Raw genomic sequence first — 90,739 nt, forward strand, 5'->3', positions numbered from 1 at the left:
TCGACCCGTAGGCCCGGGCCAGATAGTTCGCGCGGCTCGTCGTCCAGGCCTTGAGGCTCGCCACGCCCGTGGCGAACGTCGTGGGGCCGTAACCGAAGGACCCCGCCCAGATGGCGAAGTTTCGCGCCGCCGACGCGGCGAGCACCGTCTTCAGGGTGCCGATCTGTGTCAGCATCGCGGCGACCTTCGGCCGGATGGACGAGCTGTAGAGGGCGTTGGCGCGGGCGACGAACTGCGGGTTGCGCATCAGCTCCTCGAACCAGTTGTGCGTGTTGCTGCGCAGGAAGGTCGTCGTCTTGACGTAGTCGGAGGTCGGGTCCCCACCCCACGACCGGGCGGTGAAGTTGCCCAGGGACAGGTCGAAGTCCAGACGGGTCCGGCATGGAGCTTGTCGCCGGGACCGTTCCGGTAGAAGTAGACGCTGGACCGGTTGAAGTCCCAGTTCTCGGCAACCTCGTGCACGAAGTAGTACCTGACGAAGGAGTCGACGTCGATCTTCGATCTGATCACGGGCCAGTCGGGCGAGGGGGCGTACAGCGCCGCCTCCAGGCCGTTGACGAACGCCTTGGTGCTGGCCCACCCGGCTGCCTGGTCAGCAGTGAGGGTGGCATTGATCCCACCCGGCGCGTCCTTGAGCGTGAAGATCCGCTTGCTCGTGGTCGCGGTGAACCGGAAGGGCTCCGCGGTGCCGTAGAGCTGGTCGAGCTCGATGAGGTTCGCCTGCGGGTTCGTGAGGTTGACACGCGTCGGACCGACTTCCGTCTTCTCGGTCAGCAGGTAGTTGCCGAGGACGTGCACGCCGTCGCGGTCGGCGATCTCCACGTCGACGAACCGCGACTCCGGCGAGTACGCGAGCCCCACGGCTCTCGCCAAGTCGTAGCTCAGCTTGTTGCGCATGAGCGATGCGTCTGTGTGGTCGGCGAGCAGGACCCAGGTCTTGGCCGACTGCATCCCGAGCGGTCCGACCGCCTGCTTGAACTTGATCTGGTACGGCTTCTTGTTCAGGGTCCACGTGGCGTTGCCGCGCCCCTTGATGGTCGCAGCCGCGTCGGCGATCGTGTACGACGCGTTGGACGCGTCAACCAGGTTGACCGTGGCACCGACCGAGTTGTCCTTGGAGGCGTTGAGGTAGCTGAGACGGTTCTTGGCCGCGTCGGTGTCGGTGAGGTCGATGGAGACGATCGGCAGGTTGCTGATGGGTACCGGCGCCACGGTGGCCGTCGCCGGTTGCGACCCGACCTCGGCGGCGCCGGTCACCGTGGCCAGCGCCGCCGAGGCGGGTAGCAGGAGGGTGACGGATGTGAGCGCTGCGCAGAGCGCCCGGCCTCGAGTGTTCATCTTCCTCTCCATTCATTCGAATGTGCTGAATGCGTGGAAAGCCCGAATATGCTTGGCCCGCAAGGGAATACGGGACCGCTTCCCTTCTGCCACGGTAGGACGAGGCCGCCGGGACCATTGCGAGACGGCTACACGTGTGGCACAGGGAACACCGAGGCGTACCCGTCGAACCCGGAGGAGCCGCTCGGCGTCACGCCGTCGCGGCGACGGTCACCAGGTGTCGAGCCACGCGCCATGGGGATGGGCCACGCCGATGACGCGCGACTCCCGCTGGGTCCCGTCCGTCCACGTCCTGAGCCCCAGGACCGTCGGGCCCGCCGCCGCCCGCGGGTCATCCGGCAGGCCCGGCACGCAGCCCGGCGGCTCGGCCGTGAACCACGTGAGGCGAGGCACAGTGCCGGCGATCCGCCTCAGCTCGTCCACGAGGGCTTCCCGCCGGACTCGCTCGACATAGGTCAGCGACCACGAGCTGTAGACCACGACGTGCTCGGGGGCGGCGGTCGCCTGACCGAGTGCGGCGGCGACCGCCCGTGAGGCGTCGTCGACGATGTCGCCGGTGAGGACGAGCGGAGGGTCGCGCCTCAGCAGTTCGCGCGCGAACCGGAACCGCTCGATGCGACCCGGCACGTCGGGCCACAGGCAGGCCTCCAGCCAGCGGACCGCCTCGTCGTCATCGAGACCTACAGGTGCGAGGTCGAGCCCGACGCGTCCGCGCACCGGCGGCAGCCCGGCACCTCGCGCGACCAGCGCCGCTGCGCCGCCCGAACGGTCGACCCCCGAGCACCGCACCGGGGAGTCGGCGTCCCCGAAGCGGACGGACCCGTCCGGCGAGGACACCTGGACGGAGTAGCGGTCGATGCCGAGCAGCAGTCCGGCACTCGCCCCGAGCTCGACGATCGCGACCGGGACGTCCGGGCCGGCGGGGTCGTACGTGGTGGCCGTGGCGAGACCGGCGGCCAGGTAGACGCACCGGTTGACCTCGTTCGTCTGCGTCGTGCGTGTCGCCATGGTCTGCCGCAGCTCGTCGACGTGGTCGAGCACGGTCGCGCGCACGTCGGGCCACGGGTCGCCTTCGGGTACAGCCTCACGGCCCACGACGCTGGCGAACCAACGGGCCGCGGGGACGTCGGGCCGGCGAAGGACGAGGTCGTGCAGCGCCGCGAACCACAGCACCGGACGCGCTTGACCGGGCCGGGCCGACACGAGCAGCTCGGCGGTCTCCGGGTCCTCGGCGACGCGCCGGCTCACCGAGCCGTAGAGCGGCAGCGAGGCGTACTCGGCAGCGAACTCGCCGAACCGGCGTTGCACGTGCGCGAGGCGCTCGGCGGCACTACCGGTGTCCCCTTCGCGCGAGGTGTGCCGGTCAGAAGCCGGTGGCACCGTCGACCCGCTCGCGCACGAGGTCCCCATGGCCGTTGTGGCGGGCGTACTCGCCGATGAGGTGCGCGTAGACGAACCGCACCGAGAACGGCTCGCCGCCGGACCGCACGACGTGGTCGAGGTCGTGGGCGGCCGCCACGGCGTCGGCCTCGCGCCACTCGTCGAGGAGGGCCGCGTAGTCCTCTGCCGCTCGCTCGGGGTCCAGCTCGTCGAAGTCGCGGTCGACCCCCTCACCGAAGCCGTGCAAGGGCACGACGTCCTGGCCGCCGACGCGCTGGCGCCACCAGATGCGCTCGACCTTGCGCAGGTGACGCAGCAGTCCGAGGAGGCTGATCCCGGAGGGCTCGACGGAGCGCGTCGCCAGCTGCTCGCCGGTCAGGCCAGAGCAGAGCGCGAGGAGCGTGGCCCGGTGGTGGGCGAGCAGCCCGGAGAGGAGCTCGCGCTCGCCGGCGACGAGCGAGCCGCCCGGTTGCTCGACGGGCGGCGCCGTCCACAGGGCCCCACGCTCCGCGTTGCCCGTCGGCCCTGGGATGGTCGTCACGGGGTGCCTCCGAAGTGATTGCCGCGCAAGGGGTTTCGCTCGAGCAGGACGGCGACCTCGTGGTGCGAGGTCTGGGGGAACATGTCGAACAGGCGCGCCTCCACGGGGCGCAGCGACGGCATCGCGGCGAGGTCGCGGGACAGGCTGTCGACGTTGCAGCTCGAATAGACCACGTGCGAGGCCGGCGACGACTCGAGCCACGCGGCAAGCCGCGGACCGATGCCGCGTCGGGGTGGGTTGACGACGACGAGCCCACGGCCGGAAGCGGATTCGGTCACGCCCGGCAGCACCGTCACGGCGGTGGCATCACCCACGACGAAGTGGAGGTCGGCACTGGTGGCGCCCGACTCCGTGAGCGCGGCAGAGCTGCGCCGGGCCGACTCGATGGCTTCCGGGGCCACCTCGACGCCCCGGACCACGCGGTCGCGCCGGCCCGGCGCGACGGCTGCCTGCAGCGCGAACCCACCGACGCCGCAGTAGAGGTCGAGGACGACGGCCGGGTCGACCCGCGCCACCCAGTCGCGCGCCTGCCGGTAGAGCGCCGTGGCGACGCCGGTGTTGGTCTGGAAGAAGCTGTTGGGTCGCAGGAACAGCTCGACGTCGTCGAGACGCATGGGCAGGACGTCGGCGTCGGTGAGGATGATCTCGACCTCGCCCTCGGTGACCGCCTTGTGCTCCGGCTGCAGGTTGACCGACACGACGCGCACCGCGGGCAGCGCGTCGAGGATGACGGGCAGTCGGGAGCGCAGCAGCGCCAGGTGCTTCTGGGACCGGAGGACGAAGCGGAGCATCGCGTCCCCGTCGGGGGAGTGGGTCAGCAGGACGTGCTTGACCTCGCCGCGCCGGGACGGCACGTCGTACGGCTCGAGTGCGAGCGCGTCGAGGAGGTCGGCGACCCGGGGCACCAGCTCGGCGAGCCCGGGCTCGTAGAGGCCGCAGTGGCGCAGGTCGGTGCCGAGCCCGCCGCGGTCGAGGATGCCGACCGTCACCGCACCGGGGGAGCCCCCGACGACGAGCTTGGCCTTGTTGCGGAAGTGTGACTCGGGACCGGCGTGCGCCGGCAGCCACGTGACGCCGTCGGCGACCGGTGCGAGGACGTCGACGACGTGTCGCTGCTTGTCGGCCAGCTGCCGGTCGTAGGGGACGCCCATGAGGGTGCACGAGCGGCACCGGTCGGCATCGAAGTAGTCGCACTGCATCGGGGCCAAGGCTACGGTCGCCGGGCGTCGTCTACCGCTCGGGGTAGAGGGCCTCTCCGTCGTGAAATGACATAATGTCGATTATCGGCGTTATGCGAGGGAGCGTGCGCCACGCGGATCGGGCCGAGGACGCTCAGGCGTGCCCACCGGAACCCGCGACGCGCAACCACGTGCGCAACGCACCCTCCAGGGCCTCGCGCTGCTGCGGCGTCAGCCCTGCGAGCAACCGGTCGTCGGCGGCCAGCACGTCGACCAGGATCTCGTCGACGCGCTGACGTCCGCGTGCCGTCAGCCGCACGTGCACCGTGCGCCGGTCCGGCTCCTCACGGACGCGCTCGACGAAGCCCACCTTCTCCAGGGCCGCCACCCGCTGCGTCGTCGCACCGGGCGTCACCCGGCAACGCCTCGAGAGCTCACCGGCCGTCAGGCGGAACGGCGCGCCGGCTCGGCGCAGCGTCCCGAGGACGTCGAGGTGGCTCTGGTCGAGCCCGTGGGCGGCCAGCGCCGCCGACCGCGCGTCGGTCACGAGTCCGGCGAGACGCACGAGCGGCGTCACGATGCCGACGGAGGACACGTCGAGGTCCGGACGCTCGCGGCGCCAGGCGTCGACGACGCCCTGGACCTCATCCCCCGAACCCCTCTCCACCTGCAATACTTTAGCGCTAAATCGCTGACCGTGGCGGACCTGTCGGTGGCAGCATCGTCGTCACACGCGTCAGGGGCGATCGCGTCGGCGGGTCGGCGCACGAGGGGTGAGCCATGGACCTGTCCACGTTCTACGCGGTCGTCTCGGCCACGTGCTTCACGCTCGTCGGCCTCTGGTGGTCGGCGGTCGACCGGCGCCGCGAGCTGCTCCGCTCCCCCACGAGCCGCCGCCTCGTCGGCGGGGTCTACCTCACCTTCCTGCTGCCCGGCGTCATGGGCCTCTTCGCGCAGGTGGACCCCGGGCGCTCGGGCGTCTGGCGCACGACCTTCGGGGCGGCCGCCCTCGTCGGCGCGTGGTCGACGATCCGGCTCGTCCGCGAGGACCGGGGCCCCGGCGCCCGCGGCCCGTTCCGGCGGCACCGCTGGCTCGTCGCCGTGCTCTTCCTCGTCGTGCTCGCCTTCGGCGTGTCGCCCGAGCTCGCCGAGGGCCTCGGGCTCAGCGGCCTGCAGGGTGCGGCGATCGCCATCTCCTGTCTCGTCGTGCTCGCACACGGCCTCGCCTGGGAGCTGCTGACGACCGACGACGAGCACGTCGTCGGGAACGGGGCCCGCGGCCCCTCCCCCGACGCCGCACCCGCCGACGGATGAGCCGCCTGCCGGCCGCGATGGAACACCATGTGGCAGCGGCGTGTTGGCGCCGTGGACCGCCCGAGCACCCCGCCCGTGTGGGACGCTCCTGACATGTCCGAAGTCGCCGTCAACGCCGCCCGACCGGAGACCAAGGAGCAGCGCTCCTGGTACTGGTACGACTGGGCCAACTCGGCCTACGTCACGACGACGGCGACCGTCCTCATGGGCCCCTACCTCACGGCCATCGCCAAGGAGGCCGCCTGCCCGGGCATCGCCAGCGGCCAGGACTGCCTGACCGACCTGTCGGTCCTCGGCGTCCCGATCTCGCCCGGGTCGGTCTACCCGTACACCGTCACCATCTCGACGATCATCTCGGCGATCTTCCTCATCTTCGTCGGGGCCATCGCCGACCGCAGCGAGCACCCGACGCGCCTCTTCGCGGGGTTCGCGTGGGCCGGTGCCGTCGCGGGCTCGCTCATGTTCTTCGTCGCCGGCACGAACTGGCAGCTCGGCGTCGTGCTCGTCATCGTCGCGACGCTGTGCCTCGGGGCGTCGCTCGTCATCTACGACTCGCTGCTCATCCGGATCGCCAACGAGAACGAGCGCGACCGCGTGTCCTCCAAGGGGTGGGCGCTCGGCTACCTCGGCGGCGGCATCCTGCTCGCGCTGAACTTCGGGCTGATGAGCTTCTACGACCAGCTCGGGCTGACCGAGGGCATGGCCGTGCGGATCAACATCCTCAGCGCCGGCCTCTGGTGGGCCGGGTTCACCATCATCCCCTACCTCGGGCTGCGGCACCTCACCGGAACCGTCACCACCCCGGTCGAACGCTCGGCGGGCGTCGTCGGGGGCAGCCTCGCCCAGCTGCGCAAGACCTTCCGCGAGCTGCGCCACTACCCCCAGACGCTGCTGTTCCTCGTCGCCTACCTCTTCTTCAACGACGGCATCCAGACCGTCATCGGCAACTCGAGCCTGTACGGCCAGGAGGAGCTCGGCTTCTCCCAGAGCACGGTGCTCGGGCTCTTCCTCTTCGTGCAGTTCGTCGCCTACGGCGGCGCGCGCCTCTTCGGTGCCGTGGCCGCCCGCATCGGTGCCTGGCGCACCGTGCTGTCCGGCATCGCGATGTGGACCGTCGTCGTCATCATCGCCTTCTTCGTCCCGGCCGAGCAGCTGGCGCTCTTCTTCGCGCTCGGCCTGCTCATCGGCATCGTCCTCGGCGGCACCCAGGCCCTGTCGCGCTCGCTCTACAGCCAGCTCATCCCGCAGGGCCGGGAGGCGGAGTTCTTCAGCCTCTACCAGGCCATGGAGCGAGGCACGAGCTGGTTCGGCACGCTGATCTTCGGGCTCGTCTACCAGTTCAGCCACAGCTACCGCTGGGCCATCGTGGCCCTCGTCGTGTTCTTCGTCCTCGGTGGCGCCCTGCTCTCCCGCGTCCGGATGCGCGAGGGCATCGAGCAGGCCGGCAACCCGGTCCCGGCCGTGATCTGAGACGCGTTTACAATTCGCGGCCGCACGGGGAACAAACCAAACCGTTCCGCTCGTTCATGCGTCTGTGAGGGTAAGACACCCGCAGGGTGTCGTACAGAGGCAGGATGTCTGGAGGGGTCCACATGGCCGATCGAGCACTTCGCGGTTCCAACCTCGGTGCACGGAGCATGGAGTCGGACGACAACGTCGTCCCCAGTGAGCGACAGCTCACCGTGTACGTGTGCCCCGAGGGCCACCGGACCGAGCTCCCGTTCTCGATCGAGGCCGACGTGCCTCCCACGTGGGAGTGCCGCTGCGGCCTCGACGCCAAGCTGCAGGGCGGCGGCCCCGAGCCCGAGGCCAAGCCCGTCAAGCACCAGCGCACGCACTGGGACATGCTCCTGGAGCGTCGCTCGATCCCCGAGCTCGAGGAGCTCCTGGAGGAGCGTCTGACGCTGCTGCGCGAGTCCCGCGGCGAGAAGCCGCGTCGTCGCAAGACCGCCTGACGCCCTCCACCGCACGAACCACCGAGGAGCCCGCCCCGTTCGTGGGGGCGGGCTCCTCGTCGTGTCGCGGGTCGCACGTCACCGGTGGTCCGTCACCGGCGATCGGGTCACTGGTCGTCGTCGATGATCTCGCCCTCGACGACGTCCTCGCTCGAGGAGGACCGCGTCGGGCCGGACGGCGGGGTCGCGGTGTCCCACCCGGGCTGGGCCGTGACCGTCGGGCCGCCGAAGCGCTCGGCCGAGGCGATGAGGTGCCGCGAGATGACCGCCTCGAGGAGCCGTCGGGCCACCGGGCGCGTGACGGGCAGCACGAGGAGCAGACCCACGACGTCGGTGACGAACCCCGGCACGAGCAGGAGCGTGCCGCCCGCGAGGACGACCGCACCGTCGGCGAGCTCTCGGGCCGGCATCCGGCCGCTGCGCACCGCCTGGTCGAGCGCCCGCCACGCCTTGCCGCCCTCGCGCCGGATGATCCAGGCGCCGAGCACCGACGTGGCGAGGATGAGCAGGAACGTCCACCAGCCACCGAGCACCTCGCCCACCGCGACGATGACGGCGATCTCGACGATCGGCAGGACGAGCGCCGCGACGATCCCGAGCCGCGACAGGCGCAGGCCGCGCCGTCCTCCGGGACCGCCGGGGCCACCCGCCCGTCCGCCGGGACGCGGAGGCGTCGTCACGACCCCTCCCCCACCGGCGCCGACGCGCGGCGTCGGCCGGAGGCGAGGCCGCGCACCTGGGCGATCCGGTGCTGCACGCCCCAGCGGGTGACGCTCGTCAGCGCCTCGCGGACGATGTCGTGCCCCATCTTCGAGACGCCGACCTCGCGCTCGACGAAGGTGATCGGCACCTCGACGACGCGCAGCCCGGCCCGGACCGCACGCAGCGTCAGGTCGATCTGGAAGCAGTAGCCCTGGGACTGGACGCCGTCGAGGCCCATGGTGCGCAGTGCGCTCGTGCGGTAGGCGCGGTAGCCGGCGGTGGCGTCGTTGACGTGCATACCGAGCATGAGCTTGGTGTAGACGTTGGCGCCGACCGACAGGATCTTGCGGTGCACCGGCCAGTTGCGCACCTCGCCGCCGCGCACCCAGCGGGCCCCGATGACGAGGTCGGCGTCGGCGAGCGCGGCGAGCAGCGACGGAAGCTGCTCGGGAAGGTGGGAGCCGTCGGCGTCCATCTCGACGGCGGCGTCGTAGCCCTCGTCCATGAGGAGCCGGAACCCGGCGAGGTAGGCCTTGCCCAGGCCTTCCTTGCCGCTGCGGTGCATGACGCGCACCTGCGGGTCCGACGCGGCGATCGTGTCGGCGACGGCTCCGGTGCCGTCGGGCGAGTTGTCGTCGAGGACGACGACGTCGACCTCCGGCGCGCTCGCCCGCACGCGAGCGACGATCCCCGGCAGGTTCTCGCGCTCGTTGTAGGTCGGGATGAGCACGGCCACCCGGTTGACCGGCTCACGCTGCGTCGTCGTCATGCTCGTCCTTCAGTCCTTCTCGTGTCTGCCGTCGTCGGACGCTCGCTCCTGCCGACCCTGCGACCAGCGCGAGCAGCGCCGCGGCCGCGAGCCACTCGGGTGCCTCACCGACGCGCGTCGCCAGGGTCGGCGCGTCCCGCAATGGTAGGGCCCCGCGCACGACCGCCTGTGTGAACAACGAGGTGACCTGGTGGGCGGTTCCGTCGGGCGTGATGAGGGCGCTCTGGCCCACCGTCGAGACGTGGACGACGGACCGTCCGAGCTCCATGGCGCGGATCCGGCTGATCGCCAGCTGCTGCGGCGACTCGGCGGTGAAGCCGAAGGTGGCGTTGTTCGTCTGGACGACGAGGACGTTGGCGCCGGAGGTCACGACGTCGCGCATGATGTCGTCGTAGGCCACCTCGAAGCAGATGGCGATGCCGGCGCGGATCTGCTGGCCGTTCGCGGCCTGCACCGTGAAGACGCCCGGGCCGGTGCCTTGGGCGAAGTCGCGCCGGACGAGGTCGACCTCCTTGCTGAAGGTGCGCCAGAACGCGCGGTCCGGGATGTACTCGGCGAAGGGCACCGGGTGGCGCTTGACGTACCGGTCGGTGAGGCCGGCGCCCGGTTCGAAGAGCAGCGACACGTTCGAGAGCATCCCGGCCGGCTCCTCGAGCAGGCCGCCGACGATGAGCGGACGCTTGAGGTCGTCGACCGTCTCCAGGATGAGCGACGTGGCGTCGAGGTTGCGCAGGGGGTCGATGTCGGAGGCGTTCTCGGGCCAGACGACGAGGTCGGGGGCCGGCGCCCGTCCCGCAGCGACGTCCACCTGCGCCTTGAGCGTCGCCGCGACGTGGTTGTCGAGGACCGCACGCCGCTCGGCGTTGAAGTCGAGGCCGGGGTGCGGCACGTTGCCCTGCACCCCGAGGAACTGCGCGGTCGGGCCGTCGGTCGGCAACGGCACCGCGAGCCCCGCCAGACCCAGCACGGCCGCGCCGACGACGGGGGCGAGGACGCCGCGCCCGCCCGGCGCGTCGGTCGACGCGTCGGTCGCACTGCCCGTGGCGCGTCGGCGCGCGAGCAGCTGCTGCGCGGCGAGGGCGAGCAGGGCGCCGGTCAGGGCGACGACGAAGCCGACGAACGGCGCGCCGCCGAGGGCGACGAGCCGGCCGAACGTGCCGTCGGCCTGGCCGAAGGCGATCTTGACCCACGGGAACCCGCCGTACGGGGCGCGGCCCCGGAACCCCTCGGTGATGACCCACACGAGGGCGAAGGCGAGCGGCCGCACCCGCCCGGCCCGGCTGAGCCACCCGTAGAGGGCGCCGGCGAGACCCAGGAAGAGTGCCTCGAGGGTGGCGAGGGCGATCCACGGCACCGCGCCGACGTAGATGCCCGACCACGACAGCGTCGGCACGAAGAAGACGAGGCCGGAGAGCGTCCCGAGCAGGAAGCCGCGCCGGGCCGGGCGCGGGCGCCGGCGCTCCGCGTCGGGCAGCCGGCCCGGCCCCCCTGGGGTCCACGACAACGTCATGAGGCCGAGCGCGAGCGGCGCCACCCACCAGAGGTCGAAGGTGGGGAACGCGAAGCAGAGGAGGCCCCCGCCGGCCAGCGCGAGACCGAGGGGCACGAGGTGACGCCGCACGGGCATCACCGTATGTCGTCACCGCCCACGCGAGCGCACCGACTCCCCCCGGGGCGCCCCCCAGGCGTCACGCGTCAGGGGACGACGACGGTGCCGCGGGCGGTGGTCGCGACGACCGGCGGGTCGAGCACGTCGGCCGCGGACGCCCCCCGCTCCGGCGCCCCACGACCCACGACGCGCACCTCGAACTCCATCTCGCGGCTGCGCCGGCCGACGCGGACGATCTCGGCGGAGATCTCGATGACGTCGCCGGCCCGCACCGGCGCCCGGAACTGCACGTCGCTGTAGGACGCGAACAGCCCCTCGTCCCCGTCGGTGCGGATGCACATCTCCGTCGCGACGTCGCCGAACGCGGCGAGCGAGTACGCGCCGTCGACGAGGTTGCCGGCGTAGTGCGCATGGCTGTAGGGCACGTAGCGGCGGTGCGTCACGCGCTGCCCCACGCCCGCCGTCGTGCTCGTCGCCACCGTCGTCCCGCTCGGCGCGGTCTGGTCCGACCCGGTCATCTCTTCCCCTTCCGGAGGGCGATCTCGTGGACGAGGTAGCTGGCGACCTCGCCGGGCGTCGTGCCGCGGCCGAAGATGCGGTCGACGCCGAGCGCGTCGGCCGAGCCCTCCTCGAACCGGGGGCCGCCGGCGATGAGGATCGGCACCTGGCCCGCCGGGTAGGCCTCGCGGAAGGCCGCCGACATCTGCGTCGTGTTGTGCACGTGGGCGTCCTTCTGGGTGACGACCTGGCTGACGAGCACGGCATCGGCCTTCTCCGCCCGCGCGCGGGCGACGAGGTCGGGCACGAGCACCTGGGCGCCGAGGTTCACCACCGTGATCTCGCGGTAGTACTCCAGGCCCTTCTCACCGGCGAAGCCCTTGATGTTGAGAATCGCGTCGATGCCGACGGTGTGGGCGTCGGTACCGATGCACGCGCCGACGACGACGAGCCGGCGACGCAGCAGCTTCTTGATCGCCGTGTTGGCGTCCTTGGCCGACAGCAGCGGGTACTCGCGCTCGACGACGTGCACGTCGTCGAGGTTGACGAGGTGGGTCACGCTGCCGTAGACGACGAAGAAGGTGAAGTCCGGGCCCATCGCCTTGGCGTGGACGAGCAGCGCGGGCTCGAGGCCCATCTTGCGCGCCAGCTGGAGCGCCGCTCCCTCGGCCCTCTTGTCGTGCGGCATCGGCAGGGTGAAGGACACCTGGACCATGCCGTCGCCGGTCGTGTCGCCGTAGGGGCGGACGACGGCTCCCTGCGCTGCCGTGCTCATCGGGTCGCCTCCTTCGCCGGTGGCGTCCACGCGTCGAGGGCCGTGGTCGCCGGGTTGTCGTAGCCGTCGGCCCGGCGCACGACGCCGTCGAGGCCCTTGCCGCCGGTCGGTGGGCGCTTCATGAGCCCGAAGGTGCCGTCGGCGATGGCCGCGAGGAGCGGGGCGTCGCCCGAGGCGTCGGTGTCGGCGACGATGCGCTCGAGCAGGTCGACAGCCTCGGAGAGCACCTGGCGGGCCCGGGTCTGGATGAAGCCGTCGCGCGGCGGGTGGAAGTCCTCGGTGAGGCCGCCCGCGGCGTTCATGACGTAGCGGACGTTCTGCAGCGCGAGGTCGCGGTCCGACAGGAACGGGGTGACGACGGCCTCGGTCATCATCCCGACGAGGAGGATCCCCTGGCCGGTCATGGCGCCCACGAGGTTGAAGAACCCGTCGAGCAGGTAGCCGCGGAAGACGTCGCCGGTCATGTGCTTCGTCGGCGGCATCCACTTCAGCGGCGCGTCCGGGAAGAGCCGGCGTGCGAGCAGGGCGTGGGCCAGCTCCATCCGGAAGCTGTCGGGGATCTCGGGGTTGATCTCGAAGGCGTGCCCGAGTCCGAGCTGCCAGTCCTGCAGGCCGGCCTCCTTGGCGAACCGCTCGTTGAGCAGCTGGCTGACCGTGACGGTGTGCGCGGCCTCGACGGCGTCGGCGGTCGTGAGGTAGTTGTCCTCGCCGGTGTTGATGATGATGCCGGCGCGGGCGTGGACCTGGCGCGAGAAGCGTTGGTCGACGAACGTGCGGATCGGGTTGATGTCGCGGAAGAGGATGCCGTACATCGAGTCGTTGAGCATCATGTCGAGACGCTCCATGCCCGCGAGCGCCGCGATCTCCGGCATGCAGAGGCCCGACGCGTAGTTCGTCAGGCGCACGTACCGACCGAGCTCCTTGCTCACGTCGTCGAGGGCTGCGCGCATGAGTCGGAAGTTCTGCTGCGTCGCGTACGTGCCGGCGAAGCCCTCGCGGGTCGCGCCCTCCGGCACGTAGTCGAGCAGCGACTGGCCGGTCGATCGGATGACGGCGATGACGTCGGCGCCCTCGCGTGCCGCAGCCTGGGCCTGCGGGATGTCCTCGTGGATGTCGCCCGTGGCGACGATGAGGTACACCCACGGCTTGCGCGGCGGGTCACCGAGCCGTCGCACGAGGCGCTCGCGGGTGGCGCGGGCCCGGTCGACGGTGCGCAGGCCGGCCCCGACGCCCTTGGTCGCGGCACGCCTGGCGGCAGTGGCCTCGCGGCCGTCGGGCAGCCGGAAGGAGACGTTTCCGCTCGCGGCCTTCTGGGCGAGCGTCAGCAGGTCGGGCGCCTCGCCGCGCAGCAGCGCGTCGTAGACCGGCGTCGTGACGCCGTGCTCGAGGCCCACGCCGTCGCGGACGGCGTCGACGAGGTGGTTCACCCAGGGCACGCGCTCGTGGTCGGCGCCGGCCAGGCCAGCGAGGCGGAGGGTGGCGCGCTCGACCGAGACCGTGGTGTGGCTGCGCGCGATGCGCACGACGGGTGCGGCGGCCTTGCGCGCCAGTGACCGGGCGCGGCGGACGACGGCGGGGTCGAGCTCGATGAGGGGTGCGGGGCGGCTCACGCGTCAGATCCTGCCGTCTCGTGGGCCAGACGCGACTCGAAGAGCGCTCGGACGGCGGGCACCTCGCGCACGAGGGAGAGCGCGAGGTCGGCGTGACCTGGCACGTAGCCGTTGCCGACGAGCATCCGCACGTCGGCGGCCAGACCCTCGGCGCCGAGGGCGGCTGCGGCGAAGTTCGTGGCCATGCTGAAGAAGATGACCGTGCCGCCCTGCGCGGTGGCGAGGACGGCGGGCTGCTCGCAGCCCGGCACGTCGACGCACACGACCGTGACGTCGGCCGGGCCACCGGCGGCCTCGACGGCTGCGAGGAGCCCCAGTGGGCTGCGGGCGTCGGCGAGGACCACGGCGTCGGCGAGTCCCGTGGGCTCGAGCAGGTCGAGCTCGCGCTGCAGGGGCACGACGCCGATGGTGCGGGCCGCCCCTGCGACGCGAGCCGCAGCGAGCGAGAGCGAGCCGGACTTGCCGGCGGCCCCGAGCACGGCCACGGTCGGCGGCACGCCGCGGGCGACGTACTCCCCCACGACCCGTGAGACGAGCGCCGGCGCGCCGCACACGTCCATGACCATGAGGGACAGGCGCGGGTCGAGGTCGCCCGGCAGGACGGCGGCGATGCTGCGCCCGAAGAGGATCGCGTGCCCGGCGGCCGGCACCTGCTCGGACCGCCCGTCCCAGCGCGCCAGTCCGTCGGTGATCGAGAGCGGCGTCAGGGACAGCGACACGAGCGTGGCGACGTGGTCTCCGACGGCGAGCCCCAGCGGGCTGGCCGGCCCGACCTCCGCGACGGTGCCGATGAGCATGCCGCCGGAGCCGGTGACGGGGTTCTGCATCTTGCCCCGCTCGGCCACGATCGCCAGCACCTCCGCGCGCACGGCGTCGCCGTCGAGGACGCCGTCGCGCGTGTGCTTCTCGGCGAGCTGGCGGTAGGAGGCGGCGTCGAGGTTGAGGGTGTCCACGGCGATGCGCACCTCGTCGGGCCACAGCTCGGGGCGGGCGTCGAGCCGCCGGGCCGCCTGCGGGAGGGTCACCCCGTCCCCCGCCGGTTCCAGGACGCGGTGCAGCCCGACGGGCGAGCCCTCACGCGCATCGACGGGCGTGGACGGTGGGGTGGTCACGGCGCAGATCCTCCGGTTGCAGTGGACGCGTACGACAAATCCTTTCGCATCATAGGAGGTCGAGGGCTGATGCTTCGGCTATCGTCGGGTCATGACACAGGTGTCACAGCCCTACGCCTACCACCGACGCGAGCTCGTGGAGCCGGACTGGACGCGGCTGCCGGGCTGGACCGACGTGACGCCGTCCGACTGGGACAGCGCCCAGTGGCAGCGTGCCCACTGCGTCAAGAGCGTCGCGCAGCTGCGGGCCGTCATGGGCGACCTGCTCGAGGACCGCTTCTACGCCGACCTCGAGCGCGACCAGGCGGAGCGGGCCACGATGTCGATGCTCGTGCCGCCGCAGATGCTCAACACCATGGTCCCGGCCACCGACGACCCGATGCCATCGGCCGGTGCGGCCTTCACCGAGGCCTTCTACGCCGACCCGGTGCGCCGCTACATGATCCCGGTCTTCTCCGACCGGCGCAGCGACTGGCCCTCGCACCCGCACGCCACCCGCGACTCGCTGCACGAGCACGACATGTGGGTCGCCGAGGGGCTGACCCACCGCTACCCCACCAAGGTCCTCGCCGAGCTGCTGCCCACGTGCCCCCAGTACTGCGGCCACTGCACCCGGATGGACCTCGTCGGCAACTCGACGCCTCAGGTCGCGAAGCTGAAGTTCGACCTCAAGCCGGTCGACCGGCAGAGCGCGATGCTCGACTACCTGCGCCGCACGCCGTCCGTCCGCGACGTCGTCGTGTCCGGGGGCGACGTCGCCAACATGCCGTGGAAGAACCTCGAGGCCTTCCTCGACCAGCTGCTGCAGATCGAGAACGTCCGCGACATCCGCCTCGCGACCAAGGCGCTCATGGGGCTGCCGCAGCACTGGTTCGCCGACGACGTCGTCGAGGGCGTCGGGCGGGTGGCCCGCACGGCCCGCGAGCGCGGCGTCTCCCTGGCGATCCACACCCACGTCAACAGCGCCCAGTCGGTCACGCCGGCGGTGGCGCGCGCATCCAGGGCCATGCTCGAGGCGGGCGTGCGCGACGTGCGCAACCAGGGCGTGCTCATGCGTGGTGTCAACGACACCCCCGAGCGGCTCCTCGACCTGTGCTTCGCGCTGGCCGACGGCGCGATGATCACGCCGTACTACTTCTACATGTGCGACATGATCCCGTTCGCCGAGCACTGGCGCGTCTCGCTCGCGGAGGCCCAGCGGCTCCAGCACGAGATCATGGGCTACCTGCCCGGCTTCTCGACGCCGCGCATCGTGTGCGACGTCCCGTTCGTCGGCAAGCGCTGGGTGCACCAGGTCGAGCAGTACGACCGCGAGCGCGGGATCTCCTACTGGCGCAAGAACTACCGCACCTCCATCGAGGGCGCCGACACCGAGGCGCTGTCGCGCGAGTACGTCTACTACGACCCGATCGACACGCTCCCCGAGGGCGGCCGGCAGTGGTGGCGGGACGCCGTCGACCACGAGCAGGTGCTCGCGGCCGCTACCGAGCAGGCCGCCTCGAGCCGGGCCGCCGCGCAGTCCCAGCTGGTCTGACGATCCGGGGGTTCAGCCCGCGAGGTGGCCCCACCGCCGCGAGAGATCGTGCCACGGCGCCGTGTCGACGACCCGGCCGCCGTCGAGGACGACGACCCGGTCGGCCTGCGCCAGCGCGGCTCCCTTGCTCGTCGCACCGATGACCGTGGCACCCCCGGAACGCAGGGCCGCCCAGAGCTCGATCTCGGTGGCCGCGTCGAGCGCCGACGACACGTCGTCGGCCAGCAGCAGGTCGGCCTCGCAGGCGAGCGCCCGGGCCAGAGCCAGGCGTTGCACCTGCCCGCCGGACAGACGGACGCCACGGTGGCCGACGAGGGCGTCGGGGCCACCGGCCTCGGTGACGTCGCGCTCCATCCGAGCGGACGCCAGCGCCGGCTCCACCTGACGGTCGGCGTGGTCGAGCGCCACGTTGTCGGTGAACGTGCCCGACAGCACGCGCGGCACCTGGGCGATGTGCGCGACCCGTCCCGGACGCAGCTCGACCTCCGGCTCGGCCAGCACCCGGCCGTTCCAGCTGACCGACCCGGTGTAGGACGTCAGCCCGGCGAGAGAGGACAGCAGGCTCGACTTGCCCGAGCCGACCTGGCCGAGCAGCAGCACGAGCTCACCGGCCTCGACGGTGAGGTCGACGTCCTGCACGCCGATGGTGCCGTCGTCGTGGACCGCGGTGAGGCCCTGCAGCCGTAGCGTGCGCAGCGGTTCGCGTGCCCCGGTCCGCGGTGGCTCGGCGGTGCCGTGCTCGAGGTCCATGCCCGGGGGCACGTCCATGAGGTCGCCACCGCCGGCGAGCTCGCTCGTGGCCTTCATCCACGCCCGGACGCCCGGCGCCTCGGTGACGACCGAACCGGCGACGCGACCGAACCAGTCGAAGCCGCTGACGGCGTTGGCCACGAGCAGCGTGATCGCCAGGGACCACGTGCCATGGAGCAGACCCGCCCAGGCGGCGACGACACCGCACTGGACCATGACGATCGGCACGCCGTCGAGCAGGGCCTGGACGCGGTGCTCGCGGACCGCGGCGTCGACCCGGCCACCGTCGACGCGCCGCAGGTGCTGGTGGACCTGCGACGTCGCCGCCGCGAGCTTGACCGTGCGGATCGACTCGAGCGCGCTCACCAGCGAGCGACCGAAGTCGGCCCGCGCGGCCGAGGCGGCCGCCGCCGACCGCCCGGCCACCGGCCGGCCGAGGGTCGAGGCCAGCGCCGAGGAGACCATGACGACGAGCAGGACCGCCCCCGCGAGCCAGGTACCGGCGATGACGGCCGTCACCGAGGCGACGACGAGCCCGTTGACGAAGTCGACCCAGCGGTCGGTGTACCGCGCCAGCCGGTCGGCGTCCATGGTGCGGGCCACGACCTCGCCGGGCGGGGTGCGCACGAGCCGCCGCTGCGCGGTCTGGCCGGCGAGCACCGCGGCCCGCACCCGCAGGCGCACCTCGACCCACCAGTGTGGATAGGAGCGGAAGGCCTGCGACAGCACGAGCGGTCCGACGACGAGCGAGACGACGAGGGCGGCCGTGATCCAGCCCGGGTTCTGCCCGGCCTGCAGCCGCGTGACGACGAGCCCCCACGTCCAGCCGGTGACCGCCCCGAAGGCGCCCGTCAGGGAGGCCACGAGGAAGAGCGAGGCCCCGAACAGGCCCCAGCGCGGGTGGACGCTGACGGCGTGGAGCACCTGCCGCGCGAGGCTCGGCGTCGGCGTCAGCACGGGCGGCGGGGGTGGCGTCGTGCTGCGTCGCACGGACCCGATCGCGGCGTCCTCGTGGTGGTGCTCCTCGACGACCACCTCGTGCGCCGCCGCCTCGAGCAGCTGCCGGAACGGACCGTCGGCGCCGGCCAGACGGGCTCGCGGCCCCTGCTGGACGACGCGGCCGGCCTCGAGCACCGCCACCTGCTCGGCACGTTCGGTGGTGGAGAGCCGGTGCGCCACGAGGATGCCGGTGCGGCCCGAGATGAGCCGGTCGGCCGCCCGCACCACGCGGGCCTCGGTGGCGGGGTCCATGCGGGCCGTGGCCTCGTCGAGCACGACGACGCTGACGTCACGCACGAGCAGCCGCGCGAAGGCGACGAGCTGCTCCTCGCCGGCCGACAGGGTGGTGCCGCCCGGGCCGAGCATCGTGTCGAGCCCGTCGGGCAGGCCCGCCACCCAGTCGGTGAGGCCGAGCTCGGCGACGGCGGCCTGCACCCGCTCACGGGGCACGTCACCGAAGAGGGTCATGTTCTGCGCCAGCGTGCCGGCGAGCACCTCGGTGCGCTGGGTGACGACACCCACCGCCGCCCGCAGCTGCTGCAGGTCGAGGTCGCACACGTCGGTGCCACCGAGCAGCACCGTGCCGCGTGGCGGTTCGACGGCCCGCGACAGCAGGGAGGCGAGCGTGGACTTGCCGGAGCCGGTGCGTCCGACGAGGGCGCACGTGTGGCCCGCGGGGACGACGAGGTCGATGTCGCGGAGCGCGAACGTGCCGGTGCCGTAGCCGAACTCGAGACCGCGGAACTCGACGTCGAGGGGTCCGTCCGCGAGCGGCCGCCCACCGGAGGGCTCGGCCGGCGCTGCGAGCATCGCCCGCAGGCGCAGGACGGCGCCGAAGCCCTCCTGCAGGTCGGGCAGGTGCCGCGCGAGCATGTCGACGCCACCGACGAACATCGTCGTGACGAGGAAGAGGGTGACCAGTCGCGAGGTCGACAGGTCACCGGCCACCACCAGGGCGGTGCCGACGACCGCGACCGCGGCCAGGGCGCCGTGGAGCAGCCCACCGCTGCGCCGGGTGATGCGGGCCTCGACCTGCAGGACCCGGTCGAGCGCCGCGTGGACCCGAGCGGCCAGCTCGGCGTTGCGGCGCAGCACATGGGGCTGGCCGAGAGCGGTGCGCAGGTCGTCGCGGGCGGCGACCCCCTCCTCGGTGGACGCGGCGTGGTCGGTCCAGGCGGCCTCCTCGACCACCTTGCGCTCGGCGACCTGCGGGAGGAGCCGCCGGACGACCCAGAAGGCCGCGAACCCCGTCAGCGGGAAGAGGAACGCAGCAGGCCACCAGGCGATGCTCGCCACCACCCACAGCGGTCCCGACGCGAGCAGGGTGCGCACGGCCTGCCACACACCCCAGCGCATCAGCTGGCCGACCTCCCAGGTGTCGTCGTCGATGCGGTCGAGCACCTCGCCGACCGCCTGCTCGGACAGCTCGGACAGCGGCTGGGCCATCGCCGCGTCGAGCAGGTCGGCGCGCAGGCGGCCCTCGGCCCGGTCGCACACCGTCGCCCAGATCGCCTTGGCGATCGTGTCCACGAGCGCGCCGCCGACGACACAGAGGGCCAGCAGCACGACGAGCTGGGAGGTGGGGCCCGCGGCGAGGCGGCCGGCGACCATGGAGCCGAGCGAAGCCGCGACGGCACCCAGCAGGGACATCGCGAAGCAGACGACGGTCAGCGGCCGACGGACCCGGTGCCAGTCGACGGGTACGCGACCGGCCGGCAGCGTCGACGCGCCGAGGGCCCCCCGCTGCGTCGTGCCCTGCGCCTCGCCCTGCTCAACCCTGGTGACCGTCACAGTGTCCGAACGCTACCGACCCCCACGGACACGGCGCCTCTGGATTTCCCGTCGACCGTAGACTGCCGCGGTGACCTCCCGCTCCCCCGCCACCCGCATCCGCATGCCCCGCGCCGAGCGCGAGGCGCAGATGCTCGAGGTGGCCGAGGGCGTCTTCTCCGAGCGCGGTGTCCAGGCCGCGACGATGGACGAGATCGCCGAGCGCGTCGGCGTCACCAAGCCCCTCATCTACGACTACTTCGGCTCCAAGGAGGGCCTGCTCGCCGCGACGATCGAGCGGGCCCGGGGCCAGCTGATGTCGGCCCTCATCGACGCCTGGGAGGGCGCCGACGACGCGCCGGTCCGCGAGCGGGTGGCCGGTGTCGTCCACGCCTTCTTCGCCTTCATCGACGCCCACGACGCCGCGTTCGCGCTGCTGCGCACCGAGGGCGCCCTCATCGGCGAGGCCTCCGACTCGGTCGAGCGGATCCGCCAGCAGACCGCCAAGGCCTTCGCCGAGGGACTGCTCGCGCTGCCGCAGTTCGCGGCGCAGGCCCCGACCCGGGTCACGGCGATGGCCGAGGTGCTCATCGGCGGCTGCGAGCGGCTCGCCGTCTGGCGCAGCACCCACCTCGGCGGCATGGACGCCGACGAGGCCACCGAGATCGTCGTGACGACGATCTGGGACGGCCTCGCGAGCGTCGGCGCCGGTGCTCGTGGCGCGACCACCCCGTGAGCCGGCGGCAGCAGGGCGCGGCCGGTCCGACGACGCAGGCCACCCTCGCGCTCGACCGTGCGAAGGTCGCCTGGACCGGCCACCCGTACGACCACGACCCGTCCGCCGCGAGCTACGGGCTCGAGGCGGCGGAGGCTCTCGACGTCGAGCCGGCGCGCGTGCTCAAGACCCTCCTCGTCGACACGGGGCGCGGCCTGGCCGTCGGCATCGTGCCCGTCGACGGCCAGCTCGACCTCAAGGCGGTCGCGACAGCGCTCGGGGTCAAGTCGGTGACGATGGCCGACCCCGCTGCCGCCGAGCGCAGCACCGGCTACGTCGTCGGCGGCATCTCCCCGGTGGGCCAGAAGCGGGCCCTGCCCACGGTCCTCGACGCCTCGGCCCTCGAGCACCACACCGTCCTCGTCTCCGGCGGCCGGCGCGGCTTCGACGTCGAGCTGGCCCCCACCGACCTCGCGAGCGTCACGCGCGCCGTCACGGCCCCGATCGCTCGCCGGTGAGGGCCCTTGCCGGGACGACGCGGCTCGGTCGCCTGCGTCTCATCGTCATCCTCGCTGCCCTGACCATGGTCGGGCCGTTCTCCATCGACACGGTCTTCCCCGCCTTCGACGTCATGACCCGCGAGCTCGGCGTCGACGCCGTCGCGATGCAGCAGACGCTGAGCGTCTACCTCGCGACGTTCGCCGTGGCGAGCCTCTTCCACGGCTCACTGTCCGACGCGGTCGGGCGCAAGCCGGTGATCCTCGTCGGCTGCGCTCTCTACGCGGTGACCAGCGCCCTGTGCGCCCTCGCGCCCAACATGCCCCTGCTCCTCGGAGCCCGCGCCGTGCAGGGCCTCGTGGCCGGTGCCGGGATGATCGTCGGGCGCACCGTCGTGCGCGACCTGTTCGACGGGTCGGCGGCCCAGCGGTTCATGTCGCACATCTCGGTGATCTTCGCCGTCGCACCGGCGCTCGCCCCGATCGTCGGTGGCTGGATCCTCGGCTGGGGCCAGTGGCGCACGATCTTCTGGGTGCTGACGGTCTACGGGGTCGTCCTCGTCGTGGCGACGAGCTTCGCGCTGCCGGAGACGCACCCGGCCTCCCAGCGGATCCCGTTCCGGCCGCGCCCGCTCGTGGCGTCGATCGCCTCGGTGGCCGGGGACGCGTCGGTGCTGCGGCTCGGCGCGGCCGTGGCCCTCAACTTCGCCGCCCTGTTCCTCTACGTGTCGTCGGCGCCGGCCATCGTGGTCGACCACCTCGGCCTCGGCCCGCGCGACTTCGGCGTGCTCTTCGTGCCTCTCGTCGTCGCGATGATGCTCGGCTCCCTGCTCACCGGGCGGCTCGCAGGCCGGGTCCGCCAGGGCGCCTTCGTGCTCGCCGGCTTCGTCGTGTCGCTCGCAGGCAGCGCCTTCGCGGTGGTCTACCAGGCCCTGGCCGGCACGCCCACGACGCTGTGGACCGTGCTGCCGGTCGGGGCGATCTCGCTCGGCGTCTCGCTCGTGTTCCCCATCCTGACGATCGCCATGCTCGACCTGCGCCCGCGTGAGCGCGGCACGGTCTCCTCCTTCCAGTCCTTCCTCAGCACGTGCGCCAACGCCCTGGTGGCGGGCGCGCTGTCACCGCTCGTCAGCGGGTCGCTGATGACCCTCGCGCTCGTCGCGGGGGCGTTGACGGCGGTCGCGATGGGCCTCTGGGCGTGGCACCGCCAGACGCATCTCGCGGCCTCGCGTGCCCCCGTTCCGGCGGACGCGCCGGCCGAGGAGCCCGTGGCCCGGCTCTGACGCGCCCGCCGGACGTTCTGCCGACCACGTGCGGGTGGCCGTAGGCTCGGGCGCGTGCTCCAGCGCCGCGACGTCGACGAGGCCCTCACCCGCATCCGCGACCACGTGCGGACCACCCCGGTCATCGACGTCGGGCACGACCTGGACGACGTCGTGAGTCCCGGGGCCCGCGGCGCGCGGATCCTCCTCAAGCTCGAGCTGCTGCAGCACACCGGGTCGTTCAAGGCCCGCGGCGCCTTCAACCGGATCCTCGCGGCCCGTGAGCGCGGGCTGCTCGACCCGGACGTCGGCGTCGTCGTCGCGTCCGGCGGCAACGCCGGCATGGCCAACGCCTACGCCGCCGCACACCTCGGCGTGCCCGCGACGGTCTTCGTGCCGGAGACCGCCCCTGCCGTCAAGGTGGCTCGCCTCGAGGCCTACGGGGCGCGGGTCGTCCGCTCGGGCACCGAGTACGCCCACGCCTACGAGGCCGCCCAGGCGGAGGTGGTCCGGTCCGGGGCCCTGCACTGCCACGCCTACGACCAGCCCGAGATCGTCGCCGGCGCAGGCACGCTCGCCCCCGAGCTGCTCACCCAGGTGGGTGACGTCGACACGGTGGTCGTGGCCGTCGGCGGGGGTGGCCTCATCGGTGGCGTCAACGCGGGGCTCGACGGACGGGCGCGCGTCGTCGGCGCCGAGCCCGCGGGCGCCCCGACGATGCACGGCGCGCTCGAGGCCGGGAGGCCCGTCGACGTGCCGGTCTCCGGGGTCGCGGCCGACTCGCTGGGTGCGCGGCGGCTCGGTGACATCGCCTTCGAGGTCACGTCACGGCTCCCGGTGCGGAGCGTCGTCGTTGCGGAGGACGAGGTGGTAGCGGCCCGGGCCCTGGTCTGGGACCGCTGGCGCGTCGTCGTCGAGCACGGGGCCGCCACGGCGCTGGCCGCGCTGACGTCCGGGGCCGTCACCCCCGTGTCGGGCGAGACCCTCGTCGTGGTGCTCTGCGGGGCCAACACCGACCTGTCGACGCTCTGACGCCTCGCGCACCGTGGGCACGGGCACCCGTGCCACGCAAGGGTGCCGGGCGCTACTCGGACCCGCGGGGCAGCGCGGAGGCGCTTCGCCCCTCCCACGGCGTCGAGAGGACGACCGTCGTGTGGGTCGAGACGTTCGCGACCGACCGGATGCGCGCGAGGAGGTCCTCGAGGTTGCTCGGCGTGCCGACGCGGACCTTGAGGATGTAGCTCTCGACGCCGGCCACCGAGTGGCAGTCCTCGATCTCGGCGATGTGCGCGAGGCGCTCGGGCACGTCGTCGGGTGCGCTCGGGTCGAAGGGCGTGACGGAGATGAGCGCGGTGAGCGACAGGCCGATGGCCTCGGCCGACACGGTGGCGGTGTAGCCGGTGATGACCCCGCGCTCCTCGAGGCGCCGGACGCGCTGGTGCACCGCGGACGTCGACAGGCCCGTCGCCTTGCCGAGGTCGGTGTAGCTCATGCGGCCGTCGGCGAGCAGCAGGCCGACGAGGCGACGGTCGAGTTCCTCCATGGCCGAAGGGTAGACCAGCGTCCGGGTGCCCGACGCGGTGTTCCTCATGGCGGTACGCGCGCGCGTCGCGACCCCCTGTCGGCGCCCCGCTAGTCTCGGCCCATGGCGTCTCCCCGGCTCGTCCTCCTCGACTCCGCCTCGCTCTACTTCCGGGCCTTCTTCGGCGTGCCCGAGGTGGTCGGCCCGAGCGGCGTGCCGACGAACGCCGTGCGCGGACTCCTCGACATGATCGCCTCGCTCGTCGACCGAGCCCGGCCGACGCACCTGGCCGCCTGCTGGGACAACGACTGGCGTCCCGCCTTCCGCGTCGAGGCGATCCCGTCGTACAAGGCGCACCGCGTCGCGAGCCGCGGGGAGAACGCGCTCAACGGCGAGGAGGCACCGGAGGCGCTGTCGGTGCAGGTGCCGATCATCATCGACGCCCTGAAGGCCCTGGGCCTGGCCCGGGTCGGTGTCGACGGGCACGAGGCGGACGACGTGATCGGTACGCTCGCCACGACGTGGACCGGACGCATGCCGATCGACATCGTCACCGGCGACCGCGACCTCTTCCAGCTCGTCGACGACGCGCACGACGTGCGGGTGGTCTACACCGCGCGCGGTGGCGTCCGCTCCCCCGACTTCGTCGACGAGGCCTTCATCGCCGAGAAGTACGGCGTCCAGAGCGGCCGCGCGTACGCCGACATGGCGGCCCTGCGCGGCGACACGAGCGACGGCCTGCCCGGCGTGGCGGGCGTCGGCGAGAAGACGGCCGCCAAGCTCATCACGACGTACGGGACGCTCGAGGCGCTCCGCGCTGCGATCGACGGGGGCGACCCCGCCATCAAGGGCGCCCAGCGCGCCCGGCTCGAGGCGGCCTCGGACTACCTCGACGCCGCGCCCCGCGTCGTGGAGGTCGTGCGCGACGCACCGGTCGGCGAGGTCGACCTCGCGCTGCCGACGGCCGTCGCCGACCCGGCGCTCATGTCGCGACTCGCTGTCGAGCACGGCCTCACCTCGTCGTTCGACCGTGTCGTCAACGCATTGGGCATCGACTGAGCCTGCATTTCCGGACCGGGCCTGTTTCGGCCCATACTGGATGGTGCCTGCTCACCGACAGCCCCGACGTCATCTCGCCAACAGCCCCTTCCAGCGTGACCCCCTGCCGGAGGTGGAGAGCTACGCCGTCGGCGACCGCGTCTCCCACGTCCGGCACGGCCTCGGCGTCGTCATCGCGACGACGGCGCACACGGTGACCGTCAAGTTCGCGTCCGCGAACGTGCGCGTCGAGAGCCCGTACGCGCGGCTCACCCGCCTCTGACGGCCCCCCGCAGACCTCCGAGACCCCCGCAGACGACGAGGAGGTCGGCCCCGGACGGGACCGACCTCCTCACGGCGGCCTCAGCCGCCGCGGACGTCAGAGTGCGTCTGCGTTGCTCAGAGAGCGCGGACGCGCATCGCCTGCGGGCCCTTGGGGCCCTGCTCGACGTCGAACTCGACGGGCTGGTTCTCCTCGAGGCTGCGGTAGCCGTTGCCCTGGATCTCCGAGTAGTGGACGAAGACGTCCGGACCCTCGGTGGGGGCGATGAAGCCGAAGCCCTTCTCGGAGTTGAACCACTTGACCGTTCCCTGCGCCATGTCTGGCTCCTTCAGGTTGTTGGACGGACCACCCGGTCGGGAGGTCCAGCGTCGCCACAAACGCGCGACTCCAGAACCTTCAGGAGACGAACGCTCGCTCACGTACCTTGCGAGCGTGCTGAAAACACGAGCACCACAAAACGTCGACGGACGCGGGAATCCTAGCCGACGGGACGCCGGTGCTGCGACTCGTCAGTCGATGCGGTCGGCGGCCACGACACCGCGGAGCACGCCGTCGGACGCGCGTCGCGCGGTCTCCTGCAGGGCCGGGTCACCGGCGTCGGTCAGCTGCCCGAGCAGGTCGACGACCTGCTTGCACCGCCGCACGAAGTCACCCGCGGCGAGGTCGGTGCCGCGCAGGACGTCCTCGAGGCGCTGGCCGCTCGCCCACCGGTGCACCGACCACGCGATACCGGCGTCGGGCATTCCCGTGCGCGGCAGCGCCAGGGCGCCCTCGGCGTCCTCGAGGTCGGACCACAGCCCGACCATGCGGTCGTAGGCCTCGCGCACCTCGTCGTTGGGCCAGCGCGGCGCGAGCCCGCCGTCCTCGCGGCGCGGCTCGTGCACGAGCGTCGACACGACGGCCGCGAGCGACGGCGCGTCGAGCCGGCGCCAGAGGCCCTCGCGCAGCGACTCGGCGGCCAGGAGGTCCTTCTCGGTGTAGAGCTGGCGCAGCCGGTCGCCCTCGTCGGTGACGCGCGTGCCACCGTCGGTGAGGTAGCCCATCTCGCCGAGGAGGTCGCAGATGCGGTCGAAGGTCTTGGCCACCGAGTTGGTGCGCCCGTCGATCTTGCGCTGCAGGCCCTGGGTCTCGCGCTGGAGGCGGAAGTACCGCTCCGCCCAGCGGGCGTGGTCCTCCCGGTCCGGGCAGCGGTGGCACGGGTGGCTGCGCAGGTCGCGCCGCAGCTGCTCGATGCGGGCGTCCGTCGGGTCCTGCGGGGGTTCGGCGGACCGTCGCCGAGGCGGGTCATGCGGCACCGTCGTCCGCAGCGTGGCCGCGAGGTCACGGCGGGCCTTGGGGTTCCGGGCGTTGAACTGCTTGGGCACGCGCATCGTGCCGAGCGGCTCGACCGGCGTCGGCACGTCGTGCAGCGTCAGGCGGCGCAGGTGGTGGTCCTCGGTGACGACCGTGGGCGAGGCCGGGTCGCCCTTCCCACCGCGGTTGGGCATGACGACGACGGCGAGGCCGCTGTGGCGACCCGCCGGGACTCGCACGATGTCGCCGATCTTGAGGTTCTCCAGCGAGATGGCGGCGGCGGCACGCATCGAGGCCGACCGGCGTTTGGCCCCCTCCTTCTCGAGGGTCCGGATCTCCTCGCGCATCGCCGCGTACTCGGTGAAGTCGCCGAGATGGCAGGTCATCGACTCCGCATAGCCGGCGAGGGCCTCCTCGTTGCGGCGCACGGTCCGCACGAACCCGACGACGGCCCGGTCGGCCTGGAACTGCGCGAAGGAGGTCTCGAGGATCTCGCGGGCGGTGTCGCGGCCGAACTGGCGCACGAGGTTGACCGCCATGTTGTACGTCGGCCGGAAGCTCGAGCGCAGCGGGTAGGTGCGTGTCGACGCGAGGCCGGCGACGGCGCCGGGGTCGAGCCCTCGTCCCCACAGCACGACGGCGTGGCCCTCGATGTCGATGCCCCGGCGCCCGGCCCGGCCCGTCAGCTGGGTGTACTCGGCCGGGGAGATGTCGACGTGGCTCTCGCCGTTGAACTTGACCAGCCGTTCGAGCACGACGGTCCGCGCCGGCATGTTGATGCCGAGGGCGAGGGTCTCGGTGGCGAAGACGGCCCGGATGCGCCCCTGCGTGAACAGCTCCTCGACGACCTCGCGGAACGTCGGCAGCATGCCGGCGTGGTGGGCGGCGAAACCGCGCGAGATGCCGTCGACGAAGTCCCAGTAGCCGAGCACCGAGAGGTCCTCGTCGGCCAGCCCGGCAACCCGCTCCTCGACGACCCGGCGGTTGCGCTCGCCGTCGGCCTCCGGGATGAGTCTCATCCCGCTGGCGAGCAGCTGCCCGACCGCGGCCTCGCACCCGGCCCGGCTGAAGATGAAGGTGATCGCCGGCAGCAGGCCCTCGCGGTCCAGGCGCGTCACGACCTCGGCGCGGGTGGCACCTCCGCCGGGACGGCCGCCCCGGGCGAAGCCGTTGCCGCCCTCGCCACCGCCGGGACCGCGGCCACCCCCTCCGCCACCGCGTCGGCCACGTCCGGCCCAGTCGTCTCGCCCGCCGCGGCCTCCGTTGTTGCCGCCACGCCCCGGGCGGCCCTTGTTGCGGCCGCCGCGGTTGCTGACCCAGTGGCTGTCCCAGGCGCCGCGCTGCTCCGTGCCGCGGATCGCGTGGACGAGGTCGGGGTTGACGCCCACCTCGACCGTCGGCCCCGACGCGGCCGCCTCCTCCTCGACGAAGAGGTCGAAGAGCGTCTGGCCGACCATCATGTGCTGCCACAGGGGCACCGGACGGTGCTCGGAGACGATGACGGCGGTGTCGCCGCGGACCTCGCCGAGCCACGCCCCGAACTCCTCGGCGTTGCTCACCGTCGCCGACAGCGACACGACGCTGACGTCCGGCGGCAGGTGGATGATGACCTCCTCCCACACGGCTCCGCGGAAGCGGTCTGCGAGGTAGTGCACCTCGTCCATGACGACCCAGCCGAGGCCGCGCAGCGTCGCCGAGCCGGCGTACATCATGTTGCGCAGCACCTCGGTCGTCATGACGACGACGGGCGCCTCGCCGTTGACCGACGAGTCACCGGTGAGCAGGCCGACCTTGTCGGCGCCGTACCGACGCACGAGGTCGGCGTACTTCTGGTTCGACAGCGCCTTGATCGGCGTCGTGTAGAACGCCTTGCGGCCGGTGGCGAGGGCCAGGTGCACGGCGAACTCACCGACGACGGTCTTGCCCGCCCCCGTGGGCGCCGCCACGAGCACGCCACGGCCCTCCTCGACGGCACGGCAGGCCTCGGTCTGGAAGTCGTCGAGGGGAAAGTCGAGCCCTGCGGTGAACTCGGCCAGCTGCGGCCAGGTGGGGATCATGCCGCCTCCCCCACCGAGCCGGCAGGGTCGGCGGGCACGACGACCGCGAGGGCCCCCGGCACCACCTCGGCCTCCACGGGCAGGTCGGCGAACGCCTCTCCATCGGCTTGTGAGTGGATACCGCTCGCCTCCAAGCGAACTCGCCGGGCGCGATGGATCTCGACGGCCGGGTGGGTGGTGTGCGTTCCCGAGTAGACCTTCGGGAAGACGCGCAGGAAGGACGGGATGGACAGGGCGTGCACGATCATGACGTCGAGCAGCCCGTCGGAGACGTCGGCGTCCGGACACACCTTCATGCCGCCGCCGAACGACGTCGTGTTGGCCACGGCAACCAGCATCGCTCGGGTCTCGAGCCGCTGCCCGTCGAGCTCGACGACGTACGGGATGGGCCGGAACACCGGCAGCTCGCGCAGCACGGCCAGGTTGTAGCGCATCTGGCCGCGCGGCCACCGCATCCGGCGCGCTCGCTCGTTGACGACGGCGTCGAAACCGGCGCCGAGCACGCCGCCGAACCACTTCTCCCCCGCGACGCCGTGGCTGACCCGGCCGAGGTCGACGCGACGGGTGCACCCCGTGGTCAGCAGGTCGACGGCCGCCGCCGGGTCACGCACGGGCAGCCCGAGGTTGCGGGCGAAGTCGTTGCCGGTGCCCGCCGCGACGACCGCGAGGCGCGTCGACGACGTGGCGCACAGGTTGACGCCGAGATGGACCATCCCGTCGCCCCCGACGACGACGAGCGTGTCGACGCCCTCGTCCACGGCCACGAGCCCCCGGGCCCTCGCCTGCGCGTAGTCGGTACCGGACACGTCGGTCACCTCGTGGCCGGCAGCCACGAGCAGCCGGCGCGTCTGTTCCCCGAGGGCGGCGCCCGCGCCCTTGCCGGACGTGGGGTTGACGACGAGGGCGACGCGGTCGGGCACAGCCGAACGCTACAGGGCGGACGCCTCGTCGTCCGAGACCTCCAGCCAGTCGGGCCGGTCGCCCTCCTTGCGGCGGTCGAAGAGGAACGACAGGCCGACCGACGCGAAGTAGAGCGCGATCATCGGGGTGGCGAGGAACAGCATCGTGTACGCGTCGGGAGTCGGGGTCATGACGGCCGCGAAGACGAAGATGATCATGACCGCCGGACGCCAGCCCTTGAGCATGGTGCGGGCCGGCAGCACCCCGACGAGGTTGAGCGCCACGAGGAAGACCGGCAGCAGGAACGCGCACCCGAAGGCGACGATGAACTTCAGGACGAAGTTGAGGTAGGCCGTGGCGTCCTGGAGGTTCGCCGTACCGGCCGGGGTGAAGCTGAGCAGCACGGTCACGGCCTTGGGCACCATGACGAACGCGAAGAGGCAGCCCGCGAGGAAGAGCGGGACGGCCGCGACGACGAACAGCCGCGCGACCATCTTCTCCTTCTTCGTCAGGCCCGGGACGATGAAGCCCCAGATCTGGAAGAGCCAGATCGGCGACGCGAGGATGACACCGGTGAACAGCGACACCGTGATCTGGGTCGCGAAGGGGTCGGTCATCCCCGAGAAGTTGATGTTGATGAGGCCCTGACGCTCGGCCGCGAGGTCCTTGAGCGGCTTGATCAGGGCGTCGATGAGCCGGTCGTAGTAGATCCACCCGACCACGCCACCGACGAGGATCGCGACAGCGCTGATGACGATGCGGTTGCGCAGCTCGCGCAGGTGGTCACCGAGGGACATGCGTCCTTCGGGATTGCGCTTGTGCAGCAGCGATGGCATTCAGTGCCGCCGTGACGGGTCGGGCTCGGGCAGAGTGGTGGTTCGGGCCACCGCTCAGAGGGTCGTGTCGCGGCGGGCGTCGGACGTCGCGTCCGGCGTGCTCGCGGTGGTGCCGTTGCTCGCCGAGCCGGTGCCGCTGACCGGGCCGGATGCGGCGCGGAGCCGGTCGGCCTCGGCGCGGGCCTCCGCCGCGCGACGCTCCGCGTCGGCGAGGCGGGCCTCCGCGGCCAGGCGCTCGGAGTCGGCGTCGACGGCCTCGCCGGCGACCGTGGAGCGAGCGGCGTCGCCCGTCTGGTTGGCCTTGCCGTCCTTCTTCAGCTCGTCGACCTCGGACTTGAAGACACGTGCCGAACGGCCGAGGCTGCGCGCCATGTCGGGCAGCTTCTTCCAGCCGAACAGGGCGATGAGCACGATCGCGATGACGATCAGTTCAGGGCCACCAGGAAGCTGCATGGTCAATCTCCTCGTTGAAGCGCGGCCCGGTCGTTCGGGCCGTCAGGTGCAGCATCGGCGCTGCAGGTGACCAGCATACGTGCGCGTGATGAACACCGGCCTCCCGACGCCGCGTTGACCACGATGTGGGTGGCGACGGACCGCCGGTGTCCAGCCGCCGGTCGGTGCTGGTCAGTGGTGGTCGGTCGGTGAACGGTCACGCGGTGGTGTCGTAGGCCGCAAGGGCCGCACGCGCCTCGTCGGCGACGGCGTCCGCGAGCTCGGGCGGCGACACGACCCGGGCCTCGCCGCCGAGACGCAGCACGAGCCGCCGCACGAGCGCCGGGTCGGCCACCTTGAGCGTGACCCGCAGCGAGCCGTCGGCCAGGCGCTCGACCCCCTCGTTCGGGTAGTAGTCGGCGATCCAGGCGGCCCACCGGCTCGCCTCGAGCACGACGGTGAGGTCGTCGGCGCTCGGCACGAAGACGTCGTCGAGGTCGCGCGGGCGGGCCTGCTCGGGTGGCGTGCCGTCGGCCTCGAGCACGTCGACCGCCTCGATGCGGTCGAGCCGGAACAGGCGCACTGCCTCGGCGCGGTGGCACCAGCCCTCCACGTACCACTGGCCGTCGAGGTTGACGATGCGCATGATGTCGACGTCGCGCTCGGTGCGCTCGTCGCGGGTCGCGACGTAGTAGTGCAGGTGCACGCGACGGCCGCGGGCGAAGGCGTCCTTGAGCGGCGCCATCGCCTCGTGCTGGCTGCCGTTGTCGAGGTCGAGGGCGATGCGCCCGGCAGGGTCGCCGGCCGTCGTCGCGACGGCACGACGCAGCTTGCCGAGGGTGCGCTCGGCGACGTCGGACCCGACGAGGGTGGACCCGAGCGCCTGGAGGCCGGCGGTGAGCGTGATGGCCTCGTCACGCGTCAGGCGCATCGGCTCGGCGATGTCGTCGGCGTTGTCGAGGTAGATGTGGCCGCTCTCCCAGTCGGCGTCGATGAGCTCGGCGTGGCCGTATCCCGGCGTGCCGCAGACGAAGAGCAGCTGGAGGTCGTCGACGACCTGCTCGGGTGTCACGCCGAACTCGGCCGCGGCGTCGGCGATCGGCACCCCGCGGTGCTGCAGCAGCCACGGCACCATGTCGAGAAGGCGGCCGAGGCGCTGCGTGGCGGTCTCCTGCGGGCGGCGCGGCGCCGTGCGTCGGGTGTCGGTCATGCCTGCTCCCCCGTGCGGTCGTGGACCCGTTCGTGAGCCCGTGCGGCACCCGTGAGGGCCGCCCGGACGGCGTCGACGAGCTCGGCCGGTGACACCGCGACGGCGTCGACGCCGAGGGCCACGACGTCGCGGTCGGTGACGCCGCGCCGGTAGGGCACCTCGACCTCGTCCCAGCGCCCACCCAGCTCGGTGCTGCGTGCGGCGTGCCGGCGGAGCGTGTGGCCCCGGCCCGTGCGCAGGCGCACGACGGCCGTGCCCTCCGGCTCGACGGGCTGGGCCTCGAGCGCCACCTCGGGCACGTGGTCGGCGGGCACGGTGTAGGAGCCGGCGCGGCCCTTGCGGCGCACCTGGCCCTCGAAACGGCTCAGCCGGAAGGCCCGCTCGTCCTGGCGGTCGACGTCGAAGCCCGTGACGTACCAGCGTCCGTGCCAGTTCTTCAGCGCCCAGGGCTGGACGTGCCGGGTGGTCACCGAGCCGTCGTTCTTGCGGTAGTCGAAGGTGATCGGCTGCAGGGCCGTGACGGCGGCGTGGACCGCCTCGAAGGCCGGCTCCTTGGTGCGGATGCGGGGCTCGGCACCGGCCGCCACCGACTCGTCGATCTCGACGCCGGACAGGCGCAGCTTGCGCAGACCGGCCGAGGCGGCGCCGGAGACGCTCGCCGTCGACCACGTGCGGGCGGCCAGGGCCAGCGCGGCGACCTCGTCGGGCTCGAAGGCGATCGCCGGCAGGGTCGTCTCGCTCGAGTCGATGCGGTAGCCGACCTCGTCGTCGAAGAGCACGTCGATGACGGTCGTGGAGATGGGGATGCCCATCTCGCGCAGCTCGTCCTTGTCGCGCTCGAACATGCGGTCGAACGCCTCGTCGGAGCTCGCCTGGGCGTAGGCGGGCAGGGACTCGCGGATCCGCTGCTTGGACACCGGCCGGCGCGCGGACTTCAGCGCCAGGATGAGGTTGAGCAGCCGTTCGGTCTTCTCGGCCGAGGCGGACGCGGGCATCGACGGCCTTTCCTGCTGTCGTGGACCGGCTGGGCGCCGGGCAGTCCGACGCTACCCGAACATGCGATCGATAGGGTTCACCCATGATCCAGTGGCGCCGGGGTGTCGTGGCGCAGGTCCGGGCGCGCTGGGCCGGCGCGGTCGAGTACGCGGTCGATGTCGACTCCGGGGAGTCGCTGCGCGCCCTCGGCTACGTCGACGCCGTGGGGGTGCTCGACCCGGGCACCGGCGTCCTGCTCAACACGACGGCCCTCGAACGGGGCCTCGGCACCGGCGGGCTCGCGCTCGTCGTGGCGGCCCCCGACGCCCTGCCGACGCCGGTCGCCGACGTGCACGCGGTGCCGGGCCACCTCGTCAAGGCCCGCTACACCCCGACCCAGACCATGGTGCTCGGCGTCGACGAGCAGGACAGCGAGCACCACGCGCTGCTGCGCGACGCCGACGACCTCACCGGGATGCCCGTCGTCGTCGCCGACCTGCACTCGAGCCTGCCGGCGGTGCTCGCCGGCCTCCGTGAGACCGACCCGACGCTGCGGGTCGCCTACGTCATGACCGACGGCGGCGCCCTGCCGCTCGACTTCTCCCGCACGGTCGCCGGGCTGCGGGAGGCCGGCTGGCTCGAGGCGTCGGTCACCGTCGGGCAGGCCTACGGCGGCGACCTCGAGGCCGTCAACGTCCACACCGGACTGCTCGCCGCGCGGCTCGTCGCGGGGGCCGACGTCGCGATCGTGGCCCAGGGGCCGGGCAACCTCGGCACCGGCACCCGGTGGGGCTTCTCGGGCACCTCGGCGGGCGAGGCGGTCAACGCCGTCGGCAGCCTGGGCGGGCGTCCCGTCTGCGCGCTGCGGATCTCGGCGGCCGACCCGCGCGAGCGTCACCGCGGGGTGTCCCACCACAGCCGCACCGCCTACGGACGCGTCGCCCTCGTGCCCGCCGACGTGGCTGTTCCCCTGCTCGAGGGTGCGTTCGGCGAGCGGGTGCGCGCCGAGGCACGCGACCTGTGCGACGCGTCGGGTGGGCGACTCACCGCGCGCGAGGTGGGCGTCGACGGCCTCGAGGAGGCGTTGCGGGACACGCCCGTGACGCTGCGCACGATGGGCCGCGGATACGACGACGACCGCGCCGGTTTCCTCGGCGCGGCCGTCGCGGGGCGCTTTGCTGCTGGGCTGGTTCGGCGCGCGTCACGCCTGGACTGACGAGCAACGCGGACCAGGGTGCTGGTTCGGCGCGCGTCACGCCTGGACTGACGAGCGACGCGAGCGCAGCGAGCGAGCCGAGGAGGGAAGGCGTGACGTCAGGCGCGCCGAACCCGGCGAGCGGAGAGAGCCCTATCTGACGTCGTCGAGGTCGACGACGAAGATGAGGGTCTCGCCGGGACCGATGGCGCCGCCGGCGCCACGCTCCCCGTAGGCCAGGTGCGAGGGGATCGTCAGCTTGCGACGCCCACCGACCTTCATGCCCTGGATGCCCTTGTCCCAGCCGGGGATGACCATGCCGACGCCGAGGCGGAAGTCGAGCGGCGCGCCGCGGTTCCACGAGGAGTCGAACTCCTCGCCCGTCGAGTGCGCGACGCCGACGTAGTGGGCGCTGACGGTGTCACCCGCCTTCGCCTCGCGGCCGTCGCCATCGATGAGGTCCTCGACGACGAGGTCGGCCGGCGGCTCCCCCTCGGGGAAGTCGATCTCGGGCTTGGTGCGGTCGGGGTCGAGTGCCATGCTGCGTTCCTCTTCCTCAGGTCGGGGGTCGGCGACCAGTCTGTCAGTCCGCGCGCCGGCCGTGCAGCCCGCCGGGCGCGGACCGCACGGACCGTGTGCCGGCGATCAGTACGCGTCGAGGATGTCGACGACGAACACGAGGGTGTCCGTACCCGAGATCTTCGGCGGGCTCCCGGCCTTGCCGTAGCCGTCGGCCGGCGGGATGGCGAGCAGCACGCGGCTGCCGACCTTCTTGCCGACGAGCGCCTTGTCCCAGCCCGGGATGACGGCGCCGACGCCGATCGGGAAGTTCGCGGCCTGGCCGTGCTGCCACGAGGAGTCGAAGACGCTGCCGTCCTTCCAGAGCACGCCGTGGTACTGCGCGGCGATGGTCTGGCCCTTCGTGACGACCGGTCCGGTGCCCTCGACGAGGGTCGCCTGCTGGAGCGTCGTCGGCGCGGCCGACTTCGGCACCGTGACCTTGGGCTCCTTGGCGGTGCCGTTGGGGAAGGTGACCGTCGGCAGGCCGGCGGGGCTCGCGGCCTGGGCGCCGTCGATCTTGGTCGGGCTGACGTGCACGTCGGAGACGTCGGCGACGACGACGATGGTGTCGGTGCCCGAGACGCCGAGCTGCTGGTTGCCGGCGGATCCGAACCCCTTGGCCGGCGGGATGGTGAACGCGATCCGACTGCCCTTGGTGGCCCCGATGAGGCCCTCGAGGAACCCGGGGACCACGTCGGTGCGACCGAGCCGGTACCCGTCGGCGGGACGACCGTCCGCGTAGCCGTTGTCGAGCAGCTTGCCGCTCGTGCCGTTGTAGATCTGTGCGCGCAGCACGACGGTGTCGGCCTTCGTCGCGGCCGAGCCGGTGCCCGGCGTCAGCACCTTGTGCTCGACGTCCGTGCTCTTGATCGGCGTCGCGCCCAGGGCGACCTTGGGGGCGGTCTTGAGGTCGACGGGGCCGGTCGCGCTGACGCCCTTGAGGGCGACCGATGCGGCGGCGGTGCTCGACGCGGTGCTCTGCCCGGAGCCGTCGGACTGCGAGCCGCAGGCGGTCAGGGTGGTGGCGCCCAGGGCGAGGGCGAGGACGGCGGCGGTACGGGCCGCGGGTCGGTGGGAACGCACAGGGGTGTCTTCCGTTCGGGTCTGGCGGTCAGTGACGGTGCCGGTCGGAGGGGCGGCAAACCCGGTCACTGTAACGCCGACGCCTAGGCGGCACCCACAGCGTCCTGACAGGTCGACGTGCGATCAGGCCTGTGGTCCAGCGGGATCAGAGCGGCCGCTGCACCACCGGGGAGCGCTCGATGGTCTCCATGAGCCTCTCGACGCGCTCGTCGACGGAGCGGAACGGGTCCTTGCACAGCACGGTCCGCTGGGCCTGGTCGTTGAGCTTGAGGTGCACCCAGTCGACGGTGAAGTCGCGGCCGTGGGCCTGCGCGGCGCGGATGAAGTCGCCACGCAGCTTGGCCCGGGTGGTCTGCGGCGGGAGCACCTTGGCCTGGAACACCTCGACGTCGGAGGAGACGCGGGCGGCCCGGCCGTGCTTCTGCAGGAGGTAGTGCAGGCCGCGCCGGCGGTTGATGTCGTGGTAGGCGAGGTCGAGCTGCTGGATGCGCGCGTCACCGAGGCTCAGGCCGTGCTTGGCGCGGTAGCGCTCGATGAGCCGGTACTTGATCACCCAGTCGATCTCGGTCTCGATGGCGCCGAGGTCACCGGCGCCGATCGCGTCGAGAGCCCGGCCCCACAGGTCGATGACCTGCTTGGTGTCCGCGCTGTCCATGCCCTCGCGGTCGACGAACTCGATCGCCTTGTCGAGGTACTCGCGCTGCATGTCGAGCGCGGACAGCTCGCGGCCGTTGGACAGGCGCACCGTGGCGCGGCCCGTGGGGTCGTGGCTCATGGTGCGGATGGCCCGGATCGGGTTCTCCATCGACAGGTCGCGCATGACGACCCCGGCCTCGATCATCCGCAGGACGAGGTCGGCGCTGCCGACCTTGAGCAGGTTGGTCGTCTCGGACATGTTGGCATCGCCCACGATGACGTGCAGGCGGCGGTAGCGCTCGGCGTCGGCGTGCGGCTCGTCGCGGGTGTTGATGATGGGACGGCTGCGGGTCGTGGCCGAGGACACGCCCTCCCAGATGTGGTCGGCGCGCTGGCTCACGGCGAACGAGGCCCCGTGCGCGGTGGCGACGACCTTCCCGGCGCCGCACGTGATCTGCCGGCTGATGAGGAACGGGATGAACATGTCGGACACGCGCTGGAAGTCGCCGGTGCGCCCGAAGAGGTAGTTCTCGTGGCAGCCGTAGGAGTTGCCGGCCGAGTCGGTGTTGTTCTTGAAGACGAAGATCTCGCCCTCGACGCCGTCGTCGCGGAGGCGTCCCTGCGCGTCCTCGACGAGACCCTCGAGGATGCGCTCCCCCGCCTTGTCCTGGATGACGAGCTCGCGGACCGAGTCGCACTCGGCCGTGGCGTACTCGGGGTGCGAGCCGACGTCGAGGTAGAGGCGGGCGCCGTTGCCGAGGAAGACGTTGCTCGAGCGGCCCCAGGCGACGACGCGGCGGAACAGGTAGCGCGCCACCTCGTCGGGTGTGAGCCGTCGTTGGCCCTGCGTCGTGCAGGTGACGCCGTACTCGTTCTCGATCCCGAAGATCCGCCGCTCCATGCACCAACTCTAGGCACCGTCTTCCGCCCCGGGCGTAGGACCTGCCGCGTTCGGTGCGCCGATGGCGTGCCCGTGGTGTGCTGGCGCCATGACCTCACCCGCGTCCTCGGTCCTCGTCCTCGGCGGCACCTCGTGGCTCGGGGGCCGCGTCGCCGCCCTCGCTCGGGACGCCGGGCACCACGTGACGTGCCTCGCCCGTGGCGCGTCCGGCACGGTCCCGGACGGCGTCACGCTGGTGCGGGGCGACCGGTCGCGCCCCGACGCCTACGCCGACCTGCCCGACCGGCCGTGGGACCTCGTCGTCGACGTCGCCCGCCAGCCCGGGCACGTGCGCGGCGCCGTCGCGGCCCTGTCGGACCGGGCGGACGCGTGGGCATTCGTCAGCTCGTGCTCGGTGTACGCCTCGCACGCCGACCACGCCGCCGACGAGTCGGCCGCGCTCCTGCCGGCGCTCGAGGCCGACGAGGCGACGGTCGAGCAGTACGGCGAGGGAAAGGTCGCGTGCGAGCAGGCCGTGCTCGAGGCCCGGGACGGCGCCGCCCTCGTCGCGCGCTCGGGCCTCATCGTCGGGTCGGGCGACCCGAGCGAACGATTCGGCTACTGGCCCTCGCGCTTCGCCCTGGCCGCCCGCGACGGCGGCCCGGTCCTCGTGCCCGAGCAGACCGCCCGGCCGGTCCAGTGGGTCCACGTCGACGACCTCGCGGCGTGGCTGTTGTCCGCCGGGCTCGCCGGCACCACCGGCGTCCTCAACGCCTCCGGGGCCACGACGCCCCTCGGCTCGGTGCTCGACGCGGCCGCAGACGCGTCGGGGTTCGAGGGTGAGCGGGTGCCCGCCAGCGACGAGGCGCTCGCAGCCGCGTCGGTCGAGGAGTACATGGGGCCCCGCTCGCTGCCCCTGTGGCTGCACGACGTCGACTGGCTCGGCTTCCAGGACCGCGACACCTCGGCGGCCCGCTCGCTCGGCCTCGCCCAGCGCCCGCTCGCCGACACCGTGCGCGACGCGCTCGCGTGGGAGGAGCACCTCGGGCTCGACCGACCGCGCACCCGGGCGGGGCTCGACCGTGCCGACGAGCTCGCCGTCATCGCCGAGCTCCGTTCTCGCTGAGACGGATCCGGGCCAGCCGGTCATCCGGTCGGAGCGAGGTCGGCGTAGTCCGAGCGCGCCACCGGCGTCGACACGAGCGCGCCGTGGGCGTCCGGCACGGGCACGACGCGCGTGCCGCTGACGAGCTGCACGTCGCTGGCCAGCGTGTTGGCGCTCACCGTGAAGACGATCTGGGCGACCGCGAGCTGCTGGTCCCGCAGGGCCAGCCGGTCGAAACCCGTCGGGACGCTGACGCGTGCTGTCCCCTGCATCGTCAGGTCGGCCGTGAGTGAGCGCGTCGACACCGGCACGGCCGTGCGCAGCCCGTTGGCGAGCTCGACCTGGTTGAGCGGTTGGGTCAGCGCGTCCAGCACCGGCCCCATCCCGATCCCCTCCGGCACCGTCCGGGTGACCCGCTGGAGCCGGTCCCCGTGCACGAGGTAGACCTGCATCGTCAGGGGCACGGCGTCGGTGCGTGTGGTGCTGCTGGCCCGGTCGGGCCCCGGGGGGTCGGGCAGCTGCAGCGGGACCGGCTCGGCCTCCGGTGTCAGCGTGCACGCCGCAGGCAGGAGGACGGCCGCCAGGCCGAGCATGGCCGCGGCGAGGCGCCGGCCCGGTCCGGATCGGCCGGACCGACCGGACCGACCGGACCGACCGGACCTGCCGACGTGCTCAGCGAAGCGGGAGGTCGACGACAAGTCGGGCACCTCCCTCCGGCGACTCCTCGGCGTGCACGGCGCCGCCGTGGGCGGCCACGTGGCGCTGGACGATGGCCAGGCCCAGGCCCACGCCCTGGCCCGGGTCCCCCCCGGCCCGGGCGAACCGGTCGAACACCCTGGTGCGCTGGGCCGAGTGGATGCCCGGGCCCGCGTCGTCGACAGTGATGTGCGCCGCGTCACCGACGCGTTCCACCCGCACCTGCCGGCAGCCGCCGCCATGCGTCTCGGCGTTGCCGACGAGGTTGGCGACGACCCGCTCGAGGCGCCGCTTGTCGACGGCGCCCATGAGGTCGGCGCCGTCGGCGACGCTTGTCACGGCGCGTCCGGCGGCGGCGTCAGCGGCGCGACGCGTCAGCTCACCGACGTCGGCACGCTCGAGGACGAGCCCCTCCCCCGCGTCGTGGCGCGAGATCTCGAGCAGGTCGACGACGAGGGTGCGGAACCGGTCGAGGTCGTCGGCGAGCAGGTCGACCGGCTCACGAACCGACTCCGGGAGCAGGGCCCGTCGGTTGCTGATGACCTCCATCGAGTTGAGCATCGTCGTCAGCGGCGTGCGCAGCTCGTGGCTGACGTCGACGGCGAAGCGGGAGTCGGCCCGCACCCGGTGCTCGAGCTCGTTGACGGTGCGGTTGAACGACGCGGCGAGCGGGTCGAGGTCGGGGTCGCCCCGTGGGACGAGGCGTGCGTCGAGACGCCCGCCGGCCACCTCGCCCGCGACCCGCGTCAGCTCGGTCAGGGGCCGCAGCGCGACGCCGCTCGCCCACCGCCCGAGGGCAGCCCCGACGAAGGTCGTCGCCACGGCCACGGACGCGAGGACCCACCCCATCGTCGTCAGCGTCTGGTCGAGCTCGACGAGCGAGAACACCTCGAACACCGCCTCGCCCTGACGGCCCAAGGGCATCCCGACGACGAGGTAGAGGCCACCGTCGACGCCGACCCGCTGCGTGGCGCCCTGGCCGTGCGAGACCGTCGCAAGCAGCGAGTCGGGGATCGCCCCCGGGGCCAGCTCCGACTTCGTGCCGTACCACTGGCCGCCGACGAACGCCACGGACGCCGCTGCGTCGTTCGAGGGCAGCCCGCTGACGACCGACCCCGGTGAGGCGCCCGGCCGGGCCAGGCCGACACCCAGGGACGCACGGTCGAGCGCCGTCTCGGTTACGGCCACCTGCTCGCGCTGGGCGAGCAGGTAGCGCGACACGACGACCCAGGACACGACCGAGAGCAGCGCCGAGATGGCGAGCGCCAGCAGGCCGAAGGAGACCTCGAGGCGGGCCCGGAGGGAGAGCGCACGCCATGGCCTCGCCCGACGCCGTGGGCGCGAGACGCTCTGCGCCGCAGGCACGTCCGCCGCCTCAGCCCGCGAGCCGGTAGCCGAGGCCGCGAGCCGTGACGACGTGCCTCGGGTTGGCCGGGTCGCGCTCGACCTTCGTGCGCAGGCGCCGGATGTGTACGTCGACGATGCGGCTGTCGCCGAAGTAGTCGTAGCCCCAGACCCGGTCGAGCAGCTGCTCCCGGCTGCAGATGCGGCCCTCGGCCGTGGCCAGCTCGACGAGGAGACGGAACTCGGTGCGGGTCAGGCCGACCGGGGCACCGGCGAGCGTCACGACACCCTCCTCGACGCCGATGACGAGGTCACCGGACACGATCTGGCGCGGCGCGCGCCCTCCGAGCATCGGCTCGGTGCGTCGCAGCAGGGCGCGGATGCGGGCCGCGAGTTCCTTGGCGACGAGCGGCTTGGTGACGTAGTCGTCGGCGCCTGACTCGAGGCCGGCGACGACGTCGTGGCTGTCGGTGCGCGCCGTGACCATGATGACCGGCACCTCACTGCCCCGGCGCACCTCGCGGCACACCGAGAAGCCGTCGCGGTCGGGCAGCATGAGGTCGAGCAGGACGACGTCAGGCTCGCCCTCGGCAAGCCGCTCGAGGCACTGCGCGCCATCGGCCGCCTCCAGCACCGTGAAGCCCTCGTCCTCGAGGGCCAGCCGCAGGACGCGTCTGACTCGGGCGTCGTCCTCGACGAGAAGCACCCGTCGCCCCATGGCGTCAATATACGTCGGCGCCGATCGAGGGACCGGAAGACGAGTGGGTCCGTGACGGCTGCGTGACCACCGGAGCCCCTTGTGTGACGGTCACTTTGCGATCTCGTGACATCGCCACGGACGCGGTCGGCGCAGGACCTCCACCTGCCTAGCGTGGCGACGACGGCCACCCGACCACCGGTGGCCGCACCGGCCGGCGGTCGGTGACCCCGACACCAAGGGAGATCGAGATGCCACACAGGACGTGGACGGTGGGAGCCCTGGCGGCCGTGACCGCCGGCGCTCTCACGCTCGCCGCCTGCACCTCCAGCGGCGGAACCGGCGGCACGACCACCGGGGGCGGCGGCTCGTCGGCGACGCCGGTCAAGGGCGGGACGCTCAACATGCTCGGCAGCGGCGACGTCGACTACATGGACCCGAACGTCAGCTACTACTCCCTCGGCTACCTCGCGCTGCGGCTGTGGAGCCGGCAGCTGTTCACCTACCCGGCCCTCGAGGGGCAGACGACCAAGCCGGTCCCCGACCTGGCCGAGTCGATGCCGACGCAAGGCAGCGGGATCAGCAACGACGGCAAGGTCTACACGATCAAGATCCGCTCCGGCGCCAAGTGGAACACCTCCCCGCCCCGCCAGGTGACGGCGGCCGACATGGTGCGCGGGGTCAAGCGCACGTGCAACCCGGTGCAGCCGTTCGGCGGCCTGCCCGACTACGAGAACCTCATCGCCGGCTTCAAGGCGTTCTGCGACGGGTTCGCCAACGCCGGCAAGACGCCGGCGGCCCTGGCGGCCTACATGGACAAGACGCCGTTGCCCGGTGTCGTCGCAAAGGATGACCAGACCGTCGTCTTCACGCTGAACAGCCCGGCCAGCTACTTCGTCGACATGCTGACGCTGTCGGCGTTCTCGCCGGCGCCCAAGGAGTTCGAGTCCTACCTGCCGGGCAGCGCCGAGCTGGGCCAGCACACGCTGTCGGACGGGCCGTACCAGATCGACTCGTACACGCCGACGAAGAGCATCAACTTCAGTCGGAACCCTGCGTGGGACGGCGCCACCGACCCGGTCCGCAAGGCCTACGTCGACAAGGTCGTCATCAACGAGACGGTGACCCAGGACTCGACCCAGCAGCAGCTGCAGACGGGGACGCCCAGCGCCGACATGGAGTTCGACAACTTCCCGCCGCCCTCTCAGCTGCCCGCGCTCATCGCCAAGAAGGACCCGAACCTGACGATCGGCCCGTCGGCGTCGTCGAACCCCTACATCGTCTTCAACACGTCCTCGCCCAACAACAACAAGGCCCTGCAGAACGTCAAGGTCCGCCAGGCCATCGAGTACGCGCTCAACCGGACCAACCTCATCCAGGTGCTCGGCGGGCCGAACCTCAACGAGGCTCTGAGCCACGTGCTCCCCTCGGTCATCGTCGGCGGTGAGCAGAACTTCGACCTCTACCCGTACGACGCGGCCAAGGCCAAGCAGATGCTGTCCGACGCCGGGTTCCCCAACGGTCTGACGATCAAGATGCTCTACCGCAACTCCTCGCAGGGCAGCAGCAAGGTGTTCCAGACGGCGCAGCAGGACCTGTCCAAGGCCGGCATCACCGTTCAGGGCGTGCCCTCGCCGAACGCCGACTTCTACACCAAGTACCTGCAGGTGCCCTCGGTCGCCAAGCGCGGCGTCTGGGACCTCGCGGTCGCCGGGTGGGGCGCCGACTGGTACGGCAACGCGGCCCTGTCCTTCTTCAACCCGCTGTTCTCCGGGGAGCCCTCCTTCCCGCCCGTCGGCAGCAACTTCGGGCTCTACGACAACCCCGGCACGAACGCCCTCATCCAGCAGGCCGCCGAGGCCCCGACGCAGGAGGGCGCGGCCACCCTGTGGGCCAAGGCCGACCGCAAGGTGATGGAGGACGCGCCGTTCTTCCCCATCACCAACCCGAAGCAGGCCAACTACCACGCGAGCCAGGTCATGAACCCGGTCTACGTGCCGTCGATGCAGAACTACGACCCGACGAACGTGTGGCTGACCGCCGACAAGCAGGGTGGGTGACGGTCCCCGGCCCCGAGCGTCACACTTCCCAACCGCCGTCCCCGTGGGCCCCTCCAGGGCCCACGGGGAACCCTCCGGAAAGGCGATCCGATGGCCCTGCTCGAGGTGCGCGACCTGTCTGTCTCCTTCGACACGCCCGACGGGGTGGTGCAGGCCGTGCGCGGCCTGTCCTTCCACGTGGAGCGCGGCACGACGCTGGCCATCGTCGGCGAGTCGGGCTCGGGCAAGAGCGTCGCGACGCAGACGATCACCGGGCTGACGCGTGGGGCGCGGGTGTCCGGGTCGGCGACGTTCGACGGTGTCGAGCTGCTCGGGGCACCGGCGAAGACGCTCCAGCGAATCCGCGGCGCCCGTATCGGGATGATCTTCCAGGACCCGCTCTCGAGCCTGCACCCGTACTACACGGTGGGCTGGCAGATCGTCGAGATGATCAAGGCGCACCGGCCCGACACGGCGACCGCCACGGCCCGGGCCCGGGCGGCCGAGCTGCTCGCCCTGGTCGGGATCCCGAACGCGGCCGGGCGGCTCGACGACTACCCGCACCAGTTCTCCGGCGGCATGCGCCAGCGCGCCATGATCGCCATGGCGATGGCCCTCGACCCGGCCCTGCTCGTCGCCGACGAGCCGACGACGGCGCTCGACGTGACGGTGCAGGCCCAGGTGCTCGGGGTGATGCGCAGGCTGCAGGAGGAGTTCGGCACCGCGATCGTCCTCATCACCCACGACCTCGGTGTCGTGGCGCAGATGTCCGACGACGTCGTCGTCATGTACGCCGGCCGTGCCATGGAGCGCGCCCCGCGGCGGACCATCTTCTACCTCGGTCACCACCCGTACACGCGTGGTCTGCTCGCATCGCTGCCGGCCCAGGGTGGTACGCGGGCACGCCTGACGCCGATCGGCGGCACGCCGCCCTCGCTCATCGACCCACCGACGCGGTGCCCCTTCGCGCCGCGCTGCCCCCACGCGTTCGACCGGTGCTGGCGCGAGCTCCCGGTGCTCGAGCCGGTCGCCAACGACCCCGAGCACACGTCGGCGTGCTTCCTGCCCAAGGACAGCGACTCCCTTGGCCTGGCGGGCGCACCTGACCACCGCTCCCCCGACCGGCAGGAGGAGCCGGCATGACCGCGAACCCCGAAGCCCCGCCGACCACGACGCCGCGGCGTTCCCCGGGCGCGCCGCTGCTCACCGTCGACCACGTGTCCAAGATCTTCCCCGTCCACTCCGGCGGGTGGCGACGCGGCGGTGCGGCAGTGCACGCCGTCGACGACGTGTCGCTGGAGATCCGCGCCGGTGAGACGCTCGGCCTGGTCGGCGAGACGGGCTGCGGCAAGTCGACCCTCGCCCGGTGCATCGCCCGGCTCTACGAGGTCACCGAGGGCACCGTCACCTACGACGGGCGCGACGTCACCCACCTGCAACGGCGCGACCTGCGGGCCGTGCGCCGCGAGGTGCAGATGATCTTCCAGGACCCCTACGGCTCGCTCAACCCGCGCCGGCGCGTCGGGTCGATCATCGGCGACCCCTTCGTCATCCACGGGATGGGCTCGGGCCGGGACATCAAGAAGCGTGTCCAGGAGCTGATGGAGCGCGTCGGGCTCAACCCCGAGCACTACAACCGGTTCCCGGCCGAGTTCTCCGGCGGCCAGCGCCAGCGCATCGGGGTGGCCCGGGCGCTCGCCCTGCAGCCGCGCCTCGTCATCTGCGACGAGCCGGTCTCGGCCCTTGACGTCTCTATCCAGGCCCAGGTCATCAACCTGCTCATCGACCTGCAGGACGACTTCGGCCTGACGTACCTGTTCATCTCCCACGACCTGTCCGTGGTCCGGCACGTCAGCGACCGCATCGCCGTCATGTACCTCGGCAAGGTCGTCGAGATCTCCGCGACGGAGGACCTCTTCTCGACGGCCCGACACCCGTACACCAAGGCGCTGCTGTCGGCCCTGCCCATCCCCGACCCGGACGTCGCCGACAGCCGCAGCCAGACCATCCTCGTCGGCGACCTGCCCTCCCCCACCGATCCCCCGCCCGGCTGCCACTTCCACACCCGCTGCCCGCGAGCCCAGGCCGACTGCTCCGCGTCGGTGCCCCCGCTCGAGGCGGTGCTCGGCGACCCGCCGGAGCACCGGACCGCGTGCTTCCACCCGCTGGCCGCCGGCGAGGAGCTCGTGAGTGACGCGTCCGCCCTTCCCGACCCGACGGCCCACCCCGGCGCCGTGGGCGCGGGTGGACCCGATGCCGCAACGACCACAGGAGGTGAGGAGCGGTGAGTGGCATCCTGCCCACGCCGGCGTCCAGCGAAGGCATCGCGCCCGAACCCCCCGTCCCCGGAGAGGAGCGGGAAAGCACCGAGAAGGCCATCGAGGGACGCAGCCCGTGGCTGCTCGCGTGGCAGCGCCTGCGCCGCGACCGCGTCGCCATGATCTCGCTGGTCGTCATCGTGCTCATCATCCTCATGGCCGTGTTCGCGCCGCTCGCCACCGCCATCACCGGCCACCCGGTCAACGAGCAGTACCGGCAGACCGGACTGACCCCGGACGGCCTGCCGACCCCACCCTCGAGCGAGTTCTGGCTCGGCACCGACGACCTCGGCCGCGACATCTTCGTCCGGATCGCCTACGGGGCGCGGATCTCCCTCCTCGTCGGCGTCGTCGCGACCGCCCTGACCGTCGTCATCGGCGTCATCATCGGGCTCGCTGCCGGCTTCCTCGGCGGCATCGTCGACACCGTCCTCGCCCGACTCATCGACGTGGTGCTCTCGATCCCCTTCATCCTCGTGGCCGTCGCCCTCGTGTCGATCACCGGTCCGAGCCTGCTCGTGACCGTGCTCGTCATCGGCTTCTTCAGCTGGGCGTCCGTCGCCCGCATCGTCAGGGGCCAGGTCCTCTCCCTGAGGGAGCGCGAGTTCGTCGAGGCCGCTCGCTCGCTCGGCGCCTCCGACACCCGGATCATGTTCGTCGACATCATGCCCAACATCCTCGCGCCGGTCATCGTCTACGCCTCGCTCCTCATCCCCGTCGTCATCGTCGTCGAGGCCACGCTGAGCTTCCTCGGACTCGGCCTGCCGCCCCCCACCGCCGACTGGGGCGGCATGATCAGCGACTCGCAGAACTACTACACGGTGGCCTGGTGGTTCGTCGTCTTCCCCGGCCTGGCACTGCTCGTCACGACGCTCGCCTTCAACCTGTTCGGCGACGGCATCCGCGACGCCTTCGACCCCAGGGCCGACCGGATCACCGCCGAGGTGCAGGCCAGCACCATCGAGATCGAGGCCGGCACCGTCGAGAAGGCCGCAGAGTAGGAGGCTGACATGTCCCGGTTCCTCGTCCGCCGCATCGCCCTCGGCGTGCTCGTCATGTGGCTCATCACCGTCGCGGTCTTCGCGCTGTTCTTCGTCGCGCCCAACAACGTCGCGCGCACCCTCGCCGGACGCCAGGCGACGCCGGAGACCGTGGCCCTCATCTCGCACCGGCTGGGGCTCGACCAGCCGGTGTGGAAGCAGTACCTCGACTTCCTCGGCAAGGCCGTGCGCGGCGACCTCGGCTACGACTACTACCACCAGGTGCCAGTCACCGAGATCATCGGCGCGGCGCTGCCCATCACCCTGTCCGTCGTCATCGGCGGCGCCATCATCTGGATCGTGCTCGGGGTGACCAACGGCGTCCTGTCGGCGATCCGGCCCCGATCGGTCCTCGACCGGTCGCTGACCGCCTTCAGCCTCTTCTTCTACTCGATGCCGACCTTCCTGCTCGGCCTGCTCTTCCTCTACTTCTTCTACTTCCGGCTCACCCTCGCCGGGATCGACTTCTTCCCGGCCGGCGGCTACGCACCCCTGACCGACGGCTTCTGGCCGTGGGTCCAGCACCTGATCCTGCCCTGGTTCACGCTCGCCCTCGTGTCCGCGGCGACGTACACGAGGCTCACCCGAGCCTCGATGCTGGACGTCCTCGGCGAGGACTACGTGCGCACCGCCCGCTCCAAGGGCATCGGCGAACGAAGGGTCATCCTCCGGCACGGGCTGCGGGCCGCCCTGACGCCGGTCGTGACGCAGTTCGGCATCGACGTCGGCGCCCTGCTCGGCGGCGTCGTCGTCACCGAGACCGTGTTCTCGCTGCCCGGGCTCGGCAAGACCGCGATCGACGCGATCAACCAGCAGGACCTGCCCGTCATCATCGGGATCGTCCTGTTCGCCTCGCTCGCCGTCGTCGTCGCCAACATCGTCGTCGACATGGTCTACGCCGTGCTCGACCCGCGCGTGCGGCTGCACTGACCGCCTGTCCGACCCGCCAACCGTGAGGAGTGTCTCGGTCGCGAGACGATTCACCGTGCCGTCTCAATGGGCGTCCGTCGGTGTGATACCAACCGGGGTGGGCCTGACACAATGACGGCTGTCCCCTCACGCCCCCCTCCACCTCCCTGCATTGGACGGAAATGATCGACAGACCCAACTTCAAGTTCGCCCGCCGCGGTTACGAGCCGGAGGAGGTCGACTCGTTCATCGAGCAGCAGAACCGGACCCTCCAGGCGGCGAAGAAGGACGCCGCGGAGCGCAGCGTCGAGCTGACCAAGCTCAACGCCGCCCTGACCGACCTGCGCGGCCAGCTCGGTCAGCAGTCGCGGGTCATGGCCGACCTCAAGAAGAACAGCTCGCCGACGCCGGCGCAGACCTTCGCCGACCTCGGTGAGCGGATCGCCCAGATCCTGACGCTCGCCGACCAGGAGGCGTCCGACATCCGTGACAAGGCGCAGGCCGAGGCCGAGGAGATCCGCGAGCGGGCCAACAAGTCCGCCAACGAGCTCAAGACGACGACGACCTCCTACGCCGACCAGGCCCGGGCCCGCGCCGACGAGGAGGCCGTGCGCATCATCGCCCAGGCCAACCGTGAGGCGCAGGCGGTGCTCGCCGAGGCCCAGAGCGTCGCGGCGGCCCAGCGCCAGGAGGCTGCAGCCGAGTACGAGAACCACCGTCTCAAGGCCTCCCAGGCCTCGGCCGAGCTCGAGGTCAAGCTCGCCGCCCGCCGCGACGCCTCCGAGAAGGAGTTCGACCAGCGGCGCGCGCAGCAGGAGGCGGCCTTCGCCGAGAGCGACTCGCGCCTGCGCCAGCTGAGCGAGCGCGCCGAGCACGACGCGCAGGAGATGCGCACGCGCGCCCAGCGCCTCCTCGAGAACGCCCAGTCGCAGGCCGACCAGATCGTCTCCGAGGCCCGCGATCACGCCTCCCGCCTGCGCGAGGAGTCCGACCGCGAGCTGTCGGCGGCGACGGCCCAGCGCGACAGCATCACGGCCCAGCTGACCAACGTGCGCCAGATGCTCGCGACGCTCGGTGGCGGCGCCCTCATGGACAGCCTCGGCACCCCCGAGAAGCCGGCCAACGCCCAGCCGCCGGTCGAGGCGACGCCGTCGCCGGCCGAGGAGGCCATCGCCGAGGCGCAGCAGCCCGAGCCCGCCGCGGAGGCCGACGAGGCGCCCGACGAGGCCGCCCAGGACGACGCTCCCGTCGCCGAGGCGAGCGACGAGGCCGAGGGCGCCGACGCGTCGGACGAGGACGACCAGGCGCCCCAGGCCGACGCCGAGAAGAGCGCCGAGGGCAAGGCGTCCTACGGCTCGGACCAGGCGTCGTACTACCAGCGCGGGACCGTCGGCACGCGTCGCTGACCATCACGTCCCGGCGAGAGCCGTGAACGACGGAGGCCGCCCACCATCAGGTGGGCGGCCTCCGTCGTTCACCGGCCGGTCAGGAGGGCGTCGGTGTCGTCGGGTCGTCGCCCGACGCGTCGGGCGCCACGGTCCCGGCCGGCGCCTCAGGTGTCTCGGACGCCTCGGGTACCGGCGAGGCGCCGTCGAGCAGACGCGTCAGGACGGGCCCGACGACGCGTCGGAAGGAGCGGCGCGGCCGGGCGCGATCCAGCACCGCGACCTCGAGCTGGGAGGCGTCGAGGGTGCGCCGGTCGCCGTTCTCGCCCTGGCCGAGCACGTCGACGGCGAGGCGCAGCACCTCGCCGAGGCCGAGACCGGGCCGCCAGCGCGTGCCGATCCGCTCCTCGGCGGCGTCGCTGGCACCGCCCATGACGACGAACCCGCGCTCGTCGGCGACGGAGCCGTCGTAGGTGAGCCGGAAGATCTGGTCGTCGTCGGCGGCGGTGCCGACCTCTGCCACGACGATCTCGATCTCGAACGGCTTGGACTCCTGGGTGAAGACCGAACCGAGGGTCTGGGCGTACGTGTTGGCCAGGGCCCGAGCCGTGACGTCGGCCCGGTCGTAGGAGTAGCCGCGCAGGTCGGCGTAGCGGATGCCGGCCACCCGCAGGCTCTCGAACTCGTTGTAGCGCCCGACGGCAGCGAAGGCGATGCGGTCGTAGATCTCCGAGACCTTGTGGAGGGCCCGCGACGGGTTCTCCGCGACGAAGGCGATGCCCTCGTCGTAGCCGAGCACGACGACCGATCGGCCGCGCGCGATCCCCTTGCGCGCGAAGTCGGCCCGGTCCTTCATGACCTGCTCGGGCGGCACGTAGAACGGCATGCTCATCGCGCACCTCCGGGGTTGTCGCGGCGGGCGGCGACGACGCGCTGGACGTGCCCCTCGAGGACCTGCTGGCCCACGAACCGCGCTCCGGCGTGGTCGATGACCGTGACCGTCGGCCAGATCTGGCGCCCGAGGTCGGGTCCGCCGGTGGCGGAGTCGTCGTCGGCGGCGTCGTAGAGGGCCTCGATGGCGATGGCCACGGCCGCGTCCTCGCCCATGCCGGGGCGCCAGAGCTTCTTGAGCGCGCCCCGGGCGAAGACGGACCCGGAGCCGGTCGAGTGGTGCCCGCCCTCGGCGTAGCACCCGCCCGTGACGTCGTAGGAGAAGATGCGCCCGATGCCGGACTCGAGGTCGTAGCCGGCGTACACCGGCACGACGGTGAGGCCCTGCATGGCGAGGCCGAGGTTGCCGCGGATCATCGAGGCGAGGCGGTTGGCCTTGCCCTCGAGCGACATGATCGTGCCCTCGATCTTCTCGTAGTGCTCGAGCTCGACCTGGTAGAGGCGCACGAGCTCGACGGCGATTCCGGCCGTGCCGGCGATGCCGACGACGCTGTACTCGTCGGCGACGAAGACCTTCTCCATGTCGCGGTTGGCGATGAGGTTGCCCATCGTCGCGCGGCGGTCGCCGGCCATGACGACGCCGCCCTCGAAGAGGAGGGCGACGATCGTCGTGCCGTGCGGGGCCTCGATGCTCGTGCCGGCGGGCAGCGGGCGACCGGCGGGCAGCAGCTCGGGCCTGAACGCCGACACGAAGTCGGTGAAGGACGACGAGCCCGCGGCGAGGTAGGCGTCGTCCAGGCGCCTCGGACCGCCCGGCGCGGGAGGGGTCACTGGCCGCCCTTCTGGACGAAGCCGCGGACGAACTCCTCGGCGTTCGACTCGAGGACGCCGTCGATCTCGTCGAGGACGTTGTCGATGTCGTCGTCGAGGCCCTCCTTGACCGCGGCGCCCGCGGGGGCGGCAGGCGGGGCCTCGGGCGCCTCGGGCGGGTCGTCCTCGCGACGCTGCGGCTTGGCGTGTTCCTGACCCGGCATGGCGACCTCCTGGATGTTGGTGAGCCCGGCAGGCAGGTGGGCTCATCGCTCACCACGACCCTAACGTGTGGGCTACTCGGGCGTCGCGAGCCCACGCAGCAGGGCCGTGACGTCCTCGCTCTCCTCGAGCAGCCCGCCCACCTGGGCGCGCGTGCCGCGCTCGGGGTCGAGGATCGGCACCCGCTGCAGGCTCGCATGCCCGGGCACGTCGAACACGACGGAGTCCCAGCTGGCCGAGAACACGTGGGGGGTGAACCGGCGAACGCACTCGCCGCGAAACCACGCCCGGGTGTCCTCGGGCGGCGTCGTGCGGGCGGTGCGCACCTCCTCGGGGGTCACGAGCTCGAGAGTGCTGCCGCGGTCGCGCAGGCGGTGCACGAGGCCCTTCTCGGGGCGGACGTCGGCCCACTGGATGTCGATGGCGGCGAGCCGGTGGTCGTCCCAGGCGAGGCCGTCACGCGAGCGGTACCCCTCGAGCAGGCGCAGCTTGGCGACCCAGTCGACCATCCTCGCGGCCGACCACACGTCGCCGCCGAGACGCGTCAGGACGTCCTCCCACAGCGTCATGACCTCGGTCGTGGCCTCCGGCACCGGGTCGTCGCCCCGGGCGTCGAGCCAGGCCCGTGCGGCCTCGAGGTACATCCACTGGACGTCGAGGGCCGTCATCGTGCGCCCGTCGACGAGCTCGACCGTCTCGGTGAGCCCGGGGTCGTGCGACACGGCCTGCAGGGTCGCCACCGGACGCCGAACCGACCAGTCGGCGGTGAGGTGGCCGTCCTCGATCATCCCGAGGACGAGCGAGGTCGTGCCGACCTTGAGCAGCGTCGAGACGTCGAGATGGGTGGCATCCCCGATGATGACGTGCAGCCGCCGGTAACGGTCGGCGACGGCGTGCGGCTCGTCGCGGGTGTTGATGATCGGACGCTTGAGGGTGGTCTCGAGGCCGACCTCCGTCTCGAAGAAGTCGGCGCGCTGGGAGATCTGGTAGCCCGCTCCCCTGCTGTCGACGCCGAGCCCGACGCGTCCCGCGCCGCAGATCACCTGGCGCGTCACGAAGAACGGGATGAGGTGGCGGACGATGTCGGCGAACGGCGTCCGGCGCGGCATGAGGTAGTTCTCGTGGGTGCCGTAGGACTGGCCCTTGCCGTCGGCGTTGTTCTTGTAGAGGTTGACCGGCGCCTGACCGGGGCGCGAGGCGAGCAGGCGCACCGACTCCAGGGCCACGGCGTCGCCGGCGCGGTCCCACGTCACGGCGTCGCGCGGCAGGGTCACCTCGGGCGAGCTGTACTCGGGGTGCGCGTGGTCGACGTAGTAGCGGGCGCCGTTGGTCAGCACGACGTTGGCGAGGGTCGGGTCCTCGATGTCGGTCAGCTGGCTCGGGTCGGCGGTCTGCCGGTCGAGCTGCCAGCCGCGGGCGTCGCGCAGCGGGTCCTCGAAGGCGTAGTCCCAGCTCGACTGGTTGGAGCGGATGCCCTGGGCCGCGGCGTACACGCTGACGACCTGGCCGGACAGGAACATCGGGTTGGCGAGCGGGTCGCCGGGCACCGAGATGCCGTACTCGGTCTCCAGGCCCATGATCCGACGCACCGTCATGGCCCGACCCTAACCGTCCGGTTCGGGGCGACGACGCGGGCCTCCCACGCGCCGGACGCCGCGGCGCTAGAGGGCGCCGACCTTCTGGAGGCGGTTGAGCGAGAACCAGCCGAACGGGATCGGCAGCCAGTACGTCGCGAGGCGGTAGAGGATGACCGCCGGCACCGCGACTGCGCTGTCGACGCCGATCGCGGTGAGCCCGAAGGACATCGCGGCCTCGATGCCCCCGAGGCCACCGGGCGTCGGGACCGCCGAGCCCACGATGGCGCCGGCGAAGTAGACGACCGCGACCGAGGCCACGCTCGGCTCGACCCCGAAGGCACGGGTTGCGAACACGAGCGCCGCGACGAACGACATGTCGAGCAGCAGCGCGCCGCCGAGCAGCCGCACCAGCCGCCGCGGGTGCTGGAAGGTCTCGAGCACCTGCGGCATCGCCGAGCGCACCTGTGGCAGGACGCGTTCGGTGATCAGGGTCCTGATCCTCGGGACGGCGAGCAGCCCGAGGGCGGCGATGACGACGGCGAGGATGACGGCGACGAGCACCGGTGACGGGCTGAACGACACCGACGGACCGGTGCCCGCGAGCACGCCGGAGAGGACGAGCAGCACGAAGTACGAGCAGAACTGGGCCACCTGGGCCACGCCGACGCTCGCGCCGGCGAGGGTGGGGGTCAGCCCGGAGGTCTGCAGGTAGCGGGTGTTGAGCGCGATGTTGCCGACCGCCGCCGGGGCGACGAGACCGCTGAAGGCGACCGCGAGCTGGGTCATGTAGGTGCGCACGAACCGCAGGTGGATCGGCGCTGCACCGGCCAACGCGATCGAGGCCCCGGCGAACGTCAGCGCGGCCGCGGCGACGAGGGCGACCATCCAGCGCCAGTCGGCCTGCCGGAAGATCGTCGCGAGGTCGAACTCGGTCAGCTGGGTGAGGATGACGTAGGCCGCGATGCCGCCACCGATGACCGTGATGACCGCCCGCGCCGACACGCGTCGGAGCTGGACGGGCTCGACGTGCTCGATGGACGGGCGCAGCTCGACGAGCCGGCCGCGCAGGTCCTTGAGCACGCCCCGGTGCTCGCGCAGCGCCTCCCGCGTGTCGGGGGTCATGGCGACGCTCTGCAGCAGCGGCACGGCGCGCAGGACGGCGTCCTCGCCGAGGGTGTCGATGGCGGCCCGGGCCGCACGCTCGGGGCCGACGGCGAGGGCGACGGTCGTCAGCAGCTGGGCGAGGTCGATGCGCAGGCTGATGTCGTCGGCGGCGACGTCGCCACTGCCGAGCCGGGCGAGGGCGACGCGGTCACCGTCGACGAGGACGTTCTGCGGGCTCAGCGCCCGGTGCGCGACGCGTCGGCGGTGCAGCGTCTCGGAGAGCCGGAACACCGCGGCCAGCTGGGCGTCGGTGAGCGCGTCGCCGATCTCGGCCAGCGGCGTGCCCTCGGGCTCGACGTAGGCGATGACGGCGGAGAAGGCCCCGACCTCCGCGACCGACACCGGCCGTGGCGCCGCGATGCCGAGGTCCTCCAGGACGAGGCCCATGAGGGTGCGGTGCTCGAGCTCTGAGCGCAGGGTCAGCGCCGGGGCCCGCGTGAAGCCGCTGCGAAGACGCAGGACGCGCAGGAAGCGGCGACCGGAGGCCAGGCCGAAGGTGTCACGGTCGACGACGTGCACGTCGAGCGTGCGTGAGTCGGTGGTGGCGGCGTAGCGGCGGTCGCCGGCGTCGTTGGCGTCGACGAGCTCGAGCCGGCGCACCGGCAGCCCGGTGGCGACGAGGACGTCGGCGACCTCGCGGCCCGGCGCGCGGGTCGTCGTGACGCCGAACGCGAGGCGGAAGACCAGGCCGACGAGCCAGCCGATGAGCAGCGACGCCGCGAGGGCCGCGAGCGTCATCGCCCCGGACAGCAGCGTCGTGACGAGGGTCGCGATGACGACGGTGACCGCGATGGGCCAGAGCCACTTGCGCCCCGAGATGTCGGCGACGGTGAGCAAGGACACCGTCGTGACGATGACGATGTCGAGCGGGCCGGTGTGCCCCGTGCTCGTCGGGCGGGTCAGGACCTCGGTGAGGAAGCCACCGTTCCCGGTCTGCACGAGCACGGCCAGGACGATGACGAGGATGCCGGACACGACCGCGGCACCGAGCGCCTGGATCAGCTGGAGGCCGCGGCGGCGCACGACGAGGTCGATGCCCACGCCGATCGGAAGGAGCAGGACGCCGATGCCGCTCAGCCACGCCAGCAGGGTGAGCAGCACGCGCGGCAGGCCGCTCGTGGCCTCGGTGAGATCCTGTTCGACGGCGCCGCGCGTGCCGGAGGCGATGTCGGCGAGGACGAGGCCGAGCACGAGCAGCAGCACCGCGATGACGAGGCGGACGACGTCGGCCGGCCGCCGCACCCGCACGGGGATCGGGGGCTCGAGCACCTCGACGTCGGCGGGCGGCACGGGGGTCGGCGCGTCCACGTCGAGCAGCTGCTCGTCCGTCGGCTCGGACGGCTCGGACGGCTCGGACGCGTCGGCATCGCTCGTCGTCGGGGACGTCACGACGGCGCGCGCGGGGTGCTGCTCGCCCTCCGGCGGGGACGGCTCCCCTGCCGTCCGCTGCTCCTCGGATTGGCTCGACACCTGCTCATGGTGCCTCACGCGGCAGGGTGCTCGGTGCCACCACACCGCCCGGCGAGCCCCCGGTAGTCCGAGGAGGGCCGCCTCAGGATCCCGGAAGCGTCCAGAAAGGCGTCCTGACCCGCGCGCCTCCCCGTCGCGTCGGCTAGTCTGCGAGGGCACGCGGACCTCGAGAGGGATGGCTCGAAGTGAACGATGTGGTCGTGTTCAGCGGCTCGGCTCACCCGGCGCTCGCCGACCGGATCTGTACCCACCTCGGGGTGACCCGCTCCCCCGTGGACATCAAGAGGTTCAGCAACGACTGCCTCCAGGCCCAGCTGCTCGCGAACTGCCGCCAGCGCGACGTCTACATCGTGCAGCCACTCGTGCCGCCCACCCAGGAGCACCTCATGGAGCTGCTCCTCATGATCGACGCCGCGCGCGGCGCATCGGCGGCCCAGATCACGGCGGTCATGCCGCACTACGCCTACGCGCGCTCGGACAAGAAGGACGCGTCCCGCATCTCGCTGGGGGGCCGCCTCGTCGCCGACATGATCACGACGGCCGGGGCGCACCGCGTCCTGACGATGGCGCTGCACGCACCGCAGGTGCACGGCTTCTTCTCGACGCCGGTCGACCATCTCACCGCGATCGGCGTGCTCGCCGACCACTTCCGCGCGACCGACCTCACCGGTTCCATCGTCGTGAGCCCCGACCTCGGCAACGCCAAGGTCGCCACCCAGTTCTCACGGCTGCTCGGGCTCCCGGTCGCCGCCGGGTCCAAGCAGCGGGTGGCCGACGACCGCGTCGTCATCGACTCCATCGTGGGCGACGTCTCGGGCAAGCGGGCCATCATCCTCGACGACGAGATCGCCACCGGTGGCTCGATGCTCGAGCTGATGGACCGGCTCAAGGACGCCGGCGCCACCGAGGCGGCCATCGTCTGCACGCACGGCCTCTTCGCCGGCAAGGCCGTCGAGCGGCTCCGCGACCACCCGTTCGTCACGGAGGTCGTCACCACCGACACCGTGCCACCACCCGACGGCTGGCCCGAGCTCACGGTGCGTTCGGTGTCGGCGCTCTTCGCCGAGGCGATCAGCCGCATCCACCACGGCCGCTCGATCAGCTCCCTGTTCGAGGGCGTCGACCCGACGCACGCCCCGCCGCAGGCCAAGCTGCCGTTCGACACGCCCGCATGAGCCGGCCCGTGTCCGCTGTGCTTCGCCGTCCGGTCGTGGCCGCCCTGATCGACGTCGTCCTCGTCGTCGTGTTCGCGGCGGTCGGGCGCGCCAGCCACGCCGAGTCCAACCCCGTCGTGGGCGCGCTCGCGACTGCGTGGCCGTTCCTCGTCGGCACCCTCGTCGGTTGGGTCGTCGTCCGGGTGCTGCGGGGTCGGTGGCCCGTCGAGGTCGGCCCCGGCGTCACCGTGTGGTTCTCCACCGTGCTGTTCGGGATGCTGCTGCGCCACCTCACCGGTGCCGGCACGGCTGTCAGCTTCGTCGTCGTCGCCTCGGTCGTGCTGGCCGTCTTCCTCCTCGGCTGGCGGGGGCTCGCCGCGTTGCTGGCTCGACGCCGCGCCACCTCCCCCGCCTGACCGGCCCCCGCCCACGGGTGAGGGCCGCGACCCAGATGGGTCACGGCCCTCACGCGTGAGTTCGCCTGCGGCTCAGAGGTACTGGCCGGTGTTGGCCGTCGAGATCGAGCGGCCCGGCTCGGTGCCGTCCTTGCCCTTGAGCAGGGTGCGGATGTAGACGATGCGCTCGCCCTTCTTGCCGCTGATCCGCGCCCAGTCATCGGGGTTGGTCGTGTTGGGCAGGTCCTCGTTCTCCTTGAACTCGTCGACGCAGCTGGTCAGGACGTGCTCGACGCGGATGCCCTTCTGCCCCGTCGTGAGGAACTCCTTGATCGCGAGCTTCTTGGCCCGGTCGACGATGTTCTGGATCATCGCCCCGGAGTTGAAGTCCTTGAAGTAGAGGATCTCCTTGTCGCCGCCCTGGTAGGTGACCTCGAGGAAGCGGTTCTCCTCCATCTCGGAGTACATCCGCTCGACGGCGGCGGTGATCATCGCCTCGATCGTCGCGTCGCGGTCGCCGCCGTGGACGGCGAGGTCGTGCTCGTGCAGAGGCAGCCCCGGCGTCAGGTACTTGCTGAAGATGTCGCGGGCGCTCTCGGCGTCGGGACGCTCGATCTTGATCTTCGCGTCGAGGCGGCCGGGTCGCAGGATCGCCGGGTCGATCATGTCCTCGCGGTTGGAGGCGCCGATGACGATGACGTTCTCGAGCCGCTCGACGCCGTCGATCTCGGCGAGCAGCTGCGGCACGATCGTCGTCTCGACATCGCTGCTGACGCCGGACCCCCGGGTGCGGAACAGCGAGTCCATCTCGTCGAAGAAGACGACGACGGGCGTGCCGTCGGACGCCTTCTCGCGGGCGCGCTGGAAGATGAGCCGGATGTGCCGCTCGGTCTCGCCGACGTACTTGTTGAGCAGCTCGGGGCCCTTGATGTTGAGGAAGTAGCTCTTCTTGTCGGCATCCTCGGTGCCCTCGCCGGCGTCGGCGGCCCGCTTGGCCACCTGGCGGGCGAGCGAGGCAGCGACGGCCTTGGCGATGAGGGTCTTGCCGCAGCCGGGAGGCCCGTAGAGCAGGACGCCCTTCGGCGGCTTGAGCGCGTGCTCCTGGAACAGGTCGGGGTGCAGGAACGGCAGCTCGACGGCGTCGCGGATCTGCTCGATCTGGCTGCCGAGACCGCCGATGTCCTCGTACGCGACGTCGGGGACCTCCTCGAGGACGAGCTCCTCGACCTCGAGCTTCGGCACGACCTCGTGGACGAAGTTCGCCCGGGAGTCGAGCGTCAGCGAGTCGCCGACACGGATGCGTTCGTGGGTGAGCGGCTCGGCAAGTCGGCAGACCCGCTCCTCGTCGCCGTGGGTGACGACGACGACCCGGCCGTCGTCGAGCTTCTCCTTGACGGTGACGACCTCGCCGACGCGCTCGTAGCCGTGCGCGGACACGACGTTGAGGGCCTCGTTGAGCATGACCTCCCGACCGACGCCGAGCGTGGCCGCGTCGACGGACGGGCTGACGGCGACGCGCATCTTGCGGCCCCCGGTGAGGATGTCGACGGAGCCGTCGGCGGGCTCGTCGACGACGATCCCGTACGTGCTCGGCGGCTGGGCGAGCCGGTCGACCTCCTTCTTCAGGGTGACGATCTGCTCGCGAGCGTCCTTGAGGGTCCGCACGAGGCGCTCGTTCTGCGCCGACAGCGTCGACAGGCTCGTCTGGACGTGCGTCAGGCGCGCCTCGAGCTCGCGCGTGCGCTGCGGCGACGTGCGCGCGGCATCGCGCAGGGCACGGACCTCGGCGCGCAGCGCGTCGAGCTCACGCTGCCCCGACTGCGGGGTACCGGCACCACTCATGGCGTCGGGGTCTGGGTTGAAGACGTCGTCGGACATCTCGGCCTCCTCATCCGTCACTCGCACCACGTGCGACGCCTCGACCCTAACCCGGGCGCGGCGGATCTAGTCGGACGTTTCAGCCAGTGACCGCCGCGCGCGGCGGATCGACTTGTCGCTCTTGACCCGCTCACCCAGGGCCTCGGAGGTCCACGCGTCGTCCGGCACGTCGGTGGAGGCCAGCGACCCGGGCGTCACCGCCGACGCATCGGCGCCGGTACCCGCAGGTGCGGTGCCCGAGCCGTCGCCCTCGCCGTAGGCACCCTTGGCCGGGCGTCGCCTGCGCTCGGGGGCGACGACACCGGGTGCGAGACGGCGGGTCGTGATCAGGAAGCCCGTGTGGCCGTGCATCCGGTGCTGCGGGCGCACGGCCAGACCCTCGAGGTGCCAGCCGCGGACCAACGACTCCCAGGCGGACGGCTCGGTGAACCCGCCGTGGGCCCGGATGCCCTCGGCGACCCGGCTCAGCTGGGTGGCCGTCGCGACGTAGCAGATGAGCACCCCACCGGGCACGAGCGCGTCGCCCACCGCCTCGAGGCACTCCCACGGCGCGAGCATGTCGAGGACGACACGGTCGACGGTGCCGGCGGGGGCGGCGTCCGGGAGCGACTCGACGAGGTCGCCGACGGTGATGGTCCAGGCCGGGTGGTCACCGCCGAAGAAGGCCCGGCCGTTGCCGCGGGCGATGTCGGCGAAGTCGGCCCGTCGTTCGAAGGACAGCAGCCGGCCCTGCTCGCCGATGGCACGCAGCAGCGACATCGACAGCGCCCCGCTGCCGACGCCGGCCTCGACGACCGTCGCGCCGGGGAAGATGTCGGCCATCTGGACGATCTGGCCGGAGTCCTTGGGATAGACGACGGCGGCGCCGCGCGGCATCGACATGACCCAGTCGGACAGCAGCGGGCGCAGCACCAGGTACTCGACCCCGGCCGTGTTGACGGCGACCGAGCCGTCAGGGGCGCCGATGAGGTCGTCGTGGCGCAGGAACCCACGGTGCGTGTGGAACTCGCGGCCCGGCTCGAGCGTGATCGTGTGCAGCCGGCCCTTCGGGTCGGTCAGCTGGACACGCTCGCCCACCTCGAAGACGCCGCGGCGGCTGTGCGCGGATCCGGACGGGGCAGACGGGGCGGCGTCGGTCATGGGAGCACAGTCTAGGTGCCGGAGCGACGCCCTCCGGACACCCGCCGGACGCGCGCGGCCTCCACCTCGTAGCGGCTCGCGCGGCCGCCGGCCACGCCGAAGAACCGTCGGCGCAGGGCGCCCTCGACCTCCACGACGTCGCCCGCCTCGAGGCGCCCGGCGGTGCGGCGCGGGGCAGCCGCCCAGCAGACGACGTCGAGCGTGTCGACGGTGGCCCGGGTGCCCCGAGGCTCGCCCGCCGCCCCCGTCGAGGCTGCCGCTGCGCCCCGGACGGGTGGCCGGGCCACGACGACGCGGAAGGTGACGATGACGTCACCGCTCGGCAGGGTCCGCTCCTCCGCCGTCGCACCGACGCGTCCACGCAGGCGCACCTCGTTGCACGGCTCGTGGGCGGGGTCCGGTCCGCTCCCCGCGGTGGCCTCCCGGCCCCCGGTGGACCGGGTGGACCGGGCGGTGCGGGTGCGGGGTGAGGTCGTCGTGTCGGCGGACATGCGTGCTCCTCGGCTCGTCCAGTGGGTCGTCGTGGGTCGGATGGGTCGGGGCGACGACCGTGTCGACGGCCGACGCCCGGCACCCAGCGTCGGCTCGCCGGGACGCGTGCGCGAGGGGCGCTCCGCGGCCTGTGGACGACCGGAGCGCGCGGGTCGGGGGTGTGGACGAGCCGAAGGTGGCGACGGCCTCAGCGGCGCCCGCGTCGGGCCAGCTCGGCGCCGACGACCGTGTTGATCCGCTCGGCGCTCGCCAGCCCGCGCACCTCGCGCGAGGCCTCGTCGACGACGACGGCGAAGGAGAGGTCACGCGAGCTCATGACGCGGATGAGGTCGGTGAGCACCGCGTCGGCCGCCAGGGCCACCACCCATGAGGCCGGCTGCGCGAGGACGACCGAGGACACCGGTGTGCGGTCGCGGCCGTCGGCGGGCACCCTGGAGGCGCTCTCGGCATCGAGCAGCCCGAGCGGCCAGCCGGCCGGGTCGGCGGCGACGACATAGGGCGCGCTCGCGCCCGCCGCTGGGACGGCGAGCCCGCGGTCGACCTCTCCCAGGCTCGTCTCGCCCGGGACGAGCACGACAGGGTCGAGCACCTCGGTGGCCGGGCCGGCCGTGGCGTCGTGGATCTGTCCCGAACGGATGGCGGCCGACGCCCCGCGCCAGAGGAAGAAGCCGATCATCGCGGTCCACACGAGGGCGATGGGCGTCGGGGTGCGCCCCTGCAGCAGCGGCAGGCCGACGAACCACAGGACGCTGCCGATGGCGACGACACGCCCGAGCCAGCCGGCGGCGGTGAGGCCGGTGCCCTTGCGGCCGGTGGCCCGCCACACGAGCGAGCTGACGATCTGGCCGCCGTCGAGCGGCAGGCCGGGCAGCAGGTTGTAGAGCCCGACGAAGAGGTTGGTGTAGGTGACCGCCTCGAGGACGCCGCCGACGACCGCTCCGCTCGCGTACGGCTGCACGAGCCACGACAGTGCCGCGAGGGCGAGGTTCGACAGCGGGCCGGCCACCGCGACGAGCGCGGTGGTGACCGGCGTGCTCGAGGTCGCGTCATAGACGGTGTGACCGCCCCAGACGTCGGCGACGATGCGGTCGACGCGGTGGCCGCGCCACAGGGCCACGAGCGCGTGCGCCGCCTCGTGGACGAGCACCGACACGAGCAGCATCAGGGCGAACGCGACGGCGATGACGACCGACTGCCCGAGGGACCCGCCGGCGCTGCCCTGCGCGGGCACGACGATGAGCAGGACGAGCAGGACGATGAGCGGCCAGGACCGGCCGAGGTACACGGGAGTGCCGGCGATGACCCCGATCCGCAACCCGGGTCCTGCGTCCGGGCGCGCGGTGCTGCTCATGCCTCGACCCTATGCCCCGCCCGGCTGCCGCCGGCAGTGCGGGGCCTGTGCGAGGGCTGTGCCTGTGGGTGGGTGCTGTGGGTGGCGCGGCGCCGGTGTCGGCACGGCCCAGTACGGTCGGTGCATGGCCGCAGCACTGTCCCCGAGCCGGGCATCCGACTTCATGACCTGCCCGATGCTCTACCGCTTCCGGGTCATCGACAAGCTGCCCTCACCGCCGACGCCGGCCACGGCCCGCGGCACCCTCGTTCACGCCGTCCTCGAGCGGCTCTTCGACCTCCCGGCCGCCGAGCGCACCCTCGAGGCGGCCGTCTCGATCGTCCCCCGCGAGTGGGAGCGCCTGACGAGCGAGGAGCCCGAGCTTCTCGACCTGCTCGCCGACCGCGACGGGCGCACCGACGAGTGGTTCGCCGACGCACACGCCCTCATCGGCACGTGGTTCGGCCTCGAGGACCCCACGCGCCTCGAGCCGGCCGAGCGCGAGCTCTACGTCGAGACCGAGATCGACGGCCTGACGCTGCGCGGCTACGTCGACCGGCTCGACGTCGCCCCGAACGGTGCGATGCGCGTCGTCGACTACAAGACCGGCCGCTCGCCGTCCGAGTACTTCGAGGCCAAAGCCCTGTTCCAGATGAAGTTCTACGCTCTCGTGCTGTGGCGCCTGCGCGGCGAGATCCCCCGCCGACTCCAGCTCGTCTACCTCGGCAACAGCGAGATCGTCGCCTACGAGCCGGACGAGCAGGACCTCCTCGGCGTCGAGCGCAAGGTCAAGGCCCTGTGGACCGCCATCGAGCACGCCGCGAACACCGGCGACTGGCGTCCCAGCCCCAGCCGCCTGTGCGACTGGTGCGAGCACCGTGCCCTGTGTCCCGCCTGGGGCGGCACTCCCCCGCCGCTGCCCGACGACGCCGCTCAGCGGGCCGTCGACCCGGCCGCTTCGGGCCTCGTCGACATCGACGCCTGATGCCTCCGCCGGGGCTAATCTGGCCCTGCCAGTGCTCACGCGGACGTGGCCAGGCCCAGCAGGCGTTCAGGAAGTCCCCAGACACCGCCCAGCCCGTCCCGGGACGCTGACCACGCGGACCCGCCGGCCTCCAGTTCCGGCTCCGCAGGGAGGTGGACATGTGTGGCATCGCCGGCTACGTCGGGCTGGATGCGGACCAGCAGCTGCTCGCGCGGATGGACGCGGCTCAACGACACCGCGGGCCGGACGGCACCGGTGCATGGTCCGACACGGACAACCGGGTCGGGTTCGCCCACCAGCGGCTGGCCATCCTCGACCGTGATGGTGGCCACCAGCCGATGCAGACCGAGGACGGACGGCACGTCCTCGTGTACAACGGCGAGGTCTACAACCACGAGGACCTGCGCACCGAGCTCGCGGCCCGCGGCCACCGGTTCGAGACGCGCTGCGACACGGAGGTCGTGCTCCACGCGCTCGTCGAGTGGGGCGTCGACGCGCTCGACCGCTTCGACGGGATGTTCGCCCTCGCCTTCTGGGACGGCGAGACGCGCACGACGCTCCTGGCCCGCGACCACTTCGGCATCAAGCCGCTGCACCTGGCGCGTGTCGAGTCGGCCGACGGGCCCGGCTGGCTGTTCGCGAGCGAGATCCGCCCCCTGCTGGCCACCGGCCTCGTGACGCCGACGCCCGACGAGCGCACCGTCTACCGCTACCTTCGCTTCCGGGTCCACGACGACGACCGCTTCACCTTCTTCAAGGGCATCGAGCGCGTCATGCCGGGCGAGGCCGTGACGATAACCGCGGACGGTCTCGAGCGCGCGTCGTTCACGACGCTGCACGGGGACCTCCTGGCGTCGGCATCGAATCTGGTCTCACGCGAGCGACCGCACAGCCCCGAGATCTCGCGCCGCTTCCGCGACGTGCTGACGCAGTCGGTGCGCCTGCGGCTGGCCTCGGACGTGCCGGTCGGCACGTCGCTGTCCGGCGGTCTGGACAGCTCGGCTGTCGCGGCGCTGGTGGACGAGCTGCTGCCAGAACCCTCGGCCCGCGCGGTCGGTGTTCGCCAGCGGACCTTCTCGGCCGTGTTCCCCGGGCACCGCAACGATGAGCGCAAGTGGGTCGACGACGCCCTCGAGGGGCGTACCGACCGCGTCGACCGGCACCTCGTGGCCCCGACCGCGTCCGAGTTCGCAGCCGACCTCGTCGACTTCGTGCGCACCCAGGAGGAGCCGGTCGTCTCGTCCGGCCCCTACGCCCAGTACCAGGTGATGCGCGCGGCCTCGTCGCACGTGACCGTCATGCTCGACGGCCAGGGCGCCGACGAGATCCTCGCCGGCTACGTGCCCCAGGCCGTGGTCCACCTGCGCGACCTCGTCCGCCGGCACCCGCTCCGCGGCCTGCGCGAGGCCGCCGCCCACCAGGACGTGCTTCGCGGCCTCGCCCGGATCCGTGTCCGCGGGCTGCTGCCCACCGGGCACGACGCGTCCGTGGGTCCCCTCCTGTCGCCCGGGTTCGTGCAGGACCACCGCCAGGAGACGTACTCCCCCAAGGGCGCCAACCTGCGCGAGCGCCTCGTGCACGACCTCTTCGTGGGCTCGATCCCGTCCCTGCTGCGCTACGAGGACCGCAACACCATGCGCTTCTCGCTCGAGGGCCGCGTGCCGTTCCTGTCCGTCGACCTCGTCCGGTTCGTCTTCGACCAGCCCGATGCGTCCGTCGTCGGCGGCGGGTGGAACAAGCGCATGCTCCGCGAGGCCGTCACCGGCCTCCTACCGGCCTCGATCACGCGCCGCCGCAACAAGATCGGGTTCACCACGCCCCAGGACGACTGGTTCCGCCAGTCGCCGGGGCTGATGCGCGACGTGTTCACCTCCGAGAGCTTCCGGAGCCGGCCGTGGTTCGATGCCGACGCCGTGGTCGCCGCCTACGACGAGTGGCTGGCCGGCAAGGGCTCCTACGACTCGATGGTGTTCTGGCGGCTGCTCAACGTCGAGCTGTGGATGCGCGAGGTGTGTGAACCGGCGGCATCCTCCCCCACGGCGTCCCGCGAGGCCCCGCCGGACGCGTCCCACCTGCCCGACGCGTCCAGCCCGGCTGACGCGGACGCGTCGACCGGGCGGGTGGTGCCTCTCAGTCCGTGAACTCGTCGGCGACCGACAGCGCCTCGTCGAGGATCGCCAGCCCCTCGCGGACCTCGTCGGGAGTGGTCGTGCACGGCGGCACGACGTGCGTCCGGTTGAAGTGGGTGAACGGCCACAGGCCGCGCTCCTTGCACGCGGCCGCGAACGCCGTCATCGGCCGTGCGGCGTCGCCGGCGGCGTTGAACGGCACGAGCGGCTCGCGGGTGTCGCGGTCGCGGACCAGCTCGAGCGCCCAGAAGACTCCGAGCCCGCGTACCTCGCCGACGCTCGGGTGCTTCGCGGCCAGCTCGGCCAGCGCGGGCCCGATCACGTCGGTGCCGAGCATCCGGGCGTTCTCGATGATGCCCTCCTCGCGGAAGGCGTTGATCGACGCGACGGCCGACGCGCACGCGAGCGGGTGACCCGAGTACGTGAGGCCGCCCGGGTAGGCGCGCGTCTCGAAGGAGGCGCGGACCTCGTCGGAGATGACGACGCCACCGAGCGGCACGTAGCCGGAGTTGACGCCCTTGGCGAAGGTGATGAGGTCGGGCCGGATGCCCCAGTGGTCCACGGCGTACCACTCGCCGCACCGGCCGAACCCGGCCATGACCTCGTCGGCGACGAGCATGATCCCGAACTCGTCGCAGATGTCGCGCACGCCCTGCAGGTAGCCGTCCGGCGGGACGAGGATGCCGTTCGTGCCGACGACGGTCTCGAGGATGATCGCCGCGACGGTGTGCGGCCCCTCGACCATGAGGGTGTCGCGCAGGTGCCGCAGGGCGCGGTCGCGCTCCTGCTCGTCGTTCTCGGAGTGGAACGCCGAGCGGTAGGTGTACGGACCCCAGAAGTGGACGATGCCGGGGTAGCCGGGCTCGGACGGCCAGCGACGCGGGTCGCCGGTCAGCGTGATCGATCCGGCGGTCGCGCCGTGGTAGCTGCGGTAGGTGGCGAGCACCTTGTGCCGTCCGGTGTGCAGGCGGGCCATCCGGATGGCGTTCTCGTTGGCCTCGGCCCCGCCGTTGGTGAAGAACACGGCCGAGAGACCCTCGGGCGCGACCTCGGTGATGAGGCGGGCGGCCTCGCTGCGGGCGTCGTTCGCGAAGGACGGCTGGATCGTCGTGAGACGCGCCGCCTGCTCCTGGATCGCGGCGACGACCTTGGGGTGCTGGTAGCCGATGTTGACGTTGACGAGCTGGCTGCTGAAGTCGAGGTACCGCGTGCCGGCGTAGTCCCAGAAGTAGGAGCCCTGCGCCCGGGCGATGGGGAGCGGGTCGATGAGTGCCTGGGCGGACCAGGAGTGGAAGACGTGCCCGCGGTCGAGAGCACGGACGTCGGCCTCGCCCATGGCGTCGAGCTGCTCGCCGATGACGGAGCGGTGGTCGAGTTCGGTCATGGTGGGTGGTCCTCTCCGAGGTGGTCGGCGGTCAGCGGGTCCGGGGGAAGCCGAGGTCGACGCTGGAGGTGGCCGGGTCGGGCCATCGCTGGGTCACGACCTTGCCGCGCGTGTAGAAGCTGACCCCCTCCGGGCCGTACATGTGGGTGTCGCCGAAGAGCGAGTCCTTCCAGCCGCCGAAGGAGTAGTAGGCGACGGGCACCGGGATCGGCACGTTGATGCCGACCATGCCGACCTCGACCTCGTTCTGGAACCGGCGGGCCGCGCCGCCGTCGCGGGTGAAGATCGCCGTGCCGTTGGCGTACTGGTTGCGGTTGATGAGGGCCAGGCCCTCCTCGTAGGTGTCGACGCGGACGACCGACAGGACCGGGCCGAAGATCTCGTCGCGGTAGACGGTCATGTCGGGGGTGACGTCGTCGAGCAGGGTCATGCCGAGGAAGTAGCCGTCGGCGGGCACCTCGCTGGTGCGGCCGTCGACGACGACCGTCGCACCCGACTCCGCGCCCGCCGCGACGTAGCCGGCGACCCTGTCGCGGTGCTCGGCCGTGATGAGCGGCCCCATGTCGGTGCCGGGCTCGGCGCCGTTGCCGACCGTCAGGCCGGGGATGCGCTCGGCGACCGCTGCGACGAGACGGTCGCCGACGTCGCCCACGGCCACCGCCACCGAGAGCGCCATGCACCGCTCCCCCGCGGCGCCGTAGGCGGCCGAGACGATGGAGTCGGCCGCGAGGTCGACGTCGGCGTCGGGCAGCACGAGCGCGTGGTTCTTCGCGCCGCCGAGCGCCTGGACGCGTTTGCCGTTGGCCGTGCCGCGCTCGTAGATGTACTTGGCGATGGGCGTCGAGCCCACGAAGCTGACGGCGGCGACGTCCTCGTGGTCGAGGAGCGCGTCGACGGCCTCCTTGTCACCGTGGACGACGGTGAAGACGCCGTCGGGCAGGCCCGCCTCCTTCCAGAGCTCGGCGAGGAAGAGCGCTGCCGACGGGTCCTTCTCGCTCGGCTTGAGCACGAAGGCGTTGCCGCAGGCGATGGCGTTGGCGCACATCCACAGCGGCACCATCGCGGGGAAGTTGAACGGCGTGATACCGGCGACGACGCCGAGTGGCTGGCGGATGCTGTAGACGTCCACACCCGCCGAGGCCTGCTCGGAGAAGCCGCCCTTGAGCAGCTGCGGCACCCCAGTCGCGAACTCGACGTTCTCGAGGCCGCGGGCTATCTCGCCGGCCGCGTCGGAGAGCACCTTGCCGTGCTCGGCCGTGATGATCGCGGCCAGCTCGTCGGTGCGGTCGTGGAGCAGCTCGCGGAAGGCGAAGAGGACGGCGGCGCGCTTGCTCAGCGAGCTGGTGCGCCAGTCGCGCGCGGCGGCGACGGCGGTCTTGACCGCGGCGTCGATCTCGGCGGCGGAGGCGAGGGGCACCTCACCGGTGCGGACGCCGGTCGCCGGGTCGTGCACCGGCGCGGTGCGCCCGGACGTGCCCGCGACGCGGGCCCCGGAGATCCAGTGGTCGATGGCGGTCACTGCCTGAGTCGTCATGGCTGTCACGTTACGTTCCAACACCGTGCCACACAAAGGGTTCATTGCTACGTTACAGAGGTGCGTGCCGTCATCTCCGACCTCGAGGAGCGCCTCGAGCACCCGACCGCCAAGGGTCTGGCCCAGGCGGTGTCCCGAGCGATCCGCGACGGCCGGCTCGGACCCGGCGACCAGCTGCCGCCGATCCGGCAGGTGGCCCAGGAGCTGATGATGTCGCCGACGACCGTGAGCGCGGCCTGGCAGCTGCTCTCGCGCTCCGGCACGATCCGCGCCGACGGCCGACGCGGCACCACCGTGGCGCAGACGCGTCGGGGCGGCGAGCGGTACACGCGCGCGCTGCGGCACGACTCCCCCGTCAGCCTCGACCTGTCCACGGGTATCCCCGACGCCGCGTTGCTGCCGTCCCTGGCCGGAGTGCTGTCGGGCCTGGAGGAGCCGCGCGCGCCGAGCAGCTACCTCGACGACCCGGTGCTGCCGCAGCTGCGGGAGGTGCTCCTCGCCGACTGGCCCTACACCCCGGAGGACCTGCTCGTCGTCGACGGCGCGATGGACGCGCTCGACATCGTCTCGCGCACCCTCCTGCGCCCCGGCGACACCGTGGTCGTCGAGAACCCCGGCTTCCCGCCTCTGCTCGACCTGCTCGAGGACCGCGGCGTCGAGGTCGTCGGAGTGCCCCTCGATGCCACGGGACTCGACGTCGAGGCGCTCGAGCAGGCGCTGGACCGCCGCCCGGCCGCCGTCTTCCTCCAGCCGCGCGGGCAGAACCCGACCGGGGTCTCGATGTCGCCGACCCGGGCCCGACGCCTGGCGGGGCTCGTCCGCGGCCGCGACCTCGTCATCGTCGAGGACGACTCGAGCGGCCCCGTGGCCAGCTCCGCGCCGACGAGTCTCGGCACGTGGGTGCCCGAACAGGTGCTCCACGTGCGCAGCTTCAGCAAGTCGCACGGCCCCGACCTGCGCCTCGCCGCGATGAGCGGTCCCGGCGCCCTGCTCGCCCCGCTCCGCCACGCCCGGTCGCTCGGACAGGGCTGGTCGAGCCGACTGCTCCAGCGTGTCCTCGCGGGGTTGCTCACCGACCCGGACGCCGTCCGCTCGGTCGACCGCGCCCGCGCGGAGTACGCGCGCCGGCGTGAGCTCGTCGTCGACCGCCTGGCATCGCTCGGGGTCGAGGTCCCCGGCACCGAGGGCCTCAACATCTGGGTACCGGTGCGCGACGAGGCCGCCGCGGTGCTGCGCCTCGCGAGCCAGGGCATCGCCGTGTCGCCTGGTTCGCCGTTCTCCGTCGAGAACGGTGGCGCGGCCGCACGCCACGGCGGGCACGTCCGCGTGACCACCGGGCTCGTCCGAGACGACCACGAAGCCCTCGCCGAGCTGCTCGCCGAGGCCGCAGCGGCCGGTGCCTGGACCGCCCAGCACCGCTGAGGTCCCCGGCACCTGCACTAGCCTCGTCACCGTCCACCCGGTCCGCCCGACCCGCACGCCACAGCTGAGGAGCACGCCATGACCGACGCCTTCCGCGTCGACTTCGTCGCCGGCGTCTCGCCGGACAAGTGGGCCAGGCGCTGGGAGCGACGTGTCGCCGACCGGGCCCTCGAGCTGGTGCCGGTCACCACCGATGTGCAGCTCGACGCAGTCCGCGCAGCCGAGGCCTCGATGGCCCTGGTGCGGCTGCCCGTCGACCGTGGCGGCCTGCACCTCATCCCCCTCTACGAGGAGGTCCCGGTCGTCGTCGCCTCGCGCGAGCACGTCCTCGCGGCCTTCGAGGAGGTCGACGTCGCGGACCTCGCAGAGGAGGTGCTCGTGCAGGGCCTGGAGGCGGTACCCGAGTGGGCGGCCGTCGCGACGCCCGACGCCCGAGAGCGGGCCGCCGGCATGCCGCGGATGACGGACGCCGAGGTCGTCGAGGTCGTCGCGTCCGGCGCCGGGATCGCGATCCTCCCGTTGTCCGTCGCGCGGCTGCACCACCGCAAGGACGTGGTGCACCGCCCGGTCCACGGCGTCGCCGCCTCGCGGATCGGTCTGGCCTGGGCGATGGAGGACCCGGACCCCGGTATCGAGGTGTTCATCGGGATCGTCCGCGGGCGCACGGAGAACAGCAGCCGCGGCGCAGCCGTGCCGAGCGATGCCGACGCATCACGCGCCTCGGGCGGCAAGGACACGGCGGGCGGCAAGGACACGACAGGCGGCAAGGACGCGTCGGGGGGCAAGAGCGACAAGGGCGGCCGACGCCGGGGCTCGGGTCGCACGCTGCCCCAGCGCGGCGCTGCACCTCGCCGCGGCGCCACCCGCAGCCGGCGTCGCGGTCGCTGACGCCACGTGGGGAGACCGCCCGGCTGACGGCGTCGTGCGGCGGTCGAGCGCCGGGCCTCTCAGTCGCGCGGGCTCGGAGCCACGTCGCGCACCATGACGCAGTTGCCCTGACCCTTGGGCCGGTCGTAGGTGAAGCCCTCGCGCTCGTACATGGTGCGGGTGCCGTTGTAGAGGAACGACGAGTTCTTCTTCCGGACCCCACCGGTGTCGTGGGGGTAGCCCTCGACGAGGCCGCCACCGGCCTGCGCGATGAGATCGACGGCGCCGCGCAGGGCGACCGCCGCCAGGCCCTGCCCGCGGTGGTCGCGCTCGACCTGGATGCACGTGACGCGGTAGTCGGGCAGCCGCTCGGCCGTGGCGACGTACTCCTTGCGGTGGTGGATGTTCGGCAGCTCCTCGGGTGACCCGTACTCGGCCCAGGCGACGGCTCTGTCGCCGTCATAGACCAGCGCGGCGTGCGCGATCCCGTCGTCGACGAGGCGCTGCTTGAGGGCCCTGTTGCCCTCGACGGTCTGGCCCTTCTCGGCGCACGCGGGATGGAAGTGGGTGCACCAGCAGCTGGCGAACATGCCCTTGTTCCGCTCGACGAGGGCAGCGAAGTCACCGAATGTCTCCGGGGTGAGCGCCTTGATCGTGAAGTCGGACATGGCGGCAACGTACTCCGGCTTGCGGACGTTCTGCGTCCGGAAGCTCACGCCTGCCGGGGCCGGCGTTGCGCTGCCGTGCCGGCGTCAGGAAGGCCCTGAGATCACAGGCCGAGCACCACCGGGGCGGGCGGGATGGCACCGGCGATCAGCCCCGCCAGCGGCGTGACGATGTCGCGGGGTGAGAACAGGTCGGTGCCGCCGTAGTCGGCGATGTCCGCATGCCGCCACCACCGCATCCCGCTGATGTGCTCGGCGGCGAGCTCCTCGTCGGAGAACGCGCCTCGGGGGTCGAAGTGCGACGTGCGGACGAGGAAGTAGTCGTTGACCAGCCGGTCGTAGCCGTCCGCCTGACCGGCGACGGCGACCTCCTGGTGCCAGACGTGCGGCGGGTCGGCGGCGAGGACCAGACCCGTCTCCTCGAGCAGCTCGCGGCGCAGTGCCTCCAGCGGCAGCTCACCGGGCTCGACGCCGCCGCCAGGGGCGGCCCACACGACCGTTGCGCCCGCCGGAACGGCCGGATGCGGAAAGCTGAAGCGGCACAGCAGGATCCGGTCGTCATCGGCCAAGATGACGGCCCGGACGGCGCGTCTCACCCTCGCGGCGGCGGTCGTCTCGTTCACCTGCGAATGATCAGGGTGCCGCGGCCGAGCCGCAACCGGTGTTGCGCCTCAGTCCTTCTTCGGGGCCGCGGATGTGTCGACGCACAGGACTCCCCTGTTGCCGTCGTGGTCGGCGATCACGGTGAGCGAAGGGGCGTCGCTGTCATCGACGATGGTCCCTCCCGCGGCGAGGACGGCAGCGAGCCGGTGCTCGGCCGTCTCCGGCGCCACGTAGACCTCGACGTGGAACCGTGGGCGCTCACCATCGCCTTCCTCCACGTCGCCGAACCACAGGTTCGGCACCCGCCCCGTGGCGTCCCGGATCTCGTCGCTGGGTGTCCCGAGGCCTTGGGACTCCGGGCTCCCGGTCAGCAGGGCAGCCCACACCGGGGCGATCGTCGCAGAGCGCGTGGTGTCGAGGCCGAGCTCGATCTCGCTGACCGCGCCCGGGTCGGCGCCGATCTCGTGGTCTGCCGCGATCTCGGTGATGCGGCGGGCCAGGTCGACGTCCTGCTGGGTCACCCATTCGACGACGTGCTCGGTGCCCTCGTCGTCGCGGTAGATGGCGTCGTCCGTGACCAGCTCGAGGTCCACGTACCCCGCTCCGATCGACACCCGGGGATGGTGTCCGACCGCGTCGCCCGCCTCGCCCACCGCGGTGATGAACCGCGCGCCGCTCCCGAAGCTGCTGACCAGGAACCGGGCGTGCAGCCCCTGGGCCAGCTTGCGCCAGTCGGTCAGGTTGGCTTCGGCGATCTGCTCGCCCCTGAGCATGTCCATGCCTCGGGACGATATCTCTGATCCAGACGCAGCTCGGCCTTTGCGCGAACACACGTCCGGAAGGGCCTCTCCTCAGCCCGGAGGCGGCGACGCCCCGGAGGGGTGGAGGTCGACGAGGTGCAGGTGCAGGGTGCCGCCGGTCGGGGCGGGATAGGTGCGGCCGAGACGGGGTCGTGGTCGGCGGGGCCGGGTCGACGCGCCGACGGGTGGGTCTGGCGACGGCTTTGGTGATCTGGCCGGTGGTCCGATGGGCCAGCCTTGCCGGGTCTGGAACCGGAGCCCGGCTTCTCGGGTGGGGTCGCCGGTGATGGTGTAGTCGCCGCGGTGGTGGCTGTCGTGGTGGAAGGTGCACAGGCACAGCAGGTTGTCCAGGTCGGTCAGCCCGCCGTCGCGCCAGTGCACCCGGTGGTGGACCTCGAGGTAGTCGGCCGAGGTGACCGGGCAGCCGGGGAACCGGCAGCCGCGGTCCCGGTCCAGGACGAGGATGCGGGTGCGGTGCGGGACGACGCGGTGGGTGCGCCCGACGTTGACCGGGTGCCCGTGCGTCTCCCAGACCGGGACCAGGGCCCCGTCGCAGGTCAGGCCGTCCACGACGTGCCGCGGCAGGCGCGGGCTGCCGGTGAGCCACCCGCCGTTGGTGTCGAGGTGGACCTGGACCCGGTACCGGGCCCGCCGCGCCGGGGTCTGTTCGGTTCCGGCATCCAGGGACCGGGTCGCGAGCAGCACGAGGGCATCGGCCCAGGTGATGCGGCGCGGGCCGGGTGTGGTGGCCGGGTCGGCGTACGGGTCCTGCCGGTGCTGGTCGTCGTCCCCCTGGCTGGTGTGGGTGGTGTCGGTGACGGTGTGGAACAGGTGGTCCTTCGCCTCGGCCAACGCGGCCCTCACGAGCTCGCCGACCTCGGCGGGCGCGTCGTACCGCAGCCGGAACCGGCCGTCCGCGTCGACGCCCATGCTCAGCGACGCCGGCTCGACCGGTGCCGGCGGGCGCGCCGACGCCTCCGCTTCGTCGCCGTCCTCCCCAGCAGCGGTCACCTCGGCGGGTAGGAGTCGGCCCTCCTCGTCGAAGGTCCGCGGCTCGAGGGTGAAGTCGTACCGGGCGACCGAGCGCTGCAGCTGCGGCACCGTCGCGTACTGGGCGAACTGCGCCACCGTGGCATCGAACGCGGCCGGGGCGTGCCGGGCCACGACGGCGGCCTGGTCCAGGCTGATCCGCCCCTCCCGCAGCGCCGCCGCCGTCTGCGGCAGCTCACCGGCCCGGCGGGCCATCAGCACCACCGCCGCGGCGTGCCCCCGCGACAAACCCGCGCGGACCACAAGCCAGTGCTCCGGCGAGCGGATCCCGGCCGCCTGCCACGACCCCTCCACCAGCGCCACCGCCACCGCATCCACCAGTCGGCCGTGGGCGTCGTGCAGGTCGGCAGCCAGGGACGCGACGAGGTCCCAGTCCTGCTCGATCACTGCCTGCGACATGCCCCTATCGTACAGGTGTTCGAACAACAGGGAAAGGCTTGTCCACACCCAATTCGCTTGGACCACAGTCCGTTTCGGCTCGCAGGAGGAGTGCAACCGTGCCGACCGAGCCGCCTCGAGACACGCCCGGCAGTGAGCGTCAGAGCGCCGAAACCCGCGGACCGCAGGACCGGCGTCAGGACGGGAGGCGCACCGCGGACACGATGCCGGTGAGGTCGCCGGCGCCGACGCCGGCGAGCGTGTCGATGCGAACGGCGCCCTGCACCGTCGGCACCGGGACGACGTGCGGGATCGCGATGGTGGGCACCCCCGCGGCGGCCGCCGAGCGCACGCCGGCCGGCGAGTCCTCGATGGCGACGCAGTCGGCCGGGTCGACCCCCAGCAGCCGCGCAGCCGCGAGGTAGGGCTCCGGGTGGGGCTTGCCGTGGCTCACCTCGTCGCCGGTGACGAGCGCCTCGAACGCGCCGTCGGGCAGGTTGCGCACCACCATCTCGGCCAGGGAGCGCCACGACATCGTCACGAGGACGTTGGGCACCCCGAGCGACCCCAGCTCGAGGAGCAGATCGCGGGCCCCGGGACGCCACGGCACGCGTTGCTCGACCTGGGCGATGACCCGCTCGAGGAGGGCATCGACGATCTCCGGCACGGTCAGCGGGATGCCGGACTGGTCGATGATGAGCTGGGCCGACACCTCGAGGGCGTTGCCGACGAGCTGGTGGGCGTACTCGTCGGTCCAGACGCCACCGTGCGCGGCCACGAGCTCGTGCTCGGCCTGGATCCAGTACGGCTCGGTGTCGACGAGGGTGCCGTCCATGTCCCAGAGGACGGCCGCGGGCAGGGCGGGGCGTTCCGTCTGGGCGGGGGCAGCAGGGGCGCTCACGAGGTCAGTCCTCCGGATCGTAGGCGAGGTTGGCCGAGAGCCAGCGCTCGGCCTCGGCGAGGGTCCAGCCCTTGCGCTCGGCGTAGTCGGCCACCTGGTCCCGGTCCACGCGCCCGACGACGAAGTACTGCGACTGGGGGTGGGAGAGGTACCAGCCCGACACCGACGCCCCGGGCGACATCGCCATGCTCTCGGTGAGCGAGATGCCGGTGCGGGCCTCGACGTCGAGCAGGCTCCACAGCGTCTGCTTCTCGGTGTGCTCCGGGCAGGCCGGGTAGCCCGGAGCGGGGCGGATGCCGGCGTACTGCTCCTTGATGAGCGCCGCGTTGTCGAGGTGCTCGTCGGGCGCATAGCCCCAGAACTCCCTGCGGACGCGCTCGTGCAGCCGCTCCGCGAAGGCCTCCGCGAGCCGGTCCGCGAGAGCCTCGAGCAGGATGGCGTCGTAGTCGTCGAGGCTCTTGCGGAACTGCGCGACGCGCTCGGCACTGCCGAGGCCGGCCGTGACGGCAAAGCCGCCCACCCAGTCGCGGGTTCCCTTGGGTGCGACGAAGTCGGCGAGGGACCGGTTCGGCACGCCGGCCCGGTGCTCGCCCTGTTGACGCAGGTGGTGCAGCACGGCGAGCGGCTCACCGCGGCTCTCGTCGGCGTACACCTCGATGTCGTCCCCGACACCGTTGGCCGGGAAGAAGCCGAGGACGGCGTTGGCGGTGAGCCAGCGCTCCTGCTCGATCCGGTCGAGCATCGCCTGGGCGTCCTCGAACAGCTTGCGGGCGGCCTGACCGCTCGCCGGGTTGTTGAGGATGTCGGGGTAGGTGCCCTTGAGCTCCCACGCGGAGAAGAACGGCGACCAGTCGATGTACCGCCGCAGCTCACCGAGCGGGTAGTCGTGCAGGACGCGCACGTGCTGCGGGGTCGTGCGCGAGCGGGTGATCGTCGAGACGTCCTTCTCCTGCTGCAGCAGCAGGTGCGGGTGCGGGGGCCGGTAGCCGCTCCAGTCGATCGGTGTCCGACGCTCGCGCGCTGCCTCGAGGCTCAGCAGCTTGCGCTCGGTCTTGGCCGAGTGACGGGCCCGCAGCGCGTCGTAGTCGGCCCTGACCTGCTCCATGAGGCGCGGGCGCTGCTCGTCGGAGAGCAGCGCGGCCGCGACCGGCACCGAGCGCGACGCGTCCTTGACCCAGACGACCGGCCCGTCGTAGCGCTGGTCGACCTTGACCGCGGTGTGCGCGCGCGAGGTCGTCGCGCCGCCGATGAGCAGCGGGATCGTCATGCCGGTGCGCTGCATCTCGGCGGCGAACCCGACCATCTCGTCGAGTGACGGGGTGATGAGGCCCGACAGGCCGATGAGGTCGGCGTCGTGCTCCCTGGCCGCGTCGAGGATCTTCTGCGCCGGCACCATGACGCCGAGGTCGATGACCTCGTAGTTGTTGCACTGCAGGACGACGCCGACGATGTTCTTGCCGATGTCGTGGACGTCGCCCTTGACCGTCGCCATGACGATCGTGCCGTTGGTGTCCTTCTGCCTGGCCAGCTCGGGGTCGCGCGCCTTCTCCTCCTCGATGTACGGGATGAGGTAGGCGACGGCCTTCTTCATGACGCGCGCGCTCTTGACCACCTGGGGCAGGAACATCTTGCCGGCGCCGAAGAGGTCGCCGACGACGTTCATCCCGTCCATGAGCGGGCCCTCGATGACCTCGATGGGCCGCCCGCCGCGCTCGGCGATCTCGGCGCGCAGCAGCTCGGTGTCGGCCTCGATGTGCGCGTCGATGCCCTTGACGAGGGAGTGCGTGATGCGCTCGCCGAGAGGCAGGGCGCGCCACTCCTCCTCGCTGACCTCGGCGGCCTCGCCCGTCTTGTTGTACTCCTCGGCGATCTCGAGCAGCCGCTCGGCGGCGTCGGGCCGGCGGTTGAGCACGACGTCCTCGATGCGCTCGCGCAGCTCCGGGTCGACCTCGTCGTAGACGGCCAGCGCACCGGCGTTGACGATGCCCATGTCGAGGCCCGCGGCGATCGCGTGGTAGAGGAAGACGGCGTGGATCGCCTCGCGGACCGGGTTGTTGCCGCGGAAGCTGAAGGACACGTTCGAGATGCCGCCGGAGACCCGCGCGCCGGGCAGGTTCTCCTTGATCCAGCGCGTTGCCTCGATGAAGTCCCTTCCGTACGAGGCGTGCTCGTCGATACCGGTGGCGACGGCGAAGACGTTGGGATCGAAGATGATGTCCTCAGGCGGGAAGCCGACCTGCTCGGTGAGGATGCGGTAGGCCCGCTCGCAGATCTGGGTGCGGCGCTCGAGGGAGTCGGCCTGGCCGTCCTCGTCGAAGGCCATGACGACCGCGGCCGCCCCGTAGCGGCGAACCAGGCGTGCCTGTCGGAGGAAGGGCTCCTCGCCCTCCTTGAGGGAGATCGAGTTGACGATGGCCTTGCCCTGGACCTGCTTGAGGCCCGCCTCGATGACCTCCCACTTGCTCGAGTCGACCATGACGGGCACCCGGCTGATGTCGGGCTCGCTCGCGACGAGGCGCAGGAAGCGCTCCATCGCCGCGACCCCGTCGATCATGCCCTCGTCCATGTTGACGTCGATGACCTGGGCGCCGTTCTCGACCTGCTGGGCCGCGACCGACAGCGCAGCGTCGTAGTCGCCGTCCTTGATGAGGGTGCGGAAGCGGGCCGACCCGGTGATGTTCGTGCGCTCGCCGACGTTGACGAACAGGCTGTCGGCGTCGATCGTGAACGGCTCGAGGCCGCTCAGGCGCAGGGCCGCCTCCGGGACGGCGACCTCGCGGCGGGTCTTGCCGTCGACGGCCTTGGCGATCGAGGCGATGTGCTCCGGTGTCGTGCCGCAGCAACCCCCGACGAGGTTGACGAAGCCGGCGTCGGCGAACTCCGCGAGGATCCCGGCCGTCTCTTCCGGCGCCTCGTCGTACTCGCCGAAGGCGTTGGGCAGCCCGGCGTTCGGGTAGCAGGAGACGAACGTGTCGGCGACCCGCGCCATCTCGGCGATGTACGGACGCATCTCCTTGGCGCCCAGCGCGCAGTTGAGGCCCACGGCGAGCGGGCGCACGTGGCGGACCGAGTTCCAGAACGCCTCGGTCACCTGCCCCGACAGGGTGCGCCCCGACGCGTCGGTGATGGTGCCCGAGACGACGACGGGCCAGCGCCGGCCGCGCTCCTCGAAGAGCTGCTCGACGGCGAAGATCGCCGCCTTGGCGTTGAGGGTGTCGAAGATCGTCTCGACGAAGAGCAGGTCGCTCCCGCCGTCGACGAGCCCACGGGCGGCGTCGAGGTAGGCGGTGACGAGGTCGTCGAAGGTGACGTTGCGCGCGCCGGGGTCGTTGACGTCCGGCGAGATCGACGCGGTGCGCGAGGTCGGGCCGAGCGCGCCGGCCACCCAGCGCGGACGCCCCGGCGTGCGGGCGCTCATGGCGTCGGCCTCGCGTCGGGCGAGCGCGGCCGACGCGTGGTTGATCTCGTAGGCGAGCTCGTCCATGCCGTAGTCGGACAGCGAGATCGCCGTGGCGTTGAAGGTGTTCGTCTCGATGATGTCGGCGCCGGCCTCGAGGTACTCGCGGTGGATGCCGGCGATGATCTCGGGCGCCGTGAGCGAGAGGAGGTCGTTGTTGCCCTGGACGTCGGTGTGCCAGTCCTTGAACCGCTCGCCCCGGTAGCCGGCCTCGTCGGGCCGGTCGCGCTGGATCGCCGTGCCCATCGCGCCGTCCAGGACCATGATCCGCTCGCGGAGCATGGCGGTGAGGCTGTCGGTGGCGTCGGGTCGAACCTGCGACGACTGGGTCAAGGGGTCTCCTATCGGCGGGCGGCCGGAGATCGGGCGCGCGTGACGTTGGACCGACCGAATTCTACGGACCCCGGCCGACGGGCGCGTCGGCGCCCGGAGTGCGGGCACGGGGTCCGCACCACGGCATAGGCTGGCGGTGTGGTCGCAGGTGCGGTCGCGACGAAGGAGGCAAGGTGCTGGAGTTCGAGGACGTGCCGGAGCTCAACGACCCGGTGCTCATCGCGGCCTTCGAAGGCTGGAACGACGCCGGCGAGGCGGCCTCGAGCGCCGTGCGTCACCTCTCGGAGGTGTGGGACGCCGAGCTGGTCGCCGCCTTCGACCCCGAGGACTACTACGACTTCCAGGTCAACCGGCCGCGGGTGTCCCTCGAGGACGGCCGCCGGATCCTCACCTGGCCCACGACCCGCATCCTCATCGCCACCGACACCGGCTTCGACCGCGACGTCGTCCTGGTGCAGGGCATCGAGCCCTCGATGCGCTGGCGGGCCTTCACCATCGAGCTGCTCGAGCTGGCCCAGCAGCTCGGTGTCACGACGATCGTGACGCTCGGGGCCCTGCTCGCCGACGTGCCGCACACCCGCCCGATCCCCGTCACCGCCACCGCCGAGGACGAGGCGGCCATGCACCGTTTCGACGTCGAGGCCAGCCGGTACGAGGGGCCCACGGGCATCGTCGGTGTCGTCAGCGCCACGGCCAGCGACACGGGCATCCCGACGGTGTCGGCCTGGGCCGCCGTCCCGCACTACGCGGGTGGTCCGCCCTCCCCCAAGGCCACGCTCAGCCTCGTGCGTCGCGTCGAGTCGCTGCTCGGCGTCACGGTGCCGCACGAGGAGCTCGAGGAGAGCGCCCGAGCATGGGAGCGGGGCGTCGACGAGCTCGCGCAGTCCGACGAGGAGGTCGCCGAGTACGTGCAGTCGCTCGAGGAGGCGCAGGACACCGCCGAGCTGCCGGAGGCGAGCGGCGACGCGATCGCCCGCGAGTTCGAGCGCTACCTGCGCGGTCGCGACGACGACCAGCGCGGCCGCTGACGATCGACGGAGCAGCTCGTCCCCGCACGCGGGACCGCGCAGTCGTGCGCGACAGGACGAGCTGCTCTTTCGATCGGCCTAGAGACGGACGCCGAGGAGGGCGTCGAGCGCGCGCCCGAGGACGCCCGGGGCGCCCGGGTCGTCGCCGCCGCGGGTCAGCGCCTGGGCCGCCCAGCGGTCGACGGCCTCGAGGGCCCGCGGGCTGTCCAGGTCGTCGGCGAGCGCAGCCCGGATGTCCTCGACGGTCTGGTCCGCCACGGGACCGCCGTTGCCGGACAAAGCCTTGCGCCACGTGTCGAGGCGCTGCTGCGCGTCGACGAGCATCGCGTCGTCGTACATCCAGTCGTCACGGTGGTGGCGCGACAGCAGCGCCAGGCGGATCGCCATCGGGTCGACGCCCTCGCGGCGCAGCTGCGAGACGAGCACGAGGTTGCCACGGCTCTTGCTCATCTTCTCGCCGTCGAGGCCGACCATGCCCTGGTGGACGAAGGCGCCGGCGAAGGCCGGGGCGCCGCTCAGCGCGCGGGCGTGCGCGGCGCTCATCTCGTGGTGCGGGAAGACGAGGTCGGTGCCGCCGCCCTGCACGTCGACCGGGACGCCGAGGTGGTCGATGGCGATGCACGCGCACTCGATGTGCCAGCCGGGACGACCCCACCCGAGGCTGCCACCGTCCCACTCGGGCTCGCCCTCGCGGTGGGCGCGCCACAGCAGGGCGTCGAGCTTGTTGCGCTTGCCGGCGCGGTCGGGGTCTCCGCCGCGCTCCTCGAAGACCTCGAGCATGCCGGCCTCGTCGAGGTGGCTGACCGAGCCGAAGCGGGGGTCGCCGGCGACGTCGAAGTAGACGTCGGTGGCGCCCTCGCGGGACGCGTCGGGCGCCGGCACCGTGTACGCGGCACCGGTCGCCACGAGCCGCTCGATGGGCCCCACGAACGTCGGGATGCTCTCGACCGCACCGAGGTACTCGTCGGGCGGGATGACGCCGAGGGCCGTCATGTCCTCGCGGAAGAGGGCGATCTCGCGGGTCGCGAGGTCGCGCCAGTCGATGCCGTCGCGCTCGGCGCGCTCCAGCAGCGGGTCGTCGACATCGGTGATGTTCTGCACGTAGCGGACCGTGTGGCCGCTGTCGCGCAGGACGCGACCGAGCAGGTCGAAGGTGACGTAGGTGGCGGCATGGCCCAGGTGCGTCGCGTCGTAGGGCGTGATGCCGCAGACGTAGATCGTCGCCTCGGACCCCGCGGCGGCCGGGACGAGCTGGCCGGTGGCCGTGTCGCGGACCCTCACCTCGGGGGCGTTGCCGGGGACCTGCGGGATGAACGGCGGGGGCCAGCTTCTCACAGCGGAGACTCTATCCGGATCCCCCGGGGCGGGTGCGCCCGGCTCGGACCGCTCAGAGCGGCGGCCAGGGCACCGACGGCCAGTCGGGGCTCGGGAACGGGTGGGTGCCGCGTGCGAGCAGGCGCTCGACGCGGGTCACGAGGGCGTCGACGTCGGCCTCGGGGAGCAGGGCCAGCAGCCGGGCCCGCTCAGCCGGCTCCTCGAGCGCGGCAGACAACGTGGCCAGCCGCTCCCGGTCACCGTCGGTGAGTGGCTCCCCTGCCCAGCCCCAGAGCACGGTCCGCAGCTTGGGCACCGGCGAGAACGTGACGCCGTGGTCGATGGCCCACAGGCGCCCCGACGCGTCGCGCAGGCAGTGCGAGCCCTTGCGGTCGGAGTTGTTGATGACGGCGTCGAGGACGGCCAGCGAGCGCACGTCGTCGGCCCCGGAGTGCACGACGGTGACCGAGGACCCGCCCGGGGTCTCCCCGTCGAACACCGCGTGCCATCCGGCCGGAGCCCGCCCCTCGGGCACGAGGTCGACGACGGCGTCGTCGGCGACCGGGTCGAAGGGGTCCCCGATCCACAGCTGCACCGAGCCGGGGCCGAGCGGGCCGTCGCGCAGCACCGTCGGCGGCACGACGTTCCAGCCGCCGATCTCGGACACGACGCTCGCCGCGACCTCTCGGCCGGCCAGCGTGCCGTCGGGGAAGTCCCAGAGCGGACGCTCGCCGCGCACCGGCTTGTAGACCACGTGCCCGCCGGGGAGCGTCGACACACGGGCGACGACGGCGACGTTGGAGGACTCGGCCACCCGGCCGAGCACCTCGATCTCGCCCGTCAGGTCGACCGGGTCGGGGTGGGTCTCAGCGGCGGTAGCCATTGGCCCGCGGGCAGATGTGGCCCGTGGGGTCGAGGGGGCCGCCGCAGAACGGGCACGGCGGCCGGCCCGCGGACACGAGCGCGGTGCTGCGGCGGGCGAAGGCACGTGCGTCGGCCGGCCCGAGGGTGACCCGCAGCGAGTTGCGACCGAGCGGCACGACCGGCTCGTCGTCCTCGTCGTCGACCTCGTCGGGGTCGTGGTCGTGGCACTCGATGACGATGAGCTGGCGGTCCTCGTCCCAGGCGAGGGAGAGGGTCTGCACGTGCCAGTCCTCGTCGAACGGCGTCCGGAGCGGGTCGGTGTCCTCGGAGGCACCCCCGGGCTGTCCCGGCTCGACCGCGGCCGCCGGGGCCAGCTGGTCGAGGACGTCGTTGATGCGGTCGGCGAGGATCGCGACCTGCTGCTTCTCGAGCCCGACCGTGACGACGCGGGGGCCGTCGGTCGCCTGGAGGTAGAAGGCCCGCTGTCCCGCCGGTCCGACGGTGCCGGCGACGAACCGGTCGGCGGGGTCGAAGTCCTGGACCGTCATGCGAACGACCCTATCCGACCACGTCCGGCGTTCCCGCGCCCCCGCCGACGACGGCGTCGCCCTCGTCGGCGGCCGGACGCTGCGGCGGGCGCAGGCCGGTGAGGTCGCCACCGATGTCGTTGACCCGCAGGACGAACGGCTTCCGGCTCGTGTACCGCACCGCGCTGACGGACGCCGGGTCGACGTTGATCCGCTGGAAGTCGTCGAGGTGGGCACCGGCGGCGTGCGAGAGGACGGCCTTGATGACGTCGCCGTGCGAGACGGCGACCCACACCGCGTCGGCGCCGTGGGTCTCGAGGATCCGGGCGTCGACCTCGCGGACCGCCTGCAGCGCCCGGTCCTGCATCTGGGTCATCGACTCGCCGGGGTACTGGGCGGAGTCGGGGAAGCGTGCCTCGCTCGGGCGGTCCTGCACGACCTTCCAGAGCTCCTCGCGGGCCAGCTCGGACAGGGGGCGCCCGGTCCACGCCCCGTACCGGCACTCCCCCAGTCCCTCGTGGACGCTGCGCCTGACCCGGTCGGGCAGCGGGGCGCAGAGCAGGTCGGCCGTCTGGACGCAGCGGTCCAGGGGCGAGGACACCACCTCGGCGACGGGCAGGCTCGCTGCGGCGAGCCGGACCCCGACCGAGGCGGCCTGGGCCTCGCCGGTCTCGTCGAGGAAGACGCCGGGCATCCAGCCGGCGAGCGTGCCGGAGACGTTGGCGCTCGAGCGGCCGTGGCGCACGAAGATGACGGTGGGCACGATCGCCAGCCTAGACGCGGCGACGGGCCGAGCCTCCAGTCACCTCGCAGCGCGGCGTGGTGACATAGGGGGGTGATCGTGGACAAGGCCATCTACCGCAACGGCCGGCGGCAGGGCTGCGGCGACCTCAGCGACGAGCTCGACGTGCTGCGCCTCACCCAGGACGGGTTCCTCTGGATCGGTCTCAAGGACCCCACCGACGCCGAGTTCGACTTCGTCAACGAGGAGCTGCACCTGCACCCCCTCGCCGTCGAGGACGCCGTCAACGGCCGCCAGCGCGCGAAGATCGAGCAGTACGAGACCTCGACCTTCGTCGTGCTCAAGACGCTGCGGTACATCGAGGCGACGAGCGACATCGAGACGGGCGAGGTCATGCTCTTCATCGGCGACTACTTCGTCGTCACGGTCCGCCACGGCGAGGGCAACCCGCTCGCCGGCGTCCGGCAGCGGCTCGAGGCCGACGCGGAGCGTCTGGAGTACGGTCCGCTCGCCGTGCTGCACGCCGTCATGGACTCCGTCGTCGACAACTACGTGCTCGTCGACGGCGAGATCAAGAAGGACCTCGACCAGATCGAGGAGGAGGTTCTCGGCTCGGACCAGCAGGGCGACGCCAACACCATCTACCGCCTCAAGCGCGAGGTGCTCGAGTTCCGCCGGGCGAGCAAGCCCCTCGCCGACACCCTCGCGGCATTCATGGAGCGCGGTCGCGGGCGGTTCCTGAAGACCGAGATCCTCGTGTTCTTCCGCGACGTCGCCGACCACCTGCGCCTCGTCAACGACCATGTCGAGTCCTACGACCGCCTCCTGACGGACGTGCTGTCCGCCCACCTCGCGTCGGTCGGGATCCAGCAGAACGAGGACATGCGCAAGATCTCGGCATGGGTCGCCATCGCCGCGGTGCCGACGATGATCGCCGGGATCTACGGCATGAACTTCGACAACATCCCCGAGCTGAACGCGAGCTTCCACACCAGCGGCGGCGAGTTCTACTACGGCTACTTCATCGCCCTCGGCGTCATGGCTGCGTCGTGCCTCGGGCTCTACCGGGCCTTCAAACGCTCGGGCTGGCTCTAGGGGCCACCCCCGGAGCCGGCCCGAGGCGAGCGTCGAGTGGCGCTGGTCAGGTGGCGCTGATGACGCCCGCGCCGAGCAGCCCGGCCAGCAGCAGGCCGAGCGCGACGCGGTACCAGACGAAGGCCATGAGGCTGTTCGTCGCGACGAACCGCAGCAGCCATGCGATCGAGGCCAGCGCGACGACGAAGGCGACGACGAGGCCGACGGCGACGGGCCCGAGGCCGAGGGCAGTCAGGCCCTCCTTCTCCTGGACGGCCTGGAACAGGCCGGCGGCGGTCAGGGCCGGGATCGCGAGGAAGAAGGACAGCCGTGTGGCCGTGACGCGGTTGATGCCGCGCATGATGCCGGCCGAGATCGTCGCACCGGACCGCGAGACGCCGGGGATGAGCGAGAAGCACTGGACGAGGCCGATGACGAGGCCGTCGACCGGGCCCACCGAGTGCTCGTCGCGGACGCGGCCGCGCGCCTCGTAGCGGGCGTAGACCCGCTCGGCGACGACCATGACGATGCTCCAGAGCACGAGGGCGCCGGCGATGACCCAGAGGCTGCGCAGCGTCCCCTCGATGGCGTGCCGGCCGAGGAACCCGACGATGCCGACCGGGATCGAGCCGATGACGACCGCCCACGCGAGGCGGTAGTCGGGGTCGTGCCGAGCGTCGGCGTCGAGCAGCCCCCGGAACCAGACGACGACGAACCGGACGATGTCGCGGAAGAAGTAGAGCAGCGTCGCCGCGATGGCCCCGAGCTGGATGACCGCGGTGTAGGCGGTGACGGCCGGGTCGTCGACCGACAGCCCGAGCAGCTTCTCGGTGATCGTCAGGTGGGCCGTCGAGGAGACGGGGAGGTACTCGGTCAGGCCCTCGACGACACCGAGGATCACGGCGTCGAGGTAGCTGAGGTCGGCCATGTCGTGGTCAGCCTTCTGCGCGGGGTTTCGGGGACGGTCTCGGTCGGCGCACCCGGGTGGGTCCGGCCGCTCGGCACCAAGCGTGCACCCTAGCGGGCGTCACTGCGTGTCAGACGCTCCGACGACGTCGACCGGGTGAACATCCGGTCGCCGGACGGTCACGGGGTCAGGCGTCGGAGGCCTCCAGGCCGCCGAGGGCGGCCATCACCTCCACCGTGGCCAGGGCCTGGTCGCGGCTCATCCCGCCGCTCGTCGCCACGGCGAGCGTCGTGACGCCCGCGTCGGCGTAGCGCTGCATGCGCCGCGCCACGCGCTGGGGCGAGCCGAGCAGGGCCGTCTCGTCGATGAACTCGAGCGGCACGGCCTCGGCGGCCTCCCGGGGGCGGCCGTCGAGGTAGAGGTCCTGGATGCGCGCTGCGGCGTCCTCGAACCCCATCCGGCAGGCCAGCTGGTTGTAGAAGTTCTGCTCGCGCGAACCCATCCCGCCGATGTAGAGGGCGCAGTACGGCCGGACGTAGGCGGCCGCCGCCTCGACGTCGTCGAGCAGGACCACCGGCGTCGTGGCGACGACGTCGAAGCCGGCCATCGGGTCATCGGGTGTGCCCCGCCCCGCGCCACGGCGGGCGCTGCGGATGGCGTCGAGGTGCTCGCCGGCGTGCTCGGGGCTGAAGAAGATGGCCAGCCAACCGTCGGCGATCTCGCCGGTGAGGGCGAGGTTGCGGGGTCCGACGGCCGCCAGGTAGACCGGCACGTCGGCTCGCAGCGGGCGTGTGCCGAGCTTGAGGGCCTTGCCCGGGCCGTCGGGCAGCGGCAGCGGGTAGTGGCGCCCGGCGTGCTCGACGACGTCGCGGCGCAGCGCGGCACGGACCACGTCGACGTACTCGCGGGTGCGGGCCAACGGCTGGGCGAACCGGACGCCGTGCCACCCCTCGCTCACCTGCGGGCCGGACACCCCGAGCCCGAGCCGGAACCGGCCCCCCGAGATGGTGTCGAGCGTCGCGGCCGTCATCGCCGTCATGGCCGGCGTGCGCGCCGGGATCTGCATGACCGCCGAGCCGAGGCCGATGCGCTCGGTCAGCGCCCCGATCCACGACAGCATGGTGACGCTGTCACTGCCGTAGGCCTCGGCGACCCACGCGCTGTCGTAGCCGAGGCGGTCGGCCGCCCGGGCCACGGCGACCATGTCCTCGCCGGTCGTTCCGCGTCCCCAGTACCCGAGGTTCACGCCGAGTCTCATGGACGCGAGGCTATCGGGCCGGACGCGTCGCCGACCCCGGCGGCATCCCAGCGGCACCGCGGCGGTACCGCGGCGGTACCGGGGCGGCAGGTCGCCGCATCTCACGGGGAACGAAACGGATAACGTGTGCCTCCATGCGCAGGCGTCTCGGGTCGTCCGGTCTCACCGTCACTCCCCTGGCGCTCGGCACGATGCTCTGGGGCAACGCCGTCGACCGGCACGACGCCGCCGAGCACCTCCGCGCCTTCGTCGAGGCCGGGGGCAACCTCGTCGACACGGCGTTCGGGTACGGCGGCGGTGACGCCGAGACGATCCTCGGCGGTCTCATCGGCGACGTCGTCCCTCGCGACGACCTGGTCGTCTGCACCAAGGCCGGCATCTCCCGCGCGTCCGGTGAACGACGCGTCGATGTCTCCCGCCGCGGCCTGATGGCCCAGCTCGACGCGTCGTTGCGCCGCCTCGGCACCGACCACGTCGACCTCTGGCTCGTGCACACGTGGTCCGACGACGTCCCGCTCTCGGAGACCCTCTCGGCGCTCGAGTGGGCGGCGGTCTCGGGCAGGGCCCGGTACGTCGGCGTCTCCAACTACTCCGGGTGGCAGTCCGCGCGCGCCTTCAGCCTGCTCGAGTCGGCACGGATCCCGTTGGTGGCCAACGAGGTCCAGTTCTCGCTGGTGCACCGCGAGCCCGAGGCCGAGGTGGTGCCGGCGGCTGTGGACCTCGGGTTCGGGCTGCTGCCGTGGTCGCCGCTCGGCCGCGGCGTCCTCACCGGCAAGTACCGCACCGGCATCCCGTCCGGGTCGCGCGCGGCGTCGAGCGACTTCCCCGGCTTCGCCCAGCGCTTCCTCGACGAGCACAGCGCCGGCGTCGTCGATGCGGTGGCCATGGCAGCCCGGGGCCTGGGCACGTCGGCCGCCGAGGTGGCCCTCGCCTGGGTGCGCGACCGACCGGCCGTCGCGGCGCCGGTCGTCGGCGCACGCACGGCGAGCCAGCTGCGCACGGCGCTGGCGAGCCTCGATCTCGTCCTGCCGGCCGAGATCGTCGGCGCGCTCGAGGACGTCTCCGGCTGACCGACGCGCCCGGCCGGGTCAGTCGCCAGAGCCGCACGCGCGGCGTCCGGCCCGGCGGTGGGGCTCAGACGCCGGAGAAACCGGGACGGGTGCCGTGTGCCCCGTCCAGACGCGGCTGGCCGTCGTCGTCGTGCTCGCCGTCGTCCTCGTCGTCGTCCTCGTCGTCGTACTCGTCGTCGTACTCGAGGTCGTCCTCGTCGTCGTCCTCGTCGTCGAGGTCGTCGTCCTCGTAGTCGTCGTCGTCCTCGAGGTCGTCGTCGTCGTCATCGTCGAGGTCGTCCTCGTCCTCGTCGTCGTCGTCGTCGTCCTCGTCGTCGTCGTCGTCCTCGTCGTCGTCCTCGTACTCGTCGGAGTCGAGCCCGGCGTAGACGCGACCCTCGGCGCCGTCCTCGTCCTCGTGACCGTCGAAGTCGTCGCCGTAGATGGCCAGCGGCGTCGCGACCTCGGTGGCCTCGTACAGCGCCTCGTCGTAGTCGTCGAACGCCTCGGCGAGGTCCTGTGCGGCGGCGATGACCATGGGGTGGTCGGGGTCGCGGCTCGCGGAGGCGGCCTCGTAGTGGCGCTCGAGGGCTGCGACGAGCTGCTCGAGCGCGGAACGCGGGTCGACGGTCATGCCACGACCGTAATCGACGCGTCCGGGTGTGAGAACCGCTTTGCCCGCCGCGTCGCCCGGACTTCCCGGATGTGCGACGACCCCGGTGCGACGGGGTCGCTCCGGGGTCGTCCGTGCCAGCGCGCTGGACCGAGGGCTCAGTCGCACGCGCCGTCGGTCACATCGGCGCCTTGACGGTGTCCTTCGCGGCGGGAGCCGTGATGTCGACCGGCTCGCCGTACTTGCTCATGTGCATGTCGGCCTTGGCGCCGGAGATGTCGAAGGTGACGCGACGCAGGTGGTCCTGGTCGTCGAGCCAGGCCGTGTAGGTGATCGTCTTGGGCATCTGGCCCTTGGCGGCGGCGTCGGCGCCCTCGATGGCCGAGGTGTCGAGCGTCAGCTCGTACTTGTCCATCGACGCACCGTCGACGCTCTCCTGCCCGACGTACTTGACGTCGGTGACGGCCTTGTCGAACTGGTCGTACATCTTGGTCGGGTCGGCCTGGTCGAGCGACGAGGTCAGCTGCTTGCCCATCGTCGACGTGCTGTCGATCGCCGCCCACTTGCCGGCCTGCAGCCCCGGGAAGCCCTTCATGTAGATCTTCTTGTCGACGAGGATCATGTCGAGCTTCATCTGGCTGCCCATGTCCATGGACACCTTCATGGCCGGGTTGTTCGGATCGACCTTCGTGTCGCCGACCATCTGGATCTGCTGCCCGGAGGCCTGCATCGTCATCGTGACGTGGGCCGTCGTCGAGGTCGCGGCGCCCTTCTTCAGCGCGGCGATGAAGGACGCCTTGTCCTTGTACGGACCGCCGGCGTCGGCCGGTGCGCTCGTGGTCGTGGTGGTGCCTGCCGAGGCGGGCGCGGTGCTGCTCGTTGCCGGGGTCTCCGTCTTGCCGCACGCGGCGACACCGAGGACGGCCGGGACGAGGACGAGTGCGGCCGCGGTGCGACGCAGGTTCCATTTCATGTGGTTTGACCTCCTGGGCCATCGACGCCGGGCAGGGCCGCGGCGGTTTCCCCTGACTTCCTGCCGGCCCCCGCCGGCGAGTACCGCTCGAGGCTATCGCGGAGCATCGGCGTGCCTCTTCCCGGACAGGTCTCGGTCGGGTCTCGGTGGTGTCACAATGGGCCACGATGACGGAGTACGAGTACCGGGTCCTCACCTTCGACCGCCGCACGTCCAAGTCCGACGCGCGGCAGCAGATCCGCGAGCACGCGGAGTACGGCCGGTGGGAGCTGTCCCGCACGGTGATCTACGAGGGTGGGATCCGACGCATCTGGCTGCGCCGCCGCATCATGCGCGTCCAGCGGACCGCCTGAGGTGCCGGCTCAGCAGGTGCGCAGGAAGTCACCGAGCACACGTGCCCCGAACCGCAGCGACTCCACCGGCACGCGCTCGTCGATGCCGTGGAACATCGGCGCGAAGTCGAGGTCGGCCGGCAGGCGCAGCGGCGCGAAACCGTAGCCGGTGATGCCGAGCCGCCCGAGCGCCTTGTTGTCGGTGCCGCCGGACAGGCAGTAGGGCAGGATGCTCGCGTCGGGGTCCTCACGCAGCAGCGACTGCTTCATCGCCTCGACGAGGTCGCCGGAGAACGGCGCCTCGAGGGCGACGTCGCGGTGCACGACCTCGACGTCGACGTGCTCGCCGGCGAGGCGTCGGACCGTGTCCATGAGGTCGTCCTCGTGGCCGGGCAGGAAGCGGCAGTCCAGGGCCGCGGTCGCCGTCTGCGGCACGACGTTGTGCTTGTAGCCCGACTCGAGCATCGTCAGGTTCGCGGTGTCACGCAGCGTGCCCCGCACGAAGCCCTGGGCTCCGCCCATCACCCCGAGCAGCTCCTCGAGGTCGTCGTCGGCGTACCCGATGCCGGTGAGGGCGCTGAGCCCGTCGAGCAGGTCGCGCACCGATGCGATGTACTCCCGCGGCCACTCGTGCGCCGCGATCCGGCCGATGGCGCCGGCGAGGTGGACGATGGCGTTGTCGGGGTTGGGGACCGAGCCGTGGCCGGCCCGCCCGTGGGCGCGCAGGCGCAGCCACGCGATGCCCTTCTCGGCGGTCTGGAGCAGGTAGGCGCGACGCTCGCCCTGCGGCGTCGGGACCGTGACGCTGTACCCGCCGACCTCGCTGACGGCCTCGGTGACGCCCTCGAACCACTGGGGGTGGTGGTCGACGAGCCAGTGGCTGCCGTACGTGCCGCCGGCCTCCTCGTCGGCGAAGAACACCACCGTCGTGTCGCGGGCCGGCTTGGTGCCGGTGCGCGCCAGATGCCGGACGTTCGCGAGGATCATCGCGTCCATGTCCTTCATGTCGACGGCGCCCCGGCCCCAGATGCAGCCGTCGCGCTCCTCGGCGGCGAACGGGTCGACCTGCCAGTCGGCGGCGTTGGCCGGCACGACGTCGAGGTGGCCGTGCACGGCGAGGCCGGGACGCGAGGGGTCCTCGCCCTCGAGGCGGAGCACGACGGTGGCCCGGCCGGGCTCGCTCTCGAGCAGCTCGGCGTCGAGACCGACCTCCGCGAGCTGGCCCATGACGTACTCCGCGGCCTTGCGCTCCCCCGGCCCGCTGCCGTCGCCGTAGTTGGTCGAGTCGATGCGGATGAGGTCGGCGCAGATTCGGGCGACCTCGTCCTCGGGCGTCATCGTGGTCGTGCTCGTGGCGGTGCTCTCGGCGCGGTCGGCGGGCTCGCTCATGCGGCCAGCCTAGGTGGTCGAGCGCGGCGCCGATCTGGCGGATCCGTGTGACGGGTGGGGCGGTTTGGCCTTTTGGCCGGGGCCCCTGTAACGTTCTCCTCGCCGCAAGGGACTCCCCGAGCCCCTTGCTCATCACCTTGTCGGGGTGGCGGAATGGCAGACGCGCTAGCTTGAGGTGCTAGTGCCCTTAACGGGCGTGGGGGTTCAAGTCCCCCCCTCGACACCACCGGAGACCCCGGGCCAAGCGGCCCGGGGTCTTCTGCGTCCGGGGGCCGTTCGGCCCCTGTCGAAACCTCTGTCAGCGAGTTAATCTCGGCTCGTGAGCGATCCCCTCCACCCGATCCGCCCCGCCCGGGCCTCCCGGTCCGTCGCCGGCCTCGCCGACGACGTCCACGACGTCGTCGGCCTCTTCCGACGCAGCTCGCGCCGTCTCGTCGGCACCCCGCTCCCCGAGCTCGGCCTGTCCGGTGCCCAGCTCGAGCTCGTGCGGGTGGTGCGCCGCAACCCCGGCATCGGCGTCGCCGAGGCCGCTGCGGTGCTCGGCCTCGCGCCGAACACCGTGTCGACGCTCGTGGGCCAGCTGACCTCGCTCGAGGTGCTCGTGCGCCTGCGCGACGCGTCCGACCGGCGCGTCGCGCGCCTCGAGCTGACGCCGTCGGCCGCCGCTGCCCTCGAGAGCTGGCGTGACCGGCGCTCCCAGGCCACCGCTGCCGCCCTGGGTGGGCTCGACGCCGACGAGCGGGCCGCCATCGCCCGCGCCCTGCCGCTGCTGGCCCGCGTCGCGGCCTCCCTCCCCGCGCCCGACGCGTCCGGCACGACGTCCGGCACGACGTCCGGCACGACGTCCGGCACGACGTCCGGCACGACGTCCGGCACGACGTCCGGCACGACGTCCT

General features: G+C 72.3%; 83 protein-coding genes and 1 tRNA gene (1 of these 84 running past the window's edge). 30 read left to right on the forward strand and 54 right to left on the reverse strand.

All coding sequences use genetic code 11. The features are described 5' to 3' along the window. The 6 genes from AC3A5R_RS08550 to AC3A5R_RS08575 all read right to left on the reverse strand — a co-directional run. Positions 1-247, reverse strand: the beginning of a protein-coding gene (locus AC3A5R_RS08550) for a hypothetical protein (protein ID WP_487620322.1). 422 nt of this gene lie to the left of the window's left edge; 247 of the gene's 669 nt are visible here — the first part of the coding sequence; its start codon is at positions 245-247; the stop codon falls past the left edge of the window. Continuing rightward, on the reverse strand, positions 247-1,338 hold the full coding sequence (locus tag AC3A5R_RS08555; protein ID WP_487620323.1) for a CotH kinase family protein: 1,092 nt from the start codon (positions 1,336-1,338) through the stop codon (positions 247-249). Before AC3A5R_RS08555 ends, AC3A5R_RS08550 begins: the two co-directional genes overlap by 1 nt. A gap of 210 nt (positions 1,339-1,548) precedes the next feature. After that, positions 1,549-2,646: a DUF2332 domain-containing protein gene (locus AC3A5R_RS08560; protein ID WP_487620324.1), complete on the reverse strand. Its 1,098-nt coding sequence runs from the start codon at positions 2,644-2,646 to the stop codon at positions 1,549-1,551. Between the two features lie 55 nt (positions 2,647-2,701). Further along, entirely contained in the window at positions 2,702-3,259 is a 558-nt protein-coding gene (locus tag AC3A5R_RS08565) for a DinB family protein (RefSeq protein ID WP_487620325.1), read from the reverse strand. Beyond that, complete coding sequence (locus AC3A5R_RS08570) at positions 3,256-4,458, reverse strand: methyltransferase domain-containing protein (protein ID WP_487620326.1); 1,203 nt, start codon at positions 4,456-4,458, stop codon at positions 3,256-3,258. Before AC3A5R_RS08570 ends, AC3A5R_RS08565 begins: the two co-directional genes overlap by 4 nt. Before the next feature lie 133 nt (positions 4,459-4,591). Beyond that, entirely contained in the window at positions 4,592-5,104 is a 513-nt protein-coding gene (locus AC3A5R_RS08575; RefSeq protein WP_487620327.1) for a MarR family winged helix-turn-helix transcriptional regulator, read from the reverse strand. A 113-nt stretch (positions 5,105-5,217) separates the two neighbouring features. Here AC3A5R_RS08575 and AC3A5R_RS08580 point away from each other — a divergent pair, with 113 nt between their 5' ends. From AC3A5R_RS08580 to AC3A5R_RS08590, 3 genes are all read left to right on the forward strand, one after another. Next, complete coding sequence (locus AC3A5R_RS08580; protein WP_487620328.1) at positions 5,218-5,751, forward strand: hypothetical protein; 534 nt, start codon at positions 5,218-5,220, stop codon at positions 5,749-5,751. Between the two features lie 93 nt (positions 5,752-5,844). Then, on the forward strand, positions 5,845-7,221 hold the full coding sequence (locus tag AC3A5R_RS08585; protein WP_487620329.1) for an MFS transporter: 1,377 nt from the start codon (positions 5,845-5,847) through the stop codon (positions 7,219-7,221). Positions 7,222-7,343: 122 nt separating this feature from the next. Further along, positions 7,344-7,706 carry an RNA polymerase-binding protein RbpA gene (locus AC3A5R_RS08590; protein WP_487620330.1) on the forward strand — a complete coding sequence of 121 codons (363 nt, stop codon included), beginning with the start codon at positions 7,344-7,346 and terminating at the stop codon, positions 7,704-7,706. Positions 7,707-7,813: 107 nt separating this feature from the next. Here the strand turns inward: AC3A5R_RS08590 and AC3A5R_RS08595 are convergent, their stop codons facing one another. The 7 genes from AC3A5R_RS08595 to kdd all read right to left on the reverse strand — a co-directional run bounded on the left by AC3A5R_RS08595 (position 7,814) and on the right by kdd (position 14,781). Next, complete coding sequence (locus AC3A5R_RS08595) at positions 7,814-8,386, reverse strand: FxsA family protein (protein WP_487620331.1); 573 nt, start codon at positions 8,384-8,386, stop codon at positions 7,814-7,816. Further along, the gene (locus AC3A5R_RS08600) at positions 8,383-9,177 is read right to left on the reverse strand and encodes a polyprenol monophosphomannose synthase (protein ID WP_487620332.1); all 795 of its coding nucleotides are present in this window, start codon (positions 9,175-9,177) and stop codon (positions 8,383-8,385) included. Before AC3A5R_RS08600 ends, AC3A5R_RS08595 begins: the two co-directional genes overlap by 4 nt. Further along, positions 9,158-10,804, reverse strand: a complete 1,647-nt coding sequence (lnt, locus tag AC3A5R_RS08605; RefSeq protein WP_487620333.1) for an apolipoprotein N-acyltransferase — start codon at positions 10,802-10,804, stop codon at positions 9,158-9,160. Before lnt ends, AC3A5R_RS08600 begins: the two co-directional genes overlap by 20 nt. 68 nt (positions 10,805-10,872) lie before the next feature. Next, positions 10,873-11,304: a 3-aminobutyryl-CoA ammonia lyase gene (kal, locus tag AC3A5R_RS08610; RefSeq protein ID WP_487620334.1), complete on the reverse strand. Its 432-nt coding sequence runs from the start codon at positions 11,302-11,304 to the stop codon at positions 10,873-10,875. Further along, positions 11,301-12,059: a lysine 5,6-aminomutase subunit beta gene (gene kamE / locus AC3A5R_RS08615; protein ID WP_487620335.1), complete on the reverse strand. Its 759-nt coding sequence runs from the start codon at positions 12,057-12,059 to the stop codon at positions 11,301-11,303. Before kamE ends, kal begins: the two co-directional genes overlap by 4 nt. After that, the gene (gene kamD / locus AC3A5R_RS08620) at positions 12,056-13,669 is read right to left on the reverse strand and encodes a lysine 5,6-aminomutase subunit alpha (protein WP_487620336.1); all 1,614 of its coding nucleotides are present in this window, start codon (positions 13,667-13,669) and stop codon (positions 12,056-12,058) included. The genes kamE and kamD overlap by 4 nt, the downstream gene beginning before the upstream one ends. Continuing rightward, positions 13,666-14,781 (reverse strand): L-erythro-3,5-diaminohexanoate dehydrogenase, encoded by a 1,116-nt coding sequence (gene kdd / locus AC3A5R_RS08625; protein ID WP_487620337.1) that lies wholly within the window; start codon positions 14,779-14,781, stop codon positions 13,666-13,668. Before kdd ends, kamD begins: the two co-directional genes overlap by 4 nt. A gap of 91 nt (positions 14,782-14,872) precedes the next feature. Between kdd and AC3A5R_RS08630 the strand changes: the two genes are divergently transcribed. Further along, positions 14,873-16,315, forward strand: coding sequence for a KamA family radical SAM protein (locus AC3A5R_RS08630; RefSeq protein ID WP_487620338.1), 1,443 nt, complete (start codon positions 14,873-14,875; stop codon positions 16,313-16,315). Positions 16,316-16,327: 12 nt separating this feature from the next. Here the strand turns inward: AC3A5R_RS08630 and AC3A5R_RS08635 are convergent, their stop codons facing one another. Beyond that, positions 16,328-19,855 (reverse strand): ATP-binding cassette domain-containing protein, encoded by a 3,528-nt coding sequence (locus AC3A5R_RS08635; protein ID WP_487620339.1) that lies wholly within the window; start codon positions 19,853-19,855, stop codon positions 16,328-16,330. A 70-nt stretch (positions 19,856-19,925) separates the two neighbouring features. Here AC3A5R_RS08635 and AC3A5R_RS08640 point away from each other — a divergent pair, with 70 nt between their 5' ends. The 4 genes from AC3A5R_RS08640 to AC3A5R_RS08655 are packed head-to-tail and all read left to right on the forward strand — an operon-like array spanning position 19,926 to position 23,340. After that, entirely contained in the window at positions 19,926-20,570 is a 645-nt protein-coding gene (locus AC3A5R_RS08640; protein WP_487620340.1) for a TetR/AcrR family transcriptional regulator, read from the forward strand. Next, on the forward strand, positions 20,567-21,067 hold the full coding sequence (gene ybaK / locus AC3A5R_RS08645; RefSeq protein ID WP_487620341.1) for a Cys-tRNA(Pro) deacylase: 501 nt from the start codon (positions 20,567-20,569) through the stop codon (positions 21,065-21,067). The genes AC3A5R_RS08640 and ybaK overlap by 4 nt, the downstream gene beginning before the upstream one ends. After that, positions 21,064-22,329 carry a multidrug effflux MFS transporter gene (locus AC3A5R_RS08650; RefSeq protein WP_487620342.1) on the forward strand — a complete coding sequence of 422 codons (1,266 nt, stop codon included), beginning with the start codon at positions 21,064-21,066 and terminating at the stop codon, positions 22,327-22,329. Before ybaK ends, AC3A5R_RS08650 begins: the two co-directional genes overlap by 4 nt. A 54-nt stretch (positions 22,330-22,383) precedes the next feature. Then, positions 22,384-23,340, forward strand: coding sequence for a serine/threonine dehydratase (locus tag AC3A5R_RS08655; protein WP_487620343.1), 957 nt, complete (start codon positions 22,384-22,386; stop codon positions 23,338-23,340). A gap of 52 nt (positions 23,341-23,392) precedes the next feature. On the opposite strand, the gene AC3A5R_RS08660 is transcribed toward AC3A5R_RS08655, so the two are convergent. Beyond that, on the reverse strand, positions 23,393-23,851 hold the full coding sequence (locus AC3A5R_RS08660) for an Lrp/AsnC family transcriptional regulator (RefSeq protein WP_487620344.1): 459 nt from the start codon (positions 23,849-23,851) through the stop codon (positions 23,393-23,395). A gap of 102 nt (positions 23,852-23,953) precedes the next feature. Here AC3A5R_RS08660 and AC3A5R_RS08665 point away from each other — a divergent pair, with 102 nt between their 5' ends. Further along, positions 23,954-24,889 carry a 5'-3' exonuclease gene (locus tag AC3A5R_RS08665; protein WP_487620345.1) on the forward strand — a complete coding sequence of 312 codons (936 nt, stop codon included), beginning with the start codon at positions 23,954-23,956 and terminating at the stop codon, positions 24,887-24,889. A 43-nt stretch (positions 24,890-24,932) separates the two neighbouring features. After that, positions 24,933-25,151, forward strand: coding sequence for a hypothetical protein (locus AC3A5R_RS08670; protein WP_487620346.1), 219 nt, complete (start codon positions 24,933-24,935; stop codon positions 25,149-25,151). A 116-nt stretch (positions 25,152-25,267) separates the two neighbouring features. Here AC3A5R_RS08670 and AC3A5R_RS08675 read toward each other — a convergent pair whose 3' ends face one another. The 7 genes from AC3A5R_RS08675 to AC3A5R_RS08705 all read right to left on the reverse strand — a co-directional run bounded on the left by AC3A5R_RS08675 (position 25,268) and on the right by AC3A5R_RS08705 (position 32,874). Continuing rightward, positions 25,268-25,468 carry a cold-shock protein gene (locus AC3A5R_RS08675; protein WP_487620347.1) on the reverse strand — a complete coding sequence of 67 codons (201 nt, stop codon included), beginning with the start codon at positions 25,466-25,468 and terminating at the stop codon, positions 25,268-25,270. Positions 25,469-25,660: 192 nt separating this feature from the next. Continuing rightward, entirely contained in the window at positions 25,661-28,501 is a 2,841-nt protein-coding gene (locus AC3A5R_RS08680) for a DEAD/DEAH box helicase (protein ID WP_487620348.1), read from the reverse strand. Continuing rightward, a complete protein-coding gene (locus AC3A5R_RS08685) occupies positions 28,498-29,421 on the reverse strand; it encodes a diacylglycerol kinase (protein ID WP_487620349.1) in 924 nt (307 codons plus the stop codon). Before AC3A5R_RS08685 ends, AC3A5R_RS08680 begins: the two co-directional genes overlap by 4 nt. Before the next feature lie 9 nt (positions 29,422-29,430). After that, positions 29,431-30,198 (reverse strand): twin-arginine translocase subunit TatC, encoded by a 768-nt coding sequence (tatC, locus tag AC3A5R_RS08690; protein WP_487620350.1) that lies wholly within the window; start codon positions 30,196-30,198, stop codon positions 29,431-29,433. 93 nt (positions 30,199-30,291) lie between these two features. Then, a complete protein-coding gene (tatA, locus tag AC3A5R_RS08695; protein WP_487620351.1) occupies positions 30,292-30,690 on the reverse strand; it encodes a Sec-independent protein translocase subunit TatA in 399 nt (132 codons plus the stop codon). A 196-nt stretch (positions 30,691-30,886) separates the two neighbouring features. After that, entirely contained in the window at positions 30,887-31,879 is a 993-nt protein-coding gene (locus tag AC3A5R_RS08700; protein ID WP_487620352.1) for a helix-turn-helix transcriptional regulator, read from the reverse strand. Beyond that, positions 31,876-32,874, reverse strand: coding sequence for a helix-turn-helix transcriptional regulator (locus AC3A5R_RS08705; RefSeq protein WP_487620353.1), 999 nt, complete (start codon positions 32,872-32,874; stop codon positions 31,876-31,878). The genes AC3A5R_RS08700 and AC3A5R_RS08705 overlap by 4 nt, the downstream gene beginning before the upstream one ends. An 83-nt stretch (positions 32,875-32,957) precedes the next feature. On the opposite strand from AC3A5R_RS08705, the gene AC3A5R_RS08710 reads away from it, so the two are divergent. Then, positions 32,958-34,070, forward strand: a complete 1,113-nt coding sequence (locus AC3A5R_RS08710) for a DUF3866 family protein (protein ID WP_487620354.1) — start codon at positions 32,958-32,960, stop codon at positions 34,068-34,070. 132 nt (positions 34,071-34,202) lie between these two features. Here the strand turns inward: AC3A5R_RS08710 and AC3A5R_RS08715 are convergent, their stop codons facing one another. The 3 genes from AC3A5R_RS08715 to pafA form a co-directional block, all read right to left on the reverse strand. Next, positions 34,203-34,589, reverse strand: a complete 387-nt coding sequence (locus AC3A5R_RS08715; RefSeq protein ID WP_487620355.1) for an FKBP-type peptidyl-prolyl cis-trans isomerase — start codon at positions 34,587-34,589, stop codon at positions 34,203-34,205. Positions 34,590-34,694: 105 nt separating this feature from the next. Beyond that, the gene (locus AC3A5R_RS08720) at positions 34,695-35,693 is read right to left on the reverse strand and encodes an FKBP-type peptidyl-prolyl cis-trans isomerase (RefSeq protein ID WP_487620356.1); all 999 of its coding nucleotides are present in this window, start codon (positions 35,691-35,693) and stop codon (positions 34,695-34,697) included. 145 nt (positions 35,694-35,838) lie between these two features. After that, a complete protein-coding gene (gene pafA / locus AC3A5R_RS08725; protein ID WP_487620357.1) occupies positions 35,839-37,230 on the reverse strand; it encodes a Pup--protein ligase in 1,392 nt (463 codons plus the stop codon). Positions 37,231-37,318: 88 nt separating this feature from the next. Here pafA and AC3A5R_RS08730 point away from each other — a divergent pair, with 88 nt between their 5' ends. After that, entirely contained in the window at positions 37,319-38,335 is a 1,017-nt protein-coding gene (locus AC3A5R_RS08730; RefSeq protein WP_487620358.1) for an NAD-dependent epimerase/dehydratase family protein, read from the forward strand. Positions 38,336-38,355: 20 nt separating this feature from the next. Here AC3A5R_RS08730 and AC3A5R_RS08735 read toward each other — a convergent pair whose 3' ends face one another. Genes AC3A5R_RS08735 through AC3A5R_RS08745 form a run of 3 tightly spaced genes read right to left on the reverse strand, consistent with a single transcriptional unit; the run spans position 38,356 to position 41,072 of the window. Further along, on the reverse strand, positions 38,356-39,012 hold the full coding sequence (locus tag AC3A5R_RS08735) for a GerMN domain-containing protein (RefSeq protein WP_487620359.1): 657 nt from the start codon (positions 39,010-39,012) through the stop codon (positions 38,356-38,358). Further along, positions 38,987-40,375 carry a HAMP domain-containing sensor histidine kinase gene (locus AC3A5R_RS08740; RefSeq protein ID WP_487620360.1) on the reverse strand — a complete coding sequence of 463 codons (1,389 nt, stop codon included), beginning with the start codon at positions 40,373-40,375 and terminating at the stop codon, positions 38,987-38,989. The genes AC3A5R_RS08735 and AC3A5R_RS08740 overlap by 26 nt, the downstream gene beginning before the upstream one ends. A 10-nt stretch (positions 40,376-40,385) precedes the next feature. Next, on the reverse strand, positions 40,386-41,072 hold the full coding sequence (locus AC3A5R_RS08745) for a response regulator (RefSeq protein ID WP_487620361.1): 687 nt from the start codon (positions 41,070-41,072) through the stop codon (positions 40,386-40,388). 230 nt (positions 41,073-41,302) lie between these two features. Between AC3A5R_RS08745 and AC3A5R_RS08750 the strand changes: the two genes are divergently transcribed. The 6 genes from AC3A5R_RS08750 (at position 41,303) to AC3A5R_RS08775 (ending at position 48,763) form a co-directional block, all read left to right on the forward strand. Further along, positions 41,303-43,111: an ABC transporter substrate-binding protein gene (locus tag AC3A5R_RS08750; RefSeq protein ID WP_487620362.1), complete on the forward strand. Its 1,809-nt coding sequence runs from the start codon at positions 41,303-41,305 to the stop codon at positions 43,109-43,111. Positions 43,112-43,201: 90 nt separating this feature from the next. Further along, entirely contained in the window at positions 43,202-44,233 is a 1,032-nt protein-coding gene (locus AC3A5R_RS08755; RefSeq protein ID WP_487620363.1) for an ABC transporter ATP-binding protein, read from the forward strand. Continuing rightward, entirely contained in the window at positions 44,230-45,378 is a 1,149-nt protein-coding gene (locus tag AC3A5R_RS08760) for an ABC transporter ATP-binding protein (RefSeq protein WP_487620364.1), read from the forward strand. The genes AC3A5R_RS08755 and AC3A5R_RS08760 overlap by 4 nt, the downstream gene beginning before the upstream one ends. Beyond that, positions 45,375-46,409, forward strand: a complete 1,035-nt coding sequence (locus AC3A5R_RS08765; RefSeq protein WP_487620365.1) for an ABC transporter permease — start codon at positions 45,375-45,377, stop codon at positions 46,407-46,409. Before AC3A5R_RS08760 ends, AC3A5R_RS08765 begins: the two co-directional genes overlap by 4 nt. A gap of 9 nt (positions 46,410-46,418) precedes the next feature. Further along, positions 46,419-47,378 (forward strand): ABC transporter permease, encoded by a 960-nt coding sequence (locus tag AC3A5R_RS08770; RefSeq protein WP_487620366.1) that lies wholly within the window; start codon positions 46,419-46,421, stop codon positions 47,376-47,378. A 161-nt stretch (positions 47,379-47,539) separates the two neighbouring features. Then, positions 47,540-48,763 (forward strand): coiled-coil domain-containing protein, encoded by a 1,224-nt coding sequence (locus tag AC3A5R_RS08775; RefSeq protein ID WP_487620367.1) that lies wholly within the window; start codon positions 47,540-47,542, stop codon positions 48,761-48,763. Positions 48,764-48,842: 79 nt separating this feature from the next. Here the strand turns inward: AC3A5R_RS08775 and prcA are convergent, their stop codons facing one another. From prcA to AC3A5R_RS08800, 5 genes are all read right to left on the reverse strand, one after another. Continuing rightward, positions 48,843-49,634, reverse strand: coding sequence for a proteasome subunit alpha (gene prcA / locus AC3A5R_RS08780; RefSeq protein ID WP_487620368.1), 792 nt, complete (start codon positions 49,632-49,634; stop codon positions 48,843-48,845). Continuing rightward, complete coding sequence (gene prcB, locus AC3A5R_RS08785) at positions 49,631-50,464, reverse strand: proteasome subunit beta (protein ID WP_487620369.1); 834 nt, start codon at positions 50,462-50,464, stop codon at positions 49,631-49,633. The genes prcA and prcB overlap by 4 nt, the downstream gene beginning before the upstream one ends. Continuing rightward, positions 50,461-50,667 (reverse strand): ubiquitin-like protein Pup, encoded by a 207-nt coding sequence (locus AC3A5R_RS08790; protein WP_487620370.1) that lies wholly within the window; start codon positions 50,665-50,667, stop codon positions 50,461-50,463. The genes prcB and AC3A5R_RS08790 overlap by 4 nt, the downstream gene beginning before the upstream one ends. Before the next feature lie 72 nt (positions 50,668-50,739). Next, complete coding sequence (gene dop / locus AC3A5R_RS08795; RefSeq protein ID WP_487620371.1) at positions 50,740-52,260, reverse strand: depupylase/deamidase Dop; 1,521 nt, start codon at positions 52,258-52,260, stop codon at positions 50,740-50,742. Between the two features lie 66 nt (positions 52,261-52,326). Further along, positions 52,327-54,876: a lysylphosphatidylglycerol synthase domain-containing protein gene (locus tag AC3A5R_RS08800; RefSeq protein ID WP_487620372.1), complete on the reverse strand. Its 2,550-nt coding sequence runs from the start codon at positions 54,874-54,876 to the stop codon at positions 52,327-52,329. Positions 54,877-55,061: 185 nt separating this feature from the next. On the opposite strand from AC3A5R_RS08800, the gene AC3A5R_RS08805 reads away from it, so the two are divergent. Together AC3A5R_RS08805 and AC3A5R_RS08810 are read left to right on the forward strand one after the other, a co-directional pair. Continuing rightward, complete coding sequence (locus AC3A5R_RS08805) at positions 55,062-56,051, forward strand: ribose-phosphate diphosphokinase (RefSeq protein WP_487620373.1); 990 nt, start codon at positions 55,062-55,064, stop codon at positions 56,049-56,051. A gap of 8 nt (positions 56,052-56,059) precedes the next feature. Further along, positions 56,060-56,446 (forward strand): DUF3054 domain-containing protein, encoded by a 387-nt coding sequence (locus AC3A5R_RS08810; protein WP_487620374.1) that lies wholly within the window; start codon positions 56,060-56,062, stop codon positions 56,444-56,446. A gap of 72 nt (positions 56,447-56,518) precedes the next feature. On the opposite strand, the gene arc is transcribed toward AC3A5R_RS08810, so the two are convergent. The 4 genes from arc to AC3A5R_RS08830 all read right to left on the reverse strand — a co-directional run bounded on the left by arc (position 56,519) and on the right by AC3A5R_RS08830 (position 61,286). Further along, entirely contained in the window at positions 56,519-58,303 is a 1,785-nt protein-coding gene (gene arc, locus AC3A5R_RS08815) for a proteasome ATPase (protein WP_487620375.1), read from the reverse strand. Positions 58,304-58,369: 66 nt separating this feature from the next. Next, a complete protein-coding gene (locus tag AC3A5R_RS08820; protein WP_487620376.1) occupies positions 58,370-59,443 on the reverse strand; it encodes a tRNA (adenine-N1)-methyltransferase in 1,074 nt (357 codons plus the stop codon). Positions 59,444-59,454: 11 nt separating this feature from the next. Next, positions 59,455-59,934 carry a single-stranded DNA-binding protein gene (locus tag AC3A5R_RS08825; RefSeq protein WP_487620377.1) on the reverse strand — a complete coding sequence of 160 codons (480 nt, stop codon included), beginning with the start codon at positions 59,932-59,934 and terminating at the stop codon, positions 59,455-59,457. 188 nt (positions 59,935-60,122) lie between these two features. Further along, positions 60,123-61,286, reverse strand: a complete 1,164-nt coding sequence (locus tag AC3A5R_RS08830) for a site-2 protease family protein (protein ID WP_487620378.1) — start codon at positions 61,284-61,286, stop codon at positions 60,123-60,125. 124 nt (positions 61,287-61,410) lie between these two features. Here AC3A5R_RS08830 and AC3A5R_RS08835 point away from each other — a divergent pair, with 124 nt between their 5' ends. Further along, on the forward strand, positions 61,411-62,250 hold the full coding sequence (locus AC3A5R_RS08835; RefSeq protein ID WP_487620379.1) for a RecB family exonuclease: 840 nt from the start codon (positions 61,411-61,413) through the stop codon (positions 62,248-62,250). 158 nt (positions 62,251-62,408) lie between these two features. Further along, positions 62,409-64,391: an asparagine synthase (glutamine-hydrolyzing) gene (gene asnB / locus AC3A5R_RS08840; RefSeq protein ID WP_487620380.1), complete on the forward strand. Its 1,983-nt coding sequence runs from the start codon at positions 62,409-62,411 to the stop codon at positions 64,389-64,391. Here the strand turns inward: asnB and AC3A5R_RS08845 are convergent. Both AC3A5R_RS08845 and AC3A5R_RS08850 read right to left on the reverse strand, forming a co-directional pair. After that, entirely contained in the window at positions 64,381-65,763 is a 1,383-nt protein-coding gene (locus AC3A5R_RS08845) for an aminotransferase class III-fold pyridoxal phosphate-dependent enzyme (RefSeq protein WP_487620381.1), read from the reverse strand. The two genes, asnB and AC3A5R_RS08845, sit on opposite strands and share 11 nt — an antisense overlap. Positions 65,764-65,794: 31 nt before the next feature. After that, the gene (locus AC3A5R_RS08850; RefSeq protein ID WP_487620382.1) at positions 65,795-67,297 is read right to left on the reverse strand and encodes a CoA-acylating methylmalonate-semialdehyde dehydrogenase; all 1,503 of its coding nucleotides are present in this window, start codon (positions 67,295-67,297) and stop codon (positions 65,795-65,797) included. A 60-nt stretch (positions 67,298-67,357) separates the two neighbouring features. Between AC3A5R_RS08850 and AC3A5R_RS08855 the strand changes: the two genes are divergently transcribed. Beyond that, positions 67,358-68,719: an aminotransferase-like domain-containing protein gene (locus AC3A5R_RS08855; protein ID WP_487620383.1), complete on the forward strand. Its 1,362-nt coding sequence runs from the start codon at positions 67,358-67,360 to the stop codon at positions 68,717-68,719. A gap of 78 nt (positions 68,720-68,797) precedes the next feature. Then, positions 68,798-69,607, forward strand: a complete 810-nt coding sequence (locus tag AC3A5R_RS08860; RefSeq protein WP_487620384.1) for a LysR family substrate-binding domain-containing protein — start codon at positions 68,798-68,800, stop codon at positions 69,605-69,607. Between the two features lie 59 nt (positions 69,608-69,666). Here the strand turns inward: AC3A5R_RS08860 and AC3A5R_RS08865 are convergent, their stop codons facing one another. The 6 genes from AC3A5R_RS08865 to metH form a co-directional block, all read right to left on the reverse strand. Then, positions 69,667-70,254, reverse strand: coding sequence for a GNAT family N-acetyltransferase (locus AC3A5R_RS08865; RefSeq protein ID WP_487620385.1), 588 nt, complete (start codon positions 70,252-70,254; stop codon positions 69,667-69,669). Between the two features lie 101 nt (positions 70,255-70,355). Then, the gene (locus AC3A5R_RS08870; protein ID WP_487620386.1) at positions 70,356-70,874 is read right to left on the reverse strand and encodes an NUDIX domain-containing protein; all 519 of its coding nucleotides are present in this window, start codon (positions 70,872-70,874) and stop codon (positions 70,356-70,358) included. A gap of 48 nt (positions 70,875-70,922) precedes the next feature. Beyond that, entirely contained in the window at positions 70,923-71,633 is a 711-nt protein-coding gene (locus AC3A5R_RS08875; RefSeq protein WP_487620387.1) for a 4a-hydroxytetrahydrobiopterin dehydratase, read from the reverse strand. 72 nt (positions 71,634-71,705) lie between these two features. Beyond that, on the reverse strand, positions 71,706-73,103 hold the full coding sequence (locus tag AC3A5R_RS08880) for an HNH endonuclease signature motif containing protein (RefSeq protein ID WP_487620388.1): 1,398 nt from the start codon (positions 73,101-73,103) through the stop codon (positions 71,706-71,708). 175 nt (positions 73,104-73,278) lie between these two features. Further along, positions 73,279-73,983, reverse strand: a complete 705-nt coding sequence (locus tag AC3A5R_RS08885; RefSeq protein ID WP_487620389.1) for an HAD family hydrolase — start codon at positions 73,981-73,983, stop codon at positions 73,279-73,281. Positions 73,984-73,987: 4 nt separating this feature from the next. Further along, complete coding sequence (metH, locus tag AC3A5R_RS08890; RefSeq protein WP_487620543.1) at positions 73,988-77,722, reverse strand: methionine synthase; 3,735 nt, start codon at positions 77,720-77,722, stop codon at positions 73,988-73,990. A gap of 224 nt (positions 77,723-77,946) precedes the next feature. On the opposite strand from metH, the gene AC3A5R_RS08895 reads away from it, so the two are divergent. Continuing rightward, entirely contained in the window at positions 77,947-78,801 is an 855-nt protein-coding gene (locus AC3A5R_RS08895; RefSeq protein ID WP_487620390.1) for a PAC2 family protein, read from the forward strand. A 78-nt stretch (positions 78,802-78,879) separates the two neighbouring features. On the opposite strand, the gene mshC is transcribed toward AC3A5R_RS08895, so the two are convergent. Genes mshC through AC3A5R_RS08915 form a run of 4 tightly spaced genes read right to left on the reverse strand, consistent with a single transcriptional unit; the run spans position 78,880 to position 82,269 of the window. Further along, a complete protein-coding gene (mshC, locus tag AC3A5R_RS08900; RefSeq protein ID WP_487620391.1) occupies positions 78,880-80,136 on the reverse strand; it encodes a cysteine--1-D-myo-inosityl 2-amino-2-deoxy-alpha-D-glucopyranoside ligase in 1,257 nt (418 codons plus the stop codon). 52 nt (positions 80,137-80,188) lie between these two features. Beyond that, positions 80,189-80,998, reverse strand: coding sequence for an SCO1664 family protein (locus AC3A5R_RS08905; protein ID WP_487620392.1), 810 nt, complete (start codon positions 80,996-80,998; stop codon positions 80,189-80,191). After that, on the reverse strand, positions 80,982-81,527 hold the full coding sequence (locus tag AC3A5R_RS08910; protein WP_487620393.1) for a DUF3090 domain-containing protein: 546 nt from the start codon (positions 81,525-81,527) through the stop codon (positions 80,982-80,984). Before AC3A5R_RS08910 ends, AC3A5R_RS08905 begins: the two co-directional genes overlap by 17 nt. Positions 81,528-81,537: 10 nt before the next feature. Next, the gene (locus AC3A5R_RS08915) at positions 81,538-82,269 is read right to left on the reverse strand and encodes an MSMEG_4193 family putative phosphomutase (protein WP_487620394.1); all 732 of its coding nucleotides are present in this window, start codon (positions 82,267-82,269) and stop codon (positions 81,538-81,540) included. A 72-nt stretch (positions 82,270-82,341) separates the two neighbouring features. Between AC3A5R_RS08915 and AC3A5R_RS08920 the strand changes: the two genes are divergently transcribed. After that, on the forward strand, positions 82,342-83,343 hold the full coding sequence (locus tag AC3A5R_RS08920; RefSeq protein ID WP_487620395.1) for a magnesium and cobalt transport protein CorA: 1,002 nt from the start codon (positions 82,342-82,344) through the stop codon (positions 83,341-83,343). A 46-nt stretch (positions 83,344-83,389) separates the two neighbouring features. Here the strand turns inward: AC3A5R_RS08920 and AC3A5R_RS08925 are convergent, their stop codons facing one another. Both AC3A5R_RS08925 and AC3A5R_RS08930 read right to left on the reverse strand, forming a co-directional pair. Further along, a complete protein-coding gene (locus AC3A5R_RS08925; protein WP_487620396.1) occupies positions 83,390-84,250 on the reverse strand; it encodes an undecaprenyl-diphosphate phosphatase in 861 nt (286 codons plus the stop codon). Positions 84,251-84,416: 166 nt separating this feature from the next. Continuing rightward, positions 84,417-85,487 carry an LLM class F420-dependent oxidoreductase gene (locus tag AC3A5R_RS08930; protein ID WP_487620397.1) on the reverse strand — a complete coding sequence of 357 codons (1,071 nt, stop codon included), beginning with the start codon at positions 85,485-85,487 and terminating at the stop codon, positions 84,417-84,419. A 134-nt stretch (positions 85,488-85,621) separates the two neighbouring features. Between AC3A5R_RS08930 and AC3A5R_RS08935 the strand changes: the two genes are divergently transcribed. Further along, positions 85,622-86,557: an aldo/keto reductase gene (locus tag AC3A5R_RS08935; protein WP_487620398.1), complete on the forward strand. Its 936-nt coding sequence runs from the start codon at positions 85,622-85,624 to the stop codon at positions 86,555-86,557. A gap of 64 nt (positions 86,558-86,621) precedes the next feature. On the opposite strand, the gene AC3A5R_RS08940 is transcribed toward AC3A5R_RS08935, so the two are convergent. Next, positions 86,622-87,170, reverse strand: a complete 549-nt coding sequence (locus AC3A5R_RS08940; protein ID WP_487620399.1) for a hypothetical protein — start codon at positions 87,168-87,170, stop codon at positions 86,622-86,624. A 157-nt stretch (positions 87,171-87,327) separates the two neighbouring features. After that, positions 87,328-88,122, reverse strand: coding sequence for an SCO4651 family lipoprotein (locus tag AC3A5R_RS08945; RefSeq protein WP_487620400.1), 795 nt, complete (start codon positions 88,120-88,122; stop codon positions 87,328-87,330). A 167-nt stretch (positions 88,123-88,289) separates the two neighbouring features. Between AC3A5R_RS08945 and AC3A5R_RS08950 the strand changes: the two genes are divergently transcribed. After that, entirely contained in the window at positions 88,290-88,475 is a 186-nt protein-coding gene (locus tag AC3A5R_RS08950) for a DUF5703 family protein (protein WP_487620401.1), read from the forward strand. A 9-nt stretch (positions 88,476-88,484) separates the two neighbouring features. On the opposite strand, the gene AC3A5R_RS08955 is transcribed toward AC3A5R_RS08950, so the two are convergent. Beyond that, on the reverse strand, positions 88,485-89,843 hold the full coding sequence (locus AC3A5R_RS08955) for a M20/M25/M40 family metallo-hydrolase (protein ID WP_487620402.1): 1,359 nt from the start codon (positions 89,841-89,843) through the stop codon (positions 88,485-88,487). Positions 89,844-89,982: 139 nt separating this feature from the next. On the opposite strand from AC3A5R_RS08955, the gene AC3A5R_RS08960 reads away from it, so the two are divergent. Next, a tRNA-Leu gene (locus AC3A5R_RS08960) sits at positions 89,983-90,069 on the forward strand. 93 nt (positions 90,070-90,162) lie between these two features. After that, the coding region (locus tag AC3A5R_RS08965; RefSeq protein WP_487620403.1) for a MarR family winged helix-turn-helix transcriptional regulator at positions 90,163-90,739 on the forward strand (577 nt) is incomplete at its 3' end.

The sequence above is a fragment of the Intrasporangium sp. Soil_C_50 genome (assembly GCF_057656595.1).

Bases quoted from the DNA above. Each gene is read 5' to 3' on its own strand.
- tatA (WP_487620351.1), bottom strand. From the start codon at position 30,690: ATGCAGCTTCCTGGTGGCCCTGAACTGATCGTCATCGCGATCGTGCTC.
- asnB (WP_487620380.1), top strand. From the start codon at position 62,409: ATGTGTGGCATCGCCGGCTACGTCGGGCTGGATGCGGACCAGCAGCTG.
- AC3A5R_RS08660 (WP_487620344.1), bottom strand. From the start codon at position 23,851: ATGGAGGAACTCGACCGTCGCCTCGTCGGCCTGCTGCTCGCCGACGGC.
- AC3A5R_RS08770 (WP_487620366.1), top strand. From the start codon at position 46,419: ATGTCCCGGTTCCTCGTCCGCCGCATCGCCCTCGGCGTGCTCGTCATG.
- AC3A5R_RS08590 (WP_487620330.1), top strand. From the start codon at position 7,344: ATGGCCGATCGAGCACTTCGCGGTTCCAACCTCGGTGCACGGAGCATG.
- arc (WP_487620375.1), bottom strand. From the start codon at position 58,303: ATGTCCGACGACGTCTTCAACCCAGACCCCGACGCCATGAGTGGTGCC.
- AC3A5R_RS08930 (WP_487620397.1), bottom strand. From the start codon at position 85,487: ATGAGACTCGGCGTGAACCTCGGGTACTGGGGACGCGGAACGACCGGC.
- AC3A5R_RS08775 (WP_487620367.1), top strand. From the start codon at position 47,540: ATGATCGACAGACCCAACTTCAAGTTCGCCCGCCGCGGTTACGAGCCG.
- AC3A5R_RS08675 (WP_487620347.1), bottom strand. From the start codon at position 25,468: ATGGCGCAGGGAACGGTCAAGTGGTTCAACTCCGAGAAGGGCTTCGGC.
- AC3A5R_RS08950 (WP_487620401.1), top strand. From the start codon at position 88,290: ATGACGGAGTACGAGTACCGGGTCCTCACCTTCGACCGCCGCACGTCC.
- AC3A5R_RS08925 (WP_487620396.1), bottom strand. From the start codon at position 84,250: ATGGCCGACCTCAGCTACCTCGACGCCGTGATCCTCGGTGTCGTCGAG.
- AC3A5R_RS08905 (WP_487620392.1), bottom strand. From the start codon at position 80,998: ATGGCTACCGCCGCTGAGACCCACCCCGACCCGGTCGACCTGACGGGC.
- AC3A5R_RS08570 (WP_487620326.1), bottom strand. From the start codon at position 4,458: ATGCAGTGCGACTACTTCGATGCCGACCGGTGCCGCTCGTGCACCCTC.
- AC3A5R_RS08630 (WP_487620338.1), top strand. From the start codon at position 14,873: ATGACACAGGTGTCACAGCCCTACGCCTACCACCGACGCGAGCTCGTG.
- AC3A5R_RS08825 (WP_487620377.1), bottom strand. From the start codon at position 59,934: ATGTCCGCCGACACGACGACCTCACCCCGCACCCGCACCGCCCGGTCC.
- AC3A5R_RS08715 (WP_487620355.1), bottom strand. From the start codon at position 34,589: ATGGCACTCGACCCCGACCGCACCAAGCCCGAGATCGACTTCCCCGAG.
- AC3A5R_RS08845 (WP_487620381.1), bottom strand. From the start codon at position 65,763: ATGACCGAACTCGACCACCGCTCCGTCATCGGCGAGCAGCTCGACGCC.
- AC3A5R_RS08865 (WP_487620385.1), bottom strand. From the start codon at position 70,254: ATGTCCGACTTCACGATCAAGGCGCTCACCCCGGAGACATTCGGTGAC.
- metH (WP_487620543.1), bottom strand. From the start codon at position 77,722: ATGCTCCGCGAGCGGATCATGGTCCTGGACGGCGCGATGGGCACGGCG.
- AC3A5R_RS08940 (WP_487620399.1), bottom strand. From the start codon at position 87,170: ATGACCGTCGACCCGCGTTCCGCGCTCGAGCAGCTCGTCGCAGCCCTC.
- AC3A5R_RS08755 (WP_487620363.1), top strand. From the start codon at position 43,202: ATGGCCCTGCTCGAGGTGCGCGACCTGTCTGTCTCCTTCGACACGCCC.
- AC3A5R_RS08750 (WP_487620362.1), top strand. From the start codon at position 41,303: ATGCCACACAGGACGTGGACGGTGGGAGCCCTGGCGGCCGTGACCGCC.
- AC3A5R_RS08835 (WP_487620379.1), top strand. From the start codon at position 61,411: ATGGCCGCAGCACTGTCCCCGAGCCGGGCATCCGACTTCATGACCTGC.
- tatC (WP_487620350.1), bottom strand. From the start codon at position 30,198: ATGTCCCTCGGTGACCACCTGCGCGAGCTGCGCAACCGCATCGTCATC.
- dop (WP_487620371.1), bottom strand. From the start codon at position 52,260: ATGACGGTGCGTCGGATCATGGGCCTGGAGACCGAGTACGGCATCTCG.
- AC3A5R_RS08745 (WP_487620361.1), bottom strand. From the start codon at position 41,072: ATGGGGCGACGGGTGCTTCTCGTCGAGGACGACGCCCGAGTCAGACGC.
- pafA (WP_487620357.1), bottom strand. From the start codon at position 37,230: ATGGAGCGGCGGATCTTCGGGATCGAGAACGAGTACGGCGTCACCTGC.
- kamE (WP_487620335.1), bottom strand. From the start codon at position 12,059: ATGAGCACGGCAGCGCAGGGAGCCGTCGTCCGCCCCTACGGCGACACG.
- AC3A5R_RS08880 (WP_487620388.1), bottom strand. From the start codon at position 73,103: ATGTCGCAGGCAGTGATCGAGCAGGACTGGGACCTCGTCGCGTCCCTG.
- AC3A5R_RS08850 (WP_487620382.1), bottom strand. From the start codon at position 67,297: ATGACGACTCAGGCAGTGACCGCCATCGACCACTGGATCTCCGGGGCC.
- AC3A5R_RS08580 (WP_487620328.1), top strand. From the start codon at position 5,218: ATGGACCTGTCCACGTTCTACGCGGTCGTCTCGGCCACGTGCTTCACG.
- AC3A5R_RS08910 (WP_487620393.1), bottom strand. From the start codon at position 81,527: ATGACGGTCCAGGACTTCGACCCCGCCGACCGGTTCGTCGCCGGCACC.
- AC3A5R_RS08665 (WP_487620345.1), top strand. From the start codon at position 23,954: ATGGCGTCTCCCCGGCTCGTCCTCCTCGACTCCGCCTCGCTCTACTTC.
- AC3A5R_RS08705 (WP_487620353.1), bottom strand. From the start codon at position 32,874: ATGCCCGCGTCCGCCTCGGCCGAGAAGACCGAACGGCTGCTCAACCTC.
- AC3A5R_RS08710 (WP_487620354.1), top strand. From the start codon at position 32,958: ATGATCCAGTGGCGCCGGGGTGTCGTGGCGCAGGTCCGGGCGCGCTGG.
- prcA (WP_487620368.1), bottom strand. From the start codon at position 49,634: ATGAGCATGCCGTTCTACGTGCCGCCCGAGCAGGTCATGAAGGACCGG.
- AC3A5R_RS08860 (WP_487620384.1), top strand. From the start codon at position 68,798: ATGACCGACGCCTTCCGCGTCGACTTCGTCGCCGGCGTCTCGCCGGAC.
- AC3A5R_RS08875 (WP_487620387.1), bottom strand. From the start codon at position 71,633: ATGGACATGCTCAGGGGCGAGCAGATCGCCGAAGCCAACCTGACCGAC.
- AC3A5R_RS08700 (WP_487620352.1), bottom strand. From the start codon at position 31,879: ATGACCGACACCCGACGCACGGCGCCGCGCCGCCCGCAGGAGACCGCC.
- AC3A5R_RS08955 (WP_487620402.1), bottom strand. From the start codon at position 89,843: ATGAGCGAGCCCGCCGACCGCGCCGAGAGCACCGCCACGAGCACGACC.
- AC3A5R_RS08730 (WP_487620358.1), top strand. From the start codon at position 37,319: ATGACCTCACCCGCGTCCTCGGTCCTCGTCCTCGGCGGCACCTCGTGG.
- AC3A5R_RS08935 (WP_487620398.1), top strand. From the start codon at position 85,622: ATGCGCAGGCGTCTCGGGTCGTCCGGTCTCACCGTCACTCCCCTGGCG.
- AC3A5R_RS08555 (WP_487620323.1), bottom strand. From the start codon at position 1,338: ATGAACACTCGAGGCCGGGCGCTCTGCGCAGCGCTCACATCCGTCACC.
- AC3A5R_RS08760 (WP_487620364.1), top strand. From the start codon at position 44,230: ATGACCGCGAACCCCGAAGCCCCGCCGACCACGACGCCGCGGCGTTCC.
- AC3A5R_RS08830 (WP_487620378.1), bottom strand. From the start codon at position 61,286: ATGAGCAGCACCGCGCGCCCGGACGCAGGACCCGGGTTGCGGATCGGG.
- AC3A5R_RS08820 (WP_487620376.1), bottom strand. From the start codon at position 59,443: ATGACCGACGCCGCCCCGTCTGCCCCGTCCGGATCCGCGCACAGCCGC.
- AC3A5R_RS08600 (WP_487620332.1), bottom strand. From the start codon at position 9,177: ATGACGACGACGCAGCGTGAGCCGGTCAACCGGGTGGCCGTGCTCATC.
- kal (WP_487620334.1), bottom strand. From the start codon at position 11,304: ATGACCGGGTCGGACCAGACCGCGCCGAGCGGGACGACGGTGGCGACG.
- lnt (WP_487620333.1), bottom strand. From the start codon at position 10,804: ATGCCCGTGCGGCGTCACCTCGTGCCCCTCGGTCTCGCGCTGGCCGGC.
- AC3A5R_RS08585 (WP_487620329.1), top strand. From the start codon at position 5,845: ATGTCCGAAGTCGCCGTCAACGCCGCCCGACCGGAGACCAAGGAGCAG.
- AC3A5R_RS08680 (WP_487620348.1), bottom strand. From the start codon at position 28,501: ATGATCCCCACCTGGCCGCAGCTGGCCGAGTTCACCGCAGGGCTCGAC.
- AC3A5R_RS08790 (WP_487620370.1), bottom strand. From the start codon at position 50,667: ATGCCGGGTCAGGAACACGCCAAGCCGCAGCGTCGCGAGGACGACCCG.
- AC3A5R_RS08945 (WP_487620400.1), bottom strand. From the start codon at position 88,122: ATGAAATGGAACCTGCGTCGCACCGCGGCCGCACTCGTCCTCGTCCCG.